At 58.4% G+C, this 113,471-nt stretch carries 107 protein-coding genes and 12 pseudogenes (2 of these 119 cut by a window edge); 63 read left to right on the forward strand and 56 right to left on the reverse strand.

From position 1 onward, the window contains the following. The 7 genes from OF122_RS01975 to OF122_RS02005 form a co-directional block, all read left to right on the forward strand. Positions 1 to 273, forward strand: partial view of a hypothetical protein gene (locus tag OF122_RS01975; protein ID WP_264226207.1) — the 3' portion only. Its footprint begins 186 nt before the window's first position; 273 of the gene's 459 nt are visible here — the last part of the coding sequence; its start codon lies off the left edge, out of view; its stop codon occupies positions 271 to 273. 43 nt (positions 274 to 316) lie between these two features. Further along, a complete protein-coding gene (locus OF122_RS01980; protein WP_264226208.1) occupies positions 317 to 1,270 on the forward strand; it encodes a helix-turn-helix domain-containing protein in 954 nt (317 codons plus the stop codon). A 125-nt stretch (positions 1,271 to 1,395) separates the two neighbouring features. Further along, positions 1,396 to 2,130, forward strand: coding sequence for a hypothetical protein (locus OF122_RS01985; protein ID WP_264226209.1), 735 nt, complete (start codon positions 1,396 to 1,398; stop codon positions 2,128 to 2,130). Between the two features lie 704 nt (positions 2,131 to 2,834). Next, on the forward strand, positions 2,835 to 4,136 hold the full coding sequence (gene tviB, locus OF122_RS01990) for a Vi polysaccharide biosynthesis UDP-N-acetylglucosamine C-6 dehydrogenase TviB (protein WP_264226210.1): 1,302 nt from the start codon (positions 2,835 to 2,837) through the stop codon (positions 4,134 to 4,136). A 34-nt stretch (positions 4,137 to 4,170) separates the two neighbouring features. Further along, positions 4,171 to 5,211, forward strand: coding sequence for an NAD-dependent epimerase (locus OF122_RS01995; protein ID WP_264226211.1), 1,041 nt, complete (start codon positions 4,171 to 4,173; stop codon positions 5,209 to 5,211). After that, positions 5,208 to 6,584, forward strand: a complete 1,377-nt coding sequence (locus OF122_RS02000) for a lipopolysaccharide biosynthesis protein (protein WP_264226212.1) — start codon at positions 5,208 to 5,210, stop codon at positions 6,582 to 6,584. Before OF122_RS01995 ends, OF122_RS02000 begins: the two co-directional genes overlap by 4 nt. Positions 6,585 to 6,650: 66 nt before the next feature. Next, entirely contained in the window at positions 6,651 to 7,634 is a 984-nt protein-coding gene (locus OF122_RS02005) for an EpsG family protein (protein WP_264226213.1), read from the forward strand. 220 nt (positions 7,635 to 7,854) lie between these two features. Here the strand turns inward: OF122_RS02005 and OF122_RS02010 are convergent, their stop codons facing one another. Next, positions 7,855 to 8,064: a hypothetical protein gene (locus OF122_RS02010; protein WP_264226214.1), complete on the reverse strand. Its 210-nt coding sequence runs from the start codon at positions 8,062 to 8,064 to the stop codon at positions 7,855 to 7,857. Positions 8,065 to 8,066: 2 nt separating this feature from the next. Continuing rightward, positions 8,067 to 8,513: pseudogene (locus tag OF122_RS02015) on the reverse strand (IS66 family transposase); the annotation flags it as partial. Between OF122_RS02015 and OF122_RS02020 the strand changes: the two are divergent. Then, entirely contained in the window at positions 8,445 to 8,660 is a 216-nt protein-coding gene (locus OF122_RS02020) for a hypothetical protein (RefSeq protein WP_264227747.1), read from the forward strand. The pseudogene OF122_RS02015 and the gene OF122_RS02020 overlap by 69 nt on opposite strands. Continuing rightward, entirely contained in the window at positions 8,594 to 9,430 is an 837-nt protein-coding gene (locus tag OF122_RS02025) for an IS5 family transposase (RefSeq protein ID WP_264224526.1), read from the forward strand. Before OF122_RS02020 ends, OF122_RS02025 begins: the two co-directional genes overlap by 67 nt. On the opposite strand, the pseudogene tnpC (OF122_RS02030) reads toward OF122_RS02025, so the two are convergent. The 4 genes and pseudogenes from tnpC (OF122_RS02030) to tnpA form a co-directional block, all read right to left on the reverse strand. Continuing rightward, positions 9,358 to 10,692: pseudogene (tnpC, locus tag OF122_RS02030) on the reverse strand (IS66 family transposase); the annotation flags it as partial. The gene OF122_RS02025 and the pseudogene tnpC (OF122_RS02030) sit on opposite strands and share 73 nt — an antisense overlap. A gap of 89 nt (positions 10,693 to 10,781) precedes the next feature. After that, positions 10,782 to 11,075, reverse strand: a complete 294-nt coding sequence (tnpB, locus tag OF122_RS02035; RefSeq protein ID WP_264226215.1) for an IS66 family insertion sequence element accessory protein TnpB — start codon at positions 11,073 to 11,075, stop codon at positions 10,782 to 10,784. Positions 11,076 to 11,329: 254 nt separating this feature from the next. Then, the gene (locus tag OF122_RS02040; RefSeq protein ID WP_264226216.1) at positions 11,330 to 12,340 is read right to left on the reverse strand and encodes an IS110 family RNA-guided transposase; all 1,011 of its coding nucleotides are present in this window, start codon (positions 12,338 to 12,340) and stop codon (positions 11,330 to 11,332) included. A 117-nt stretch (positions 12,341 to 12,457) separates the two neighbouring features. Continuing rightward, positions 12,458 to 12,841, reverse strand: coding sequence for an IS66-like element accessory protein TnpA (tnpA, locus tag OF122_RS02045; RefSeq protein WP_264226217.1), 384 nt, complete (start codon positions 12,839 to 12,841; stop codon positions 12,458 to 12,460). Between the two features lie 160 nt (positions 12,842 to 13,001). Here tnpA and tnpC (OF122_RS02050) point away from each other — a divergent pair. From tnpC (OF122_RS02050) to OF122_RS02060, 3 genes and pseudogenes are all read left to right on the forward strand, one after another. Next, a pseudogene (gene tnpC, locus OF122_RS02050) lies at positions 13,002 to 13,958 on the forward strand (IS66 family transposase); the annotation flags it as partial. Between the two features lie 553 nt (positions 13,959 to 14,511). Continuing rightward, positions 14,512 to 14,691, forward strand: coding sequence for a hypothetical protein (locus OF122_RS02055; protein ID WP_264224807.1), 180 nt, complete (start codon positions 14,512 to 14,514; stop codon positions 14,689 to 14,691). Beyond that, a complete protein-coding gene (locus OF122_RS02060) occupies positions 14,678 to 16,750 on the forward strand; it encodes a recombinase family protein (protein ID WP_264224806.1) in 2,073 nt (690 codons plus the stop codon). Before OF122_RS02055 ends, OF122_RS02060 begins: the two co-directional genes overlap by 14 nt. 27 nt (positions 16,751 to 16,777) lie before the next feature. Here the strand turns inward: OF122_RS02060 and OF122_RS02065 are convergent. The 7 genes and pseudogenes from OF122_RS02065 to OF122_RS02095 form a co-directional block, all read right to left on the reverse strand. Continuing rightward, positions 16,778 to 16,900: pseudogene (locus OF122_RS02065) on the reverse strand (IS66 family transposase); the annotation flags it as partial. Between the two features lie 140 nt (positions 16,901 to 17,040). Next, entirely contained in the window at positions 17,041 to 18,108 is a 1,068-nt protein-coding gene (locus OF122_RS02070; RefSeq protein ID WP_264226218.1) for a glycosyltransferase family 4 protein, read from the reverse strand. 203 nt (positions 18,109 to 18,311) lie between these two features. Continuing rightward, positions 18,312 to 19,193, reverse strand: a complete 882-nt coding sequence (gene rfbA / locus OF122_RS02075) for a glucose-1-phosphate thymidylyltransferase RfbA (protein ID WP_264226219.1) — start codon at positions 19,191 to 19,193, stop codon at positions 18,312 to 18,314. Next, positions 19,190 to 20,107 (reverse strand): dTDP-4-dehydrorhamnose reductase, encoded by a 918-nt coding sequence (rfbD, locus tag OF122_RS02080; RefSeq protein ID WP_319019384.1) that lies wholly within the window; start codon positions 20,105 to 20,107, stop codon positions 19,190 to 19,192. The genes rfbA and rfbD overlap by 4 nt, the downstream gene beginning before the upstream one ends. Then, the gene (gene rfbB / locus OF122_RS02085; RefSeq protein ID WP_264226221.1) at positions 20,050 to 21,090 is read right to left on the reverse strand and encodes a dTDP-glucose 4,6-dehydratase; all 1,041 of its coding nucleotides are present in this window, start codon (positions 21,088 to 21,090) and stop codon (positions 20,050 to 20,052) included. Before rfbB ends, rfbD begins: the two co-directional genes overlap by 58 nt. After that, complete coding sequence (rfbC, locus tag OF122_RS02090; RefSeq protein WP_264226222.1) at positions 21,087 to 21,656, reverse strand: dTDP-4-dehydrorhamnose 3,5-epimerase; 570 nt, start codon at positions 21,654 to 21,656, stop codon at positions 21,087 to 21,089. Before rfbC ends, rfbB begins: the two co-directional genes overlap by 4 nt. A 124-nt stretch (positions 21,657 to 21,780) precedes the next feature. After that, positions 21,781 to 22,663, reverse strand: a pseudogene (locus tag OF122_RS02095) (IS3 family transposase); the annotation flags it as partial. Positions 22,664 to 22,987: 324 nt separating this feature from the next. Between OF122_RS02095 and OF122_RS02100 the strand changes: the two are divergent. From OF122_RS02100 to OF122_RS02115, 4 genes are read left to right on the forward strand one after another with little or no spacing between them, the layout of a single operon-like run. Further along, positions 22,988 to 24,109, forward strand: a complete 1,122-nt coding sequence (locus OF122_RS02100; RefSeq protein ID WP_264226223.1) for a glycosyltransferase family 4 protein — start codon at positions 22,988 to 22,990, stop codon at positions 24,107 to 24,109. Positions 24,110 to 24,149: 40 nt separating this feature from the next. After that, on the forward strand, positions 24,150 to 24,734 hold the full coding sequence (locus OF122_RS02105; protein ID WP_264226224.1) for a sugar transferase: 585 nt from the start codon (positions 24,150 to 24,152) through the stop codon (positions 24,732 to 24,734). After that, a complete protein-coding gene (locus OF122_RS02110; protein WP_264226225.1) occupies positions 24,734 to 25,363 on the forward strand; it encodes an acetyltransferase in 630 nt (209 codons plus the stop codon). Before OF122_RS02105 ends, OF122_RS02110 begins: the two co-directional genes overlap by 1 nt. After that, the gene (locus tag OF122_RS02115; RefSeq protein WP_264226226.1) at positions 25,360 to 26,526 is read left to right on the forward strand and encodes a DegT/DnrJ/EryC1/StrS family aminotransferase; all 1,167 of its coding nucleotides are present in this window, start codon (positions 25,360 to 25,362) and stop codon (positions 26,524 to 26,526) included. Before OF122_RS02110 ends, OF122_RS02115 begins: the two co-directional genes overlap by 4 nt. Here OF122_RS02115 and OF122_RS02120 read toward each other — a convergent pair. Both OF122_RS02120 and OF122_RS02125 read right to left on the reverse strand, forming a co-directional pair. Beyond that, entirely contained in the window at positions 26,499 to 28,394 is a 1,896-nt protein-coding gene (locus OF122_RS02120) for a polysaccharide biosynthesis protein (protein WP_264226227.1), read from the reverse strand. The two genes, OF122_RS02115 and OF122_RS02120, sit on opposite strands and share 28 nt — an antisense overlap. Positions 28,395 to 28,613: 219 nt before the next feature. Next, complete coding sequence (locus OF122_RS02125; RefSeq protein WP_264226228.1) at positions 28,614 to 29,237, reverse strand: hypothetical protein; 624 nt, start codon at positions 29,235 to 29,237, stop codon at positions 28,614 to 28,616. Positions 29,238 to 30,199: 962 nt separating this feature from the next. On the opposite strand from OF122_RS02125, the pseudogene OF122_RS02130 reads away from it, so the two are divergent. Continuing rightward, positions 30,200 to 30,310, forward strand: a pseudogene (locus OF122_RS02130) (IS110 family transposase); the annotation flags it as partial. 310 nt (positions 30,311 to 30,620) lie between these two features. Here the strand turns inward: OF122_RS02130 and OF122_RS02135 are convergent. Continuing rightward, positions 30,621 to 32,909 (reverse strand): putative bifunctional diguanylate cyclase/phosphodiesterase, encoded by a 2,289-nt coding sequence (locus tag OF122_RS02135; RefSeq protein WP_264226229.1) that lies wholly within the window; start codon positions 32,907 to 32,909, stop codon positions 30,621 to 30,623. 440 nt (positions 32,910 to 33,349) lie between these two features. Between OF122_RS02135 and OF122_RS02140 the strand changes: the two genes are divergently transcribed. From OF122_RS02140 to ampH, 5 genes are all read left to right on the forward strand, one after another. After that, positions 33,350 to 35,890: a sensor domain-containing phosphodiesterase gene (locus OF122_RS02140; RefSeq protein ID WP_264226230.1), complete on the forward strand. Its 2,541-nt coding sequence runs from the start codon at positions 33,350 to 33,352 to the stop codon at positions 35,888 to 35,890. Between the two features lie 79 nt (positions 35,891 to 35,969). Continuing rightward, positions 35,970 to 36,941 carry a PAS domain S-box protein gene (locus OF122_RS02145; protein ID WP_264226231.1) on the forward strand — a complete coding sequence of 324 codons (972 nt, stop codon included), beginning with the start codon at positions 35,970 to 35,972 and terminating at the stop codon, positions 36,939 to 36,941. Between the two features lie 300 nt (positions 36,942 to 37,241). Continuing rightward, positions 37,242 to 38,395, forward strand: a protein-coding gene (locus tag OF122_RS02150) for an IS3 family transposase (protein ID WP_408636244.1) whose coding sequence is annotated in 2 segments (ribosomal slippage) — positions 37,242 to 37,518 and positions 37,518 to 38,395 — 1,155 coding nt in all. Because the reading frame shifts where the segments join, the coding sequence is not laid out codon by codon here. 24 nt (positions 38,396 to 38,419) lie between these two features. Beyond that, the gene (locus OF122_RS02155; protein ID WP_264226232.1) at positions 38,420 to 39,256 is read left to right on the forward strand and encodes an HWE histidine kinase domain-containing protein; all 837 of its coding nucleotides are present in this window, start codon (positions 38,420 to 38,422) and stop codon (positions 39,254 to 39,256) included. 671 nt (positions 39,257 to 39,927) lie between these two features. Next, positions 39,928 to 41,037 (forward strand): D-alanyl-D-alanine-carboxypeptidase/endopeptidase AmpH, encoded by a 1,110-nt coding sequence (gene ampH, locus OF122_RS02160; RefSeq protein WP_264226233.1) that lies wholly within the window; start codon positions 39,928 to 39,930, stop codon positions 41,035 to 41,037. A 209-nt stretch (positions 41,038 to 41,246) separates the two neighbouring features. Here ampH and OF122_RS02165 read toward each other — a convergent pair whose 3' ends face one another. Together OF122_RS02165 and OF122_RS02170 are read right to left on the reverse strand one after the other, a co-directional pair. Further along, the gene (locus OF122_RS02165; protein ID WP_264226234.1) at positions 41,247 to 41,384 is read right to left on the reverse strand and encodes a hypothetical protein; all 138 of its coding nucleotides are present in this window, start codon (positions 41,382 to 41,384) and stop codon (positions 41,247 to 41,249) included. Positions 41,385 to 41,551: 167 nt separating this feature from the next. Beyond that, a complete protein-coding gene (locus OF122_RS02170; protein ID WP_264226235.1) occupies positions 41,552 to 42,040 on the reverse strand; it encodes a PTS sugar transporter subunit IIA in 489 nt (162 codons plus the stop codon). 861 nt (positions 42,041 to 42,901) lie between these two features. Between OF122_RS02170 and rnk the strand changes: the two genes are divergently transcribed. From rnk to OF122_RS02210, 8 genes and pseudogenes are all read left to right on the forward strand, one after another. Further along, the gene (gene rnk, locus OF122_RS02175) at positions 42,902 to 43,309 is read left to right on the forward strand and encodes a nucleoside diphosphate kinase regulator (protein WP_264226236.1); all 408 of its coding nucleotides are present in this window, start codon (positions 42,902 to 42,904) and stop codon (positions 43,307 to 43,309) included. 117 nt (positions 43,310 to 43,426) lie between these two features. Continuing rightward, positions 43,427 to 43,939: a hypothetical protein gene (locus tag OF122_RS02180; RefSeq protein ID WP_264226237.1), complete on the forward strand. Its 513-nt coding sequence runs from the start codon at positions 43,427 to 43,429 to the stop codon at positions 43,937 to 43,939. 108 nt (positions 43,940 to 44,047) lie between these two features. Then, positions 44,048 to 44,284, forward strand: a pseudogene (locus OF122_RS02185) (NADP-specific glutamate dehydrogenase); the annotation flags it as partial. Positions 44,285 to 44,407: 123 nt separating this feature from the next. After that, positions 44,408 to 45,901, forward strand: coding sequence for an IS21 family transposase (istA, locus tag OF122_RS02190; RefSeq protein WP_264224573.1), 1,494 nt, complete (start codon positions 44,408 to 44,410; stop codon positions 45,899 to 45,901). Beyond that, the gene (gene istB, locus OF122_RS02195) at positions 45,898 to 46,665 is read left to right on the forward strand and encodes an IS21-like element helper ATPase IstB (RefSeq protein WP_264224574.1); all 768 of its coding nucleotides are present in this window, start codon (positions 45,898 to 45,900) and stop codon (positions 46,663 to 46,665) included. Before istA (OF122_RS02190) ends, istB (OF122_RS02195) begins: the two co-directional genes overlap by 4 nt. A 226-nt stretch (positions 46,666 to 46,891) precedes the next feature. Continuing rightward, the gene (locus OF122_RS02200; protein WP_264226238.1) at positions 46,892 to 47,578 is read left to right on the forward strand and encodes a glutathione S-transferase family protein; all 687 of its coding nucleotides are present in this window, start codon (positions 46,892 to 46,894) and stop codon (positions 47,576 to 47,578) included. Further along, entirely contained in the window at positions 47,575 to 47,913 is a 339-nt protein-coding gene (locus OF122_RS02205) for an ArsR/SmtB family transcription factor (protein WP_264226239.1), read from the forward strand. Before OF122_RS02200 ends, OF122_RS02205 begins: the two co-directional genes overlap by 4 nt. Next, the gene (locus OF122_RS02210; RefSeq protein WP_264226240.1) at positions 47,913 to 48,386 is read left to right on the forward strand and encodes an SRPBCC domain-containing protein; all 474 of its coding nucleotides are present in this window, start codon (positions 47,913 to 47,915) and stop codon (positions 48,384 to 48,386) included. Before OF122_RS02205 ends, OF122_RS02210 begins: the two co-directional genes overlap by 1 nt. A gap of 156 nt (positions 48,387 to 48,542) precedes the next feature. Here OF122_RS02210 and OF122_RS19710 read toward each other — a convergent pair. The 3 genes and pseudogenes from OF122_RS19710 to OF122_RS02220 all read right to left on the reverse strand — a co-directional run. Next, a pseudogene (locus OF122_RS19710) lies at positions 48,543 to 48,749 on the reverse strand (NnrS family protein); the annotation flags it as partial. A 94-nt stretch (positions 48,750 to 48,843) separates the two neighbouring features. Next, on the reverse strand, positions 48,844 to 49,290 hold the full coding sequence (locus OF122_RS02215; RefSeq protein ID WP_264226241.1) for a hypothetical protein: 447 nt from the start codon (positions 49,288 to 49,290) through the stop codon (positions 48,844 to 48,846). Beyond that, positions 49,290 to 49,709, reverse strand: a complete 420-nt coding sequence (locus OF122_RS02220) for a hypothetical protein (RefSeq protein ID WP_264226242.1) — start codon at positions 49,707 to 49,709, stop codon at positions 49,290 to 49,292. Before OF122_RS02220 ends, OF122_RS02215 begins: the two co-directional genes overlap by 1 nt. Before the next feature lie 604 nt (positions 49,710 to 50,313). Between OF122_RS02220 and OF122_RS02225 the strand changes: the two genes are divergently transcribed. Beyond that, positions 50,314 to 50,784, forward strand: a complete 471-nt coding sequence (locus OF122_RS02225; RefSeq protein ID WP_264226243.1) for a pseudoazurin — start codon at positions 50,314 to 50,316, stop codon at positions 50,782 to 50,784. A 124-nt stretch (positions 50,785 to 50,908) separates the two neighbouring features. Continuing rightward, positions 50,909 to 52,038 (forward strand): IS3 family transposase gene (locus OF122_RS02230; RefSeq protein WP_264224916.1). Its coding sequence is split into 2 segments (ribosomal slippage): positions 50,909 to 51,152 and positions 51,152 to 52,038, totalling 1,131 coding nucleotides; the frame shifts between segments, so codons are not numbered across the junction. Positions 52,039 to 52,123: 85 nt separating this feature from the next. Here the strand turns inward: OF122_RS02230 and OF122_RS02235 are convergent. From OF122_RS02235 to ccoN, 8 genes and pseudogenes are all read right to left on the reverse strand, one after another. Next, entirely contained in the window at positions 52,124 to 52,255 is a 132-nt protein-coding gene (locus OF122_RS02235) for a hypothetical protein (protein ID WP_264224825.1), read from the reverse strand. Positions 52,256 to 52,334: 79 nt separating this feature from the next. Further along, positions 52,335 to 52,481: pseudogene (ccoS, locus tag OF122_RS02240) on the reverse strand (cbb3-type cytochrome oxidase assembly protein CcoS); the annotation flags it as partial. Positions 52,482 to 52,485: 4 nt separating this feature from the next. Continuing rightward, entirely contained in the window at positions 52,486 to 54,735 is a 2,250-nt protein-coding gene (locus tag OF122_RS02245) for a cation-translocating P-type ATPase (RefSeq protein ID WP_264224824.1), read from the reverse strand. An 11-nt stretch (positions 54,736 to 54,746) separates the two neighbouring features. After that, complete coding sequence (locus tag OF122_RS02250; RefSeq protein WP_264224823.1) at positions 54,747 to 55,562, reverse strand: DUF2189 domain-containing protein; 816 nt, start codon at positions 55,560 to 55,562, stop codon at positions 54,747 to 54,749. 221 nt (positions 55,563 to 55,783) lie between these two features. Then, complete coding sequence (gene ccoP / locus OF122_RS02260; protein WP_264224821.1) at positions 55,784 to 56,668, reverse strand: cytochrome-c oxidase, cbb3-type subunit III; 885 nt, start codon at positions 56,666 to 56,668, stop codon at positions 55,784 to 55,786. Continuing rightward, complete coding sequence (locus OF122_RS02265; RefSeq protein ID WP_264224820.1) at positions 56,665 to 56,829, reverse strand: cbb3-type cytochrome c oxidase subunit 3; 165 nt, start codon at positions 56,827 to 56,829, stop codon at positions 56,665 to 56,667. The genes ccoP and OF122_RS02265 overlap by 4 nt, the downstream gene beginning before the upstream one ends. Before the next feature lie 4 nt (positions 56,830 to 56,833). After that, positions 56,834 to 57,625, reverse strand: coding sequence for a cytochrome-c oxidase, cbb3-type subunit II (gene ccoO, locus OF122_RS02270; RefSeq protein ID WP_264224819.1), 792 nt, complete (start codon positions 57,623 to 57,625; stop codon positions 56,834 to 56,836). Positions 57,626 to 57,630: 5 nt separating this feature from the next. Next, positions 57,631 to 59,283, reverse strand: a complete 1,653-nt coding sequence (gene ccoN / locus OF122_RS02275) for a cytochrome-c oxidase, cbb3-type subunit I (protein WP_264226244.1) — start codon at positions 59,281 to 59,283, stop codon at positions 57,631 to 57,633. A 660-nt stretch (positions 59,284 to 59,943) separates the two neighbouring features. Here ccoN and murB point away from each other — a divergent pair. Next, a complete protein-coding gene (gene murB, locus OF122_RS02280; RefSeq protein WP_264226245.1) occupies positions 59,944 to 60,960 on the forward strand; it encodes a UDP-N-acetylmuramate dehydrogenase in 1,017 nt (338 codons plus the stop codon). On the opposite strand, the gene OF122_RS02285 is transcribed toward murB, so the two are convergent. Both OF122_RS02285 and nirK read right to left on the reverse strand, forming a co-directional pair. Then, on the reverse strand, positions 60,951 to 61,274 hold the full coding sequence (locus OF122_RS02285; protein ID WP_264226246.1) for a cupin domain-containing protein: 324 nt from the start codon (positions 61,272 to 61,274) through the stop codon (positions 60,951 to 60,953). The genes murB and OF122_RS02285 overlap by 10 nt on opposite strands. A gap of 76 nt (positions 61,275 to 61,350) precedes the next feature. Further along, positions 61,351 to 62,499, reverse strand: a complete 1,149-nt coding sequence (nirK, locus tag OF122_RS02290) for a copper-containing nitrite reductase (RefSeq protein WP_264226247.1) — start codon at positions 62,497 to 62,499, stop codon at positions 61,351 to 61,353. Between the two features lie 166 nt (positions 62,500 to 62,665). On the opposite strand from nirK, the gene OF122_RS02295 reads away from it, so the two are divergent. Together OF122_RS02295 and OF122_RS02300 are read left to right on the forward strand one after the other, a co-directional pair. Continuing rightward, the gene (locus OF122_RS02295) at positions 62,666 to 63,190 is read left to right on the forward strand and encodes a DUF2249 domain-containing protein (RefSeq protein WP_264226248.1); all 525 of its coding nucleotides are present in this window, start codon (positions 62,666 to 62,668) and stop codon (positions 63,188 to 63,190) included. A 496-nt stretch (positions 63,191 to 63,686) separates the two neighbouring features. Then, positions 63,687 to 64,468 (forward strand): annotated as a pseudogene (locus tag OF122_RS02300) (IS5 family transposase). A gap of 11 nt (positions 64,469 to 64,479) precedes the next feature. Here OF122_RS02300 and OF122_RS02305 read toward each other — a convergent pair. From OF122_RS02305 to OF122_RS02360, 12 genes are all read right to left on the reverse strand, one after another. After that, positions 64,480 to 64,962 (reverse strand): hypothetical protein, encoded by a 483-nt coding sequence (locus tag OF122_RS02305; protein WP_264226249.1) that lies wholly within the window; start codon positions 64,960 to 64,962, stop codon positions 64,480 to 64,482. Positions 64,963 to 65,136: 174 nt separating this feature from the next. Next, positions 65,137 to 65,739 (reverse strand): hypothetical protein, encoded by a 603-nt coding sequence (locus tag OF122_RS02310; protein WP_264226250.1) that lies wholly within the window; start codon positions 65,737 to 65,739, stop codon positions 65,137 to 65,139. Between the two features lie 8 nt (positions 65,740 to 65,747). Further along, the gene (locus OF122_RS02315; RefSeq protein WP_264226251.1) at positions 65,748 to 66,338 is read right to left on the reverse strand and encodes a hypothetical protein; all 591 of its coding nucleotides are present in this window, start codon (positions 66,336 to 66,338) and stop codon (positions 65,748 to 65,750) included. 27 nt (positions 66,339 to 66,365) lie between these two features. Then, positions 66,366 to 66,776: a hypothetical protein gene (locus OF122_RS02320; protein WP_264226252.1), complete on the reverse strand. Its 411-nt coding sequence runs from the start codon at positions 66,774 to 66,776 to the stop codon at positions 66,366 to 66,368. Positions 66,777 to 66,847: 71 nt separating this feature from the next. Then, positions 66,848 to 67,384, reverse strand: a complete 537-nt coding sequence (locus OF122_RS02325) for a hypothetical protein (RefSeq protein ID WP_264226253.1) — start codon at positions 67,382 to 67,384, stop codon at positions 66,848 to 66,850. After that, complete coding sequence (locus OF122_RS02330; protein WP_264226254.1) at positions 67,381 to 69,684, reverse strand: VWA domain-containing protein; 2,304 nt, start codon at positions 69,682 to 69,684, stop codon at positions 67,381 to 67,383. The genes OF122_RS02325 and OF122_RS02330 overlap by 4 nt, the downstream gene beginning before the upstream one ends. Further along, the gene (locus OF122_RS02335; protein ID WP_264226255.1) at positions 69,681 to 70,649 is read right to left on the reverse strand and encodes a hypothetical protein; all 969 of its coding nucleotides are present in this window, start codon (positions 70,647 to 70,649) and stop codon (positions 69,681 to 69,683) included. The genes OF122_RS02330 and OF122_RS02335 overlap by 4 nt, the downstream gene beginning before the upstream one ends. A 23-nt stretch (positions 70,650 to 70,672) precedes the next feature. Continuing rightward, positions 70,673 to 71,197, reverse strand: coding sequence for a TMEM70/TMEM186/TMEM223 family protein (locus tag OF122_RS02340; protein ID WP_264226256.1), 525 nt, complete (start codon positions 71,195 to 71,197; stop codon positions 70,673 to 70,675). Then, positions 71,194 to 71,721 carry a hypothetical protein gene (locus OF122_RS02345; RefSeq protein ID WP_264226257.1) on the reverse strand — a complete coding sequence of 176 codons (528 nt, stop codon included), beginning with the start codon at positions 71,719 to 71,721 and terminating at the stop codon, positions 71,194 to 71,196. The genes OF122_RS02340 and OF122_RS02345 overlap by 4 nt, the downstream gene beginning before the upstream one ends. Then, on the reverse strand, positions 71,718 to 72,197 hold the full coding sequence (locus OF122_RS02350) for a hypothetical protein (RefSeq protein ID WP_264226258.1): 480 nt from the start codon (positions 72,195 to 72,197) through the stop codon (positions 71,718 to 71,720). The genes OF122_RS02345 and OF122_RS02350 overlap by 4 nt, the downstream gene beginning before the upstream one ends. A gap of 8 nt (positions 72,198 to 72,205) precedes the next feature. Further along, complete coding sequence (locus tag OF122_RS02355; RefSeq protein WP_264226259.1) at positions 72,206 to 72,778, reverse strand: hypothetical protein; 573 nt, start codon at positions 72,776 to 72,778, stop codon at positions 72,206 to 72,208. A 1-nt stretch (position 72,779) separates the two neighbouring features. Next, complete coding sequence (locus tag OF122_RS02360) at positions 72,780 to 73,259, reverse strand: hypothetical protein (protein ID WP_264226260.1); 480 nt, start codon at positions 73,257 to 73,259, stop codon at positions 72,780 to 72,782. 135 nt (positions 73,260 to 73,394) lie between these two features. On the opposite strand from OF122_RS02360, the gene OF122_RS02365 reads away from it, so the two are divergent. Genes OF122_RS02365 through OF122_RS02375 form a run of 3 tightly spaced genes read left to right on the forward strand, consistent with a single transcriptional unit; the run spans position 73,395 to position 76,173 of the window. Next, positions 73,395 to 73,877, forward strand: a complete 483-nt coding sequence (locus OF122_RS02365) for a molybdopterin-dependent oxidoreductase (protein ID WP_264226261.1) — start codon at positions 73,395 to 73,397, stop codon at positions 73,875 to 73,877. Beyond that, the gene (locus tag OF122_RS02370) at positions 73,874 to 75,211 is read left to right on the forward strand and encodes a sensor histidine kinase (RefSeq protein ID WP_264226262.1); all 1,338 of its coding nucleotides are present in this window, start codon (positions 73,874 to 73,876) and stop codon (positions 75,209 to 75,211) included. The genes OF122_RS02365 and OF122_RS02370 overlap by 4 nt, the downstream gene beginning before the upstream one ends. After that, positions 75,208 to 76,173 (forward strand): response regulator, encoded by a 966-nt coding sequence (locus OF122_RS02375; protein ID WP_264226263.1) that lies wholly within the window; start codon positions 75,208 to 75,210, stop codon positions 76,171 to 76,173. The genes OF122_RS02370 and OF122_RS02375 overlap by 4 nt, the downstream gene beginning before the upstream one ends. A 62-nt stretch (positions 76,174 to 76,235) precedes the next feature. On the opposite strand, the gene OF122_RS19715 is transcribed toward OF122_RS02375, so the two are convergent. The 5 genes from OF122_RS19715 to OF122_RS02395 all read right to left on the reverse strand — a co-directional run bounded on the left by OF122_RS19715 (position 76,236) and on the right by OF122_RS02395 (position 78,726). After that, entirely contained in the window at positions 76,236 to 76,457 is a 222-nt protein-coding gene (locus tag OF122_RS19715) for a hypothetical protein (RefSeq protein ID WP_408636288.1), read from the reverse strand. Positions 76,458 to 76,868: 411 nt separating this feature from the next. Then, positions 76,869 to 77,117 (reverse strand): NnrU family protein, encoded by a 249-nt coding sequence (locus OF122_RS19720; protein WP_408636289.1) that lies wholly within the window; start codon positions 77,115 to 77,117, stop codon positions 76,869 to 76,871. Between the two features lie 58 nt (positions 77,118 to 77,175). After that, positions 77,176 to 77,616: a pseudoazurin gene (locus OF122_RS02385; protein WP_264226264.1), complete on the reverse strand. Its 441-nt coding sequence runs from the start codon at positions 77,614 to 77,616 to the stop codon at positions 77,176 to 77,178. Positions 77,617 to 77,915: 299 nt separating this feature from the next. Further along, entirely contained in the window at positions 77,916 to 78,299 is a 384-nt protein-coding gene (locus OF122_RS02390) for a DUF983 domain-containing protein (protein WP_264226265.1), read from the reverse strand. Further along, on the reverse strand, positions 78,289 to 78,726 hold the full coding sequence (locus OF122_RS02395) for a group III truncated hemoglobin (protein ID WP_264226266.1): 438 nt from the start codon (positions 78,724 to 78,726) through the stop codon (positions 78,289 to 78,291). Before OF122_RS02395 ends, OF122_RS02390 begins: the two co-directional genes overlap by 11 nt. A 98-nt stretch (positions 78,727 to 78,824) precedes the next feature. Here OF122_RS02395 and OF122_RS02400 point away from each other — a divergent pair, with 98 nt between their 5' ends. From OF122_RS02400 to OF122_RS02420, 5 genes and pseudogenes are all read left to right on the forward strand, one after another. Continuing rightward, complete coding sequence (locus tag OF122_RS02400) at positions 78,825 to 79,277, forward strand: RrF2 family transcriptional regulator (RefSeq protein ID WP_264226267.1); 453 nt, start codon at positions 78,825 to 78,827, stop codon at positions 79,275 to 79,277. Positions 79,278 to 79,681: 404 nt separating this feature from the next. Beyond that, positions 79,682 to 80,041 carry a DUF309 domain-containing protein gene (locus OF122_RS02405; RefSeq protein WP_264226268.1) on the forward strand — a complete coding sequence of 120 codons (360 nt, stop codon included), beginning with the start codon at positions 79,682 to 79,684 and terminating at the stop codon, positions 80,039 to 80,041. 130 nt (positions 80,042 to 80,171) lie between these two features. Then, positions 80,172 to 81,698 carry an IS21 family transposase gene (gene istA, locus OF122_RS02410; protein ID WP_264224548.1) on the forward strand — a complete coding sequence of 509 codons (1,527 nt, stop codon included), beginning with the start codon at positions 80,172 to 80,174 and terminating at the stop codon, positions 81,696 to 81,698. After that, a complete protein-coding gene (gene istB, locus OF122_RS02415) occupies positions 81,688 to 82,479 on the forward strand; it encodes an IS21-like element helper ATPase IstB (RefSeq protein ID WP_264224549.1) in 792 nt (263 codons plus the stop codon). Before istA (OF122_RS02410) ends, istB (OF122_RS02415) begins: the two co-directional genes overlap by 11 nt. 64 nt (positions 82,480 to 82,543) lie before the next feature. Next, a pseudogene (locus tag OF122_RS02420) lies at positions 82,544 to 83,110 on the forward strand (helix-turn-helix domain-containing protein); the annotation flags it as partial. Between the two features lie 69 nt (positions 83,111 to 83,179). Here the strand turns inward: OF122_RS02420 and OF122_RS02425 are convergent. Then, entirely contained in the window at positions 83,180 to 83,521 is a 342-nt protein-coding gene (locus OF122_RS02425) for an IS66 family transposase (RefSeq protein ID WP_408636290.1), read from the reverse strand. A gap of 253 nt (positions 83,522 to 83,774) precedes the next feature. Between OF122_RS02425 and OF122_RS02430 the strand changes: the two genes are divergently transcribed. From OF122_RS02430 to OF122_RS02455, 6 genes and pseudogenes are all read left to right on the forward strand, one after another. Continuing rightward, positions 83,775 to 84,104, forward strand: a complete 330-nt coding sequence (locus OF122_RS02430) for an ArsR/SmtB family transcription factor (RefSeq protein WP_264226269.1) — start codon at positions 83,775 to 83,777, stop codon at positions 84,102 to 84,104. A gap of 55 nt (positions 84,105 to 84,159) precedes the next feature. Continuing rightward, a complete protein-coding gene (locus OF122_RS02435; RefSeq protein ID WP_319019405.1) occupies positions 84,160 to 85,635 on the forward strand; it encodes an NAD(P)-binding domain-containing protein in 1,476 nt (491 codons plus the stop codon). 54 nt (positions 85,636 to 85,689) lie between these two features. Then, a complete protein-coding gene (locus tag OF122_RS02440) occupies positions 85,690 to 86,352 on the forward strand; it encodes a DUF924 family protein (protein WP_264226271.1) in 663 nt (220 codons plus the stop codon). A 72-nt stretch (positions 86,353 to 86,424) separates the two neighbouring features. Then, positions 86,425 to 87,627 carry an MFS transporter gene (locus OF122_RS02445; RefSeq protein ID WP_264226272.1) on the forward strand — a complete coding sequence of 401 codons (1,203 nt, stop codon included), beginning with the start codon at positions 86,425 to 86,427 and terminating at the stop codon, positions 87,625 to 87,627. Positions 87,628 to 88,007: 380 nt separating this feature from the next. After that, positions 88,008 to 88,412, forward strand: a complete 405-nt coding sequence (locus tag OF122_RS02450; protein WP_264226273.1) for an OsmC family protein — start codon at positions 88,008 to 88,010, stop codon at positions 88,410 to 88,412. After that, a pseudogene (locus OF122_RS02455) lies at positions 88,409 to 88,840 on the forward strand (VIT1/CCC1 transporter family protein); the annotation flags it as partial. The gene OF122_RS02450 and the pseudogene OF122_RS02455, both read left to right, overlap by 4 nt. A 138-nt stretch (positions 88,841 to 88,978) precedes the next feature. Here the strand turns inward: OF122_RS02455 and OF122_RS02460 are convergent. Further along, complete coding sequence (locus tag OF122_RS02460; protein WP_264226274.1) at positions 88,979 to 89,659, reverse strand: TadE/TadG family type IV pilus assembly protein; 681 nt, start codon at positions 89,657 to 89,659, stop codon at positions 88,979 to 88,981. 254 nt (positions 89,660 to 89,913) lie between these two features. Here OF122_RS02460 and OF122_RS02465 point away from each other — a divergent pair, with 254 nt between their 5' ends. Next, entirely contained in the window at positions 89,914 to 91,455 is a 1,542-nt protein-coding gene (locus OF122_RS02465) for a flagellin N-terminal helical domain-containing protein (RefSeq protein ID WP_264226275.1), read from the forward strand. A gap of 64 nt (positions 91,456 to 91,519) precedes the next feature. Beyond that, the gene (locus OF122_RS02470; protein WP_264226276.1) at positions 91,520 to 91,870 is read left to right on the forward strand and encodes a flagellar biosynthesis repressor FlbT; all 351 of its coding nucleotides are present in this window, start codon (positions 91,520 to 91,522) and stop codon (positions 91,868 to 91,870) included. Positions 91,871 to 92,216: 346 nt separating this feature from the next. Here the strand turns inward: OF122_RS02470 and OF122_RS02475 are convergent, their stop codons facing one another. Beyond that, the gene (locus OF122_RS02475) at positions 92,217 to 92,936 is read right to left on the reverse strand and encodes a GntR family transcriptional regulator (protein WP_264226277.1); all 720 of its coding nucleotides are present in this window, start codon (positions 92,934 to 92,936) and stop codon (positions 92,217 to 92,219) included. A 117-nt stretch (positions 92,937 to 93,053) separates the two neighbouring features. Between OF122_RS02475 and OF122_RS02480 the strand changes: the two genes are divergently transcribed. From OF122_RS02480 to OF122_RS02490, 3 genes are read left to right on the forward strand one after another with little or no spacing between them, the layout of a single operon-like run. Beyond that, positions 93,054 to 95,159: a TRAP transporter permease gene (locus OF122_RS02480; protein WP_264226278.1), complete on the forward strand. Its 2,106-nt coding sequence runs from the start codon at positions 93,054 to 93,056 to the stop codon at positions 95,157 to 95,159. A gap of 46 nt (positions 95,160 to 95,205) precedes the next feature. Then, positions 95,206 to 96,177 carry a TAXI family TRAP transporter solute-binding subunit gene (locus OF122_RS02485; RefSeq protein WP_264226279.1) on the forward strand — a complete coding sequence of 324 codons (972 nt, stop codon included), beginning with the start codon at positions 95,206 to 95,208 and terminating at the stop codon, positions 96,175 to 96,177. A gap of 13 nt (positions 96,178 to 96,190) precedes the next feature. Further along, positions 96,191 to 97,555, forward strand: coding sequence for a class-II fumarase/aspartase family protein (locus OF122_RS02490; protein WP_264226280.1), 1,365 nt, complete (start codon positions 96,191 to 96,193; stop codon positions 97,553 to 97,555). 472 nt (positions 97,556 to 98,027) lie between these two features. Here OF122_RS02490 and OF122_RS02495 read toward each other — a convergent pair whose 3' ends face one another. Next, positions 98,028 to 98,924 carry a hypothetical protein gene (locus OF122_RS02495; protein WP_264226281.1) on the reverse strand — a complete coding sequence of 299 codons (897 nt, stop codon included), beginning with the start codon at positions 98,922 to 98,924 and terminating at the stop codon, positions 98,028 to 98,030. Positions 98,925 to 99,343: 419 nt separating this feature from the next. On the opposite strand from OF122_RS02495, the gene OF122_RS02500 reads away from it, so the two are divergent. Continuing rightward, a complete protein-coding gene (locus OF122_RS02500; protein ID WP_264227735.1) occupies positions 99,344 to 100,783 on the forward strand; it encodes a phosphohexomutase domain-containing protein in 1,440 nt (479 codons plus the stop codon). Between the two features lie 5 nt (positions 100,784 to 100,788). Beyond that, positions 100,789 to 102,225: a mannose-1-phosphate guanylyltransferase/mannose-6-phosphate isomerase gene (locus OF122_RS02505; RefSeq protein ID WP_264226282.1), complete on the forward strand. Its 1,437-nt coding sequence runs from the start codon at positions 100,789 to 100,791 to the stop codon at positions 102,223 to 102,225. An 80-nt stretch (positions 102,226 to 102,305) separates the two neighbouring features. Here OF122_RS02505 and cysQ read toward each other — a convergent pair whose 3' ends face one another. Further along, positions 102,306 to 103,211: a 3'(2'),5'-bisphosphate nucleotidase CysQ gene (cysQ, locus tag OF122_RS02510; RefSeq protein ID WP_408636291.1), complete on the reverse strand. Its 906-nt coding sequence runs from the start codon at positions 103,209 to 103,211 to the stop codon at positions 102,306 to 102,308. Between the two features lie 449 nt (positions 103,212 to 103,660). On the opposite strand from cysQ, the gene OF122_RS02515 reads away from it, so the two are divergent. Beyond that, complete coding sequence (locus OF122_RS02515) at positions 103,661 to 104,071, forward strand: c-type cytochrome (RefSeq protein ID WP_264226283.1); 411 nt, start codon at positions 103,661 to 103,663, stop codon at positions 104,069 to 104,071. A gap of 44 nt (positions 104,072 to 104,115) precedes the next feature. On the opposite strand, the gene OF122_RS02520 is transcribed toward OF122_RS02515, so the two are convergent. Next, complete coding sequence (locus OF122_RS02520; RefSeq protein ID WP_264226284.1) at positions 104,116 to 105,225, reverse strand: pyridoxal phosphate-dependent aminotransferase; 1,110 nt, start codon at positions 105,223 to 105,225, stop codon at positions 104,116 to 104,118. Positions 105,226 to 105,360: 135 nt separating this feature from the next. Continuing rightward, positions 105,361 to 106,701 carry an NAD(P)H-dependent oxidoreductase gene (locus tag OF122_RS02525; RefSeq protein WP_264226285.1) on the reverse strand — a complete coding sequence of 447 codons (1,341 nt, stop codon included), beginning with the start codon at positions 106,699 to 106,701 and terminating at the stop codon, positions 105,361 to 105,363. Positions 106,702 to 106,844: 143 nt separating this feature from the next. Here OF122_RS02525 and OF122_RS02530 point away from each other — a divergent pair, with 143 nt between their 5' ends. Beyond that, a complete protein-coding gene (locus OF122_RS02530; protein ID WP_264226286.1) occupies positions 106,845 to 107,900 on the forward strand; it encodes an enoyl-CoA hydratase/isomerase family protein in 1,056 nt (351 codons plus the stop codon). A gap of 212 nt (positions 107,901 to 108,112) precedes the next feature. Here the strand turns inward: OF122_RS02530 and OF122_RS02535 are convergent, their stop codons facing one another. Beyond that, positions 108,113 to 108,583, reverse strand: a complete 471-nt coding sequence (locus OF122_RS02535) for a MarR family winged helix-turn-helix transcriptional regulator (protein ID WP_264226287.1) — start codon at positions 108,581 to 108,583, stop codon at positions 108,113 to 108,115. Positions 108,584 to 108,737: 154 nt separating this feature from the next. Between OF122_RS02535 and OF122_RS02540 the strand changes: the two genes are divergently transcribed. The 5 genes from OF122_RS02540 to OF122_RS02560 form a co-directional block, all read left to right on the forward strand. Further along, positions 108,738 to 110,438 carry an AMP-binding protein gene (locus OF122_RS02540; protein ID WP_264227737.1) on the forward strand — a complete coding sequence of 567 codons (1,701 nt, stop codon included), beginning with the start codon at positions 108,738 to 108,740 and terminating at the stop codon, positions 110,436 to 110,438. Further along, entirely contained in the window at positions 110,435 to 111,259 is an 825-nt protein-coding gene (locus tag OF122_RS02545) for an enoyl-CoA hydratase/isomerase family protein (protein ID WP_264226288.1), read from the forward strand. The genes OF122_RS02540 and OF122_RS02545 overlap by 4 nt, the downstream gene beginning before the upstream one ends. A gap of 38 nt (positions 111,260 to 111,297) precedes the next feature. After that, positions 111,298 to 112,167: an SDR family oxidoreductase gene (locus tag OF122_RS02550; protein ID WP_264226289.1), complete on the forward strand. Its 870-nt coding sequence runs from the start codon at positions 111,298 to 111,300 to the stop codon at positions 112,165 to 112,167. 34 nt (positions 112,168 to 112,201) lie between these two features. Further along, positions 112,202 to 113,215, forward strand: a complete 1,014-nt coding sequence (locus OF122_RS02555; protein WP_264226290.1) for a TRAP transporter substrate-binding protein — start codon at positions 112,202 to 112,204, stop codon at positions 113,213 to 113,215. A 105-nt stretch (positions 113,216 to 113,320) separates the two neighbouring features. Beyond that, positions 113,321 to 113,471: the 5' portion of a TRAP transporter small permease gene (locus OF122_RS02560; RefSeq protein WP_264226291.1), read on the forward strand. Its footprint extends 368 nt past the window's final position; 151 of the gene's 519 nt are visible here — the first part of the coding sequence; its start codon is at positions 113,321 to 113,323; its stop codon lies off the right edge, out of view.

Here is a 113,471-nt window from a genome sequence, read left to right on the forward strand (position 1 = left end):
GCGGCAAACTGGCGGACAGCGACCCGCGCCGGTATCGCGCGCATCGCCCAGCGCAAGGCGCCTCGCACCGGGTGGGACAAAGAGCTGGCGCGGCTGTTGCGGCAAATTTCGCCGCTGCGATTGCTCGTCCTGCAGATCAGATTCTGGCGGCGGATCCTCAAGATCTGGTGGCGGCGGCGCGTCGTCAGGATCGCAAAGCACCTGTCGGTCCGATCCTTGTCAGCGGCGACTGAGCTTACGCGCCAAGTCGCCGAAATCTGGCGCAAAAAATGAGTGCTCGGTGAAAAAACCTGTCGGTGAGTGGAAAGGTCCCAAATTGAGTAGTCTTTCGATTTCAGACCTGCGGGCCGTCCGGAAAACGCGGGGATTGACCCAGTCGGACCTTGCCGAATGCGCTGCACTGTCGATCCCTACAATCAGGGGAGTCGAAGCCGGTCGTGGACAACTGATCTCACTCGAGAGGATCATGGCCGGGCTGGGTCTTGTCTTCGGCTTCACCGCATCGGCGACCGAGTTGCCCGGTGAGGCGCTTGTGCGGCTGCGCAAGCGTGCCGGTCTGTCCCAAAGAGCCTTGGCGGCGAAGATGGGCGTATCGGCCCCCACAATCATCGCGCTCGAGCTGAAGTTTTCTGGCTCGATACCGGTTCTGTTGCGCTATTTGTCGGCCGTGCGGTCAAAAGGTCTTTTGCGAGATCCCTCCAAACCGCGCCGCCGTCTCATCCCGCAAAAGAACGACCCCTCGCGCGATATCGTCATGACCCCGGACGCCTTGGCCCAACAGGTCGTCGATGTCTTCGCGCCGCAAATGTCTGGAACTGTGCTCGAGCCTGCAGCTGGGGAGGGGGCTTTTCTGCGGGCCTTTCCCGAGCGCCTGGACTCGAAATGGTGCGAAATCACGAAGGGCCGAAATTTCTTCGGCTATCGCGAGCGCGTCGACTGGATCGTGACCAATCCACCGTTCAGTGAAATTCGCGCGTTTTTGGGCCATGCCCTCGAGATCACCGATAACATCGTTTTTGTCATTCCGTTGGCACACCTGACCACCAAAGCCCGGCTGCGCTTGATTGCCGAAGCCGGCTTTGCCGTGTGCAAGATTGTGTTGTTGCCACACCCAAAATCCTGGCCGAGTTCGGGCTTCCAGCTCGCCGCAATCCATTTGCGTCGCGGCTGGCTCGGCGCCTGCCGTTTCGAAACACTCGACCAATCGCTTGCCTCCGACATCGAGGCCGACGTGGCCGATGTCGAGGCCGAGTTGCTTGCCGCCCAATAACGTGAGGACCTGAGCATGTCAGAGCGCACTCCCTCCTCCCAATGTGTGCGATTAGCCGTCATTCAGTATTCGAAAACCACAGTCGGGTTCGAAACGGCTATATACTTTTTACTGGAGAGCACTGCATGAAGATCGTGAAAACGTCTGCCGACGTCGTGATGCTCGAGGAGATCGTTGATAATGCGCAAAGGAGCGGCGACCCGCTGCCCCCTATGGGCCCGTGTGGAAACTATTTGAGAAACAGAGAAATACTCGAAATGTTTGAGGAGCGCCGCATCTACACGAGTGTGGAGCTTTGCCTGCGGCATTTTCGCCTTTATGGAGCCCATTATCGCACGCTGGAATGGAGTGCGGAAAAGTGCGGCCAGAACCTCAAATTCGCCATTGAGCACAATATAGTGCGTGCAACCAGACGCAAAGACCGCCCTGCCTGGCACCTCATCGATGCGCAACTGCAGTATGAATGCATTGGCTCGGTCCGTCGGAGCAGGGCGATACGGCTGCGTGGTGCCCCGGCACATGAACTTGCCGCAAACGCACGGCTTTGGGAGCGAGAACTGAGGGCTCGCGAACGTCGGCGTAGGCGAGAGATAACCAGAATTTTGCCTAGGATCGAGACATTAATCGAGAAGATCGGTTGCCGTTTCGTGTTTGATCCGGGGCTAATCAGTATTTTTGGGTCGCCATCAGCCGCGGGTTTCCACGATCGCGCCAAAATGATCTTGGAGCGCATTGACTATATGAGCCCACAGGAGGCCTTGGATCTCGAAAGAGAGCTTCGAAAGGGGCTTTCCGCCCTATCAAAGCTGCCCGATGTCACTGATGAAGATCTCGATGAGGTCTCACTTTTCGAGCCCTAGCCGTATATGTCGCGGGCTGGCTTTCTGTCGACCACCGGATCACCTACCGCCACGACGCGCGGAGACGATGGCCCCTAGCCAAGAGACGATCAGCTCCCTTTCGAGACGAAATGTTCATCAAGAATCGTTGCGTTTTGAATGAGAAAAACACAAACGATCCTTGATAGCGAGTGTGGTCCAATTTCTTGTCCTCGTTAAAAAGTCCTTACGGATCTTAACCCATTTCTTCGGCATAGTTATCCCTGTGCGCCCTCAGCCGTTTCCGCACCTTCATTGGCCACGGGCCCCGTGCGGCAAAAGCCCTTTCCGCACGTTCTGTCATTGCGCTGTTAAATGCCAGACTCCATGGATAACCAATCCTTGGCATTCTTGACGGCACTGGAGCGCGGGACGGTCATTAAACCGTTTGGAGCAATGAGAGTATGGGCGACGGGGTGGCCCATATCGGGCGCAGCACCTGCGTGGGTTTGAACAGCCATTCGTTGCCACACGCTCACATTCGGTCCCAATCGGTTGTCATGGTCCAGTTCCGAGGATAAACGCCTTTGCGGCGCCTTTTTGCTGACAGATAGACAGCGCGAAAGATCGCAGGTGCAGGGACCAGTCCGCGGGACGAATCCCGAACCCTTTATGTTGGCCTTGGCACGCGGTCCTCGATCTGAAATTAGTGAGAGTTGAAACATCATTATCATGAGTCAAAATCTATGACCGCAGAATCGAGCGTCCTGCAACAATCACTTGAAAGCGCAACAATCGGAGTCGTCGGGCTCGGGTATGTGGGGCTGCCCCTGGCAGTGGAATTTGCCAAGCGCGGAAAAGTCGTGGGATTCGATATCAGTGACGTGCGCATCGGTCAGCTTTCACAAGGACGCGATGTCACTCTCGAAGTAAGCGCGGACGAACTGGCAGCTGCAGAGAACTTAAGTTTCTCCAGCGCCTCTTCGGATATTGCCATGTGCACGGTGTTCGTGGTGACTGTTCCCACGCCCATCGACGCGCAAAAACGCCCCAACCTCACGCCACTCATAAAAGCCAGCGAGACAGTGGGGCAGGTGCTCAAGCGCGGCGATATCGTGATCTATGAATCCACAGTCTATCCGGGGGCGACCGAGGAAGATTGCGTGCCGATTCTCGAACGTGTCTCCGGACTTAAGTTCAACGTCGACTTTTTTGCCGGCTACAGTCCAGAGCGGATAAACCCGGGTGACAAAACTCACAGGCTGCCCGATATCAAGAAGGTCACTGCTGGCTCAACCCCTGAAGTGGCACGTCTCATAGACAACCTCTACGCGACGATTGTCACCGCTGGGACACATATGGCACCCACGATAAAGGTCGCTGAAGCCGCTAAGGTGATCGAAAACACCCAGCGTGACCTCAATATTGCACTGATCAACGAACTGGCGATAATCTTCAATCGCCTCGGTATCGATACCCAAGCTGTGCTGGAAGCTGCCGGCACCAAATGGAACTTTCTTCCCTTCCGGCCCGGTCTCGTGGGGGGGCACTGCATCGGCGTGGACCCTTACTATCTGACACAGAAAGCCCAATCGGTAGGCTATCATCCTGAAGTGATATTGGCCGGTCGCCGCCTAAACGATGGCATGGGAGCCTATGTGGTATCCCAACTGGTGAAGAAGATGCTGACTACACGAATCCATGTGGAGGGAGCAAAGATTCTTGTGATGGGCTTTGCATTCAAGGAGAACTGCCCGGATGTACGCAATACCCGCGTCATCGATATTGTCCGTGAGCTTGGCGACTATAACGCAGAGGTTGACGTCTATGACCCATGGATCGATACCACCGAAACCGAGAGAGAATATGGTATCGCGCCGATCACCGAGCCCAAACGAGGCTCTTATGACGCAATTATCGTTGCGGTGGGGCACCAGCAGTTCGTCCAGATGGGGGCGGCGGCCATAAGAGACTTGGGCAAGCCAGCCCACGTGTTATACGACATCAAACATATTCTGACACACGCCGAAAGCGATCTGCGCCTTTAGTGCTTACAAAACAAGGTCTGGGACTGCCCATTTCATGAAAATTCTCGTCACAGGTGCCGCCGGGTTTATCGGCTTCCATGTCGCAAAAAGACTGATCGCCCGCGGTGATCATGTAGTCGGCTTTGACGTAGTTAACGATTATTATGACCCCGCACTTAAGGAAAAGCGTCTTGCTATTCTTGAGGGTCTCGGGAGAGAACAGGGTGCCAGCTACGATTTTATCCGTGCTGATCTTGCTGACCCCAGCGCAGTCGACGCTGCCTTTAGTGCCCATAGGTTTGACCGTGTGATTCACCTCGCTGCCCAAGCAGGCGTGCGTTACTCAATTGAAAATCCCCACGCCTACGTGCAGTCCAACATCGTCGGTTTTACGAACGTTATTGAGGCCTGTCGCCACCATGCGGTCGCTCACCTTACCTACGCCTCGACATCGAGCGTGTACGGTGCCAACACCAAAATACCCTTTTCCGAGCGTCAGGGTGTGGATCACCCGCTGCAGTTCTACGCAGCGACCAAGCGGGCGAATGAGTTGATGGCCCATAGCTATTCGCACCTGTTCGCGCTGCCAACTACAGGTCTGCGGTTCTTTACAGTATACGGCCCTTGGGGTCGTCCGGATATGGCACTATTCAAGTTTACCAAAAATATATTGGCGGACGAACCTATCGACGTGTTTAATTACGGCAATCATACACGTGATTTTACCTATGTAGAGGATATTGCCGAAGGCGTGGTGCGGGCGTCCGATAATATCGCCCGGCCTAGTGCGGAATGGGATAGCGATAACCCCGATCCGGCAAGTTCATCCGCACCTTACCGCATCTTTAACATCGGCAATTCGAATCCGGTTAAGCTTTCGATATATATTGAAGCTCTCGAGTTCGCTCTCGGCAAAAAAGCAATCCAAAATCTGCTGCCGCTCCAGCCCGGTGATGTCCCCGATACATATTCCGATACTAGCCGTTTGCAGGAAGCCTTGGACTACAAGCCAGCAACTTCAGTTCGTGAAGGTGTCAAAGCGTTTGTCGACTGGTATCGAGTGTATTACGGCGGAACTGGACTCTCGGTGTCGTGAGATCGTTTGCCCTTCTTCTAAGCGATTTCCGCTCTGGTGCCGGTCTGAGGGGGCAGCTACTGCGTGGCGGAGCGTGGGGGGTGGGAATACGCCTGTTAAGCGCTCTTGTGGCGATGCTTCTTTCCGTTGTCCTCGCTCGAACACTGGGACCAGATGGATTAGGAATATATGCCTTTGCGTTTGCCCTAGTGACAATCTTGACGATTCCTGCCCACTTGGGCCTTCCAGATCTTGTTGTGCGAGAGACCGCTGCGGCCCAGAAGGCAGGCAATTGGGGGGTCATGGGCGGAATATGGTTCTGGTCGAGCGCCGCCTCCCTCGCCATGTCGATCGCAATTGTCGGTATAGGGGCGCTGCTTTTGTGGCTTTTCGCCGATCGGCTAGGTCCTCACTATGCAGAAACACTTTGGTGGGGACTGCCTTTAGTGCCATTACTGGCGTTCGGGCAATTACGCGGCGCAGCATTGCGCGGGTTGCGGAAAGTTCCGCATGGGCACTTTCCTGAATTAGTTTTACGGCCGTTGTTGTTGATCTTGGCGCTTACGGCTTTCTATTATTTTGGAATGCCCCTAAGTCCGAATAGTGCCATGATGCTTCATGTAGTAGCTGCGATTATAACTTTTGGTGTGGGGGGTGCAATACTGTTTCTGGTTCGACCGAGGGGCGTCTCGGAGGTGAACAGTCTGGTGTTCAAGCAAAGATACTGGCTAACAAGCGCGATTCCCTTGTTATTGGTGTCTGGACTGGACGTATTAAGTCAAAATATAGGTTTGGTCGTCTTAGGCATATTCGGGTCTATAGAATCGGTGGCTTTGTTCCGCGTGGCGATGCAAGTGTCGCTATTTGTCGGCCTAGGTCAGGCTATTACAAGATTGGTAATTGCGCCCTATTACACAATTTTGCACGCTGACAATAACCAAGATAAGCAGCAGCGATTAGTACTTTCCGTAGCCCAATTGACATTTACAACTACGTTATTCGCCTCTGTAGTGATCTGGGCATTCGGTCCACAATTAATAGCGATGGCATTCGGTGATAGTTTTTTGGGAGCCTATGTTCCACTGTGCATACTGCTATTAGGTCAGGTCGCACTTGGGTTTGGATCGCCGACGTCAGTACTTTTGACTATGACCGGCTATGAAAAAGAAACCGCTACGGCGGCCGGTATTGGGCTAGCCATCATAACAATTGGCACGCTGGCCCTCGTGCCTTTATACGGTGCTATTGGGGCAGCCGCGGCATGGACCGCTGGTGTGATTATTTGGCAGGCGTTCATGTGGCAAAAGGCCGCTTCGTTGATTGGAATCGAGTGTACTGCCTGGGGAAAAGTAGGTTTTTTACTTCACCGGATAAAATCGCACCGGAGGCTGTAATTTCAATAATATTAAACTGAACGCTATTATTTCTTTCGAGCGTAATGTTTATTGAGAGCATGAAGTATGACTGCAGAAATTGGAGAGCGAGGAGTTATAGATCGTCGATACGATGTAGCAATTTCAGTATTTTCCGCAATTTACGCTCTAATATTTGCAATTATTCCATCCCACGGTTTTCGTGACAGGGAAAATTATCTCAACTACGCGGAAAATGCTTCCGAAATCCTGCATACCTACATTTCCGCTGGATTGCTCAGGGCGCTGACCAATGAGCCCATCTGGTTAGCCATTAATACAGTTCTTGGCACAATATTTCCGGGCCCAGTTGTAGTCTCGATCATCGCGTTTTTCGCAGCTTTTGGGGTCGCCTTCTTTCTGCTGAGCCAAGTTAGGCGTCCAATTGATCTCGTAATCGTCACGATAATACTTCTGGCTCCTTCCGTATTTCGCACACACTTGATCCAACTTCGCCAAGGTTTGGCAATATCAGTTTTTCTTCTCGCGCTTATGGTTCGCATAAGGGGGGCAAGGTGGGGAATTTTGATGGCTGTGCCGCTTATTCACTCTTCGTTCTTCTTAGTTATACCATTGGTGGCGTTAAGAGAAATATCAATAAAATTGAGGTTTTCTGGATTTTTGACGTTGCTAATATTGCTGACAGTCATAGCAACATTTGTGTTTTCGATAGGTACGGTATCCAGTCTATTGAGGGCTAGGCAGGCCAGCATTTTAGAAACATACGGCTCGGATATATCGCCTTTTAGTTTGATGATGTGGACGGTATTATTCATATCAGCCCTATTTCAGGGTAAACGATTTATCCGTGAACATGTGCTTGAGATTTCCACTTTGACGTTCTTTTTTTGGGCTTTCTTCTATATGCCCCCGGTCGCTCGCGGATTTCAGGCGACACTAGTATTGTCGTTACTGGCAATTTCTAGAATGCGCAGAGACTGGCTTCTAGCCACCAGCTGTGTATTTTTTATCTACGTGCTTGCCCAATATTTAGTAAGAACTAGTCAGCCATGGTTCGGATACGCCGTGTAGATGCTGCTGAAAAGAATGCTGATTGGTTCTGGCGTAAGAACTCTAATTGCAGACCTTTGACGGCGGGTGAGGACTTCATTGATCTGTGTCCACAGCTCTGGTCGTGCAACTTGGTCGTGCTGTAGTGGGCATCGCGCGCCCATCGCCAGGCCGTTGACGACACTCTCGCGTTGGAGCGAAAGCCTCCGTGAGGACCGCGGCGCTGTCAGGGTCCGGCTGATTATTGCTCTTCGATGAGATTTCGGAGGCACTCGATCCCATCTTCAGTAAACGCGATCGTGCCGCCGTCATCGGCGAGACTATAGACCCGGATTATGCTGTCCTCGGTTTCCATTTCGATGGTGATTTCGAAGATGCGGTCGACCGTCTCGCCGAGCTCGGCAGCGACGCGGTCGATGGTTTTGACGGCATAAACCTTATTGCGCTGCACGATCAGGCGGCCTTGGTCATGGCCCGCGGGGCCCAATTCCAAGGAAGAAGTTCTCCCAGCTTGCTCTGCGGCATGTCGGCAATGCGGGCGAGCACGTCAGCGAGCCAGGCCTGGGGATCTATATCGTTGAGCTTGGCCGAGACAATGAGGGTGTACATGAACGCGGCCCTGCGAGCACCGCGGTCCGAACCGGCGAAGAGCCACGCTTTTCTGCCAAGGGCAATTCCGCGCAGCGCCCGTTCTGCCGCATTGTTCGAGAGGCAGATGTGACCATCCTCGAGGAATGCGGTAAAGCCGGCCCAGCGCGCGAGCATGTAGTTCATGGCCTTGGCCACCGGAGCATGACGCGAGAGCTTTTCGCGCTCGGTCGTCATATAGGCATGCAGCTCATCGACGAGTGGCGCACACAGCCGCTGCCGCTCGGCAAGGCGCTGATCATGCGGCAGACCATAGAGCCCAACCCGAAAAGAGTTGAGCAGTTTCAGCAGGTTGTGATTCAGTTCGGTTGCGAGACTGAACGGAGAACACAATGGCCTGGACCGAAACTGCCCGACACGAGTATGCGCGACGTGGGCGTCGTTATTCAAGCGATCTGACCGACCAGGAATGGGCGATCATCGCGCCCCTCATGCCGCCTGCGCGATCTATCGGTCGACCGAGGACCACGAATTTGCGGTCCGTGATGGATGCTGTGCTCTACATGGCCTCGAGCGGTTGCCAATGGAGCCTGCTGCCAGGAGAGTTTCCGCCACCATCGACGGTGCAGCGCTATTTCTATGACTGGCGTGACAGCGGTTTGCTCGCCATCATCAACCATCACCTGGTGATGATAGCCCGCGAGTGCGAAGGGCGTGAGGCTTCACCCTCGGCGGGCGTGATCGACAGCCAAAGTGTCAAGACCACCGAAAGCGGCGGGGTCCGGGGCTATGATGCAGGAAAGAAGATCAAGGGTCGCAAGCGCCATATCGTCACCGACACGCTGGGCTTAATGGTAGGGCTGGTCGTCCACAGTGCCGATGTCCAGGATCGGGACGGTGCTGCCACCGTGCTCCAATCGATCCGTTCGAGCTTTCCCTGGCTGCGTCATGTCTTCGCCGATGGTGGCTATGCTGGCCCCAAATTACGCGGTTCATTGGCCAAGATAGGCCGCTGGGATCTGCAAATCGTCAAACGCTCCGACACTGCCAAGGGGTTCGAGCTCTTACCGCGCCGCTGGGTCGTCGAGCGCACCTTTGCCTGGTTGGGACGCTGTCGGCGCTTGGCCAAAGACTGGGAAAGATCGGTCGCCAGCGCCCAGGCGTGGATCTTCATCGCACACATCCGAATCCTAACACGGCGGATCGCAAGGCACTGCAATTGCTCATAGAGTTTCGAGTCGGGCACATAGAGGTCGCGTTCGATGGCAAAGATCTCGTCGATCCTGCGCACCGCCTCGAGCGCGACCGGGGAGATGGCGCCGCCCTTGCCTTTCTTTTTTCGGACCCTTTCGATATCGGCGAGCTCGAACAAGGGGCGTCGTCCGTGAGCCCAGCAAAAGGCGGGGCGAATGGGCTCACTGCGACGCTCGGGGTCGAACAGGCCGTTGTAACCGGCAAAGGCGTTCGTCGGGCAAACAGTCCACCGGACTGTTTGCTGACCCTCCTCACCCTGCAGGATGCCGGAATAGTCGACAAGATGAGACCTTGGATGCTCACCCCTGCGATCAGGTGAGGCGTAGAACAGAGCTGCAGGACCATCGGTGCCACCGAAGGGACGGTCATCGCGCACATATGTCCACACCCGGCCCGTTCTGGTCTGTCCCTTGGCCAGGATCGGCACGGTGGTGTCGTCCCCGTGCAGGCGGTCGGCGGCCATCACGTGATGGGCGATCAGATCATGGAGCGGCTTGAGCGCCACGGTTGCGGCGCCAACCTGGTCGGCCAGCGTCGAAAGGCTGACCGGCACGCCTTCACGGGCGAAGCGCTCGGACTGACGGTTGAGCGGCTGATGCTGACCGAACTTTTCGAACAGGATCGTCGCCAGAAGATTGGGCCCGGCAAAGCCGCGCGGCGTGGGATGGAACGGCGCGGGTGGTTGACTGATTTTCTCACAATCCCGGCAGCTGAACTTCTCCCGCACCGTCTGGACCACCTTCCACTGACGCGGGATCACCTCGAGTGTTTCGGTCACGTCCTCGCCCAGCTTGACCAAGTGATCGGACCCGCAGCATTCACAGGCTTGCGGCGCTTGCACGACGACGCGCTCGCGCGGCAGGTGGTCGGGAAAGGCGCGCCGTTGTGCCCGCTTGCGGGTAAAGGCCTTGACCGGCGTGGTCCTGGCTGCGGCCATCTCGGCGGCAAGCTCGTCTTCGGTGGCCATGGCCTCGAGATCCTCGAGTTCGAACTCGAGCTGGTCGAGCAGCTTGGCCTTTCTCTCAGAGCGCTGTCCATAAAGACTGCGCTTGAGCTTTTCGATCTCGAGCTTGAGGCGGGCGATCTCGGCCTCGCTATCGGTCTTTTCCGCGCGAACCTGGGCGGACTCAGCCCGAGCCTGCGCCGCATTCAGTTCAGCCAGATCGGCGCGCTGTTCGGCTGCGGCAAGTGCAGCGCGAAGGGCAGCAATCTCGGCGTTTCCGGCAGGTTCGACCATGCCGTGACCCTACCAGAATCTGGTCCTCGCCACGAGCCGGTTGGCCCCGTTTTGCACCAGATGAGTCACCGTGTCGCGGTGCAATATGGTCATCCCGCCGAGAGTGGCCGCCAGGTCTTTTGCGGCATCCGCCAGTCGATCCCCTCAAGCAGATATCCGAGCTGGGCGGACGAGATCGTCACAACACCATCGGCCGGTGAGGGCCAGAGGAAACGCCCGCGCTCGAGCCGCTTTGTAAAAACACATGCTCCCTGGCCATCATGCCAGATGATGCGAACCAGATTGCCCTTGCGACCCCGGAACACGAACAGATGTCCGCAGTGGGGATCGCGCTTGAGCACCTCCTGGACCACCAGGGCCAAAGAGTTGAACCCCTTTCGCATCTATGGACGCCTCCCGGATTGCAAGGCATTTCTGAACGAACCGCTGGCAGGGCTTGCAGCCATCTATCCGGCCTCTGACTATGCAGCACCGGCAGGGCTGCGGGCCATTATGAGATCCGTTGAACCTGTTGTCCCATCATGTCGTCGAGCTCAAATTCACTCGATGCGAAAACCGGGCTTTTCAGGTTCTGGTCTCGCCAGTCATGTCATCTCAGATCCTGTCCTCGCAATGGTGTCCTACTTCAGGGCCAAGTTCACGTTGCTTTGAAAGTCGTCCCTTTGGTGATCATGGCCCACATGATCCGCGCCATTTTGTTCGCCACAGCCACGGTCACGACATTGAAGTGCCGTCGGTCAAGAAGCGTGTTGATCCAGTCCCAGATTCCGCCTTGTCGGCGCCGTGCGGTGCGGACAACGGCTCGAGCTCCATTGATCAGCTGGCGTCGAAGATAGGTGTTGCCCTGTTTCGTGATGCCGAAGGTGCGCTCCTTTCCGCCACTTGAGTGTTGCCTGGGCGTGATCCCCAACCACGCGGCAAAAGCGCTACCGCTCTCGAACAAGCCGTTGGCCGTCAGAAACGCCGGCATCGCGGTCGCTATCACCGGTCCCACACCAGGCATTTCCTTCAATCGCCGGGACACATTCTCGGTCTTGCACAGCTGCTTGAGCTTCTTATCCAGTTCGGCGATGGCTTTGTCGTAACCACGGATTTCTGCCGTGATCATCCCAAGAAGTTCGAGAACTTCATTGGGCATGATGTGTTCCGCCTCTTCAACCGACTGAAGCAGCCGGTTCAAACCCGCGCGCTGGCTCGCCGAAACGAGGCCGAACTCTGCCAAGTGCCCTCGCAATGCATTGATTGCTCCGGTTCGGCGCCGGATAAAATGGTCGCGAACTCGGTGTATCATCAGCGTCGCCTGTTGGGCCTCGCTCTTGATCGGAATGAACCGCATATGCGGCCGTTGCACCGCCTCACAGCAGGCCGCAGCATCGGTCGCGTCGCGTTTGTTGCCCTTGAGGTAGGGCCGCACATACTGTGGGGGCATCAAGCGCACTTCATGTCCCCGCTCCCGAAGGCAACGCGCCCAATGGTGGGCCCCCGACCCTGCCTCCATTCCAACCAGGCAGGGCGGCACTCGCGACATCTCTGCCAGGAAGTCAATCCGCCTCAATTGCTTTGAAAGCACCACTTCGCCTGCCTCATCAACGCCGTGCAGTTGGAATACGTTCTTGGCTATATCAACGCCAATGACCATGATCGTCATCGTTCTTCTCCCTTCTTATGGCGGCGATATTCTGCCGCTGAGTGGAGGGAGGCGTCCATCCCATCATGTCAGTGTGGCCCGCCGCCAGCCATACACGGGTCCCGCTTGGAACCGGGATCATCGGTCCACCACATCGAGCAGGCGTCCCAGCGCAATCGGGGCGATATCGGAGCGTACGATTATGCGGCGACCATTGCGCAGCACGATCTCGACAGGACTGGCTGATCCATCCGTGGGCGGCTCTGGTAGAAGGCTGCCATCGCTTGCATGACCCCCAATCCCATCCAAGTGCACCGGATAAAACGAAGCCGCCTCGTGGCCCAGCTGGCCGTTGCGATACGCCTTGCGCCAGGCAAAAAGCAATGGCACCGCAATTCCATGCCGTCGTGCGGTCGCCGAACCCATTCGCGGGGCCGACAAGCTTTCTTCAACGATCCGGATCTTCTCCGCATCACTGAACCGCCGGCGCCGGCCTGTGTCCACAATCTCGAGCCGCTCCACACGACTTTTGTCAGTAAGGATATCCATACTGACAGTTTGCTACCAGATCGGCCGCTCAGGCCAAGGCGGCCCTCAACGGAGGCTTACCCTGGAGATAGAAGTTTCCACCTTATCGAGGCGGTGCCCGATCGGATGGAGGGCGCTCCTGTGGCGCGCCGTGGCGCTCAAGCCGCTCCATGATCTGATCGCCCATCACGTGATGGCCGCCGACCGCCTGCACGGGGACGACACCACCGTGCCGATCCTGGCCAAGGGACAGACCAGAACGGGCCGGGTGTGGACATATGTGCGCGATGACCGTCCCTTCGGTGGCACCGATGGTCCTGCAGCTCTGTTCTACGCCTCACCTGATCGCAGGGGTGAGCATCCAAGGTCTCATCTTGTCGACTATTCCGGCATCCTGCAGGGTGAGGAGGGTCAGCAAACAGTCCGGTGGACCGTTTGCCCGACGAACGCCTTTGCCGGTTACAACGGCCTGTTCGACCCCGAGCGTCGCAGTGAGCCCATTCGCCCCGCCTTTTGCTGGGCTCACGGACGACGCCCCTTGTTCGAGCTCGCCGATATCGAAAGGGTCCGAAAAAAGAAAGGCAAGGGCGGCGCCATCTCCCCGGTTGCGCTCGAGGCGGTGCGCAGGATCGACGAGATCTTTGCCATCGAACGCGACCTCTATGGTCTGCCGCATGATCAGCGCCTTGCCGAGCGGCAGCGGCTATGCGCGCCACTCGTCGATGAGTTGCATGCCTATATGATGACCGAGCGCGAAAAGCTCTCGCGTCACGCTCCGGTGGCCAAGGCCATGAACTATATGCTCGCGCGCTGGGTTGGCTTTGCCGCATTCCTTGAGGATGGCCGCATCTGCCTCTCGAACAACGCAGCCGAGCGTGCGCTGCGCGGAATTGCCCTTGGCAGAAAAGCGTGGCTCTTCGCCGGTTCGGACCGCGGTGCTCGCAGGGCCGCGTTCATGTACACCCTCATTGTCTCGGCCAAGCTCAACGATATAGATCCCCAGGCCTGGCTCGCTGACGTGCTCGCCCGCATTGCCGACATGCCGCAGAGCAAGCTGGGAGAACTTCTTCCTTGGAATTGGGCCCCGCGGGCCATGACCAAGGCCGCCTAACCTAGCCTTAGCGACGAGCAATAGCCGCCGTGGTCCTCACCGAAGGCTTACTCTCCAGGCATAGTCGCAGACATAGAACATGACACCCATCACCAACACTGGGATGTCGATACAGCCCTCCAGCGGCCGTCACCAGACGGGGTGGGCTTCCCGCTTACCGCCAGCCCAATCGTTGCTGCGGCCTAAACCGGCCGATTACGGTCGAGCCAGCGAACAGCTAAGCTTTTCTGCCAAGGGCCATCGCCCGTTCATTCTGCCCATGTCGGGGAAGAGCGGCAAATTCACTATCGCTGGCATCCCTATTTCGGACAGAAGGTAACCGTTCGGCAGGTTCAGCAGCGGGCCACGGGACAGTTTCTGAGAGTTGACGGTCCCTCTGGCACCATCATCTCGATTCCTGGCTGGATGGTGGACCCCCTGATCTGTGCCGAGATGAGAATTGGCGGGCCGCAGGTTGATCTTGCGGCACTGTCAGATCTCAAGAGACTGGTCACGCCGACTTCTGTTCCCACACACTCCCTGGGCGAAAATGGAATCGCAAGGGAGGAAGTCGATGAAACAGCACGACGCGCCTGTGCCGACCTCGGGCAGGCAGATGAGCCTAGTGTTCGAACCCCGCAAGGTGGACGCGATGAAGGAGGTGGAGCAAGCGGAGGCCACGAGGGCACTCGCCCACCTTCTGATGCAGGCCGCCGGTCTGATCGTCGAGGAGCTCGGCGATGAACGGAATTGATCTGATCCCCACCCAACTCCTGAAGCGCAAGGCAGTTGTCTATGTGCGTCAATCATCGCAGTCCCAGGTCATGACCAATCTGGAGAGCCAGCGGCGGCAGTACGACCTCGTCGACATTGCCCGCGAGCACGGGTTCATGGATGTGGAGGTGATCGACGACGATCTCGGGCGATCCGCGAGCGGAACAGTGGCGCGCCCCGGCTTTGATCGGCTGGTCGCATGGCTGTGTGCGGGCAATGTGGGCGCTGTTTTGTGTCAGGATGCATCACGGCTCGCGCGAAATGGCCGTGACTGGCACCATCTTCTGGAGCTCTGCGGCCTCGTCGAGGCCCGTGTCATCGATCACGACGGCGTTTATAATCCTTGCCAACCCAATGATCGCCTGCTCCTGGGCATGAAAGGCAGCATCAGCGAATTCGAGCTCGGCGTGCTCAGAACGCGAATGCACGATGCTGTCAGGTCGAAGGCGCGCCGTGGCGAACTGCGCTTGTCAGTCCCGTTCGGCTACATCTGGCACCGTGAAGCGGGTCTCGGGCTCGACCCTGATCTGCGCTTGCAGGAGGTGATCCGGCTCATCTTTACCCGCTTCGGCGAACTTGGCAGCGCGCGCCAAGTGTTGTTATCGATGACGGCCGATCAAATCCACTTTCCTCGACCTTCGGATGAAGGGCGCATGACCAGCTTCACCTGGCTGCCGATCCGCTATCGCAACGTGATCTCCGTGCTCAAAAACCCGTTTTACGCTGGAGTTTATGTTTACGGGAAAAGCGAGAAACGAACCTCCATCGTCGATGGGCGCGCGCGGCGGAGCTATGGCCACAGCAAACCGGTCGGGACGTGGGAGGTATTCATCAAAGACCACCACGAAGGCTATATCAGCTGGGACGAGTACGAGCGAAACCAGCAGCAATTGGCCCTCAACAACTACGGTCGCGCCGGTGGTGTGAAATCGGGCCGAGGCGGCCGGGCGTTACTTTCGGGCATGATGACGTGTGCCCGGTGCGGGCGGCGACTGTCGGTCACCTATACCGGCAATCCGCAGAGCCGACCCGTCTATCGCTGCGACAAGCCGAACCTGATGATGGGCTTGCCCCGATGCATGACCTTTGGAGGCCCTCGGGTGGACGCGGCTGTTGCGCGTGAGCTGCTGCGCGCGGTAGAACCCTTGGCGATCGAGGCCGCGTTCGAGGCTGAGCGGATGCACCGGGAACGACAAGATAATCAGCGCCAGATCCGCGATCTGGAACTTCAGCAGGCCCGTTACGAGGCCAATCTCGCCGAGCGCCGCTATGCCGCCTGTGATCCAGACAATCGACTGATTGCCGCCCAGCTGGAGAAAAACTGGGAAGTAGCGCTACGCCGGGTGCGGGATCTGGAAGTACGCCAACCGCCCGGAAGCCCATCAACCATCGAGGTTGATCCAAGCGCTTTTGCCAACTTGGCCGAAAACCTCTCCGCGGCATGGGATGCGCCTGATGTGACGATGCGTGCCCGTCAGCAGTTGCTCCGGACCTTGATCGCCGACATCATCGTCGATGTTGACGATGCGGTGCGGGACGTCGTCCTCACGATCCACTGGCGGGGCGGCCAACACTCAGAACTGCGTGTTCACAAACCCCAAGCGGGGGAACACGGTTGCGCGACAGCTGAAGATGCGTTGGCAGTAATGAGAAGCATGGCAGGTCGTTGGTCTGACGAGCATATCGCCGCGTCGCTCAATCGGATGGGTTTGCCCACCGGCCACGGAAAAACTTGGACGGCGCACCGCGTCTCGTCGGTTCGGCGGGTTCGCGGCATCCATGCCTACCGTTCGGCTGAGAAAAATGGCGAATGGCTCACCATGACCGAGGCAGCCAAGGCTTTAGGCGTTACACGCCACGCGATCAGGCGCCTTATCAAGACCGGCACCCTCCCAGCTGTTCAGGTAGTGCGCGGTGCGCCGTACCAAATCCGTGCCGAAGACCTGGCGTCGGAGACGATCAAAACCGCGATAGCCCGGAAAGGTCGCCCGTGTCGCACCGTCGACGCGAACACGCTTCCAATGTTTACAGACACTTAGCAATGGAGTGCATAATGAAACACGCTTCGCCGTTCCGCGCAGAGCCCGTTCCGCTGAGTTGTTCGAGAGGAATATGCGGTCATCCTCAAGGAATTCGGCAAAGCCGGCCCAGCGCGCGAGCATATAGGTCATGGCCTTGGCCACCGGAGCGCCGCCGCGTCCCTCACAACGTTACCTCACCAATATGACAAGATCTCAACAACCTGCCAGCCCCCTTTGGTAATCGCTCGGCAGTCGCCTAACTGAAATGAAGAATTCTCCACCACAAATCGACGGAGAGAATAATTACGTTATAATTCTGCAATTATATTTGCAACACGCGGACCATATACATCGATTGAGTAATGAGCCTCAACACGCCGGCGTCCAGCGTCGCCCATACGCTTACGAAGGTTATGATCTGACAATAGTGCGTTAATGGAATCGCGCCATTCGCGTTCGGTTGAGGCCAGAAATCCGTTCTCGTTTTTGATAACAATACGGCTATTTACACCGACTGGCGAAGCAACTACCGGCAAACCGCATGCCATATACTGGATCAGTTTATAGCCACATTTTCCGCGAGCAAAAGGAGTGTCTTCGAGCGGCATGATACCTATGTCGATGCCCTGTATGAGTTGGATCTCGCGAGCCTCAGACCATTCCAGAAATTCAAAGTTTGCGAGCGGTACTTCTGGTTGAGCAGCGCCTATTGCTCGGAAGACTGAATGGCTTTGCGACATCACATCCTGTAGAAGAGGAACTAGTGGTTCGCCATATTTAGCCCAAGTCACAGGGGTGCCGACCCACCCTATCCGCGTTCTGCCGTCTGACGATGTAGCAGGTTGGCATCGATAGACGTCGGTGTTGACTACTGTCGGCACAATTTCTACGCGCTTCGCTCCTGCGGCGCGCGCGCGACTCGCCAAGTACTCGTTACCAGCGAGTACGACGGCAGACCGGTTCATGACATTATCTATTTTGTCTCCCAGAAGGTCGCGAACTGCCGGATTTCTGTGGCTATCATAGTAGTGAAATACTGCGTCATCGTAGTCAGTGACGACCGGAACATCCCGCGGCCATAGTAAGCTCTCAATTGCCCACGGGATCCAGGGCAAAGCCTCTTTTTCGATCCAGAGTACATCGGCCTTTGAGGCGGATATTAACTGAGAAATGCGCCCTAAGAAATACTTCGCGCTACCAGCCCAACTTCGTCGACCCGAATAGAGTGCTTTGAGATATGCATCATCGAAAAAACTTGCAACATCCACCTGAAGGCCTGCTGCTTGAAGATAGGGAATATATTGCAGCGTGCGCAGACGACTTGAAGCTCCCAGACGGCTGTAGCGCGATAGAATGAGGAGGCGTTTAGCGGCCATTGTTGTTTTTTCCTTCAGCAGGACGTATGAAAGCCAGCCGAAAGTGTTTAGCGGCTTTGCGCAAGGATGATTGCGTGCGACGGCATAGAGGAACAGCGAGGGAGCGGACTGGTTGTCGGAGTACTAGAATCACTAACTGTGCGGTCGGGGTGGTCGACTACACGCGTCGGAAACATCTATTGTGACGCACATGAGATGCAAACTTAGTGTTGAACTCTGTTCGCGACCCCAAGCAAATACTGTCCATACTCATTTTTCTCCATCAACCGGCCACGCTCGGTGAGTTCCTCGGCGCTTAACCAACCATTGTAAAAGCCGATTTCTTCTAGACAGGCGATCTTGTAATTTTGGCGCGTCTCGATAGTCTGGACAAATTGGCCGGCCTCGAGCATACTTTCATGCGTGCCGCTATCTAGCCACGCAAAGCCACGGCCGAGTAGTTCGACCCGCAGAGTTCCGCTCTGAAGGTAGGCATCAATAATGCTGGTAATTTCTAACTCGCCCCGCTCGGAAGGCCTGACTCCACGAGCTATATTTACAACTGCTTCATCGAAGAAATATAGCCCCGTAACAGCGTAGCGGCTCTTGGGCGCCTGCGGCTTTTCCTCTACCGAAAGCACGTGGCCGTGAGCATCAAATTCCACTACACCGAATCGGTGGGGATCTTTCACCTGATAGCCAAAAATGGTTGCGCCTTGTTGGTGAAGCGAGGCCGCGCGCAGTTTCTGCGTCAGACCATGGCCATAGAATACGTTGTCGCCCAGAACTAGGCACGCCGGTGCGCCATCCAAGAAATCGGCGCCAATGGTAAAAGCCTGAGCCAGCCCCTTGGGTTGGGCCTGCACGGCATAGTATATTTTGATGCCGAACTGCGAACCATCTCCGAGCAATCGCATGAACGCGGAGCGATCCTCAGGCGTGGTGATGACAAGTATATCTCTGATTCCGGCTAACATTAGAACTGAAATAGGATAATAGATCAGCGGCTTGTCGTAAATAGGCAGAAGCTGCTTGGAGACACCCATGGTGAGCGGCCACAACCGGGAGCCGGTGCCCCCAGCCAGAACGATTCCTTTGAAATTCATGCGCTGGCCTCGAGTTCTTGCAAAACCATAGCAAGCCCGGTGCGCCAGTCGGGGCGCTCTATGCCGAATTTCGAAGCTAGAGAATGGCAGTCCAGCCGGGAATTGGCCGGCCGGCGGGCCGGTGTCGGATACTCGGTCGTCGAAATTTCCCGCACGGTGCAAGAAATACGAGCTTGGCTGAAAATCTCACGGGCGAAATTGGCCCAGGATACTTCGGGAGCGCCGCTAAAATGGAAGACGCCGCCGTGTTCCGATTCTGCAGTCAAGCAATCGGCCATACGCACAAGCGCCGATGCGATGTCCGCTGCTGGTGTCGGCCCGCCGATTTGGTCAGACACGATGCTTAGCACATCGTGCTCGCGCCCAAGTCGTAGCATCGTTTTTACGAAATTCGTGCCATGTGAGGAGAACACCCAAGAGGTGCGCAAGATCGCATACTTTCCACCGGCAGCGCGAACTGCTTCCTCGCCCGCAAGCTTGGTGCGACCGTAAGCATTTACGGGCGAAGTTGGACAGTCGGGGCGCTGCGGAATTGAGCTAGCCCCGTCGAATACATAGTCGGACGAAATATGCAGGAATGGTATGCATATGGATGCCGCCGCCTGCGCCATCGCCGCAGGAGAGTATGCATTGATACGGCGGGCCAAGTCTTCCTGAGTTTCCGCGCGGTCAACCGCGGTGTAAGCTGCCGCGTTGATGACGGCATCGGGGCGACGAATATTGATAGCTTCAGCGCAACTTTCCGGATCACAGAGATCGGCATCCTCCCTGCCGAGAGTTGTCATCTCCCAGCCCTCCGGTGATCGACGAGATAACTCTCGTGCCACCTGTCCGGTTTTGCCAAATACAAGCACCTTCACGTTTGCAGCCCCAGTCGTGCGCCGACGCCCCTCCGGTCCTGTAGTGCCCGCCACCAAATCTCGTTGTCGAGATACCAGTCGACGGTCCGGGCGAGTCCTTGCTCTAACGTAACAGAAGGTCGCCATCCGAGTTCACTGCCAATGCGCTCACAATCGATTGCGTATCGAGCGTCATGGCCTGGTCTATCCGCGACGAATGCGATTTGACTAGAATAAGAAGTTGCCTTTGGGCGACGCTCATCAAGTAAAGCGCAGATGCTATGAACTATATCGATGTTGCGAACTTCATTGTTGCCACCGATGTTGTAGGTGCGCCCTGTCTCGCCTTTTCGCAGTACAGTAAGGAGCGCATCAGCATGATCCTCAACGAAAAGCCAGTCACGCACGTTCTGGCCTGTTCCGTAGACTGGGATTGGCTCGCCCGCAAGCGCTTTAATTATTGCGACTGGTATCAGCTTTTCAGGGAAATGATAGGGACCATAGTTGTTAGAGCAGTTCGTGATAAGCACAGGAAGGTCATAAGTTGCCCCCCAAGCGCGAACAAGATGATCGCTCGCAGCTTTTGTAGCAGAGTAGGGGGAATTAGGCGAGTAGGGAGTGTTCTCAGTGAATTTCCCCTCCATCTCAAGGCTACCATAGACCTCGTCGGTGGAGACATGATGAAATCGAAAATCCTCCGGACGGCTGCGATCTTGCCAATAGTGGCGCGCAGCTTCGAGAAGGTTGAAAGTTCCGTTGACGTTGGTCTCGATGAAATTGCTGGGATTATCGATAGAGCGGTCCACATGGCTTTCTGCAGCAAGGTGCATAACTGCGTCAGGTCTGTGAATTGCGAATATTCTATTGAGGGCTTCGCGGTCTCGGATGTCGGCGTTCTCGAAGTGGTATAGAGGGTTGTCAGCTACGCTCGAAACATTATCGAGACACGCTGCATATGTGAGAGCATCCAAATTCACAACTTCGTATCCGCGTTTCACGGCAAGTCGTGCAACCGCGGAGCCAATGAAGCCCGCGCCGCCTGTCACTAAGAGCTTCATCCGGCACTACCTACTTCGAACGGACTTTCGAACATCGACAGCGGCCCCGCTAACGCATCCTTTTGCGACAGGACAGGGGGCGAATTTAAGCCCCAGTCTATCCCGGCGCTATCCCAATGCACGACACCCTCGCATTCTGGGACAAAATGGTCGGTACATTTGTATATGATTTCGGTGTCGTTCTCCCGAGTGACGAAACCGTGGAGAAAGCCAGCCGGAATCCACAATTGGCGAGCATTCTCGAAGCTCAGGTCCGTTCCAAACCACTTGCCATAGGTTGCGCTTCCTTTCCTCACGTCAACCGCCACGTCAAACAGGCTACCGCGGCCGCAACGTACCAACTTACCTTGAGCATGCGGCGGAGACTGGAAGTGTAACCCGCGCAATGTATTTGAAACCAAGGAGAACGAATGATTGTCTTGGACAAATTCAGGTAAATCAACGCCTGCGTCATATAGTGCACGGCGGTTCCAACTCTCACTGAAGAAGCCTCGTTCATCAGAGAATCGGCGCGGTAGAAGTATCAATAGTCCTTCAATCGGTGTTCGCTCGACTCTCAAATTCACCCCTCAGTAGGACACTACAATTGTGGCCACCATCACGCATTCGAGGACGGTAGGCAACCCACTTGTAAGCGAAGTCTCCCAATTTCGACAACCAGATAATCATCGTCTAATCGGGAAGCAAGTGTCAGTGGCGTTGCCCCCATTTTTTATCCAACGTGATGCAGACTCCGCGGGTTGTTGTTCTGATCCTGTTGGGCCCGGTGGAAGACGGGAGCTGGCGTGGAGTTGCCATGGAACGCAGCGCCAGGTCCCGTCGTGGGGTGCAGATGGTTGCGTATTCGGTTGGGTGAGCCAACCCAGCCGCGAATGTGGGCGATTTCCATTGTAGTCGGCCCGCCATTGTGAAGCGCAGTGCAGGCGTAGGAGAGGCTCGGGAACAGGGGCTCGTTGAGCATCTCGTCCCTGGGCCTGCAATTGAACGATTCAATGAATGCGTTCTGCAGCGATATAGTGCCAGTCGATCTTGTGCCGATCGGCGAAGCCAAGGATGGCATTGGAGGTGAATTCGGTGCCGTTATCGCTGATGATCATCTTCGGTTTGCGACGTGCCGCCATGATCGTTTCGAGCTCTCGGGCAATCCGCAGACCTGAGAGGGATGTATCAGCGACGAGCGCCAGGCACTCCGCGCGTGAAGTCATCCACGACGGCCAGGACCCTGACCGGCGCCCGTTGGTGAGTTGGTCGGAGACAAAGCCCAGCGACCAGCGCTCGTTGGGTGCTATTGGGATGGCCATCGGCGCTCGCGTTCCCAAGGCCCATTTCCGGCACCCCCTGCGCCGAACCGAGAGTTCTCCTCCCGATACATCCGGAACAGACGCTTGTGGTTGACCACATAGCCTTCCCGGCGCAACAGTACATGTAGCCGCCGATATCCAAAGCGCCGGCGCTCATGGGCAATCGCCTTCATGCGATCTCCGAGTTTGACATCATCGACGCGGCTGCCCTGACGCAGCGTGGCTATGCGGTAGCAGAGCAGCACTGTGCACGCCCACCGCTGACTCACTTGAAGGTCGTCCTAGACCTCGCCGCCGCATCTGTCGGAGGATATAGCGCGTGACTGATCGAACACGCCATGGGTAAGGGGGACGCGTTCGTGTCTGACAAAATGTCTAGAGTTAGCGTATCAAGTGCAGCAAGAGTGGGATGTTCACACCTGTCGAGCTAGAATCGCGGTGGTATGAGGATCCCCACATACCTCGGGGCTAATTATTTCCCATCCGATCGCCGCTTGGGTTAAGCGTCAATGCCTCCTAATTAACTAGACATTGGATCCACACCGCGTGACAAGGTGGGTTCCAATATTGTCGCAAAATAACTTCTTCGGCCCAACGTGACGAAATCATTCCTACTGATTGGCAACGCCGCCGCCCCTATCGTCAATTTCCGCGCACCACTTATCCGTGCAATAGTTGAGAAGGGATATCGGGTTTCTGCATTAGCTCCAGATTATGATGATCAAAGGAGAGTGGAGGTGCGCGCGCTAGGAGCCACTCCGGTAGATTACCGTTTGTCCCGAACAGGCCTGAATCCGCTTACCGATATCAAAGCGCTTGTGTCGCTGTACAGTGAGTTGCGTGCGATCAGACCGAATGCTGTGCTGGCCTTCGGGATCAAGCCTGCAATTTATGGTCCAGTCGCAGCGCGGCTTTCAGGCATCCCCGCGCGTTTTGCGTTGATCACCGGGTTGGGCTACGCGTTCACTGACAGTGGCCAGAAGGGACTTAAGCGCCAGCTGATCGGTTCGGCCGCGCGGATCCTATACAAAATCGGATTGCAGTCAGCAGATCGCGTCTTCATGCAGAATCCTGATGATGCCGACGATTTTGTTTGCCTCGGAATTGTGCCTCGCAATAAGGTTTTGACTGTCAACGGTACTGGCGTGGAGCTTGATACGTGGCCCGCCATGCCGCCTGTCATGGAATCGATAACCTTCCTGCTTGCCGCGCGCATGTTGCGTGACAAGGGCATTTTCGAGTTCGTCGAAGCGGCGAGAAAGGTGCGCAGCCGTCGGCCCGATGCAAGGTTTGTCCTCGTGGGTGATGTGGATAAAAACCCTGAAAGCATTGGTAAGGCGCAGCTTGACGCTTGGGTGCAAAGTGGGATCGTGGAGTGGCCCGGCCATGTCGATATGCGGTTATGGCTCACGCAGACCAGCGTCTTTGTTCTGCCGTCCTATCGCGAGGGGGTGCCGCGCAGCACGCAGGAAGCCATGGCCATGGCGCGCCCCGTCATCACCACCGATGCCCCCGGCTGCCGTGAAACCGTGGTCGATGGCGTCAACGGCTTCCTTGTGCCCGTGCGCGATGCCGAGGCGCTGGCTGCGGCCATGCTCAAATTTATCGATCAACCAGAATCTATTGCTTTGATGGGCGCAGAAAGCCGAAAATTGGCAGAGCAGCGTTTTGACACGCACAAAATTAACGCGGTTCTGATCGAGGCGATGGGGTTATGAGTTTACCAGACTCTTTGCGGGCGGATTTTGAGGGTTGGCAATGAAGCGATTATTCGACATTGCAACGGCGACGGTTCTCTCTGTCTTGTTGCTGCCCGTCTTCATCGTGCTCTGTGTGCTCGTACGCACGAAGCTCGGCTCTCCGATAGTGTTCCGCCAAGTGCGCCCGGGGCTGCATGGTCGTCCCTTTACGCTCATCAAATTCAGAACAATGACCGATGCTCGCAATGGGGATGGTGAACTGCTTTCTGACGCGCAACGGTTGACGCCGTTCGGGCGGTTTTTACGCTCAACCAGTCTCGATGAACTGCCAGAGCTCTGGAACGTATTGAGGGGAGAGATGTCGTTCGTGGGGCCACGCCCGTTGTTGTTGGAATACCTTCCGCTCTATTCGCCCCGGCAGGCTCGTCGGCATGAGGTCCGGCCTGGCATAACGGGATGGGCCCAGGTGAACGGGCGCAATGCCCTCGCTTGGGAGGACCGACTTGAGCTCGACGTCTGGTATGTTGAAAACAGATCGATGATTTTGGATCTGAAGATTCTGTTTTTGACGGTGGGAAGGGTAATCAGTCGTAAGGGTGTCACTGCGGAAGGCTCCGCAACAGTCGAGAAGTTCAAGGGCTGATGTCGGGTAGGCTAGCAATTCTTGGGGCCGGGGGACACGGACGCGTAGTAGCAGACGCAGCCGAGGAGGCTGGCTGGGATTGCATAGAGTTTTTCGATGACGGCCAAAAGGGTGCTTCGGGACGATGGCTTATATGCGGAACCAGCACCGATCTCCTTGAGAGTGTTCAGATCTATTCCGGGATTGTTGTTGCAATCGGAGACAACACAGTTCGGCAAACCTGGAGTGATCGGTTGGTGACCCTTGACGCAAAGTTGGCGACCATCCTTCACCCTCGCTCCAGCATCAGCAAGGGAGCGCAAATCGGTGCTGGAACTGTGGTGATGGCCGGCGCGGTGCTCAACGACGGCGTGACCATAGGCGCTGCCTGCATCATAAATACGGCTGCGGTTGTCGATCATGACACAAAAATAGGTGATGCGGTCCACATTTCCCCAGGAGCCATTCTTTCGGGCAACGTTACCTTGGGGTCAAGGGTGTGGATAGGTGCAGGCGCAGCTGTAAAAAATGGGATAACCGTCGGGGATGATGTCGTTGTGGGGCTCGGGAGTGCGCTGATCCGCGATGTTGCGCAGGGTTCGACCGTCGCCGGCGTTCCAGCTGAAACGTTAAAGGCAAAATACGAATGAGTTTTCAAGCGTGGCCTTGGTATGGGGCAGAAGAACAGGCCCGAGTTACCGAAATCCTTCAGTCCGGGCGCGTCAACTACTGGACTGGCAACGTTACTCGCGAGTTCGAGACAGCATTTGCTCAGTGGTGCGGGACGAAGCACGCTGTCGCGCTTATGAATGGTACAGTTGCCCTCGACCTTGCGCTCAAAGCGCTGGGGGTAGGCGAGGGCGATCACGTGATCACAACGCCACGCACTTTTATCGCCTCGGCCTCGTCAATCGTCACGGCAGGCGCTACGCCATTGTTTGCCGACGTAGACAGCGATAGCCAGAACATCACGGCCTCCAGCATAGCCGCGGTTCTAACGCCAAACACCAAGGCAATTATCTGCGTCCACCTTGCTGGCATGCCATGCGATATGGATCCGATTATGGACTTGGCGGCTGCTCACGAATTGGTGGTGATTGAAGATTGCGCTCAGGCCCACGGTGCCACCTACAAGGGTAAATCTGTCGGATCAATTGGACAAGTCGGCGCTTGGTCGTTCTGTCAGGACAAAATCATGACCACTGGTGGTGAAGGCGGAATGGTAACGACCGATGATCCTGAGCTTTGGTCGAAAATGTGGTCGTACAAGGATCACGGCAAGTCCTGGAAGGCAGTTTACGAGACCGAACACCCGCCAGGGCCGCGACTGGTGCACGACACATTCGGGACGAACTGGCGCATGCTCGAAATGCAGGCCGCGATCGGTCTCGTTCAGCTCGAGCGCATAAGTGATTGGAAGGCGCGGCGAACCGAAATTGCGGGCGCCTTGGCGAACACTTGCCGAAAGTACGCCGCGTTTCGCGTCCCTGAAGTTCCCCCCGGCATCGAACATGCCTACTATAGATTTTACGCGTTTGTAGAGCCGGACGGCCTGAGAGATGGCTGGTCGCGAGACCGAATTATCGACGAAATCTCTGCGCTGGGCGTTCCGTGCTTCCACGGTTCCCAGTCGGAGGTCTATTTGGAACACGCTTTCGACAATACTGGGTGGCGGCCGACAGAGCGGTTGCCGGTCGCCCAAGAACTTGGCAAAACGAGCATTGCCTTTCTCGTCCATCCAACGCTGACCGATGATGATATCGATGCAGTCAGAAAAGCGATTGATCAGGTGCTCGCACGTGCGTCGCGCTGATCTCTGAGCGTGATAAGTTCAAAGAGGAGATGCCGTGCTTCTTGTTCATTTTGATTGTCGAGCGCCTCGGACATCTTGGCGATGTGCGCTGAGAGAACGTCATCAATTGGTTTGGTCGCAGTGCCGCGCATAATTTTCGGGTGGCGAGTGCCGATGGCAGTCGATTGGTCGTAGAACAGCTCTTCGTATAGTTTTTCGCCCGGTCGTTTGCCCACCGCGATAATTTCAATATCGCCCTCGGGGTTCTCGTCCGTACGTACGGTCAGCCCAGCAAGTCGAACCATGTTTTCCGCGAGATCGGTAATAAGGATCGGTTCGCCCATATCGAGCAGGAAGACATCACCGCCCTCGGACAACGATCCTGCCTGGACGATCAGTTCGGCGGCCTCTTGTATTGACATGAAATAGCGCGTCATGGCGCGGTCTGTCAGCGTTATCGGTCCACCTTTGGCGATCTGCTCCTTGAACAGCGGCACGACCGATCCGTTGGAACCGAGCACATTGCCGAACCGTACGGCGCAAAAGCGCTGTCCAGTGTTTGCTTGTTGCGCTTGAGCGGCTTTTTCACGCACGATCAGCTCTGCCCAGCGCTTTGTGGCGCCCATCACATTCGTGGGCCGAACGGCTTTGTCGGTCGAAATGAGGACGAAGTCTTTGACACCATTGGAAAATGCCGCGTCCGCAACAGTTTTGGTGCCGAAGACATTATTGTAGATGCCCTCCAGGGCGTTAGCTTCCACCAGCGGCACATGCTTGTGCGCCGCGGCGTGGAAGACGACGTCGACGCCGTGCTCCTTGATCGCGCGAACAACGCGTTGCTCGTTGGTGACAGAAGCGAGGACAGGAACTGCCGCCACGTCTTTTTCGGCAGCCAGTTCCATCTCGATTTTGTAGAGCGCGAATTCGTTGGATTCAAAAAGGACGAGGCGTTGCGGACGCCATTGCGCGATCTTGCGGCAAAGCTCGGAACCGATAGACCCACCAGCGCCAGTGACCATGATCGTGCGCCCCACAATCATCTGACGAATGAGGTCCAGATCAGGTGGGACCGATGACCGGCCCAGCAGCTCATCGATCTCGATTTCGTGGATCTGACTGACAAGGTATTTGCCGGTGACGAGGTCAGTAATTCCAGGCAGCGACTGAACCTTGATGCCGTGCTGACTGATGTCACGAACGATCTCTTTGCGGCGCGCAGCCGAGACAGAAGGAATCGACAAGATGACCTGCTTGACCCCGTAATCGCGCACAAGGGAAGGGAGGTGTGACGGCGGAAAGACCTTTATGCCTGCGACGTCGCGACGATGAAGCGCTGGATCATCGTCAAGAAAACCAGCAATGAAATGGCTGTTGCGAAGTGATGTGGCGAGTTGGGTACCCGCTTCTCCCGCGCCGTAGATGACAACCGCAGGGCGTTTGAGCAGGGCTTTGCGTCCCGAGGGCCAAAACACCCATTTGGCGATCAGTCGGCTGCCGGTGATCACCAACGTCCCAAGCGTCCAATAGATAATCGGGACTGAACGCGGCACAAAGCCCCGGCCAGTCATGGCCGAAAGGAAAGCAAGAACCACCCAGAGGATCGCTGCGAGGGTCATAGCTTTGACGATTGTCCACAGGGCTCGCTCAGGTAGGTAGCGCACAACAGCGCGGTACAGCCCCATCCGGATAAAAATAGGAATGGCGATAAGGGGCGCTGAAGCGATGATTACCCATTCGTCCAGCGAATTGGGAAGGTCCCAGCGATCATAGCGGAGCGAATAGCTCGCCCACAGGACGAAAGCTAGGGCTCCGAAATCAAAGCCGACAAGGATGACACGTTTCCAGAAGCGCGGGAGGGCAAGAACGCGCTTGCGCAGGACAGAAAACATGCGTGCCAGCCTGGTTCAGATATCGTCAAAATCGAGCAGTTTGCGTCCCACGAAATCGTGAGCAGGTCAAGCATTCCAACTTTCCATTGGGATGATGAGGGCGGATATCCAAGCCGAATGATTGGGGGTAAACAATGGCAAGACTAACCCGGGTCGCACCCAATCGACGCAATTGGGGCCCGGAACGCGTGCACCGGGCCCATATGATGGGTTTTCGGACTATTCGTCCTCGGCATCCTGCAATTGGCGGCGGCGATAGTCGAGCGCATAATAGACGTCGTGGACGATGCATTCCGAAGCGTCACTGGCCTGACGCGTCAGGGGCGCCACTATCGCCTTGAGTTCTGCGTTGGTGGAATTGGCAGTTACCGCCACTCCCTCCCAATCAATAGACTCGAACCAGTCGATCGCATCGATCACCCCGTCACTGGTCCTCCATTTGGCCCAATCGAGGCTAGCTTGAATCTCTTCTTCGGCCTCCTCGGCATCTTCGGTCAATTTGCCGACAAGCTCGAAGTCTTCCGTAATAAGGCTGTGGTCCGCGTGAACGTGAGCGAGCAGCGGGGCAATCTCGGCGATCATCTCTGCGATGGTCTCGGGCTCTGGACGGAAAGGGCCTTCCTCGCGCGTACGCGCTGTCCACTCGATCTCATTGCCGCTGTTTGCGGCCCTGTTCTCGATCCAGCTATTGGCCGGCACCGAACGCATGTCCAAGATGGCGATGCCATCGGCATCGAGCGTCAGGACAATTTCGGCGCGAAACGTGTCGCCCCCATACAATTTATCGTCGATGTGGTCCGCGAGTGTGACGGATGCGGACGAGGTCCTAGCGATGTTGGCCATTTTTGGCGCTCCTTTGATAGGCTGATCGGGCGCCAGGCCAAGCCCCATGCTCGGTCTGACGTGATAAGATCTCGATGCGAACCGGTGCGGTTGGCTTTTCACATCCCGGACATGGCAAGCCATGCCGGGACGACCCGGTTCAAAATCTTGAAAATATCAGCCGCAAACGCGGCATGTGATTCGGATGGTCTTTTGACCAGCCGCAGTCCCGATCAGCCGCAAGGTGCGGCAAGTAGCCTACGCGGGGAGCGCATGCGACGGGGCAGGCGGGGGTCCTGCCACGGTCTGTAAATGCTCTCGCATACTCTCGACCAAAGAGTAAAGCACGGCATGATTCCAACCTTGCAAAAGGGTTAAAGGTCGGCCGATCGAGGTAAGGGCAGGGTGGTGGTGGGAGCGCCCGTTGACTCTCCTCATGCGGCCATCACCGCGCCAGTCTGGCGCTCAAAGTGTCGGAATTGCCCTTTGGAGAGCCGCAGTTTTCGGGCAAATGTGCGATAACGCAAGCGGGGAAAGGGCCGGAGCTTTGTCGGTGGTTCAGTAGCATATTGTCCGACCCATCTTTCCCGCTGTGTAATAGCTCGAGAACCTTCACAGTATGGTGTTGGCTGTCCGGTTCTTTCGCCCGAAACGCAGCATCGATGCGTGAAGGCATTCCCGCTCTGCGGGACAAGGGGCCAATCATCCTTTCCGCAGGTTCGACTTGCGCGTTGCCAATAAAGCGGGCACCGGCTTTTTGGTTCGGCAACGCGAATAGGGGTAAACGTGCGGAAAGGGTGATTGGCGCACAACCAGATCGGCAAATGGGCACAAGCGCACAAGACGCACAATGGTGTCGCACGGAACATGCGCGTTCGTACTGTGCGTCGACTGACTGCACCCATGGAGGCCAGCTGACGCCGCCTGGCGCGACGTGGTGGTTTTGCGCGTCGGAAACGTGAATTTTCTTTCGATGAATGATCCCGTTCGTGAAGCGGAACAAGACCGATGCGGTCGATGCCAAGCCGATTTGCGAGGCGGCGCAGCGCCCCGGCATGCGCTTTGTTGCGCTAAAGAGCAAAGAGCAGCAGGCCGCTGGGAGAGGCGTCGGGGTCGTAGGCGGTCGAAGGAGGGTATGGCACAACGCTCGGCGAGACGGGGCTGGAAGAACCAGGGAAACGGCAGAGCGCTTGCCAGGCGCGCAAACCGGAACTGGTTCCGGTCCGCGAACTCTCATACTGGCCCGCAGCTATCGCTCTGCTCATCGAGGCGGTATAGATGACAGCATCCAACTAGGTGCCAACGTACCCCGATTTACCGCTTGCCTCCAAAGGGGCGTCTACAGATGCCGTTGACACAGCCTTGTATTGCTGTGCCGGCGATCCTGGGTCTGCAAAGAACCGATCACCGTTCTTGAGCCCACCTCGGCTTCTCCCGCCCGCCTTGTACCAAACGCGAAGCGTCGCATGCGGGCATGGCTTTGCCGAAATAATAGCCCTGACCATACTCGCCGCCGCGCCGGACAATCTCCTGCATTTCCTGTTGTGATTCAATTCCTTCCGCGATAACGGGCAGTCCAAGGCTCTTGGCAAGATCAATCACGGAACTGACGATCTTGGCGCTTCCGGCATTGGACTGCATCGAGGAGATAAAAGATCGATCGATCTTGATCTTGTCGAATTTCAGTTCACGCAGGTTGTAGAGACTTGAATAACCGGTTCCGAAGTCGTCCAGCGAGATTTTTATTCCGAGTTCCTGGATCGCGACCAAAGCAGAGCGCGCAGCCTCGATGTCGGCAACAAGCGACGTCTCAGTGACTTCTATCTCAAGTCGTTTTGGCGGGAAATCAGTCTCCGAGAGGGTGGCGAGCAGCTTAACCGGCAAAAGAGGGTCGGTAAGATGGATTGCAGAAATGTTGAGCGAAATCGTGATGTGGTTGGGCCAGTCAAGCGCATCAAGGCACGCACGGCGTAACAGATCGTAGGTCATATCACCAATCAGGCCAAGCTTTTCCACGATGGGAATGAAGACGTCCGGTGCGATATGGCCTTGCGTTGGATGGTGCCAGCGCGCCAGGATTTCGAAGCCGACAAGCTGCCCCTCTGTCAGATGCATGAGAGGCTGGTAGTGCGGCTGGATGTCCTTTTGTAACACCGCCCGCCGCACGTCCCGTTCGAGCGCCATGCGCTCGCGAAGAGCGTCTTCCATGCCTTGTGCAAAAAGCCGATAGGTTCCCCGACCTTCTTCCTTGGCGCGATACATCGCCATGTCGGCGGCGCGAAGCAGAGTATCTGCATCCGCTCCGTCATCTGGACAAAGAGATATGCCTACGCTCGCGCCCACTTCAACGACCTGGTCGCCAATGCTGATCGGATGGCTGAGGTCGGCCACGATGCGGGCAGCCAAAGCGGATGCAGCCTCAGCGGGAGTTGCATTCGCGCAATCAAGGATCACGCCGAACTCGTCGCCGCCCAAGCGCGCCACAGTGTCTTCATTCCTGGTCAACGCGCCCAGACGTTCAGCGATTTCGCGCAACACGTCATCGCCTGTAGCGTGGCCATTGATGTCGTTGATTGGTTTGAAGCCGTCTAAATCGACAATCATCACTGCGGAGCGCGTAGAGCCGCGCTGGGCGCGAGCGACAGCCTTACCCAGCGTGTCAGCGAAAAGCCGTCTGTTCGGTAATCCTGTGAGCGCATCGTGCCTCGCCAGTGACTCGGCGAGACGATGAGCGGCTTCTGTTGCCTCGTGAGCTTTTTCAAGCGCTGCCACATGTCTTTGATAGGTCTGTTCCTTTTCTTGGGCGGCTTTGGCCTCGGCCAATTTGAGGCTGGAGATATCGGTGTCGGTCCCGACAATGCGCGCAACACTGCCATCAGGCATGAATTCTACGGGTCGTCCGCGGCTTAGAACCCAGATGTAGTGCCCGTCCTGATGCCTTTCGCGGTACTCGAAAGCGTTTTGGTGAAGTTCGCCGGAATTCTGCTGGTTGGTTTCGCGAATCAGCCGCTCCCTATCCTCGGGATGGACGCGCTCGAGCCAGGCTTGGCGGGATGGGTCTACCGGATCGTTGGGGCCTATGCCCCGCATCGTTCGCCACATGGGCGAGAAATAGGCCGTGCCGGTCTTTAGGTTGTGGTCCCAGACGCCTTGACCTGCGCCCTCAAGGGCAAAATTCCATCTGCTCTCGCTTTCGGCCAACGCATCTTCCGCCAACTTGCGCCCGGTAATGTCCCGGGAAACACCGACGAGGCCCTTAATCGCCCCGCTCGCGTCGCGCAGTGGTAGCTTTGAGGTCGCCAACCACTTCTTCTCGCCAGAGGCAGTCACGATAAACTCCTCAAGGTCGATTTTCGGTTGCCCCGATTTCAATACGGTCTGTTCGTCGGCGAAGAACTTTTCCGCCAGTTCTCTGGGATGTAGGTCGAAATCGGTTCTACCGGTCAGGTCGCCAACTGAAAGTCCGAGGTCCGTTGCAACCGCCACATTGGCAACAACGAAGCGGCTGTCTGCGTCCTTTACGAATAGGTAATCAGGCACGCAATTTATCACGGTACGAAGGAGGTGTTCCTGTGAAACGAGATCTAACAGTGACGTGTTCGTACCCATCGAAGACGGGAGCATTCCGTGGTTGATATCCGATCGACGGCGCGCGTTGACCCGGCGCGCTTTGTTTGGGTCTGTGTAGGACAAGCCCGTCTCCTCTCGAATGCACGGCGCAAATCAGGCGCGGACGGTATCAGCGCGTAATTGCCAAGCGATTAACCAGTGAAGGGTCCTCATCGCCCGCGTTGCGGCTCCGCCGCTGCCGGCCTCAAACGTTTCACTCTCGGCCAATCAATGTCCAGCCGATGATTGCTGCTGAGAAGTGATCGATTGGATGCTCCCTCCCGATGCCGAGCGTCGACCGCAAGGCCGGTCGGGTTATGGTACCTTTGGCTGCAAGGTCTGCGCGACGAGGGTAAACGGCGTGAAAATGACGAACAGCGAGCAATTTGTGAAAGGAGCGCTTAACCCTTCCAACAGTTTTTACGAATTGACTGCAACACGTCGGGTGGCAGGTTAAGTACGGAAATGGGCTATTAATCCAGTCGTGATCCAATAACTCAAGTAATTGAGGGCTCAGAAAAACGATGGACGACAGCCAGCTCTTCGAAACGCTTACGCGCGCCGTCCCAGGACTTGTCTGGGTCTGTGACGCGCACGGCCATGTAGAGTTCAACAATGCCAACTGGACAGAGTTCACCGGTCTTCCACAGAGCCACGGTCTCGGACAGGGGTGGCTGGATGCCATTCATCCGGCCGACGCCGCAGCGTTTCGCGCGCAATTGCCGATCGATCAAAACACCCAGGAAAATGTGCAGGCCGAAATGCGCGTTCGTCGCCATGATGGTGTTTTCCACCGTCATCTGCTCAATGTTCGCTACGTGGGTGACGGCAAATGGGTGGGTTGCGCGATCGATGCTCACGATTGGCTGACGACCGAACTTCGTGATGCCACCCAGGGCCATATTCTGGAGATGGTCACGGCAGGTCTCGAACTGTCGCACCTACTCGCGGAGCTTTGCAGGGCCGCGCAACGCCAGATCCCGGGAGCGACCTGTAGCATATTGCTCGTTGATGCAGCCAAGGGATGCTTTACTGCGGGCCATGCTCCCAATCTGCCTGTGGAAATGATGTCGGCGGTCCCCGCCATCAAAATTGGCACCGGCGTTGGTTCATGCGGCACTGCCGCGTTCGAAAAGCGCGACGTCATCAGCACAGATATCGCCAATGACCCTCTTTGGGACAGCTGGAGAGAAATGGTACTGCCGCTGGGGTTTCAGGCCTGCTGGTCAAAGCCAGTCTTTGCCTCCAATGGTGACGTCATTGCCTCGTTCGGCTTCTACTTTCAAGAAAAGCGCGCGCCCAATCCCGCGGAACTCCATGAGCTTACACGGTTGCGTGGCCTTGCGTCCCTGGCAATCGAACGCGCCCGTATGTTTGAGGCCTTGCGCGAAAGTGAGGAGCACTACCGGCACACGGTGGAGCAGAACCCTCAAATTCCTTGGACTTCCGATCCGCACGGCCACATCTTGAGTGTGTCATCGCGTTGGACAGAAATGACCGGAATCAGTCAGTCCGAAGCCCTCGGCAATGGCTGGCTACAGGCCTTGCACCCCGACGATATCACACCGACAATTGAAAACTGGGATGAGGGACTGTCCACCGGGAAACCGGTGGACATCAATTACCGCATTCGCCTCAAGGATGGAGATTATCGCTGGGCACGCGCTCGAGCAACGGCTCGCAAGGACGAACTGGGAAAGATCATCCGGTGGTATGGGACAGTCGAAGATATCCACGAGCAATATCTCGCCAGTGAGAAGCTCCAGCGTCAGGCTTATCAAGATGACCTGACAGAACTGCCAAACCGCCGACGATTTGTCGAAGAGCTAAAACGACGCCTGGGCTCTTTGCGTGACACGATCGGCTTGATGGTCCTGGATATGGATGACTTCAAGCTCGTCAATGATCGATACGGCCACCTCACGGGCGACGCGGTTCTCCGCCTTTTTGCCCGCTATCTCCAGCGTATCGTGGCGTCCGATGAATTTGTCGCACGCCTCGGTGGCGACGAGTTTGCAATCATCTGCTGCAACATCTCTGACGACCATTGTCTGGCCGATAGGGCGCACTCAATTGAGGTGCAGCTCGAAACGTATCTCAAGTCCAACAAGAAGACCCGCTCCTGTCGTCCCAGCATAGGTTGCACCGTTGGGAAGCGCGGCGATAGCCCCGATGAGGTGTTCAAGCGGGCCGATCTGGCGCTTTACGCTGCCAAAGCTGCTGGCAAAAGCACCGTCAGGCTCTTTAACCCCGGTATCCGCAGTGCAGCATCCAAACGGAGCGAAGCCCTAGAACTGGCAAGGACCGCTCTTCGTGAACATTGGATCGAGCCATTCTACCAGCCGATAATCAATCTTAAAGACCAGAGCATTCGTGGCTTTGAAGCCCTATTGCGTATCCGGCATCCCAACAAGGGGCTTCTCACGCCCATTGAGATAAAAGACGCTCTGGACGATCCCCGTTTGGCCGACAGCATCGGCACTCGCATGGCTCGGTGCGTGATCGATCACATGTCAAAGTGTGCTGCCGTAGATATCATGTACGGCCAAGTTTCGCTCAATCTCGCTACCGAGAACCTGGTCAACACCAAATACGTGGACGACCTTCTCGGCTACCTCAAGGAAAACCAGTTACCTCCTGACGCGATAAAGCTGGAAATCACCGAGCGCGTGCTGATGGATGATCTGGGCGACGTCGTGGTGGCCAACCTTGGCAAACTGCGCGAAATTGGGATCGGTATTTCTCTGGACGATTTCGGAACCGGCTATGCATCACTGGTTCACCTTCAGGCGTTTCCGGTTGATGAAATCAAGATCGATCGATCGTTTATCGCGGGCCTGGGGACAGACGCCAACAAGGGCGAAATCGTGCACGCCATGCTGGGCCTTGCCAAAACACTCGGCCTGGTCACAGTGGCAGAAGGCATAGAAACCCAAGGGGAAGCGCTAAGATTGGCAGCATGGGGATGCGATTTTGGACAGGGCTATCTGTTTGACAGGCCCATGCCATTCGAACAGGCCAAACGCCTGATGGCAGGACAGCATCGGCACCGCAAACACAACTGAAGGTGTCTGTCCTTGGAACCTTCCGGGTGACGGGGCATTTACAACGACTTCGCCATCATAGCGCCCGATCTTGGCACCAATGACATTTCCACCCATTAGTAGCGATTCCTGGCTTGCAGCCCTCGTGGAGAGCAGCTCTGACGCTATCATCTCCAAAACTCTCGACGGAATTGTGATGTCGTGGAACGCCAGTGCGGAACGCACCTTTGGCTATACGGCCGACGAAATGGTTGGCCAGTCTATCCTCAAGATCATCCCGCCGGAACGTCACGATGAAGAAGCCTTGATCCTTGATCGGATCGGTCGAGGGGAACGCATAGAGCACTTTGAAACCAAACGCCGGCGCAAAGACGGTGCTTTGGTAGAAATCTCGCTCACGGTCTCTCCTATTATGGATGAAGCCGGGATCGTTCTGGGTGTGTCAAAGATTGCCCGGGATATTTCGGAAGCTCGGCGAAGCCGCGAGATGCAACGGTTCCTGATGCGTGAAGTAAACCACCGGTCAAAGAACCTGCTCGCGGTTGTCGAAGCAATGGTCCGTCGCTCCGCTCGCCAGGCAGAACCCGCCCAGTTTGCGCAGGCCATATCGGCCCGTGTTTCCGCGCTTTCGCGTACGCAGGACCTGATCGTCCAGGGTGACTGGTTAGGTGTAGAGTTATACGACCTCGTATTCGCGCATGCATCGGTCGTTCATCCTGAACGACTGCTGCAATATGCAATCTCGGGACCAAACCTACGCGTTTCTCCCGGTGCAGCTCAAGCCTTGGGTCTCGCATTGCATGAATTGTTTTCGGGATCATGCAAGCGGCTGGGACAAGCTGCAAATGGCAGGGTCACCGTATCCTGGTCGGGTGACCTTGACGCCAGATATCTGGAATTTTCATGGTCAGAGCACATTGGCGGCAACCCGACCACTGCCGATGAGTTCGCACAGGACGTTTTAAGTAAGGTTTCGCCGGTCTCGCTAAACGGCGTTGGCACATTTTCCGTCACCGATAGGGGATGGCAATGGTCAGTTTCGACGACTTCAGACGTCGTCTTCGGGCCATAGATCATCGATCCGTCGGCCATCCGGCCCCCTAACGTAGTCGTGTTGCGTCCAATGTGGTTGTGATTTAGCATAGATCCGTCCAGTGGCGGGGCAATCCACATGCACCAAGATGAACTCGCAATTGCTGTTGCAGAGACGACTCCCGCCATGCTGTGGATGGGTGACGAAGACGGGCGTTGTTTGTTTCTCAACGGCGCACTCCGCAAATTCTGGGGCGTTAATTGAGCTACTCCCCGAAAATGGGACGCTGACGTAAGCTACGAATTGTTGTCTGCTGGTCTTCGACGATGGAGATCAGAGATGTCGAAACGAAAGCAGCATTCGCCCGAGTTCAAGGCGAAGGTCGCCCTGGAAGCATTGAAGGGCGAAGAGACGGTATCGGAATTGGCGAGCCGGTTCGGTATCCACCCCACGATGATCCACCAATGGAAGCGGGCGTTACTCGAAGGGGCATCGGGTGTGTTCGAGCGTGGCGGGCGCAAAAAGCCAGAGATTGACGATGAACAGGTCAAGGATCTGCACGCCAAGATCGGAGAGCTGGCCGTCGCCAACGATTTTTTGTCACGAAAGCTCAAGCCCTGGGGCGGGAAGTGAGACGGGGGATGATAGAACCTGATCACCCCGTTCTCTCGATTGGCAAGCAGTGCACGCTGCTGTCGCTCTCGCGTTCCTCGTTCTACTACACGCCGAAAGGCGAGACCGAGATCAACCTCGCGCTAATGCGCAGGATCGATGAGCAATTCCTGGAGACACCCTTCTTCGGAGTCCGGCAGATGACCTGGCACCTGCGCAATGAAGGGCACCTGGTGAACGAGAAGCGCGTGCGGCGGCTGATGCGGCTCATGGGGCTGATGCCAATCTACCAGAAGCCCAATACCTCGAGACCGGCCAAGGGACACAAGGTTTGGCCGTATCTTCTAAAGGGATTGAGGGTGGAACGTCCGAACCAGGCCTGGGCTGCGGACATCACGTATCTTCCGATGCGCCGGGGCTTTCTCTACCTGGTGGCCATCATGGACTGGCACACCCGCAAAGTCTTGGCCTGGCGCATCTCGAACACGCTGGAGGCAGACTTCTGCATCGAAGCATTGAACGAGGCGGTCCACAAGTTCGGCCCACCCGAGGTCATGAACACCGATCAAGGCAGCCAGTTCACGTCCTTTGCCTGGACCGATCGGTTGCGACGAATGGGAGTGCGCATCTCCATGGATGGCAAGGGGCGGTTCCTCGACAATATCTTTGTCGAGCGGCTCTGGCGCACCCTCAAATACGAATGCGTCTATCTGCACGCTTGGGAAACTGGATCACAGGCTCGTGCTGGCGTCCGCGACTGGATGGAATTCTACAATCATCGACGCCCTCATTCCGCCCTTGGCGGTAAACCGCCTGCCGTGATCTATTGGCAGCGCATTGAGCAAAACCAACCCGACCAGCAGGTGCAACGAGTAGCTTAATTTACGCCGAAATCTGTCCAGCGATTGGGGGGTAGCTCAAATCCCGCAAAACTCGATGAATTTGATTGGACCTCAACTCTACACCCCGAGGACGTCGAACTGCTGCAAAAGCCATTTATTAACGCAATGAACGAGCAGGCCCCTTTCGTGGTAGAGGCACGCTATCGTCGTGCCGACGGAATTTATCGGATAATGCGCACCGAAGCCAATCCGCGGTTTGACAGCACTGGACAATTCCTTGGAATGACCGGGCTCAATACCGACGTCACAGACCAGCGGATCGCGGAGGAACAATCACGCTATTTGATGGGCGAGCTCAATCATCGCACCAAAAACCTGCTCACCGTCATCCAGGCTATTGCCCGCAATACCGCGCGCACGACTTCGCCTGAAGCGTTTCTTGATGCGTTTGGAGCAAGACTTGGTGGACTTGCGGCCAGTAACGACCTCCTGGTTTCGAAAGACTGGGCCTCTGTGCTGATCAGGGACCTCGTATTCGGTCAGCTTCAAACCATTGGTGCTGACCGTGATAGCCGGGTTAGGGTGCAGGGGCCGAGCATTCTTGTCTGTCCGCAATATGCGCAGACGATCGGCATGGCGCTGCATGAACTGGCTACCAACAGTTTGAAGCATGGCGCTCTTTCGCAGCCGTCGGGGTCATTAAGAGTGGAATGGGCCGGGGATCCGAAGGGCCGTTGGTATATCGAATGGGACGAAACCCTGTCTGAGTCGTTAGCACCGCCGGCTCACAGAGGCTTTGGTCGGGTCGTCATGGTGGATATGGTCGAACGCGCCATAAAGGGTTCGGTCGAGCTTGCGTTCCGCCCTCACGGCATTCTTTGGCGTTTGAACGTTGATTGACCGAGTGGGTCTCTCAGACGTCAATGGATGAGCGCTGCACCTTATGGTTTTGAAGCTGTGCGATGTCACCAATCCAACCCACTTAGGTTATGGACAATCTTCATCGTTTCAAGGCTGACGGTGATTGCGCGCTGGAAAAGCTCCAGCGGCCAAGCCGTAATGTTGCCTTCCTGGTTTCCACCCCACGCTCTCGAAACCAGTACCAACCGCGCAATTGACAGTAACCGTGCACCCAACGGTTGAACTTGAGTTGATGATTTCTAAAGTCGGAGTGCTGGTGAGCTGGCGGAAAAGAATACGCACAGCGGCGCCTTATCGAGTGGCGACCAAGGTGACCTAGTCTGGCTTTAAAAGAGCGGAACCGCACCATTGCGCCAGTTATTGGGTAGGCGCGTCGCGGATAACCAACATTGCATTGGGCAATTGCGATGCCCGCTGTGGGGGTGGTCCGGCGCCGGGCAAGTCGTGCTGCCATAGTATTTACTCCTGCGCGACCCTCTGCCGGCTGACGCGGCGCATCGCAGCATCCTGCGGCGCGAAAACTTGCTGCCTCCCCAGCTCAGAGCACGTTCCGACGCACGCACACCGATCTCCATTTTCTCGATGAGAAAACGAAAAGTTAACAAAGGGCTTTTAGCGTTTCCGTTTTGGCCAAAGTCCGGAGCGCTCTGATGAAACACGTCCTTGCCGCCGCCACTGCCGCATTGCTTGTCGCGGCACCTGCTTTTGCAAATGAACCACTGCTCGAAGAGGCGGTAGGCTTCACCGGACAAATCTTCCACCTTGAAACCGGCGTTCCCGGATTGGTCATTGCTGCTGTGCGCGACGGCGAGAGCGCGATTGCCACCTTCGGTGAGACTGGCATCGGCAGCGGACGCCAACCCAACGGCGAAACACAGATCGGTGTCGGCTCCATCACCAAGAGCTTTACAGGCCTTGCCTTGGCCCATGCGGTTGCCGATGGCACGGTAGCATTGACTGACCCCGCTGGACCGCACATCAGCCTCGTTGACACACTGCCCGAACGCGGGGGGCGTCACATCCGTCTGGTCGATCTGGCCACGCATGCCAGCGGGTTTCCGCGCGAACTCGCGCCCGCCGAAGGTGTGGAGCGCTACAGCGATGCTTCGTTTGCGGCCAATCTAAACAATGACCCGCTACTCTTTGCGCCGGGGGAAGGCATGGCATATTCCAACATCGGTTTTGACCTGCTGGCTATGGCGCTCTCGGAACGCTCGGACATGCCGTATGCCGACCTGCTCCAGGAAAGCGTCCTTGACCCCATCGGATTGAGTGCAACCGGTTACGCGCGCCCTGAGGGGGAGAATGTCATGACCGGCTACGACTGGAATGACCAAGAGATGGATCCGGGCGATCCGATTTCCAACCGCTTCGGAGCGTCGCAGCTCTACACCACCGCCAATGATATGGTGAAATATCTCTCCTGGAATCTCGATCGTTTCGGCGAGGAAGGGACAGAGGCCCGCTCGATCAGTCACGCAGCATGGGTCATGCGTGACGGACTTGATCCCGTATTCGGAATGGACGAGTCCGGACACATGGATGCAATGGGGCTCGGCTGGGTGATCATGATGCCGGAGGGCGACCGCCCGTTGATTCTCCAGAAGGCTGGGGGGACGAATGGGGTCTTTAGCTACATTGCCTTTGCACCGTCGCGCGGCGTCGGCGTGTTTATGTCCATCAACAAGTTCGATTTCGCCGCCGCAACGGCAATGGCCGACGTCGCAAACGATCTGATCACCACGCTCGCACCCAGGTGACCAAGCAGCAGCAGTCTAGCGCTCGACAGCTTTTTGGAAGACTGGCAACAGTCAATCTTGAGCATTTGTGCCAAGATGGTGTCCCCATTTGGTGGCTTGGCTTTTCGTGAGGGAACTTTGTATTCCTGCGGAGTGCTGAACTCAGCAGCGGTACCTTTCGGCCCTTGCCGCACAATCGGGGTGACGACTTGCGCCGTCGCCCCGATAGGTTACTTGCCTTTTCGCTTACCAGTGCCCGGTGCGGCCGATCCGGAGATCTGGCCACTAATCGAATCGGGAGCGAGGCTTTGTTTCTGCTTTTTCTTTTTGGGCTGCTTACGTTGCTGATCGCCCTTGCGTTTTGCCATCCCTGTTGGCCTCCAATAGGTTTCGCAGAGTCCGCTGCGGACATTAAGTGAAACGATCTCGAAAGTTTGGGATCCGTGATAACGTCGTCCCTGGTCACAGGCGTGTGCCAGCCAGGGGCCGGTCTCGGGTTTGCGATTGTCTCCAGGACGTACGACGGATCACGGCGCTACGCTGCCTCTTTGGGCAGGGTGCGATCCGAGTAGATTCCCAGACTTGCCAAAATGTCTTCTACTTCGGACGCGGTTTTTGCTGCGCGCAGCCGGGCGGCCAATTCGGGGTCATAGGCCAGTTTGGCAAAACGGGGGAGCGCGAGGTGCAACCAGCGCAAATCATGGCGATTGCCGACGACAGACAATAATACATCTACTGGTTCGGCATCGTTTGCCTCGAAATCGACGGGGTATTTCAGATGCGTCACCTGAACAAGGGGAGGGCAGGTCTGGGTAAGGATTGTGTGGGGTGCAGCAACGCCCGAGCCGATTGCGGTCGAGCCCAGCTTCTCACGTGCGAGAAAGCAGCCGGTGATATCTTGAGCCGATATCGGGGTTCTGAGCAAGCCAATGCGTTGACCCAACGAACTCAGCGCCGCCTTACGCGATCTGGACATGTTGTCGATTGTAAAGTCTATTTCGAACGAAACACTTGCGAGTGCCATCACGAACCTCCGTCTGGCAGCCTTGCTGCCGACAAATGAATTAAAGTTGTCGTGAATATTTTCCCGGAAACGCGAAGTGTTTCGCAGTTTCCGGGTCAGGCATCCCGGTCGCTGGCCGCAAGCTGATAAATCGGTGAGAAAAGGCAAGTGTTCATGGCCTAGCGAGGCTAGCGTTTAATTTATTTAAGTCAACTGAGCACTTTTGCCGCGCCGTGTCGCATGGCACAACTACTTGTAAAAGGAAATTCCGATGCTATGTGGATAGCCATGCTTCGCACATCGATCCAAATCGCCTGTACCAGGACGCCAATTGGTGCACTCTCAGCCCCCCGGGGCGGGGAATGTGTATTGCGTTAGATCCAAGACACCGCCTCGGGCTCCTCGATATTTGTCTTTTTCTTTCTCGCGAGCGCGAGCGGAGGCCGGTGTGCGAAATTCTCTCAGCCCTTTCACGTGTCGTCATTGTGCCGAAACCATTCCGCGGGCCGCGGTGCGGTGCCCTTGGTGCTTAAAGCCACTTCCAGATCAGTGGCCCGTTCGACTTCCGCGCCCTTATGTCCTATATGGCGTTGAGACGGCGGGGCATGGTTGACTGGAGGCCCCGGATCGTGTGCAGGATCCGGCTTGACTTCCCCGCCCAAAGCGATAGCAATAATCACATGATGATCCGCGCGCGTTTGACACTGCAGTCAATACTCAAGGGACAGCCCGTAATAGGACTGTAACCCGAAGCTCGGCCATTTGCGCCTTCCGAGCTTCGGGAGGTGCGCTCATCGTCTGCACGATAAGCGCCTTGGCGCCTTCACAATATCGAAGAAAATTGGACCGCCGGTGAACGACTGGCGGAGATCGTGTGCAATCATGTCTCAAACTGCGATGAAAGCTGCGGCATTGCCGCGGCTGGTCCTTGGTGTCGAGGATCATGGAAAACTGATGACCATGGCGAATAGTATCACTGGCCCCATGGCGAGCGTTGCCGACCAACTCATGAATGAGTTGGATCGCGCCCGCGTTGTAGCTCAGTCCAAGCTGCCTGAAGATGCCGTGCGCCTTGGGTCCGTTGTATCCTTTACCACGACCGATGGCTTTGACCGCACCTATCAGCTGGTGTTTCCCGGGGAGGCGGACATCACTTCGGGCAAAGTATCTGTGCTTACCCCGATCGGCGCCGCATTGATCGGTTTGCGTGAAGGCCAGAGCATTCCCTGGACTGCCCGTGACGGACGCCGGCTGTCCTTGACAGTCGTCCGGGTCGAGCAGAGCCAGTAATATGAACGCTCATATCGCAGTGAAGGCAGTGCTCGAGTTCGGAGCATAGGGCCAGGCCGTCAAGAGGTCGGTCTGGTCCTGTGTTCCGCTCTGGTTTGCAACAAAAGGACGCTTTTCATGAGCCCTGCCATTCTCCCAAAACTCACACCGCGCGATTTTGCCATTCTGGAAAACATGCTCGCCGACCATTTAGGTGACGACGAGCTGCTGATCACTGCCATCCGCAAGAAACTGGAGGATGCAAAAATTGTATTTTCTGAGGATCTGCCTGGTGACGTTGTCACGATCGGGTCTCGTGTCACCTTCACAGTAGATGGCGCATGGCCGCAGGAGCGCCGACTGGTAACCCTCGCGCACTATGTCCCGGGCCAGGACCATCAGTCCGTGGCCAGCCTCCGGGGAATCGGGCTCTTGGGTCAGGCAGCGGGAGACAAGATCGAGATTGATTTTGACGGGCGCATCGTCGCGCTCGAAATCCACAAGGTGCTCTACCAGCCCGAAGCGGAGAGCAAGACACAAAGGCAGGCGGCGGACATGCATTTGGTCTCCGACCGGAAAGCCAGCCGTTCATCGGGTGCGGGCCGACCTGACCCGCTGTCAGATGACGATCCCGGTCCATCTGCCGCATGATTTTCCATTGCTGTCGTACATGATGCCTAGGGCAGTGCGATGGCGATTGCGCGCAAGGGCATCCCCCCATGCCCTTGTGCCTCATCTCCAGGCCAAGGTTATAAATCGATGAGCTCTTCTGACCACATCCTCGGCCCTATCTATTCCGAGGTCCTGCAGCGAAATCCGGGCGAAGAGGAGTTTCATCAAGCTGTTCGCGAGGTGCTCGATAGTCTGGGGCGGGTTGTTGCCAAGCACCCGCACTATGGCAGTGGAGGGCTCATTGAGCGACTTTGCGAACCCGAGCGACAGATCATCTTCCGCGTTTCATGGACCGATGATCAGGGATCTGTGCAAATCAATCGGGTGAGAACGGCGGTGCAAAATTAGTCCACGGTAGCGGCTGGATTGTCCTGCTGCGGGCGGCTTAAAAGTCGTCCACCTATTTTCCTTCTGCAATTTGTGCGGGAGGGACGAGGGATCTACACCGTGGACTTATATTTGAAGGTTCGTCTGGCTTGCGATGGCGGCATGAGCCAGCGCGAAGCAGCCAGGCATTTCGGCATCTCGCGCGATACGGTTCGCAAGATGATGGCGTATTCTGTTCCGCCGGGCTATCGGCGGCAGGCGCCGGTGCGACGCCCGAAGCTGGACGCGTTCATCGCGATCATTGATCGGTGGCTTGACGAGGACCGGGCGGTCCCGCGCAAGCAGCGTCATACGGCCAAACGCGTTTTTGATCGCCTTCGTGACGAACATGGGTTTGCCGGCGGCTACACGATCATCAAGGACTACATGCGCGAGCGGGACCGGCGCGGTCAGGAAGTATTTGTGCCGCTGGCCCATCCTGCCGGACATGGACAGGCCGATTTCGGGGAGGCTGTGGTTATCATCGGCGGGGTGGAACAGAAGGCGCACTTTTTCGTGCTCGATCTGCCCCACAGCGACGCCTGCTATGTCCGGGCTTATCCGGCAGCTGTGGCTGAAGCATGGGTGGACGGCCATATCCACGCGTTCGCCTTTCTGGGCGCAGTGCCGCAATCGATCGTCTACGACAACGACCGCTGCCTGGTGGCAAAAATTCTTCCTGACGGCACGCGCAAGCGGGCAACGCTGTTCAGCGGGTTTTTGTCCCACTACCTGATCCGGGACCGTTATGGCCGCCCCGGCAAGGGCAATGACAAGGGCAGTGTTGAAGGACTTGTGGGCTATGCCCGCCGCAACTTCATGGTGCCGATCCCCCGATTTGCAACCTGGGACGCGTTCAACCTGTGGCTCGAGGAGCAGTGCCGCAGGCGCCAGGGCGATCGGCTACGCGGGGAGAGCGAGACGATCGGCGAACGGCTGCAACGCGATCTGGCGGCGATGCGGCCGCTGCCGGCATCGCCCTTCGAGGCCTGCGACCAGGCCAGCGGCCGGGTCTCCTCCCAGGCGCTGGTGCGCTACAGAACCAACGACTATTCCGTCCCTGTTGCCTATGGCCATCAGGACGCCTGGATCCGTGGCTATGTCGATGAGGTGGTGATCGGCTGCGGCGGGGAGACCATCGCCCGTCATCCGCGCAGTTATGGGCGCGAAGACATCGTCTTTGACCCACTGCATTACCTGCCGCTGATCGAGCACAAGATCAATGCGCTCGACCAGGCGGCCCCGCTCCAGGGCTGGGAACTTCCCGAGGCGTTCGCCACACTGCGTCGCCTGATGGAAGCGCGGATGGGCAAGCAGGGCCGGCGCGCCTATGTGCAAGTGTTGCGTCTTCTGGAAAGCTTCGATCTGGCCGACCTGCATGCGGCCATAAAGCAGGCGCTGCACCTGGGCGCCATAAGCTTCGATGCCATCAAGCATCTCGTCCTGTGCCGGGCCGAACGCCGGCCACCCAGGCTCGACCTTGCCATCTACCCCTATCTGCCCAGAGCCAGTGTCGAGACGACCTCGGCCAAGGCCTATATGGGTCTGCTGGACCGCGAGGAGGAACTGGCATGAGCAGCGATGCTCCCGAACTCCTGCTTGCCAGCCACCTCAAAGCGCTCAAGCTGCCGACCTTCCTGCGCGAGCACCACAAGCTTGCCCGCCAATGCGCGCTCGAGGACGTGGATCATGTCCGCTATCTTGCCCGACTTGTCGAACTCGAACTGATCGACCGGGAACGGCGCATGGTCGAGCGTCGCATCAAGGCCGCCCGGTTCCCGGCCGCCAAAAGCCTCGACAGCTTCGAGTTTGCCGCCATCCCCAAGCTCAACAAGATGCTGGTGCTGGAACTGGCGCGCTGCGAATGGATCGAAAGGCGCGAGAATGTTATCGCGCTCGGACCCAGTGGCACGGGCAAGACCCATGTTGCGATCGGTCTTGGCCTGGCAGCCTGCCAGAGGGGATTGTCCGTCGGCTTTACCACCGCAGCCGCCCTGGTCAGCGAGATGATGGAGGCGCGCGACGAACGTCGCCTTCTGCGCTTCCAGAAGCAGATGGCTGGCTACAAGCTGCTCATCATCGACGAACTGGGCTTCGTGCCGCTGTCCAAGACCGGGGCCGAGTTGCTGTTCGAGTTGATCTCGCAGCGTTACGAGCGCGGCTCCACCCTGATCACCAGCAATCTGCCTTTCGACGAATGGACCGAGACCTTCGGGTCCGAGCGCCTCACCGGCGCGCTCCTCGACCGCCTGACCCATCACGTCAGCATCCTCGAGATGAATGGTGACAGCTATCGCCTCGCCCAAAGCCGGGCACGCAAAGCCAGCCGCACGTCCTGAAAAACGCAATGTTGGGGGTATCGAACACCGCTCGGGCTACGCCCTCCCGGCGCTCGATACCCCCAACATCAAGTGGCCTGGTTTTGCGCCGCCCAATGGCCGACTTTTACCCCGCCGTTGACACCTCGTCGCGTTAGTCGAAAGGTTTCCTGTAATGGAAACCTTATTGAACTCGCATGCGTTATGGTTTAACCGTTTCCTTGTTTGGAAACTAATGGATGTAACAATGGCCCTCACGCTCTACCTCCACCCGCTCGCTTCCTTCTGCCATAAGGTTCTGATCGGCCTTTATGAAAACGGCACCGCCTTTGAACCCAGCCTCGTCGATTTCTCCAACCCCGGATCCGCTGCCGCGCATATCGAGCGCTGGCCGGTGGGCAAGATCCCCGTATTGCATGACAGCGTCGGTAACAGGGTTGTCGCCGAAACCAGCATCATCATCGAGTATCTCCAGCAGCACTATGCCGGTCCGGTTCAACTGATACCGACCGAGATGGAACAAGAGCTCGATGTTCGCCTTTGGGATCGCTTCTTCGATCTCTATGTCAGCGTGCCGATGCAAAAGATCGTGGGCGACCGTATTCGCCCCGAAGGCGCCTCCGATCCACATGGCGTTGCGGAAGCGCATGCGACGCTTGAGACTGCCTATGACATGATCGAGAAGAAGATCGAGGGACGCAGCTGGATCACGGGCGAGACCTTCACCATAGCGGATTGTTCGGCGCTGCCGGCGCTGTTCTTTGGCTCCGTCGTGCACCCCATCGGTGATGGCAGGCCGCAAGTGCGAGAATACTTCGAGCGCCTGCTGGAGCGGCCATCGGTGCAGCGTGTGCTCAAGGAGGCGCAGCCCTACTTTGAGTTCTTCCCCTATCGTGACGCGATGCCTTCCCGCTTTTTGGAGCCTGTGGCATGACCGAGACAGCAAGCGTCGACCGCTATTTCCTGGCTATGGCTGACCCTTACCGGCGCGGCTTCATCGAGCAGCTCTCCAGGGGGCCCGCGTCCGTGAAGCAGTTGGCAGCCCCAACCAACGTTCAATTGCCGGCGGTGCTCAAGCACCTTCGCGTGCTCGAAGACGGGGGCATTGTCGTTAGCGAGAAAGTCGGGCGCGTGCGCACCTATCGCATGCGGCCCGATGCCTTTGATGTAACGACCAACTGGATAGAGCAGCGCCAGCGCGACATGAATGCTGCCTTCGACCGGTTGGCGGCTGCTATGGCCCAAGTGCCCGAGGAGAAGGATCACTGATGGGTATCAATGTCGACCACCGTAGTTTCGTCATTGAACGGGAACTGCCGGGCAGCCCGGCTCATGCTTTTCGCTTTTGGTCCGACCATCAGCTCAAGCGACGCTGGAACAGTTGTCACCCGGATTGGACTGTCCTCGAGGATCGCTTCGACTTCCGTGTCGACGGGTATGAAACCATGATCTGGCGCATGCCGGACGGAATCGAACAGGCCATGCTGGCGCACTTCCTTGAAGTTCATCCCCGCCAACGCATCGTTTATGCCTATACCATGCGCACCAATGGCATTCCCATTTCATCCTCGCTCGTCACCGTCGAGTTCGAGGGCCGAAACGGGAAAACCACGATGACTTTCACCGAACAGGCCGTCTTTGCAAACGCGACTGACGGGGACGTGCGAGAGAGCGGCACGGGCGCCGGCTTTGCGCGACTCCAGGACGCAATGATGGAAATTGCGGAGGACACAGGCCTGTAGTTGATCGGCCCTAGAAGTCTGTCTGTTACGATTAACGATCGGAATAAGTTCGGTTTTCGCCAGGCTACGCTCGCCAAAAGCCAAGCGATTTTCCGCGGTCGGACACGGTGCTAGATCCAAATTGCATATGCCCCGGAACACAGCGCCCAGAACCAGACCAACGGCCAGCCTGCCAAGTCTTGTAATTTCGAGCCAGTGAGGCAGCGCCGTTAAAAGGAAACCCGAGCAGCGCCCGCTGCCCAGGCCAAAGACCGCTTCATGTTGATGCCACCAGCGTGCGGGAATTGGGACACCCCAAGCGACAATGGCAAAGGGGAGGGGCAGAAGGCAGGCCAGCGTAAACGCGACGAACATCAGTGCCATGCTTGGCGGATAGGTAATATCGCCGTCGCGGAGCGAAAATGCACTGTTGCGCGTGTAGCCAGTTTGGGGTGTCACGGCAGCAGAGCCACATTAGCTAGAGTGTGTTTGACCGCCATCGCTCCATTCCATTCAGCAGCTTGCGCTGCCGCCGGCCGAGCTCCGCCTCTTCGAGCAGTGGTTGAATCCAGCCGAGAACGTCGTCGGCCACTTCGACTAGATTGCTGGCGTCGTGCAATGGAAAGCGTGCAAAGACCGCTTCGAGGAATAGGGTGTGCAATCGCCGACAGTCTTGACGCGAAAGCAGCGCAATTGCGCGGTTGAGCCGATCCACGGAGAGGTCGGGAAGGGATCTCATCTTCAGCTTGGCCAAAAAGAGTTCCACAGTTCCAAGCTCCAGCTCGGACCAGCGATTACCGACGATTTGCTTCATGACCGGGGCGAGTTGGGAATCGCACCGCACGCGATGCGATAGCTCTTCAACGACCGCTGTCAGATCTTGATCCTCAAAAAACAATGTTGGGGACGCGGTTGCAATGTCCATTAGCCACCGCACCGGTGAAGTCGATGCACAGGCCAGCCTGGACTCGGCATGGCACCAGGTCGCCCTTTGCCAGCCCAACTGACAAGAATGCTGTTGGCCCCGCCCGGGAGATCCCGCTCGAGTTGATCGACCACCCAGCTGCGGAAAATTTTGGCGCTGGTCCCGTCGAAATGGCATGCGAGATTGACGATGTCTGCTGCCAAGCCGCCCGGTTCCCGTTCGGAAAGGGTCGGCGAAAACAAGAACTCAAAGGCGCTCTGAATTCTATCGAATAGTCCCTCCGACAAGTGAGTGAAGAGATTGCTGAGGTGTCCATGGCTGCGCAGACGGGCGCAGGGTGCCAAGCCGAAAATCCGTTTACCTGCCAAGTCGTCTTGATCTGGAACATCGGTTGGCGTGATCGTTTTTGCGTTATCCATGTCGGCTCACGGTCAAGTCTGGGGAACCCCATATTGTCCCCTGGGACTTGGGCTTCTTTGATCTGGCACAATGACGCCGCTGAGGTGACGGCTCATTGTTTGTGTTGGACAACAAAGGAGAGATGTTGCGATGTTGAAAAGGCCTTCCTTCGACCCGCACAGCCGGGACAAGACGGCTCTGCCCAAGCACCAGCAGGGGCCGCACTTTAGGGAGGTTCAGGATTTGGTGACCTGCATTTTGGTCGGCGCAAGTATGGAGGTTCAATCCCTGGTCCTGATCGACCAGAGACCGGCTGAAAGTGAGACTGCTGCAACAAACGGTCAGTTTCCAAAAATGCTCCTTTTGAAGGTTCCGATCCGTGAACGGACGAGCGCCGATCGAACCGAGCGGGTCCGATTCTGCTACCATGGATCTCAACTCTGTTTCGGCGCCGAAGACTAAGAGACCGCCTGTGCGCGTTAATGCCGCCGGGACCAAGCGCTTGAGTCGGCTCCATTTTGGCGTCGAGAAGAACTAGCCCGCAGGGCATTATCGCAAGCTATCCGATGGAACACGGGGCGCTGGGGTGGCATTTGCATCGTACACCCAACACAAGGAGACACCATGCTGAAGAAAACAGCAATTGCCGTGGCTGCCCTGCTGAGCATGGGCGCAACACCCGTGCTTGCCGAAGAATTCGAAGTCCAGATGCTCAACCGTGGAGACGATGGGGAGATGATGGTCTTCGAGCCGGCCTATCTTCAGATCGCGCCAGGTGACACGGTGACATTCGTTCCCACTGATCCCACTCATAACGCCGAAACTATCTTGGGCATGCTTCCCGAGGGGGCGGAAGCCTTCAAGGGCAAGATCAACGAACAGATTTCGGTGACCTTTGAAGAGGAGGGGCTTTACGGCTACAAATGCGCGCCCCACTTCGGATTGGGAATGATCGGGCTTATTGAGGTCGGAGACTCTGAGACCAACGCGGCTGAAGCACAGAACGTCACCATGCCGCCCGCTGCCCAGGAACGAATGGCCGTGCTATTTGAACAGGCGCTTTCGGGAAGCGAAGGGTCCAACCAGGACAATTAGCAGAAGTCGCTCTTACCGCCCTGATTCATCACCAGGAGAAATGGCCGCCATATGTCTTGTTCATATGAATAGCCCCTAGATTTCTGGACGCCTTCTTCCCTAAATTTGAGGCAAGGAGGCCATGATGCGGTCTGGCAATTTCAGTGATGAGTTCAAGCGTGATGCGGTCGCGCAGATTACCGAGCGGGGATACCCCGTTGCGGAGGTTTCGAAGCGTCTCGGCGTGAGCCCGCATTCGCTCTATGCTTGGAAAAAGAAGTTCTCTAAGCCCTCGGGATCGGACGATGTGGATCAAACAGCAGAGATCCGGCGACTGAAGAAGGAACTGGCGCGCGTCACCGAGGAGCGCGACATCTTAAAAAAAGCCACCGCGTATTTCGCCAAGGATGCAAAGTGAGATACGCGTTCATTGCCGAGCATCGCCAGCAGTTCACGGTTCGGGCAATGTGCCGTTGCCTGCGCATCCGACCCAGCGGTTTCTACGCGTGGCTGAAGAATCCGCTGAGCAAGCGGGCGTTGGAAGATGCACGTCAGACGGAGCTCATCAGCAATGCCTGGAAGGAAAGCGGCAGGGTCTATGGCTACCGCAAGCTCCATGACGACCTTCTCGATCAGGGAGAGACCAGTTGTGCCAACCGCATTGCTCGTCTTGCGAGGCTTGCCGGGATCAAGGCGCAGATCGGCTACAAGCGACGGCCCGGCTCCTATGGCGGCAGGCCCTCGATCGTGGTCGACAATACCTTGGCCCGCCAGTTCGATGTGGAGGCTCCAGACAGGGCGTGGGTGACCGACATCACCTACATCAGAACCCAGGAAGGCTTTGCCTATCTGGCCGTTGTCATCGACCTGTTCTCACGTCGTGTCATCGGCTGGTCAATGCACAGCCGCCAGACAACCGACGTCGTGTTGCAGGCTTTGCTCATGGCAGTGTGGCGTCGAAAGCCCAAGAACAAGGTCCTGATTCATTCCGACCAGGGTTCCCAGTTCACCAGCATGGACTGGGCAGCATTTCTCAAGCATCACAATCTTGAGCATTCAATGAGCCGACGGGGGAATTGCCACGACAACGCTGTGGCAGAAAGCTTCTTCAATCTGCTCAAGCGTGAGCGGATACGGCGCAGAACCTATCGAACACGCCAAGAGGCAAGGCAGGACGTGTTCGACTACATCGAAATGTTCTACAACCCAAAACGAAAGCACGTCCGGAACGGGATGCTGTCACCCGTCGAGTTCGAACGACAGCAGGAAAACTAACCCGAGGGTGTCCACGAAACTCGGGGCTATTCAATATGACGGCCTTTCATTTTGGAATACGATGGCTCATTGGGCGGGAGGGGGGTCAGATCAGGCCGACGACAATTCCCACAAGGCTCATTGCAGCTGAAATCATGCTGGGAACGAGAACGATGATTCCGGAAATGACTGCAAGCGCAATGATAATGCGATCTCTAGTGCGGCGGGTAAGAATCATTGTGTTTCCGGGTGCTGTCCTGCACCCGCTCTCCTTGCGATTGGTGAATCGGAATTGAACTCGATGTCGAGCTCTCGCTGGGGGAGCCTTGCTCCTCAAGCAAAATGCGCTCGGCCGCCCCCTGGAGATCGTCATACTGACCGCTTTGGAGGGACCATAGAAATGCGGTCAGACCCGCCAGTCCCATGAGGACCCCCAAGATAATGAGAAAGAGCACGCCGTCCATGGGATCATACTGCCTCGAGCGGCAGGTGGTAACGTGCGGCTTCTGGATCTTTCACTGCTGTTCCGCTGCGGCTCAGGCGCATGGCGTTGGCCACTACAATGATCGATGAAAGCGACATTGCCAGCGCAGCGACAAGTGGCGTTACGTATCCCAGTACAGCAATGGGGACGGCAATGCCGTTGTAGAGGACAGCAGCTGCCAGGTTCTGGCGAACGAGCCGATCCGCCTTTCGGGCGGTGACAATGGCTTCCCGAACGGAGGTCAGGCTGGGGCGTGTAAAGACCATGTCGGCGGCTTGGCGTCCAATGTCCGCCGCGGACGACGGTGCGATCGAGACGTGTGCGGCCGCAAGGGACGGCGCATCGTTCAGGCCGTCCCCGACCATGAGCACTGTGCGGCCCTCCTGGGCGAGTTGGTCGAGGATCTCAACCTTGTGTTGAGGCAGGCATTGTGCGTGAAATTGCTCTATTCCCAACTCCCTTGCTGATTGCGCAACGGGTTCAGATCGATCTCCCGAGAGCATCAAAACCTTGAACCCGTCCCTTTTTAGCTTGGCAACTGTTTCGTGTGCGCCGCTGCGGAAGTTATCGGTGAACCGGAACGTGGCTAGCTCGACACCCACCCGGCTCAGGACGACTTCGGGATCGGGTCCGCTCTGTAGCGTTTTGCCCGTCTCGCACGCCCATACACGCTTCCCGAGACGATAGGACGTCTCTCCGATCCGGGCGCTAACACCTGCGCCCGGCTCTTCATTGACGTCGGTGATGCTGGGGATAGAACCGGCCCATTTAATCGACCGCGCGATAGATACCGATAGGGGGTGTCGGGAGGCTTGAGCCAAGGCAAGGGCGATGGAAAGAATCTCCGGGCTGGTTTCGCTCGAGCTCTTGAGCACCGGGTGGCCGGAAGTCAAAGTCCCGGTTTTGTCGAATACGATGGTATCCACCTGCGAGAGGCGCTCGATGGCAGAGCCATCCTTGGTCAACACGCCGGTTTCGAACAACCGGCGCGCCGCCACAACATGTACGATCGGCACAGCCAGGCCAAGGGCGCAGGGGCATGTAATAATCAGAACCGCAATGGCGGTCGTCACGGCCATGTGCCAATCGCCCGAAACCATCAGCCATACCAGGCCCGTGAGCAAAGCTGCCAGGTGCACGATAGGTGAATAGAGTTCCGAGACGCGGTCAGCCAGTCGACGATACCTGTTGCGACCGTTCTCTGCCAATTCGACCAGCCGCATCATCTCGGAAAGAAATGAATCTTTTGCCGCAGCAAGAACCTTTATGTGCAAAGGCGCCTGGAGATTAAGGGTCCCCGCGCGCACCTGATCCCCTGGCCCCACAGAAACTGGCAGACCTTCTCCTGTGACCATTGCGCAGTCGAACAGCGAGGTTCCGGACATGACAGTGCCATCAACCGGCAGGCGCTCGCCCGCAGCCAGTGCGAGCGTCATGCCGGGGACAATTTCGGAAACAGGACAATAGGCGTACCTGCCATCTTCTTGCACCACACTGGCACCGCGGGGCGTCAAACTGGCCAGGCCCTTGACGGCGCTGCGTGCCCGCTCGCGCATGGCATGATCGAGCGTTCGGCCAACAAGAAGAAAAAACAGCAGTGTAACCGAGGCATCGAAATAGGCGTGCTCACCGCCCACGACAGTCTCGTAAAGACTCAAGCCAAAGGCAAGAATTACCCCTACAGATATCGGGACGTCCATGTTTGAGCGCCCATGCCTTAACGCGTTGCGCGCCGACGAAAAAAACACGCGACCTGAAAAGAGCAGAGTCGGCATGGCAATCGCCGCCGAAAGCCAATGAAACAGCTCGCGCGTGGCGGCATCGGCACCGGCCCAGACGGCGACAGAAAGCATCATGATGTTGGCAGCCGCAAACCCAGCGACGGCCAGAGCTCTAATGAGCCGGTAATAATGGGGATCGGCACGTGGTCCGTTATCGACCAGATGCGCATCAAAACCGATGGTTTCCAGTGCCTCGAGCAGAGGCGGCACCGTCGCACTCTTCCACTCGACTGTCGCACGCTTGGTGGACAGATTGGCGCGCGCCATCTCGACGTCGGGTAGCGCTGAGAGTGTCTTTTCCACTTTGCTCATGCATCCCCCGCAATGCATGCCGGGCACCGACAGGCTGGTTCGGAAGCGTCCGCTTCCCAAACTCTGACTTGCGAATAGCAGATCGCGGGCGCTGCCAGTTTGCGTATTGCCGAGCTCGAGCGGTGCAGCCGGAGCGTCCATTTTTGGCTCCTTTATCCTTCGGGCATCATATCCCTATAGGCATGCCAAGTCGCATGGCCAAGAAGGGGAAAAATGATGATGAGCCCCAACAGGAAAGTCGCGATCGATATGCCGACCATAACCAGGACGACGGCCCCCCAGGCAACCATTACCGGGAGGTTGTTCCAAACGAGTGCCATGCTGGTGCCCATTGCCGAAAGCGCGTCTGTGCGCCTGTCGAGCAGCATGGGAATGGAAAAGGCGCTCACGGCGAAGCCGAGCGCTGCGAAAAGCCCGCCCACGACAATGCCCGTGGCCAGCATTCCCCATCCGGCGGGGGTGCCGATGATGAGTGGTATGAATTCGTCAGCGCCCGGGAATGCCCGATAGCCGAAAAACAGGGCGTAGACCAGCACTGCAGCCCGCAGCCAGATGAGCGCCAGCAGCGTAAGCAGGAGCCCCACAAACAGCATTTGACCGCCCGAATGCGCCTTGACGGCCAACATGTCGGAAAGCCGCACACGCTCGCCCTGTGCCAGTTTGGCACTCTTTTGATAAAGGCCCATGGCCACCAATGGCGCAACGATCATGAAGCCTGAAAGGGCAGGAAACAGGACATAGTCGAGATTGAATTCGAAAAACGTGTAAATGAGAAGCCCGGAAAGGACCGCGACCAAAAGCCCGTAGACCAGACTGGAGAGTGGATTGGCGGTGAGGTCGCGCGCTCCAGATCTTATCCATGAAAAGACGCGAGAGGGCGGCAAGTGGCGCTGCAGGTGCGGATTGCGAGTCTCTTCAATGCCGGATGGTCTACTTAGCAGCCAGTAGTGTTCTTCGCTTTCACTCATTGGTGCCCTCCAGAACTAACATGACGACTTGGCAGCACTGAGCTGCCCGGCCCCGGACTCGCCGACCTTGACGTGATCGACACATGCAGGTTGCGAACTGAAGGCGACAAAGACAAGGTGGGCGTTGGCGCCCACGAACAGCGCCGTTGCAATACCGATTCCCAGGATCACATATGTCCTTGTGCGAATTCGCTTTGGTGCAGGTGTGCCGTCTCCCATGATCAGGGCACCTGATTGGCTAAGGAATACACGTAAAGAGCCAGCGTGCGGATCTGGGCTGGGGTCAGCCGTTCTTCCCAGGACGGCATATGGCCAACGCGTCCACCGTGCACGGACGCAATGATGTCGGTAAGCTCACCACCATAAATCCAGGTGCCATCGGCAAGGTTGGGCGCGCCGGCCTCAGGAAAGCCCGTGGCGTCTTCCCCGTGGCATCCCGCACAATTGGTTGCAAAGCTCTCGCGTCCGGCCTGAAGGCTCTCGAGATTTTCCGCTGTGGAATAGTCTGGATTGCTCAGCGAGTAGACATAGCGCGCCACGTTTATCACTTCGGGCCGCGACAGCATCTGTTGGGCACCAAAGGCCGGCATTTGCGCAAACCGGGTGTCGACATGCTGGGCGTTGATGCCGATGCGCAATGTATCGGCAATCGCAGTTACGCTGCCGTCACCCCATATCCAGTCGTTATCGGTCAGGTCAGGATAACCCACGCCGCCTTCGGCATCCCTGCCATGACAGGCTGCGCAATTGTCCCCAAACAACTGATGGCCGGCGCCAGTGACCTGTTCCATCAAGGCTGCATCCGCCAGGATCTCGTCTTCCGGCAACTCCAAAACGGCCGTGCTCCAGGCTTCGCGTGACGACTGAATCTCGGTGATGGCTTCATTGGCACTGTTTACCTGATTGATGCCCAGCACACCGGGTGTGTAGGTCCAACCGAGCGGAAAAGCTGGCATCAGCACCCACCAGATCACCGCAAAGACGTGGGTCACAATGACAAAGATCAAAATGCCGCGCGGCACGGGCGTGTCGAGTTCCTTGATCCCGTTCCATTCATGCCCGGTGGTCTGTTCCCCTGTGACCTCGTCGCGCTCCTTCTCGCTCATGGCCGGTCGTCCTTGTCGAGTATGCTGTGTTTGGCGCGATGGAACTTGTCCTTATTTCGCGGCCAGAAGGTATAAATCATCACACCTATGGCCATGGCGATGAGGTAGAACAGGCCCCAGCTCTTGGAAAAGGCAACGAGCGTGCTGTGGTCAAACTCCATATCCTCACTCCTCGACCGATGGGGAGATCAATTGCGAAGCGTCTTCACCCGCAACATCGGGCGCCTCCTGCATGTCCGGGCTCTGCTCATAGGCCGCATTGGTCAGCAGACCCAGAATCTGCAGATAAGCAACCAATGCATCCATCTCGGTGACTGTTCCTGTTACACCGTCAAACAAGCTCACCTGAGTTTCTTCGCCGTAACGTGCAGCGAGCCCGGTTCCAAATGAACTCTCAGGGTCGGCCTGGGCAATGGCATCGGTGGCTGCGTTCTCGACCATTTCCTGGGTATAGGGCACGCCGACCATCCGCTGGGCATTCAGTCGGCCGGCCAGCTCATAGACGTCAAGCTCGGTCTCCATGAGCCATGGATAGGCAGGCATGTTCGACTCGGGGGTTACCTGTCGCGGATTGATCAGGTGCGCCACGTGCCAGATGTCGGAATATTTGCCGCCGACGCGGGCGAGGTCGGGTCCGGTCCTCTTGGACCCCCACTGCATTGGATGGTCGTATTGCGACTCAACGGCAAGCGAATAGGGGCCGTAGCGGTCGACCTCATCGACCAGGGTGCGCACCATCTGGGAGTGGCATGCATAACATCCCTCTCGAACATAGATGTCGCGCCCTGCCAATTCGAGCGGCGTATACAGCCGCATGTCGGGAACATCTTCCACAGTCTCATCGATGGTAAAAAGCGGGACGATCTCGACGATCCCCCCCACACTTGCGGCCGCGATAATCGCCAGGACAAATCCGATGGCAGTACGCTCGATTTTCCGGTGAAACAGTTCTGCCACGTCTCTTACTCCGCCGGATTTGTCTGGTGTTGCAGTGTGCCCAAGGGGGTGTCATCGGCCTGCTCGACCATGGCCGGGCCCTTCTTTACCGTCATGTAAATGTTGTAGGCGGCAACGATTGCTCCGATCAGAAACAGCAGCCCTCCGAAGGCACGCGCAATATAATAGGGGTACATGGCCACCAGCGTGTCGACGAAGGAATAGGCCAAAGTGTTACCCTCGGTATAGGTGCGCCACATCAGGCCCTGGACAATGCCTGAGTTCCACATTGCAAACACATAGATCAGGGTTCCGGCCAGCGAGAGCCAGAAATGCAGCTCGACCAGTTTGTTGGAGAACATGCCCGCGCGATTCCAGAGCGAAGGAACCACCGTATAAAGCGCTCCGAAGGTGATGAGAGCCACCCATCCCAGTGCGCCCGCATGCACGTGTCCCACCGTCCAGTCGGTGTAGTGGGAGAGGGAGTTGACGGGCCGGATGGCCATGAACGAGCCCTCGAAAGTGGAAAGGCCGTAAAAAATTGCGGCAACGACCATGAACCTTAGAGTCGCGTCATCTCTGACCTTGTGCCAGGCACCGCGCAACGTCATCAATGCATTGCCGGCCGAGGCCCAGGAGGGCACCAGCAACATGACGGAAAATGTCATGCCCAGTGTTTGCACCCAATGGGGCAGGGCGGTGTAGTGAAGGTGGTGGGAGCCGGCCCACATATAAAAGAAGGTTATGCCCCAGAAGCTGAGAATTGAAAGCCGATAGGAAAAGATCGGACGATTGGCCCGCTTGGGCAGATAGTAATACATCATCGCCAGGAATCCGGCGGTGAGGAAAAATGCAACTGCATTGTGCCCATACCACCATTGGACCATGGCATCCTGGACCCCCGCCCAGACCACGTAGCTCTTGGCGCTGCCCAACGAAACCGGCACGGCGAGATTGTTGACGATATGGAGCATGGCCACAACGACAATGAAAGCCAAATAATACCAGTTGGCGACGTAGATATGAGGTTCCTTGCGCCGGGCGAGGGTGCGCAGGTAGAGGACGAAATAGGCAACCCACACGATGACGAGCCAGAGATCGGCATACCACTCAGGTTCGGCATATTCCTTTGACTGGGTGATGCCCATGAAATAGCCAGTCACCGCGAGGATGCAAAACAGGTTATAGCCGAACAGAACGAACCAGGGCAGGACATGTCCGGCAAGCCGTGCACGCGAGGTGCGCTGCACCACATGAAACGATGTGGCGATCAGGGCATTGCCGCCGAAACCGAAAATGACGCCGGTCGTGTGCGCCGGCCTCAGGCGTCCAAAGCTCGACCAGGCCTGCCCAAACTCAAGCTCCGGCCAGGCCAGTTGAGCCGCGACCCAGACGCCGATGAACATTCCGAACACCGCCCAGGCCATGGTGAAACCGATCCCGATGCGGGTGGGGTCGTCATAATAGGACGACGACCGATCTTCTGTGGGCTCGGGAGTGGTGTCATAACGCGTCAACAAATAGAGCAGGGCGCCAAGACACAGGGCAACGATCAGCAGTCCATGCGCGCCCAGCGGGTCACGCAGGCCCAGGATCGTCAGGGCAGACCCCAAAACGAGCACGCCCAGAACGATGGCGATGCAGTTTTGCCGTTCTGCTCTTGTGAGTTGCGCTAGCATAATCTGGCTCTCCCCTAAGGCAGATGAACACGTCCGAGACACGACCATAGCGCTACGATGTCGCCCGTCAACGTGCTACGGCCAATCTCTTCTTCTGGCGTTGGGCTGTTCAGTCGAAATAGCAAAGGAACCGCCATATGAGTTTGCTTTGTCACACCCACCTCTAATCAAGCGCTTACTTGACGCTCGCCTGCCAATCATTTGCCACCGGTCAGCTCGTTGGAGCCAAGGCGCAATCATGTTGCCATGGCGCGAAGAGGCTAGTGCGCACGGCTCACCGGGTTTTCTAAATCCTAAGGCCTTGCTTGCGAACCAGCTGATCTAAACCGACTGGGGGTTACTGGTTGTTGTGGCCCATCGCTCTGATCGCCAATGGCCCGCGCGCATGTCATATGCGCTCGCAACAGGGGTCATTCTGGCTCGCGGAGGCTGGACCACTCCGCGACCATGTCTACTCTGCTTTGCCGAGCGGCCAGAGCGTCAAGATACATTATTCATCTTCCGACGACGATCGAGTGCACGACCGTGTGTCCCGATAACACCTTGAGGCGTTCGCATTCTTCAACGAGTGGTATATGCTAATGCTTGTTGCCGTCGAGAAGCGATATGCATCCGCTTCAACATTCATCGGTGAACCGAGCATACCCTCAGGCCCTTTTCATGCAGCCCGTTAGTGATTTTGAGCTTTCCCAAAACAATACATTGGGACTGACGTCCCGCGCTCGCTTCGGGGCGATTGCCCACAATCGGCAGGAGGTCGTTGAGGCCGTTCGGTATGCGCGACGGAACGATCTCGAACTTCACGTTCTGGGTGAAGGGAGCAACGTCGTTCTCAGCGAATACATCGATGCGTTCGTTCTGTTGATGAGGATCGGTGGATGCGAAGTCAGCGGAACTTTTCCACTAGGCGATCACGTGACTGCCGGCGCCGGGGTGCCGTGGCATCGACTCGTCGAATGGACATTGGCTGAGAATTTGCCCGGCCTTGAAAATCTCGCGGGTATCCCTGGAACAGTTGGAGCCGCGCCCGTCCAGAACATAGGCGCCTATGGGGCCGAGCTCGCCGAGTTTTTTCATTCTCTGTTGGCGCTCGATACCGCCACCCTCCAGATCTGCCGATTTGACGGTGCAGACTGCGGGTTCAACTACAGAGACAGTATTTTCAAGAGGGGCGCGCGGCGCTTCATCATCTTGGAAGTGACGTTGAAATTGCCACACCGATGGGAGCCACGAATTGGCTACAGTGGGCTTGAAGGGCTGATAGACGCCACCCCCGTCCAGGTTATGCAAACGGTTCTGGATCTGCGAAAGCGCAAACTGCCCGATTGGCGGCGAATGGGAAATGCCGGGTCATTTTTCCACAACCCGGTGGTTGCGCACACGCGTGCCAGTGAATTGCTTATTGATTTTCCCACCATGCCGGTTCATCCGATGCCGAACGGCCGGGCGAAACTCTCGGCTGGATGGCTGATTGAGCAGTGCGGTCTAAAGGGGGTGCGAAGGGGTGGGGCCAGCATGAGTGTCGATCATGGTTTGGTGATGGTCAATCACGGTGGCGCCAGTCAACAGGATGTGACCTGCCTAGCGGAGCAGGTTCGCAATCGCGTGCTCGAGAAGTTCAAGGTGGAACTGGCGCAGGAGCCGGTCGCTATAGGCGCAAATCGAGTTCACCCTTGAACATAGATGATCGTAAGGATCAATCGGGCTTCCTCAACTCCGCGCAACCCATGAGTTATTCCGCCCTCGAGATGCAGCCAGTCACCGGTTTGCATCTCGACCTCTTTTTCCTCGAGAACGAGCGCAACACGGCCCTTGATGCAATATAGGGTAATGGGCCCTTCAACATCATGGGGGGCGATGATGCGACCCTGCGGAACTACAAGATTGATGGCCTCGAACGCATCGGTCTTAACCAGGGCGGTTGACTTCGCGGTCTGTGGCTCGTGAAGCAGGTTTCGCGAAGCTCCCGGTTCAACGTGGGCAAGCGCCATGCAGCCCTCCTTAAAATTGTCGGTCAACGCGCGCCGCTCGACGGTCGGGGCGGCCGATGGCCGCCCCAGCGCGTTTCTATTCGCTCTCTTCTTCGGGCGCATCAAAGATGTCTGGCGCCGCGTCGCCCTCGACCAAGAGATAGCCGGCAAGTCCGCGCTCAACCCGCGACAAGGCATGATCGACCAGAACATAGCGCCCTGGTACTTCACACTTGAATTCCACGGCCACGGCACCGCCGGCAGGAACCAACACAGTCTGCACGCTTTCCAGCGGCGGGCTGACGAACGAGCCGAACTGGTAGACCTTATCAAAAATCTCACCGATAACATGGAAATTGGAGGCGTAGTTGGGGCCACCGACGCCGTAATAGATGCGGACCGTTTCCCCGACATTGGCGCGCAGCGGGTAGTGATCGGTCAGCGCCCCAACATGGCCGTTCAGCACAAAGTACTCCGGCCGCTCATTGAGGAGCTTTTCGTAGCTCTCCGTCAGTAGCCCCGACGTTCCGAACGGCTCGTTGGTGTATATCTCGCCCTGCATGACGTAGAATTCCTTGTCCACCGGTGGCAGGCCCCCTTCTGGTTCGATCAGAATGAGACCATACATGCCGTTGGCGATGTGAAGTGCTACTGGCGGCACTGCACAATGATAGACATAGATGCCCGGATTGAGGGCTTTGAAGCTAAAGCTCTTTTCCTCACCCGGTGCGGCCGACGTTGCCTCGGCGCCGCCGCCCGGGCCGGTAGCGGCGTGGAAATCGACATTGTGCATCATCCAGCTATCAGGATGGTTCTTGAGAGTGACATTGAGCGTGTCACCCACGCGCGCCCGGATAAACGGGCCAGGGACCGTTCCATTGAACGTCCAGAAGCGAAACGTGCTGTTGTGCGCGAGGTGGGCCTCGACCTCGATTGTCTCGAGTTCGACGTCAATGGTCGCCGGCTCGGTACGGTCGATAGGCGGCGGCACATTGGCCGGATTTTCTGCGATGTCGGCCATCTCGGGATGAACAGGGTTGACCGAATATACCCGGTCACTCAACGTACCCGTGAAGTCGTGCTCGGCGACGAGCGTCCTGTGATTATGTTGGGCGAGCGCGGGAGGCGCACCAAGAAGGGCGCCCAGTCCCAACCCGGCCGTTCCAGCCAACAGCGATCGCCGGTCGAGAAGCTTGGACGGTTCGTGATCATTGCGGCGATCTTGCGGGTCTGGTTTGGCTTTCATTGGATTTGTCTCCATGTTTGCTAAGGTAACCTCAGGAGCGAGCCGCCCCTATGCCGATGGTCCCTTGTGTAGTTTCTAGCATGGCACAACGGCCAGCAAAGTTGATCTGGAGCAAAGAAGCAACCGCCCTCAGCGTGAAAAATATATCCGTTGGAGGAGTTTTGACATGTCCAATGAAGTGAAACTTGACGTGCGTCCTCTTCTGGCGACCGGCCAGGAACCATTTGCAAAGATCATGGAGGTCGTCGCCCAGCTTCTTCCTGGACAGACGCTGACTCTGATTGCGCCTTTCAAACCGACACCGCTGCTGGATGTCATGTCACGCAGGGGATTCGCGAGCAGGTCCGGGCTGAACCCAGACGGCAGTTGGTCTGTGAAATTCATGCCACGCCCAAACCGCGACCTAATGGTTTCGCCGGGAGCCAACGATGTTGCGAACTGGCCAAATCCCGCAAGATTGATCGACCTAAGCCGCCATGACTCCGCAACTGCGATACCGATCGTCGAGGAGATCGTGGCCGGCCTCTCAAGCAGCGAGATCGCATACATGTTCCTCGCGGAACCGCCCGGTGATTGGCTGGGTCGATTCACGCACGCCGGCCATCGATGGGCATGGAGCTATGACGACGTACTTGAAGGGTTCGGCCTGATGATCAGCGGAGCAAAAGAAGAGAACCCCACCATCCAATAGCCCGTGGCCGCGATCGGATCAGCGCCGAAAAGCATGGCATGACCCCCAAAGAGAAGCCAGGCGGTCATCCCCAGGGTTAGGGCAAGCGCGAGCGTAAGGGATCGATCCCACCCCAGGCGCGCGCGGCCCCAGATGATGCTGACAAAGGGGATAATCAAAGTCTTGCAGGCAAGCGGTGACTAAACTTACTAGCGTCTTCCGGGACGGAGGTTCAAAGTGCCCGAAGCCGGGCTGCGACCGAAATTGATGATCACTACTGTTATAGCGGTATCGGCAAGTCGTGGAATTTACCCGCAGCATGGGATTGCGTTCGGCTCCCAGGTCGTCGGTCAATGCAGGCAAGTGATGAAAAAGCGCGGAGTTCACTCGCAGCGTTGGTAGCCGATGTGTGGTCGGTTCATTAATTCCAGTAGGAAGTTGACTAGGTCGTGTTGACAAAGTGGATTCCCAAATCAGGTGAAGTCTGATTCAACACTCCTCTTTATGGGGAGCGATGATGGCACGCGGCGATCTGACCGATGAAGAGTGGGCAGTAATCGAAGGGTTCTTGCCCACAGAGCGCGGACGGAAATCCCGCCCTGCTCATGATAATCGGCGTTTTCTCAACGGCATGCTGCATGTGCTGCGGGTTGGCTGCCCCTGGCGCGACATGCATGAGCGCTACGGCAAGTGGAACTCTGTCTATGTCCGGTTCCGGCGCTGGGCCGAACAGGGCGTCTGGGATGCCATCCTTGAAACGCTGGTCCAGATGGGGCTGACCGATGACTGGCAGCATATGATCGACAGCACCACAGTTCGGGGCCATGTATCGGCAGCCGGCGCAAAAGGGGGACTCACAAGGAGGCTTTTGGTCGATCACGCGGCGGCTTTACGTGCAAAATCCACGCCCGCTGTGACAATCAGGGACGCCCTCTTGGCTTTGTCCTGACAGGCGGGCAAGCCTCGGACTATGGCGCGGTCGGCGAACTCATGGCCCTGCCGGTCAACAAGCCAAAGGCACTTCTGGCCGATAAGGGCTACGACGGCGATGCTGTTCGAGAAGCCCTGCTGCTACAGGGCATCTTGCCAGTCATCCCGCCAAAGGCCAATCGCAAGGTTCATATTCCCTGCGACTTCTCCCGTTACAGAGACCGCAACCGCATCGAGCGCATGTTCGGGTATCTCAAGCACATGCGTCGCATCGGCACCCGGTATGAGAAAACGGCTCTGTCATTCGCAAGCTTCCTCAACCTTGCAGCCATCCGCAGGTGGCTAAAAGACTTTGTCAACAGGACCTAGTCCCACCTCGATTATATGCAAATTGGCGTGGAAAGCTGGAACACGCCCATTTCGGAAACTTCTGCCAGACCGTCGGCGATAAGTTCTTCGCCGATAACGCGGAACTCGTCATCGCTGAGCGCAAGGCTGTCGAGGATGTCGTTGATGTTTGAGCGATCGAGAACACAACCGACTCCTTCGATCGCGGCAATTGTGCGATCTTTTAGGGTCTCGGCATGTGCGTTGAGGGGTGCAGACGGACAATTTGCCGAAGTTAGCCGGAACACGCCCATTTCCGAAACATCGGCCAAACCTTCGGCGACGAGTTCCTCGCCGATACCGCGGAACTCCTCATCGCTGAGTCCGAGACCGTCGAGGACTTTGTTCATGTTCGAGGCATCGAGGACACAACCGGCTTCTTCGATCGCGGCAACCGTGCGGTGCTTTGGGGTCTCGGCATGAGCGGCGAGGGGTGCAAACATGCAGGCTGCGAGCAGGATACGCGAAAGTTTCATCGTTGGGTTAACCTTCCCTTGCGCTATGGTTGAAAGTTGTCCACTCGCCGTCACGCGACGGCATCCCTCAACCTTCGAGCTTGAGCCTATAGCACTGAGCTACGCACTCCGCACCGTTCGTTCAAACGGGCTGAAGCGGGAGGAACTGAAAATCGCTCCCGGCCACATTCGGTATCACGGGAAAGCTGCGGGAGGGGTGGTGTCGAGGCACGCCGTTAGCCGGAATATACCCCGTGGCATGGGGTCACGTTCGGCTCCCGGATCGTCGGTCAATGCAGGCAAGTGATACCAAAGCGCAGTATTCAACTCCGGCATCAGTAGCCAAGGTGGGGCGGGCTGCCCCTGTTGCGGCTGCGCCAATGTAAAGCCCAGTTCCGTATCCAACGCATAGAAGCGCAGAAGTGACGGCAGTTCATCCACCGGCGCATCCGGCCAGCGGGTACGAAAGGCCTCGATGGTGTTTGCCGGACCGGTTGCACGCGCATCGGACGCGTAGGGATCGCCGACCGGATTTAGCGTTATGTTTCCCTGCGACGCGGCGACGTCGAATACAAACCAATAGTCGCGCTGAGGCGTGGTGAGCCGCAGATAGAGGTCCGAGGAAAAACCAGCGCGCGTCCGTGCCGGAACGAGCGTGATGGCATATTCGTCGCCCTCGGTCCCCAATATATAGACAGCGCGTTCCGCTGGACAGCCCGCTAATCCGATCTCAGTTTGGGTCGCCGCGGTCGCGGGGAAGATCAACGCAGCCAACAGGGTGGCGAGATGCCGTTTCATAATGCCTCCTATTCGCCGGCCCGGTTCAGCCAGACCACACGCCGCGCGACGACATACTGGCCCTGGGCGGCGCCCTCGATCTCAAGGATGGCGTAGATCGTGTCCATGTCTACGGGCAGCATGCGCAGCGTCATGTCCATGACCGAGCCCGCCATGGCCACATGGCTCTGACCGATGAGACGGGGCAGATCCTCCTGATCGCAGTCTCCGGCCCATGCCAGCACGGCTTCGTCCGGCGTCAGTGCCGGGTCGGGGATCTCGGGATGGTTGGTCTCGATCACCCAACGGCCTTCGTCGGCAAGGGTGATAACCATCGGCTCGGTCATCTCCGCATGGTCGAGCAGCAGATCCTCGCCCAGTACCCAGATCGACATGATCTCTGTTTCGGGGGAAGGCTCCATGGGGATGACCATCCTGCCGGCATGGACGTAGCCGGACAGGTGATCAACGCGCCAGTCACCCACAAAGTGTTCCCGCAGCCCCTGCCACGTTGCCGGCGAGGACGTTCCGCAAAGGTCCGAAATGTCGCCCGCGCGCTGCGCCAGTCCGGGAACGGCAGCGCAGGACAAAATGGCTGTCAAAACGATGGCCGGTCTCATTGGATTTTTCCTCCCTACTGCAAACCGCTAGTGCCCGGTAGCAGTGATCCGGCCTCCATCCACATCCAGAACCAGCAGTTGTCGCCCGCCGGCAGTTCGCCCTGACATCGGGTGGGCCATCAGGCCTGCCTCGATCACGCCGGTGAAACGAAGTGAACCGTCCTTGTCGCGGTCGATTTCGAGCATTGCCTGTCCCCCGGCCTCGCTTGACAGTCCAAGAGCGGGATTTCCATCTTCGTCCTCGAGCCGCAGTTCGAGAAGACTTGTGGTCCCATCGGCCACCATCACCATCAACCGGATGGAACCGATGCCCGATGGCACCTCCTGCGGTTCGGCAAGAATCCGCAGAGAGCCAATGCCTTCGCTCTCGAAATGGAATTCTGACCGCTCGGCCTCGATCCGCCATGAAACAGGTGCCTCTTCGAGAAACCCAGTCATATCCCCACCCGGCTGATCGGCCAGCACAGGCGCGGACAGGCAGATCGCAATTAGGGAAAGCGCAGCGGTCCTCACTGCAACTCACTCAATACGGCTTCAAATGTCAGGCTAACGTTGAGAGTGTCGTCAGGGTCAGGATTACGAAGTGCAATCCGGTCCATACTCGTTAGAACACCTTGCACCTGGCCCGCGATCGCCAGCACACCGCCTTGGTGCGAGGCGCTCGTAATTGTCAGGGAGAGTTCATCGTCCAAGTCCGCACGGTAGATGCGATACGGATCGGTATCGAGAATTGGGATATCGATTTCTGCGGAAAAGAAGTCACTATCAAGATCGCCGATCCACTCTGCGCCGAGGGATAAGTTGCCCAGACCGCGCTCCCTCAGTGCCGGTGCTCGAAAATAGATCGAAAAGCTTGAAGACGTGAAGTCAGACTGCTCTGTCCAGACCGACAGTTCAATTTCTTCGCCTGCGATCGTCCCTGACGCCGCTCCCCCCGGCCCTGCAGCCATGACGGGTACGGCAAGGGAGAGAAAGCCAAATGCAGCGATGGCTGATCTGAGCATGGTCGTGAGTACTCCCGATTCTTTGAAATTGTCGTAGGTCATTCGCTGAGCGTGATCATCGCGCGTCCGAGAACGCTCTGGCTTTGAAGGTCGAGAAACCGCACTTCGTATTGTCCCGGCTCGTCCGGGAGCTTGAATACCGTTTCGGTTTCGTCGCCCACGCGATGGACTGCAATCCAGGTAAAGTCGGGCGCATCAGCTCGTGCCAGCGCCACGCGCCGTTCGGTATCGCCAGCTTCGATTGTCCACGAAACCGAAACGATGTCGCCCGGCCTAGCTGTGCCAGGAACCACGAGACCAGCACCCTCGTCTATCGGCGCGTCCGCCGCCAGCACTTCGATCGGTCGCCGGGCCATGACCCGATCACCGTGGTCCAAATGGTAGCGGATTTCATAGGCACCAGGCTCCGCGGGTGCAGTGAACGTGGCCTGATCTTCGTCCTGAATGCGGCGATAGCCACTTTGCTCGCCGTCGGGCGTGCCGCCGGGAACGATGGCTATGTAGTCGCGCGGATGTATCGCGCCGGTCCAGGAAAGCGTGATCTCGGTGCCGGCCCGCGCCCTGTCCGGTCCGTCAAGCGAAACATTTCCATCCCTCACCTCGACCGGGGTGCGGGCGAGCACGCGATCCCCCGCGTCCAATTGCAGGCGCACCTCGTAGAGTCCGGGTTCGGCAGGCGCGCGAAGCTCGCCTTCGCTCCGATCTTGCATGCGATCGTAATCGGCATAGGTGCCGTCCGCAGAACCGGCGGGAACGATCGTCACGTAGTCGCGCGGGTGCAGGCCCTCACCCTGCCAGGTGACCGGGAATGCCGACCCGACAACGACCTGGGCCGGCGCGGAGACAGTAACCTCGGCATCGACAACTTCGACCGCGGTGCGGGCGAGCACGCGGTCCCCCACGTCCAATTGCAGGCGCACTTCGTAGAGGCCGGGCTCGGCAGGCGCCCGCAGCTCGCCCTCGCTCCGACCTTGCATGCGATCGTAGTCGGCATAGGTGCCGTCCGCCGAACCGGCGGGAACGATCGTCACGTAGTCGCGCGGGTGCAGGCCCTCACCCTGCCAGGTGACCGGGAAAGCCGACCCGACAACGACCTGAGCCGGCGCGGAGACTGTAATCTCGGCATCCACCACCTCGACCGGGGTGCGGGCGAGCACGCGGTCCCCCACGTCCAGTTGCAGGCGCACTTCGTAGAGACCGGGCTCGGCAGGCGCGCGAAGCTCGCCCTCGGTACGGTCGTTCAACCGGTCGTAGTCCGCATAGGCTCCGTCTTCGGCGTCGGCGGGAACAATTGTCACATAATCACGCGGAGCCAGACCCTCACCTTCCCACCTCACCGTGAATGCGGAGCCAACCAAGGTTTGTGCAGGGCCGAAGACCTGGGCGGTGGGCTGTAGCGACGTGATAGGCGGGAAAATGGCGTGGACATTGCGCGCGCTGTCCAACGCCAAACTGGCCTCGGTCTGCGAGAAGTCGTCCTGCGCCGTCGAATGGACCGTCACGATATAGTCGCCGAACGGCAGATCCGTGGTGAAGGGGTTCGCAGTGCCGGTCTGCACCATGTTGAACGAAGTATCCGATATCTCCCAGATCACCTCGCCGGACAGAAGCGGCAGATCCAGTGGCGTTGCTGGCCGCTCCCAGACGGTCTCGTCGCCGATCTTCTCGCCTCCGAGATTTGCGGTGAAGGTGAAACGCCCTGAGGCCGGCGCGGCAGTGACCTCGCGCAAGGCCTCGTTGAGCTCCTGGGCATTGTCGGCAGTCAGGAAGCGGCCGCCGGTTTCCTCGGCGATGCATTGCATCTGCAACAGGGCGTCGGCTTCGCCCCGGATGTCGAAGCCGATGACATGGGCGGTAAAATCTACGCCCGCGTCTTCCAGTGCGCGGGCGGCGGCGCAGGGATCAGGATTGCAGGTCTCGATCCCATCGGAAACCAGGATCACCGTCGCCGCCCGTTCGGTGTGGCGCAACGCCTGAGCCGCGGTGATGACAGCATCGGTCATCGGGGTCATGCCCCGCGGGTTCAACCCTTCAACTATGCCGGCGATCTCTGCCGCAGTGCCGGGCGCGGGTTCGACCAAGGTCTCGATATCCGCGCATTGCCCGCGCTCGCGATGGCCATAGGTGACGAAACCGAGATTCTGATCGGCGGGGAAATCCGACACAATGTCGCCGACGACAGCGCGCGCGATGGTGATTTTGTTCACCCCATCGATCTGCCCCCACATCGACCCCGAGGCGTCCAAAACGAGGATCGTGCTGGGGCGCTCCTGGGCAAGCGCCGCCGCCGGCGCAAGGGCGGATGTCAGAGCGATGAGCCCGGCGGTCACAAGAGATCTCATGCGGCTTCTCCGCGCGCTGTCCCGAAGCGGGCAGCGGCGCGTTCTTTCAGCTTGCGGAAATGTGAGGACATCTGCTCCAGCCGCGCATCCCACTCAGTGTCGGGCTCTTGGCCATCGGTGATCCTGAAATAGACCTGCATCAGGCAGGTGACGGCGAAGGGCTCGAGAAAGGCCGCCTTGACGCTCCAGGCGAACAGCAACGCGAAAACGAAGCCGCCCGCCGACCAGGCGCCGGGCATGACGTAGACCAGTGCCGCTGCCGGGGCGAGCATCACGAGGAAGATCAGGAAGGCGAGACCATAGGTGAAGAGCGTCAGCCAGGCGGCGTTCCGGAGCATCGCCTTCCAGTTCTGGCCATAGAGCACCAGCGCCTCGCGTGCGGATATCCAGGGATCGGTCGAGCGGGTGCGGATGGCATGGGCGAGGATCACCTCATCGATGAAGCCCACCGCCACGCGCAGGAAGGCCTGCACAATGCCCATCAACTGCCGGACATAGGGGATCGGCAGGATGGACAATACACCGTGCACAAGGCCGATGACGGCGCGAATGACTCCCTTGACCAGTTGGTCCAGCGCGAAGAGCAGTGAGGCCTGGCCGAAGCGCTCCTTCACCACGGTCGTTGCATGGGCAATCTGGCCGCTCCCTTCCCGGAGGGGCTTGCCGTCAATCAGTTCGACAAGAACCGCGACATGGCCTGCCTTGACGATATAGAGAATGTATTCCCGAAGCCAGTACATCACAGCGCCGGTCAGGCCAAAGCCGGCCATGCCGCCCCATGCCATCGCGGTCGCGCGGAACCCGTCATCCCCGAAAGCGCCGACGCCCCAGCCGACCCCAATACCGGCGCCGGTGGCCAGAATATAGGCCAGTGTGATTCCGAAATAGACGGCGGCACGTAGGAGCACGAAAGGCAATGTTCGGCCCAACAGTCCGAGAGCTTGTCCGATATTGAAATCCCACATGGCTCCGGTTCCTTTTGGGGCGATCAGCTTGAAGGTTGAGATGCGGGGGCAGTCTGTTCGCCCCCGAAATGGCGTCGCAGCCAGGTATTGATGTCATTGGCGACCTGCACAGGTCCATCGCCCGATACGCCCCAACGTGACAAGGGCACCCGTGTTGCCGGGCGGGTGTCGCGAAAAACCAGAGCCACCTTCGAGGTGCTGCGGTCCTCTCGCGAGGTATGGCTGCGGTCAAGTTCGGCACTGTCGAGCGCCTCGAGCGGATAGTCCCGCTGACGCGTGCCGAGGCGCGATGTCCGGATGATGCTGACCAATCCCGACCCTGCGTCCAGCCTGAGCCGTGTGCGCTCGGACAGGGCGATATATCCCGCGAGAAAGGCCCCGTTCAGCCCGACCAGCAGCACCAACGCGGTCAGGATTTCTCCCCCGATCAGATTGGCCAGTCCGATCAGGGTGATCGGCAGGACAGGCAGCATGACGAACCACAGGATAAAGCGCGGTATCGCCAGTTCCAGTTCCAGTCGTTCGGGCGTGTTCGTCTCAATACTCATGACGGGTTTCCCTTTCCCTGGCGGGAAAGCCAGCCATTGACGACGCCCGTCAGATGCGCCACTTCTTCGGGATCCGGGCGGAACATGGGCACTATGATCTCGCGCCGCTCTGGTCCCGATCCGCAAATCAGCACCAGCCGGGTCTCATCGTTTCCTGCCGCCGTGCCATAGTGCGCGACGCTTTCCAGCTTGTGCAGGTCCGAGAGTGCGAACGTCTCTTCACGCCGCCCGCGCAATGTGGTCACACGCAGCCGGACAAGACCGGCATGTCTGTCCAGGCTCAGCTGAGTCAGTTGCACCAACTCGTGCATGTAGAGCCAGCCGACCAGGCCCACCACGGCAAGCACGATTAACCCCGTTCCGGTCGCACCATCCCCGATGGCTGCCAGGCCCGCCGCGATCGCCACCAATATCACCGCCGCAGCAATCACCGCCCGCCGGACCGGACGATTCTCGATCTCCAGCGCGCTGTCGGAGATTTGCGTCACGCGCAGCGGATCAGCCAGAAACTCGGCCAGTGTCATGGGCCGGCACCAAACGACGTGTCGATCCGCCCCTCGATGTCGCGACAGTCGTCCAGGGCATCCCGACGGCATAGGGTTGTCGCAAAGCTGGCCTGGATGCGGCCTTCATCCTCAAGGTCCAGCACGTCGATCGACATCTGCGGCGGCTCTTCCTCGCTTTCCCAGACCGCGCCCGCCAACACCCCGCGATCGGGCCGCATGTCGATAGTCAGACCGGCGGGCGGCGTATCTCCGGAAGGCTTACCGTGAAAGATCAGGCCGATGGAAATGCTGCCGTCGCCAAGTGCATGCAGATCGATCATGGTCAGAGGGCCGATATCGGTGATCTGCACCATCGCCGAGCCATCATCCTGACGCAGCACCTGCCAGTTCAGTTCTTCACCGTCCAGGTTTGCCCCGATCTGGCCGATGGCCTCCAAAGCGCCAGCCGGGGTTGCGATTCCGAGGGTCAGGACAAGCGGAATAAGCACCTTCATTGGCATTCCTATCGGCTGATCAGCTGTTCGCGGACGCCCCGCGCCGAATTGCGTTTTGTTCCCATCGCCTCATTGGCCGAGAAGAAACTGATGATCCCGTCCGAACGCCGCGCACCGGAGCCGAACTGCCATTCGAATTGCGGCGCCGAGGCAATCTGGCAATCCTGAACCAACGCCCATTCCCAAGGCTCCGCGCCGGGCTCGGAACCCGTTGAAGTCAACATATAAAACTGCGGGTCCATTGGCTCGCCACGCACAAAGTCAAAGCGCAGCGGCTTGTTGCCACCTCGAACCGGCACAAGTTCGGTCTGAATGCCGTCCGAACCCAGATACAATCGGTTGCGGTTCCGATCATAAATGATCTCGAAGGTGCTCTCCTGAACGCCTATTGCCACACTCGTTCCGATGGCGGCTTCGGTCCACGTTCCCGCGATCAGCGGACCAATCTGTCGCAGGTCAAAATTGCCGGCGCGATGGACGTCCGCGTGGCAGACCGGGTTGGGCGGTTCACCGGCCAGTGCTGAGGTTGCCGTAGCGATCAGTAGCAGGGCCGCAGTTCGGGCAAGGGCGGGTCCAGCCATCTCAGTCAAGCTCTTCAAGCCGAGTGTCGAAGCTGAAGGTAACGGGCCGGGTTTCGGATGTGGGGCCACCGCTGACTTGCCCGGTGAGCGTACCCTTCAAGGCGACGATCCCGTCGCCCGGCGTGAATTCCTCCAGGGTCAGTGTCAGGCTGTCCTGATCGCCGGTCCAATTCTGCCCCATGTCGCGCGCGAAGGTGATCGTCAGCGCTATTTCGCCGGGCGAGGGCAATTCGCCATTGATCGTCAGTTCCAGATTGACCGGCCCCTGATCGCCCTCCATCTGTGCGGCAAGCAAGGAGGCATCGGCATAGTTGCCGATGATAGTCGCGCCGGACAATTCGGGGACAACAGTCAGCTCCAGCGGCTGATCGCCAAAACTGCCGGTAACGAGCCCTCCAGGCCCGTCGGCGAGCGCCGGAAGCGCCAGCAGATAGGCTAGAACAGGTATGCCCGCCCTTCGCATTGTCGAGAAGATGGTCAAGAGTAGATCCTCCTCCTGTTTGATTCTGAGTTTAGCTTTGCTCAACACGGGTCGCCCCGTTCGTTTGAACGGGGAACATGCCGTCTCCTGTGATAGAGTTCAGCCGGAACCGGGTTTTCATTTTGGGTTGTGGTGATGAGATTACAGTATCACATCGTTCAGACCGCGTTGATGACGGCACTTGTGTTCATGGCCGTGCCAGTGGCTGCCGAGGACGTCCTGCTGACCCTGACCGGGGCGGTAAGGGACGGCAGGGTGGAGATGACGCGCGCGGATTTCGATACGATGGACTGGCATGAGTTTTCGACATCGACCAGCGTCACAGATGGCAGGCCGGAGTTCAGCGGCGTGCTGATGCGAGACATCCTCGCCCATGCCGAGGCAGAGGGAAGTAGTGTGCGCGCCACAGCGTTGAACGACTATGTCGTCGATATCCCTGTCGAGGATTTTCACCGGTTTGACGTTCTGGCCGCGCTTTACATGGATGACGTGCCTCTGACCCGGCGTGACAAGGGTCCAGTCTGGATCGTCTATCCGCGCGACAATCACGGCGTTCTGGCCGATATACGGTATGACATGCGATGGGTCTGGCAGCTTGTCGCGCTGCATGTGCAATGACCGGCACAGGCGGGCGGGCGCGGTATCTGTGGCTTGGTGGGCTGGTGGTGATCTGCCTGGGCCTGTTGGGGCTAGCCGCGTGGCAGCTTGTCGTGCTGGAACGCCAGATGCGCATTGACGCAACAGAAAACATGATCTGGGTCTTTGGTCAGACGCAGATCGAGGCCTTGAACCTGGCGCTGGCGCTCTCGGATGAGGCTACGCCGCAACAGATCCAGACCCGCTTTGACATAGTGGTTTCTCGACTGACACTGTTGGAAGATGGGCCGCAACGTCGCTTTCTTGAGGATGCAGGCATATCCGAAACGCTTGCAGGTTGGCGCAACGGGCTTCTGGCGCTTGACCCTGCGCAAGATGCCGATCCAGTCGGGCTACGGGCACATGTCACGGCGCTGGTCGCAGCCCTGAGGGCGAAGGCGAGTCTGGTGATGTCCCATGAATGGCAGATTCAAGCCACGCGCCTGGACAGCCTAAGGCAGTTGCACTTGCTTGCGCTGGCATCTGTGCTGGGGGCGGCGGCGGCAGGACTGGGGCTGGTGGCAATCCTGATCGATCGTGAGAGGCGCTTGATGAGCGGGAGGTTGGATCGCCTGCGGGCTGAAAAGTTGGCCAGCGATCTGGAACGCGAACGCAAAACTTCCGAGAACCACCGTCGGTTCGCAGACCTGATTGCCCATCAATTCCGCACGCCTCTGGCCGTAATCGACAGCGCAATGCATCGCCTGACGCGCCGCGGTGAAAGCCCGGTTCCGCCTGAATTGATCGCGCAAAAGGCTACGGTGTCCCGTGAGGCGGTTGCCCGGCTCGTGAAGTTGACAGATACCGCATTGATGATGTCCCGGCTGGAAGCTGATGCGGTACTTCCTAGCCTGCGCGCCCATGACCTGCGCGATCTGGTAACTTCAGTCATTGATGACCTAATGGCAACGGCGCGGGACCGCGACCCGGCCCGTATCCGGCAGTCGGTGCAAACAGAACCAACTGTCGCGCTGTGCGATCCGATGTTGACCGCCGAAATCCTCTCCAACCTCCTGCGCAATGCGCTCTTGTATTCTCCGCCCGATTGCCGCGTCGATGTGAGTGTCTCTCAGTCGCGGGACTATGTCGTCTGTCGGGTCGAGGACAGAGGCAAGGGTATGTCGCCCGATGAGATTGAGTGTGCTTTTGACAGGTTCTACCGCGGCAGCGGGCACGAGACTTTGCCTGGCTCCGGACTGGGCCTGACGCTCGCGCGCCATCTGGCCCGAATTCAGGGTGGCGAGGTGACCTTGATGGAGCGTGACGAGGGCGGTCTGATAGCTGCGCTTTACCTGCCGAGGGAGGACGCCGCATGACCGTTCCGCTGATCCTGTGTGTCGAGGATGAGCCATCGCTGCGCGACGACGTCGCGTTCGAACTGCACGAGGCCGGTTATGTCGTTAGTGCCGCCGGAGATGCGCGCGAGGCGCTGGCCCATCTGGAAAGGCAGCGCCCCGATCTGATCCTCTGTGACATCCTGATGCCCGGCATGGACGGCAAGAGGTTCATGTCCTATTTGCGTCAGACGAGACCCGATCTTGATGACGTGCCCTTTGTCTTTCTGACTGCCCTGTCCTCACGCCAGCAGATAATCGATGGGCGCATGGCAGGAGCTGACGACTATGTGACCAAGCCCATTGATTACGACCTGCTTCGTGCAATCGTTGAATCGCGCCTGAACCTGATGCGACGCTTGCGTGCAATGCCGGGAGACCGTTCCGGACTGGCCGCCCTGGATCGCCTGGCTATTGGCGTGGTGCTACTCGATGCTAATGGCGGCGTGGTCCATGCCAATCCTCTCGCTCAGCGCCTATCGGGCGAGGCTGGTATTTCACTGAGTGGGCGCATTACCGCCAGCGGCGAAGATGGTCGGAAGCTGTCCGCATTGATCGCGGGGTTAGCTCTGGATGAAGGAACGGCCCCCACGGGTTTACGCTTGGAAGATGGGGCCCAGCTCATGGTCGTTGGGATGTCGCTGCCAGCACACTCGCACCATGGCGAGGCAGTCGCTATGCTGATACTGAGCGGCACAGATAGCAAGCTCCCTATGGACACTGCGACGCTTGGCCAGTTGTTCGACCTGACGCGGATGGAGGCCCAGGTCGCTTGTTTGTTAGCCGAGGGGCTGCGCCGCAGCCAGATCGCAGACCGGTTGGCGATCTCAGGTACGACCGTCGCATTCCATCTACGAAATATCTTCTCCAAAACCGGCGTGCAAAGGCAGGCGGAACTGGTGGCGCTAATTCTGTCTGTCCCACTGGCGCAACCCGCGACCTGAAGGAAGCAGTACAGGGCGAGGCCGGCGAAAGCTATCCAACCGCCGCGAGCTTGCTCGCCCGTTCAAGCCAGTGGGCTACAATCTTTGAGGTTTGCTTCACGTCCGATGAAGGCCTGGAAACCCAGCCGATAGCCATCAACGGGTGTCATCGTCTTTGGTATCCATTTCATTGGCAGCCTTTTCGCCCGGCCGTCTTTTCGGCTCAGACCGTATGCATATTCGCTTTTCTCGCTGTTGGTCTTTGCGGCCATCCATAGCAGAGCGCCGTAGAACGTCTCAATCATTGCCGGTCAGGCCCACGATCCTCTCGTTGACGAGACTTCCCAGCTCGATTAGATGCCGCGTGCGCCCGCGGCGCTCGACTTGCCAGGTGCGCATGTCGCCACCCGCCCGTTACGCCTGATGACGGTTGCATACGGCCCAGTCGCGCTTGAGTGCGGCCCGTGTAGCGGTCAGTCTCCTTTAACTCAGTTCTACTGAGGGACTGAGTTGCGGACAGGGCGAGATCCGCAACGGTCCCAAACAGCAGCAAGGATCGAACATCGCCGTTTGGTGGAATATGCGAAGCGCCCCACAATGCAGGACCACAAAAATTCGATGGCGTGTAATGGCCACCACGGCGCCAGGGGTCGGCCTTGTCTATGTCGGCGTGCAGAAAGCGAGAATGGATTTTGCAGAGACAAGCCCTGCGATGATCAGAAGGAGGCTGAGCGGAGACACAATGAGCGTGATCCAGGCCTGCCATTCAGCGGAAATCCACGCCAACACCACGGTGCGGAAATTGCGGCGTGAAAGACCCACCCAAGCAAAACGAGGGAAAGAACCCCGTATGTCGCAAGATAGCCATTGCGGCCCATGAGCCTAATGAGGGTTGGTCGCACACCGGGGAGTGATGGTATGAGGTGGGACAGAACGAAGAGTGATATTGCCAAGAGGTTGACCATTGTCTCATCCGGCTTGAGCGGGGCCGCGCTCGTGAAAGTGCGGCCCCTCGCTGACTTTTTAAAGCTCGAGCACCTCGTATGCGGTTTCGAAACGCTCTTCTGCCTTTGGCGGCAGATTTGTGGCCTTGGCTTCCTCCAGATTGGCGGGGCCGTCCCCAACCTGGATCAGGGTAACCATCCCCATGCCGTAGTGGGGAGTGCATTTAATGCCGTATACGCCGCCGACATCGAACGTGAGAGTAACAGTTTGCCCAATAGTGGTGCGAAAAGTTTCTGCTCCATCTGGCAGCATGCCCGCTATGGCCTCGGCATTGTGCCCCGGATCGGTTGCGACAAACGTAACCGTGTCGCCAGGTTCGATCTTGATGGCGGCGGGCTCAAATACCATCACGCCGGCGTCGCCCTTGTTGAGCATCTGAATTTCGTGATCTGCCGCCCAGGCGGGGCTCGTAGCAAAGCCCATCGTCAATACGAGTGCGGCGAGAGTGACCTTATGCATTTCGAACTCCATTGTGAGGGTGAACTTCGTGTTCGTCTCGTTGGTAGCGCATAGGGAAGCCCTCATCCTTGTGCTGGATCAAGTAACCCGGCCCCGTTTCGAGCGTGAGGAGAGGACATCAAAAAAATTGACGTTTGGGCAGCACCCCAGCCCCGGGGAAATCGAGCGCGGTGGGCCGGCCAGCGCGGCGCGAACTTTTGCCAATTTAAAGTTGTGGCTGCGGCACAAGCGGTCCCAGAGCCGGAGAGCGCAATAGGAAGCTGTGCCATCCGTATGTGCGCAGGCGTCGGCGCGCACCGTCATTTGACCAGCATATCGGCGCGGACCTCTTCAGCTTTGGAGCGATATTGTTGCGCAACCATCCACGCCTTGAGGGGGCGGAGAGGAGGAACACAGGTCAGAAAGATCAAGGGCACAGTAGTGGCCAGGTGCACCCATATCGGCGCCCGAAATGCGACCTCGAGCCATAGGCCGAACACGACCGCGGGAATGCATCCCACCATGAGAATCAGGAACGCCGGGCCATCGGCGGGATCCGCAAAACTATAGTCGAGGCCGCAAGCCTCGCAGTCCTTCCGCAGGGTCAAAAATCCCTTGAACAGCTGTCCTTCACCGCAGCGTGGGCACCGAGCGCGCATGCTTGTGCCGATGCCGAGGGGTGTTTGGTTTTGATCACGTGTCATGATGGCTCCCGCTTACGATGTTGGGGTGGGTCGCATGGACGCCCTCCACGCTGTCGGCAGGTGTGTGTTTGAATCCGAACAGGCCCGCTCTCAAGCTCTGGGCAATTCGCGATGCCTTGCCTTCGAGGGCATTGGCAACGACCGGATCGAAGATCTCCCTGGCTGTCTGTGACCACAGGGCCAGCCAGCGGGAGAACAGGGCAGGCGTCAATCGCGATGCGAAGGAGAGATGGGCACCGAAGGGGTTGCCCTTGTAACGGCCAGAGGTAAGCATGACCGAAGACCAGAAATCGGTCAGACGATTAATGTGATCATCCCAATCCTCTACGGTATCGGCGAAAATCGGGGCCAATTCACCATCAGCGCGAACCTTCTCGTAGAAGCGCGTTACCTGCAGTCTCAGCCCATCCTCGCTCAGTTCGGTCATTTGCGAGCTCCAAATTGGTTGTGAAGGCAGACTGGTACATCAATCTAATACATGCAATAGCAATACATCATTAAACCTGCGACATATTGGAAACTTCGATGCGCCTCACGCTTCATACTGACCTGGCATTGCGGGTGATGGTCTATCTGGCTCAGTATCAGGATCGGCTGTGTTCCATTTCGGAAATTTCGCGATTCTACGATGTATCTCACAATCACTTGGTCAAAGTGGCTCATGGGCTGGTCAGGAAGGGCTACATCGAAAGCGCGCGCGGTCGAATGGGTGGTCTTCGACTGGCGCGTGCCGCCTCCGAAATATCGGTCGGCGAGATCGTCCGGTCGATGGAGGACTGTCTCGACCTTGTCGATTGCACGACCTGCCGTTTGGCACCGGGATGTGGCCTGAGGGGCCTGATAGGGCAGGCCATGGCTGCGTTTTTGCATGTTTTGGACGAATGCACGATCGCTCAGCTACAGGGTGAGGCGACCGGCATTCTGTCCATACTGTCGACACAACAGTTGCCGCCTACGCAAACACTCCAGCAACGCTAATGCACGATTGAGCGCCGGTGGCGCGGGCCCCCTTGTCTTGCATAGGGGACAGAGCAATGGACGGGGACCAACGGGACACTGCGACGGCAACACTCGCCGACCTTTTGCCGCCGGTTGCATTTGTAGGAATTTGGCCTCGATGGTAGCTCCATTGAGGGCAGCATATGCTGATAAGTTTGAGGTATTCGATAGTGGACCGAACAACTCGTCGTTCGACTGGCTTCCGGTATCCTGACACGCAGCCACCGAGGCTTCGTCCATCTCGTAGGTTCCCGGCATATGCGTATCTGCCAAACAGCGGATTTCCGCATCCCGTTCGGCACCCGGCGGGCCACAGCTTCGGCGCCAGCGAAGAGCCCCTGTCGTGGTGCAACACGAACCCACCAGAGCAGTTCCTATGGGGTGTGGATCTGTTCAACTACTGCTATTATTGGGAGGCTCACGAGGCGTGGGAGCCGTTCTGGCAACACGTTGATCGCAATTCTGAAGAATGGGCCTTCCTGAAGGCGATCATCCTGCTCGCGGCGGCTGGCGTGAAAGTGCGTGAAGGTAAGCACGGGCCGAAGCGGCGCCATCTTGAGCGTGCAGCAACATTGTTGGTCAGGCTGAATGCCGACGTGTTCACACCTGCTATTGGGATGTCACCACAAGTCCTGGCGGATTGTGCGCGGGCGGAGAGCCGCCGATTCTGGCCGTTTCGCGGTCGATCTGGTCTCGATATTTTTCTCCACCCACTACAGGTAGGAGCAGGGAGGTCGTGTTGATCTCCTATAAGACCGACTGTTGATTTCCGCTGAGAAGTGACCCGGTTCAGGGAGATTTTTCCACTGAGAAGTGACCCATGTTTGAACGCTATCCTGCTCGTTTTGGGCGGGAGATTTAGGAGTGTTGGACATGGCGTTTTTGAGCGTTATCCGGCGCTGGCATTTCCGGGACGGTTTATCGATCCGGGAGATTGCGCGGCGCACGGGCCTGTCCCGGAATACCATTCGCAAATACCTTCGGACCGATACGGTTGAGCCGAAGTTCCAGGTTCCAGATCGGCCAAGCAAGATCGATGCTTTTGCCGAGAAGCTGTCAGGCTGGCTGAAGGCCGAGAGCCGCAAGCCGCGCAAGCAGCGGCGCACCATCAAGCAGATCCATGCTGATCTGGTGAGCCTCGGTTTCGAAGGCTCTTATGGTCGTGTGGCGGCCTTTGCCCGTCGATGGAAAGAGGAACGCCAGCGCGAGCAGAATGTGAGCGGCAGGGGCGTTTTCGTTCCTCTTGTTTTTGAGCCTGGCGAAGCTTTCCAGTTTGACTGGAGCGAGGATTGGGCACTGATCGGGGGCGAGCGGATCAAGCTCCAGGTCGCCCATACCAAGCTCTGCTACAGCCGGGCCTTTATTGTGCGGGCCTATCTGCTCCAGACCCACGAGATGCTGTTTGATGCCCACAACCATGCCTTCCGAGTTCTGGGCGGCGTCCCGCGCCGGGGCATTTATGACAACATGAGGACGGCCGTGGACAAGGTTGGCCGTGGCAAGGCACGTCAGGTCAATGCCCGGTTCTCGGCCATGGCCAGCCACTTCCTGTTCGAGCCCGAGTTCTGCAATCCCGCTGCCGGTTGGGAAAAGGGTATGGTGGAAAAGAACGTGCTCGATATGCGGCACCGGCTTTTCCAGCCCTTGCCACGTGCAAACTCGCTCGATGAGTTGAACGTCTGGCTCGAGCAGCGCTGTGTGGCTCTATGGGAAGAGATTGCTCATGGCGCGGAACCGGGTTCGGTTGCCAATTCCTGGTGCATCGAGACGCCGTATCTGATGACCGTGCCGCGGGCCTTTGACGGGTTCATCGAACATACCAAACGGGTCTCGCCCACCTGCCTGGTTCACCTCGAGCGCGTTCGCTATAGCGTTCCGGCCTCGTTCGCCAACAGACCGGTCAGCGTCAGGGTCTATCCGGACCGCATTGTCGTTGTCGCTGAAGGCCAGGCGATCTGCGAGCACAAGAGGATTATCGAGCGGCATCATGGGCAGGGTCACACCGTTTATGACTGGCGCCATTATCTGGCGGTGATCCAGCGCAAGCCCGGTGCCCTGCGCAATGGTGCACCCTTTGCCGACATGCCCGATGGATTCCGGCAACTTCAGCGCCACCTTCTGGGCAAACCCGGTGGCGATCGTGAGATGGTCGAGATCCTGGCTCTGGTTCTCCATCACGACGAACAGGCGGTGCTGGCCGCGGTCGAGATGGCGCTGGAGGCCGGGGTGCCCACCAAGACCCATATCCTCAACCTGTTGCACAGGCTGATCGATGGCAAGCCGGGAACGGTGCCGCCAGTCAGGGCACCGCAGGCCCTTGTGCTGGGCAAGGAACCGCAGGCCAATGTCGAGCGCTACGATACCCTGCGCGCGGACAAGGAGGTGCGCCATGCGTCATGATCCGGCAAGCGCGGCCCTGATCATCATGCTCAAGAGCCTCAAGATGGCAGGCATGGCCCAGGCAATCAGCGAACTCACCGAACAGGGATCTCCGGCCTTTGAATCGGCCGTTCCGATCCTCTCACAATTGCTCAAGGCCGAGATGGCTGAAAGAGAGACGCGATCCATTGCCTATCAGCTCAAGGTGGCGCGCTTTCCAACCTACAAGGACTTGGCTGGCTTTGATTTTGCCAGTAGCGAGATCAATGAGGCCCTGGTGCGCCAGCTTCATGCCGGCGCCTTTATCGACAAGGCCGACAACGTGGTGTTGGTGGGCGGGCCGGGAACCGGCAAGACCCACATCGCCACGGCACTGGGCATTCAGGCCATCGAGCATCACCGCAAGCGGGTTCGCTTCTTTTCGACCGTCGAACTGGTCAATGCGCTGGAGCAGGAAAAGGCCCAGGGCAAGGCCGGGCAGATCGCCAACCGGCTCATCCATTCCGATCTGGTGATCCTTGATGAGCTCGGATATTTGCCCTTCAGCGCTTCAGGAGGAGCATTGCTCTTCCATCTGCTGAGCAAGCTCTATGAGCGCACCAGCGTCATCATCACCACCAATCTCAGCTTTGCCGAATGGGCCAGCGTATTCGGCGACGCCAAGATGACGACCGCGCTGCTCGACCGGCTGACCCATCACTGCCATATCCTCGAGACCGGAAACGACAGCTTCCGGTTCAAAAACAGCTCGGCCCAAACCGTCAAAACCAAAAAGGAGAAAACACCCGGCTTGACCACCTGACCAATCCCAAATCATATCCATGAGGCGGGTCAATTCTCGGTGAAAATACCGGGTCACTTCTCAGCAGAAATCAACACTCCGGACCTTGATCGCCGACATCATCGTCGATGTTGACGATGCGGTGCGGGACGTCGTCCTCACGATCCACTGGCGGGGCGGCCAACACTCAGAACTGCGTGTTCACAAACCCCAAGCGGGGGAACACGGTTGCGCGACAGCTGAAGATGCGTTGGCAGTAATGAGAAGCATGGCAGGTCGTTGGTCTGACGAGCATATCGCCGCGTCGCTCAATCGGATGGGTTTGCCCACCGGCCACGGAAAAACTTGGACGGCGCACCGCGTCTCGTCGGTTCGGCGGGTTCGCGGCATCCATGCCTACCGTTCGGCTGAGAAAAATGGCGAATGGCTCACCATGACCGAGGCAGCCAAGGCTTTAGGCGTTACACGCCACGCGATCAGGCGCCTTATCAAGACCGGCACCCTCCCAGCTGTTCAGGTAGTGCGCGGTGCGCCGTACCAAATCCGTGCCGAAGACCTGGCGTCGGAGACGATCAAAACCGCGATAGCCCGGAAAGGTCGCCCGTGTCGCACCGTCGACGCGAACACGCTTCCAATGTTTACAGACACTTAGCAATGGAGTGCATAATGAAACACGCTTCGCGATGTGACGGATGATCCGCTCGACAGCATTATTGTCGAGCTAAATGCGCCCATCGGTCAGGAACAACTCGAGCCCACCTCCGTGTTTGGCAATGTAGCTCAATGCTTCCCCGAGCGGTGCTTTTGGCGAGACGCGACTGCGATGGTGATCATGGCAATCTTTTATCCGCGCCAGGGCCGGAGCTGACCGCTCCCGGCGCACGGCGAAGCGGTCATCCGGGCGCAAGCGTCGGATATCGGCCTCAATGGGAGGCAATCCGGCTCGCCGGAGCACCCGGTTCCAAGCGGACGGATGCCGTCCCCAACACAATCTCTGGTCCAGCCGATGCCGACGGCTCGCGCATGCGCCCAGGTGTAAATCGGAGGGAGGTCGAGATGGCACGTCCCACCTGATGATCCTCTTTTAGATTGCCGTTCTCGTGGCGGCGGACGGACTGCACGAAGCCCGCCCCTCACTCCGACGGGCGCTGACCGTTCGACTCCCACGGGGAGTGCAGCACCTCGGCGTGCCAATCGGGTGCCGCTAGAGGTGGTGGCGCTTTCAGGGAAGTGCTCATCATTGGTTTTCAGGACTATTTCGAAATTCGCCGAAATAAAACTTGACGGCGAGTCACCTTCATGCGACTTGTTATTCCATGATTATCGAATTAGCAGCCAAACAGCTCGAAGCTCTTGGAAACGTGACGCGCTTGGGACTTTACCGCACGCTTGTGCGGGCAGGACAAAGCGGGCTTGCGGTGGGCCAACTGCAGGAACGTCACGATATGGCAGCCTCCACCTTGTCGCATCATCTGAAGCGACTGATCGACGCGGGACTTGTCCGCCAGGAAAGGTCAGGAACAACCCTCTACTGTCATGCGGAATATTCCGCAATGGATGGTTTGATCGGATACCTATCGGACGAATGTTGCGCTGACCAAAACGGTTGCGGGCCAAGGTGCCTTTCCGACAGCGATGTCGCCTAACCTCTTTTTGTAAGCTATTTCGATATTTCTAGAAATATGGGGTACGGAAATGACCATGAATGACCTGCCGATTGCTGTCATTGGCGCCGGTCCTGTAGGGCTCGCCGCAGCAGCTCATTTGTTTGAGCGGAACCTCGTTCCAGTCGTGTTCGAAGCGGGACGGCAAGCGGGCTCTGCCATTTCGCAGTGGTCCCACGTTCACCTGTTTTCCCCCTGGAAATTCAACATTGATGCCGCCTCCCGAGCGCTTCTGGAAGCGGAGCATTGGCAGCATCCCGATCCTGAGGTTCAACCTACCGGGGGCCAGCTTGTTGAAGATTACATTGCACCGCTTGCGGCCCATCCAAAACTCGCGCCGCACATCCGGTACGAAACCACCGTTGTCGCCATTTCTCGACTCAATCGGTCCAGGCTCGACAATGCGGATCGCGAGAAATCGCCATTTGTCGTCATCTGGAACGACCGAGATGGGAACCGGCATCGGACTCTCGCACGGGCGGTTATCGATGCTTCGGGAACCTGGCATCGGCCGAACCCGATGGGCCGCGATGGTCTCGCCGTCGAGGGCGAGCACGAGTACAAGGACCCGATTGCCTATGGCATTCCCGACGTTCTCGGGAAAGATCGTGATGTGTATGCTGGCAAGCACACCCTCGTTGTTGGCGCCGGTCACTCAGCCATCAACGCCGTTCTCGATCTGCTCGATCTGAAAATCGAGAACCCGCAGACGCGGATCAGCTGGGCAACGCGTTCGGGTGGCACCGACCGCCTGATTGGCGGAGGGTTGAATGATGCACTTCCAGGACGCGGCCTTCTGGGGCATCGCGCGGCCAATGCAGTGCGCGACGGCGGCGTGTCTCTGTTGTCGCCCTTCACGATCAACAAGGTTGAGAGAACGCCTCATGCCTTCAATGTGGCCGGTGAACTGGGTGCAGACGCGGTCAATCTCGCGGTCGACCGCTTAATCGTCGCGACAGGATTTAGGCCCGACTTTTCTTTCTTGTCAGAGCTCAGGCTGACCTTGGATCCTGTGGTAGAAGCCACCCCGGCCCTTGCCCCTCTGATCGACCCCAATTTTCACTCGTGCGGAACGGTGCGACCGCACGGCGCGGTGGAGCTGGCTCATCCCGAGCCTGGCTTCTACATCGTCGGAATGAAGTCCTATGGGCGCGCGCCAACCTTCCTGCTTGCCACGGGCTACGAACAGGTGCGTTCCGTCGTGGCCATGTTGGCTGGAGACGAAGAAGCCGCGCTCCGGGTCGAACTCGAACTCCCGGAGACGGGCATCTGCAGAACCGCGACCGCGGCAACCATCTCGCTCAACGCTAAAAAGGAAATGACTATGAACGCACCCGTCAAGGACGAGCCCCAGGCAGCCGGATGCTGCGGCGGGCCCGCGCCGGCCGGCGTAGAGGCATGCTGCGTCAAAGATGCCGACGCCAAAGCCGCAGGCGAAAGCGGATGCGGCTGCGGATCAAAACCGTCAGCACAGGTAGAACCGAAGGCTAAGCCCGTTGCCTGCTGCGATTAATCCGAAATTGCCCGGTGTCGGTCTCTGAAGCCGGGCCTATCAAAGAGACTTTCCATGCAACTGCCTGACAAAACCGTGGATCGGACGCTCAACTGCACCGAGGCTCGCTTCGACGATGTGCTGGACTACTGGTTTGGCGACCTGCAAGAAACCGGTATGCCGGGCGAAAGCAGCCCTCAGCTTCGACGTTGGAACGGCAAGGACCCGCAGGTCGACAGCGAAATTCGCCGTAGATTTTCTCAACTTCACGAAAAGCTGGCGCGGGATGTCGAACATGGGTGGGTGCCGCACGATTTGCGCCGTCGCCTGGCGGCCGTGATCGTTCTCGATCAGTTTCCACGCAACATGTATCGCGGAACCGCCCGGATGTACGAAACCGACCCGCTTGCACTGGGTCTTTCTCGAGCATCGCTGGGCGACAGATCAGTCGTTGACCTTGATCTGTTCAAGGTGATGTTTCTCTTCATGCCACTCATGCACTCAGAATTGCCTGCAGATCAGGCGGCGATGATCGACCGATTTTTCGCGCTCCAGGCAGCAGCGGCCTCGCGCAAGCTCAACAGCAAGCCATTCTTCGACATGGCCCTTCAATTTGCCACGCGCCATTTCGAGATCATTGACCGTTTTGGCCGCTTTCCCCATCGGAACGACATGCTCGGCCGGGTCACAACGCCCGCGGAAGAAGCCTTTCTCAAGGAAGAGAACGGCAGCTTCTGACTGCATGAACAGCCCGTCGCGTTATCTCGGCCGTGGGCGGGTCGCAACGCGGTGAAGGAGGGCCAAAGCACAATGAGCGAGACCAGCACGACCAGAATAACCACGGCGCTTGGTGTCGTCATGATCTTCTCATGGGGCACGACCTATTACCTGCTGGCCATTCTCTCCGCTCCGATCCAGATCGAAACCGGCTGGTCCGCGACACAAGTTGCTCTGGGACTGTCGATCGGCCTATTGACGTCCGGGCTAGTCTCGCGCTCGGTCGGACGCACCATCGGAGCCAGGGATGGCCGGATCGTGCTTACGAGCGGCATGCTGTTGATCGCGACAGGTCTGGTCGCCTTGAGCCTTGCGCACTGGCTCGCGATGTATTGGGCTGCATGGATCATCATCGGCACCGGAATGGGGGCCGGCCTCTACGACGCCGCCTTCTCGACACTGGGAAAACTGTTCGGCGTCAACGCCAAGTCTGCAATCACCACGCTTACACTCTGGGGCGGTTTTGCCAGCACCATATGCTGGCCAATCTTGAGTGTTCTCGTTGATATGGTCGGGTGGCGGTATGCGTGTCTGGCGTTTGCCGGCCTGCACATCGTTCTGACGGCTCCGCTGTGTGCTGTTGTCCTCCCTTGCGGCAGTCCGGCTGAGCCATCGGCAGAGACAGGGCGGCAGGACTCAAAACTCTCACCGCTCGTTCTCTCGCGTCCTTTCTGGTGCATCTTGGTCGCAAGCATAACGCTTGCCATGCTAGCGTCCTTCTGGTCGGTGCACATCATCGTCATCTTGAGTGCGAGCGGCTATTCCGGTCCGGCTTCGGTTGGCCTGGCAGCACTGATCGGCCCCGCCCAGATCGGTGCCAGGGTCGTGGAAAAGCTCGCTGGAGGGCGGTATCATCCGATCTGGACCATGATCTTCGCAACCGCACTCGTCGCTTTAGGTTTCTTGGGGCTTGGCCTTGGGATTCACGCCGGAGCAGCGCTTGTCGCATACGGAGCCGGTAACGGATTGTGGTCGATTGCGAGGGCGACCATTCCTCTCGTCGTATTTGGCTCCAGCAACTATCCTCACGTCATGGGCTCGATTGCTGCCCCAGCTCTGATCGCTGCCGCATTGGCGCCCTCCGCAGGTGCTTTCCTGATGCAGGCGCTGGGGACGGGCTCAATTGCATCCGTCATGATTATCGTGGCGGCGATAGCCGTGGTGGCGGCGATGACGCTTTTCTTCGATCTGGGGTCCAGTGGCGGCACGGCTGAGGGCACACATCTGCAAATCTGAGCCGGATCAGCGGAATCATGCGTTCGGGCACAGTGGTCCTGCATTAACCCGCTATCGTTTCGATCCGCCCAGAAATTCCAACAAGGGCAATGGTCGTTCGGCAGAAGACCGTATGTGCGGTCCAGTTCGGACTGACCAGCGATGTGGGTGTCAGCGTACTGGTCTGGCTTGAGCGGCGGGGGGGGGGGGGACCCGACTTCTCAGAAGTTGCGGATCCGATGATCCTGCCCAGGACATGCCCGTCCTCCTGCGTATTTGGTGGCAAGGTGGAGCGCGCCTGCTCTGGCGTGATTCAGGTCAATATCGTCGACCAGTCTTTTTGCTACACTATGGGCACAAGCGTGCGGCGTGCTTGTTGTGCCCTGGAAAGTGATTGAGAAATGCTTGAATACAAGATCGAAGCCCGCCGGGTGGATGCTCACGGGTCCATCGCCACGGCAAAGGCCGCACAGATCCATCTCGATACCGATCCAGTTGGTCGAACTGATGCCTTCAACCCTGCAGAATTGATGCTGGCTTCGGTCGCGGCCTGCATTCTCAAAGGCATCGAGCGCGTTGCTCCTATGCTGCACTTTGAGTTCAAGGGCGCTTACGTCGAAATCCACGGCATTCGGCAGGACAGCCCTCCCAAGATGATCTCCATCGACTACGTTCTTACGATCGACACGCAGGAGACAGACCAGCGGCTGGAATTGCTGCACAAGAACATCCGAAAATATGGCACGATCTCGAATACTGCCGCTGCGGCGACGGCACTAAACGGCATCATTCGGAGGCAGGTATGAGTAGGCTGCACACGGAGAAGCATCTCGTCTCGCGTATCGGATGGTTGCGGGCAGCAATCCTGGGTGCAAATGATGGCATCGTTTCGACAGCCAGCCTCATCGTCGGCGTTGCCTCGGCAGCACAGGGGACTTCCGAGATTCTTGTCGCGGGGGTTGCCGGACTGGTTGCTGGATCAATGTCGATGGCGGCAGGCGAGTATGTCTCGGTCAGCTCGCAGTCCGACACGGAGCAAGCGGACCTCGAACGAGAACGGATAGAGCTTGAGACACAGCCTGAATCTGAGAAGGAGGAGCTCGCGCACATCTACGTCATGCGTGGCCTGTCCGATGAGCTTGCGCAGCAAGTCGCCGACCAACTGGCGGCCAAAGACGCACTTGCTGCCCACGCAAACGATGAGCTTGGCATCTCGGAGGTGACTACCGCGCGCGGCTTTCGACATTGAGCTGCACTTCTAGTCCGGCACCAGACTGTGACTGGCCGCCCGGCCGCTGCAGGAATAGCACTAGCTTCAAATCGCAGGTGGAGCCAGCCTCGTCCTGGAAGGCTGGTCGCCCTGGAAGCACCCTTACCTGTTGTTGGTAATGCCGCCACCTTTGCCATTGCCAGTTCCCCAGCTGTTGTGGCGGTCATTGCAGTTGCGGCCCGGCGTGATGCTGGGACTGTAACCCGCACACATTGTTTCGGCTTCTCGACAAATTTCGCTGGTTAGGCGCGGAATCGAGAAGCTGCGTTGAGAGAGTGGAACGTCAGACTGGAAGACGAAACGAAACAGGGGCGCAAAGGGATATTGACCTTCTGCCATCACGACGCATCTTCCCGCCGCCAGAACGAGTTGGCCACTCGGGACGTCGATCAGGTCCCCTGCTTCTCGGGCAGCCATACCGTTGGCGGCAGCGCTGCTGATAACCTCCGCCTGACCCTCGGAAACCGGGATGCCTATTGTGAGGCGCATTCCAGTCCTTTCGACATCGAACGGACGCATCACAGCTTCACTGATTGAGAAATAGTCGATGATCTCGGACTGGGACGTCTCCCCGATTGCGCGGCGGGCCACAAGTTCGCTGAGCGAGCTCGTCAGAGTGTTCAGCTTGCGGTCTGCGGTCAACGCCTGGCTGATATCGACCGATCCCAAAAAGAGCAAAAGCAGGAACGGTGCGATCAAGGCGAACTCGACGGCTGCCAAGCCTCCTGTTGCGCCGCAGAAGGAACAGCCAAGCTCGCGTGCCCTGTCAAAGCGGTTCATCATGCCCGATCCAATCCTCCGGTGTCGTGTGGGCCCCTGAAGGCGATCCGGACGATCCCACGGCAACGGTTAATCGCGCGTGCAACAGCGCGGTAAAAAGCGAATAATGCGCTGGTGATTGGTTCTGATCTATCTCTACACATCTGCGTGCCCGGATCACTGCCGGGCAAGTCATGTAAATTCAGACGCGTTTGTTTACCTGTTGTTAGAGCCTGACCAGCATAGTTCGTTCACCTCGGCAGAAGCCCGAGTTTTCCGTGCCCCAGAATAAGGTGCCAAAAATGTCTGATATTACGCTCTCGAAGGCGGTTCGCTCGAACCTGCTCTCCCTCCAGAACACTGCTGACATGATGTCGGCAACCCAGACCAAGCTTGCCACCGGCAAGAAGGTCAATTCGGCCCTGGACAACCCGACCAACTTCTTCACTGCCTCTTCTCTGAACTCGCGCGCCGGCGACATGAACTCGCTGCTGGACTCCATGGCCAATGGTATCCAGACGCTCGAGGCTGCCGATAACGGCCTGTCCTCGATCACCAAGACGCTGGAATCCATGCAGTCGACGCTGCGTCAGGCCCGTCAGGACAAGTCGTTCCAGACCGCGTCCTACACGATGGAAGATTCGTCTGTTGCCGGCGATAAGGTTTCGTTCTCCGGCGGCGCGGTTGGCGCAACAGCTGCGGACGTCAACCTGACCAAGGGCACCGCGGGCGAAGTCAGCTACACCTTTGGTAGCGCGATTAACCTCGATGATGGTACTGACACGGCATCCTTGTCCTTCGATATTGCCGTAGACGGCGGTGCCACCCAAGCAGTCACCATCGATGCCACAGACGCCGCAGCGGTTGGCAACGGTGACAACACGATCGACGATGCTGACGAACTAACAAGCATTCTCAACAGTAAGATTACGGGTGCGACGGCCACAAATGACGGCGGCACCATCACAATTGCGTCGGATACGGATGGTACAAGTTCGTCGGTCGCCGTCACCAACTATACATTCAATGGCGATGTCGACAGCAACACCACTTCTGTGACGGATACAACCGGCCTCGGCAATGCAAGCGGCACCGGCGGTGCCGACGGCGGCGACACCAAGACAGTTGATGAACTCGTTTCTGAGATCAACAACAACTCAGCACTTGAGGGCAAAATCCGCGCCTCGAACGACAACGGCAAGTTGCGCATCGAGAACCAGTCGACCCAGAAACTCAACGTGGGTGGTGTCAGCGCTGACGGCAACGTCGATGGTACGTCCTCTGGCGCCAACTCGATCGAAGGCAACTCCGTTCGTGCGGGTCTGGCCGACCAGTTCAACGAACTGCGCGACCAGCTCGACAAGATCGCAGACGACGCATCGTTCAACGGTATCAACCTGCTGCGCGGCGACAACCTGCAGATCACGTTCAACGAGACCGGCACGTCGGAAATCAACATCCAGACCGAAGGTGGCGAGACCATCAACTCGGGCAATCTGGGCGTTCCGACCACGCTTGAAGCCTCTGACCTCGACAGCGACGCCAACATCGACTCCGTGCTCGCAGACGTAAAGTCCGCGATCAACGAAGTCCGGTCGCAGTCCTCGACCTTCGGTTCGAACCTCTCGATCGTCGAAAACCGTCAGGACTTCACCAAGAACATGATCAACACGCTGGAAACCGGCGCGTCCAACCTCACCCTGGCCGATGCCAATGAGGAAGCCGCCAACCTTCTGGCCCTGCAGACCCGCCAGCAGCTGTCCTCGACCGCTCTGTCGATGGCTTCGCAGGCTGATCAGGCCGTCCTGCGTCTGTTCTAAGAGCAGCAAATCGGCTAAGCGAGGAGGCGGTCCAGAAGGACCGCCTTTTTCGTTGGAGGTGACAATGGCGCTGAAGATCAACTTGAAGGCGGGCGAGAGACTTCTTATCGCGACATCCAGGCTGACGGTTGCTTCGGAAGGCTACACCACGATCATCATCGAGGGCGACCTTCCGGTCATGCGCGAGAGCGAAAGCATCACCCTTGAGCAAGCCCAAACTCCACGGGCCCGAATCTACTATCACATGCAGCAGTTTTACCTGTCCCAGAGCGCTGAGCACATGAAAATCGTACAAGCCATCTCTGAGACGCTAAGCGATGATGAACGTGCTGAGGTTCAGCATGTCCTCAACCATGTCGAAGCCGGTTCGATCTTTACGGCGCTGAAGGCGGCGCGAAAATTTGCCCAATTTTAGGCGAACGCACCATCCGCCCTCTTCATTGATATGACCTGGTTTTTGCTGAACGGTTCTACCGATAGCTGTCGTTCTCTGAGATGAAGATACGGCAAATGACGAGCAAGCCAGATGGGCCGGCACCGAAGCCGCGCGGAATTATGCCACGCTTAAAATCAGTTGACGAAAGACCATCGAGACGTCTCGCGAGGAAAGCGGCGTCTTCATCGCTCGCATAGTGTGCAAATCTGGACTTGCACTCGTCTGCACTGGGAAAGCCTTGGCCGTCCTCTCAGATGTCAACGACGAACTCGGGCGTGGCGGCAAAGCCAGCCTCAGGCAGCGCGGCCCTTTCACGGTCGCCATTTCATATTTGACGACGAAGAATGATCTCGTAACTGTAATGCTGAGCCGGCAGGGTATTGACAGTAATTATTCTGTTCACTCCATCCGCGTCTCGATAGCAGCGCCGAAGTTCGAGCGCATGCGCCCCAGGTTGCACCTGCAGGGCTTCCGCGAGGGCGGCCGGGACGGGGACAGCACGCACAGACTGATGGATCTCCCGGATTACAACGGCATGGCGTTCCTCCAGGAGCGTGTAAACGAGACCGGCGTAGTCGGGCACCTCCTCGGCTATGTCTGCGTAGTCCTCACACAGATAGATATCGGTCCAGGCGACCGGCGCCTCCTGCCCGTCGATGTGACGCGTCTGGCGGATCAGCACCCACCGGCGCCCCGGCCGATCCTGAAGGCTTTTGGCCAATGCCTCGTCTGCAATCATGGGCGTGATGGAGTGCACCTGGCGCCAGGACGGTCCTGCGAACTCCATCAAGTCGCCTGTCGCTGACATCGTGTGCACATAGCTGGGAGGAGGCTCGGTCGAAAGCACCCGGGTCGGTGCGCCTTGACGCCGCTCGATCAATCCGAGCTTTTGAAGCTGCATCAGAGCGTTCCGAATGGTGGAGCGGCTCGCGCCGAACTGATCGCAAAGGACGGCTTCGCTCGGCATGGTGGCACCGACCTGGAAATGTCCGGCCCGCAGGTCCGCCAGCATCTGCCTTACAACTTCGGGGTAGCGTTTCTTCACTTTTCAACCTCCCTGGGGACAGCGCGAATAACAAGTTTCAGCTTGACCGCTGCTCTTCTACTGGATAATGTCCGTACATGTCAACTCGTTCGTACAAGTTTTCTGGGAGGAAAAACCATGGACAACGCGGTAGGGAGCGAGCGCGCTGGCGTCTCGGATCCTGTGGAGACTGATGAACTCGATGCCGAGGGGCTGGACCGGAGCCTCCCCGGAGTCCTGGCCATTGCGTTGGGCGCCCTGTCAGTCTCATACGCGCTGTTTCATCTCGCCGTTCTGAACTTCTGGTCGATTGACGAATGGGTCTATCGCGTCGTGCATGTGAACATGGGCGCGATCCTGGCTTTTGTCGGGCTCAAGGCGCGCTCACGTGAAAAGTTGCTTTACGTCGCTCTTCCGGACTTGCTGCTGGTAGCAGGGGCCGTTGCTTGCAGTGCCTACGTGGCGATCAACCTTGATCAGCTCATCATGCGCACCGGCGTGATCACCACGGCTGCAGATTTTGCCTGCGGGGTCGTCGGCACGCTAATCGTTCTCGAATTCGCACGCCGGGTCTCGGGCCTGGTGCTACCGGTGATCGCCCTGCTTTTTGTGGCATATGTTTTTGCCGGCCCCTGGCTCCCGGGGATCCTTCGGCACTCCGGCTTTCAACCGGACAATCTTTTCTCGTTCCTCTACAGCCAGGACGCGATCTTTGGCATGACGGTCGCCGCCTCGTCGCGCTACATCGTCCTTTTTGTCGCCTTTGCCGTTTTCCTGCAAGCTTCCGGCGCAGGCGAATATTTCATGCGTCTGGCCATGGCTCTGTTCGGGGCCGCCCGCGGTGGGCCCGGAAAGGTTTCGGTGGTTTCCGGGCTGCTCTTTGGCACCGTTTCGGGCTCGGCCGTCGCCAACGTGGTGGCTTCAGGCACCTTCACCATCCCGATGATGCGCAGGGTGGGCTACTCGCGCGAAAGCGCGGGCGGGATTGAGGCAGCGTCGTCTTCAGGAGGGCAACTCGCGCCACCCATTATGGGCGCGGGGGCTTTCATAATGGCCGAGATCACCGGCATTCCTTACTCTGAGATCGTCGTGGCCGCAGTGCTGCCCTGCCTGCTCTTTTATATAGCAATATTTATGACGGTGGATATGCAGGCGCTCCGGCTTGGTCTGCACGGCATTCCACGCAGCGAACTGCCAAAAATGCGCGCGTTGGCGCGCGACGCCTTTATGCTGCTGCCATTGGTGGTGCTGCTCTATCTGCTGCTTTCAGGCTATTCGATCATTGCTGCAGGTACCTGGGGGCTCGCAGCGACGCTGCTTGTGATGATGAGCCGCGAAATCGGGCTGCGCTCCGAGGTGCTGGCATTGCCCCTAATTCTTTTTGTGGTTCTGCCGTGGACTGGCATGCAGGTCAATTATGCCGGGGCTATCGCAACGGTCCTGAGCATGCTGGCTATGGTGGCTCTGGCGTTCCTGTTGGGCAAGGCCGATCAACTGCCCAGAGTGGTCAGAACAATGGCCACAACGATCTATCGGGGGCTGGCCGATTCCTCGCGCAAATCGCTGCAGCTCATCAGCGTAATGGCTTGCGCCGGAATAGTTGTGGGCGTGTTGGGATTGACTGGCCTTGGGGGGCGTTTTTCGTCCTTACTGCTGTCGGTGGCCGGCGACAGTCAGGTGCTTGCGTTCATTCTGGCCATGCTGGTCTCTATTGTCCTTGGCATGGGCATGCCCACGACAGCGGCATACGCTATCGCTGCAGCGGTTGTCGCACCGGCACTGCAACAGATGGGCGTTTCAGCGCTGGCGGCCCACATGTTCGTGTTCTATTGCGCAGTCATTTCCGCGATCACCCCCCCTGTAGCCATTGCGGCCTTCGCTGGAGCTGCAATCGCAGGCGGAAAGCCGTGGCCAACCTCGATTGCCGCAATGCGGTTCGGAATTGCGGCCTTCGTTCTTCCCTTCATGTTCTACACCAGCCCAGAAATTTTGCTGCAAGGGGCATGGTTTGAGACAGCGCACGTCTTTGCCACGGCATTGCTCGCGATCTATCTGATCGCAGTCGCTGGAGAAGGACAGATGTTTGGTGCCATCGGCGCCATGGAACGACTCTTTGCTCTCGTTGCCGCGCTTTTGTTGCTCTGGTCGAGCGTTTCCACCGACATCGCCGGGCTCGTCATCGCTGTTGCTTTGCTGGTCTGGACCAGACGCAACGCAAGTCTTCGTTCTCGCAGGACAGCTTGAGCTTTATCCCTTCACCCACCAGAGAAAGTCAACCGAGGAGGAACTCATGACTATTTTTACCAGGACACTTGTGGCGGCAGCGATCGCGACAACGGCTGCTCTGCCGCTTTCAGCACAAGAAGCACCGTCCTCAATGACCATTTCGACGGCGTCGCCCGGAGGCGTGTATGCCGTCTATGGCGAGGGGCTGGCGCAACTGATCAGCAGTGAGGTGGGCATCCCGACCTCAACCCGCCAGACACAGGGGCCGGCACAGAACCTCGTTCTCCTTAAATCAGGTCAGACCGAACTGGCCATGACAACGGCAGGTCCGGCCTATGAAGCGATGAACGGACTGCTCGAACTCGACCCCGGTAATTCCTATCACGATTTGCGCGCGCTTTTCTCGATGTACCCCACACCGTTCCAGATGGTCGCACTGGCCGACGGTGGGATTTCCTCGCTCCAGCACCTGGATGGCAAGCGGGTTGGCGCAGGTCCCCGGTCAGGGACGGGCGGCATCTATTGGGAACGCTGGCTCGATGACCTGGAAATCGGGGCGGCACTCCAATATGGGGGTATCGGCGATCAGGCCAGCCAACTCGCTGACGGTCGCCTGGACGCAGTCATACTGGCGGGTGGTGTTCCCCATCCCTCGATCTCCGAGTTGGAAAATACGCAGGACGTTACCATCTTCGGGATGTCCGATGAGACCGTAGAAGGCATTCTCGATACCAATCCCTATGTGGTCGAGTTCAATATCCCCCAAGGCACCTACACATCGCCCCAGCAGGATTTATCGACCGTGGCGATGTGGAATTTCGTGGTCGTTGACGCGTCAATGTCGGACGCCGTGGCCTACGAGATTACCAAGGCCGTCATTGAGGGTAACGCACGCATGATTTCCACTCATGCCGCCGCCAAGGACACGATTGCGGAAAACATTTTGAGAAATACCTTCATTCCGCTCCACCCCGGGGCCGCCCGCTATTACGAAGAGATCGGCTTTTCGATCCCGGCAGCAATTGCTCCACGATAGATCGGACAATCGCATGAGCCTTGCATCGACCGCACCGGGGCTGTTGTCTCAGACGACGGGATATCAGCGCGCAGCCAGAGTCTTCGGCGAATCCGGGACGGTCGATGCATATCTGCACTTCGAAGCAGCCCTGGCTGAAGTCCAGGGCAGTCTTGGGATCATACCATCTGGCGCCGTGGACCATATCGTTGCCGCGTGTCGCCCGGAGAACCTCGATCTTGACGCGCTGCGTCATTCAGCTGCGACGGTGGGATACCCGATCGTGCCCTTGGTGCAGATGCTGGCCGATCTCGCCGGCGAAAATGGACAGTGGGTGCACTTTGGCACCACAACGCAAGATGTCATGGACACCGCCCAGGTGCTCCAGCTGCGAGAGGCATTGCGCACGGCGCTGACCGATGCCAGGAGAGTCGAACAGCTGCTGGCAGCCCTGTGCCATCGGCACAGAGACACGCCGATCGCCGGTCGGTCCAAATTGCAGCACGGCGTGCCGATTTCGTTTGGTTACAAGATCGCCTTATGGCTCGATCAGCTGGCAAGAACGCGAGCCGGACTTGGCCGTGCGCTGGATGAAGCGTCGGTTCTGCAATTCGGGGGCGCTGTGGGAACACTGGCGTCTTTGTGGCCGGACGGCATGAAGGTCCGCCGTCGGCTGGCCATTCGGCTCTCGCTGTCCGAGCCTGATATTTCCTGGCACACGTCCCGTGATCGCATGGCGGCACTGGCGAGCGCTGTAGCGTCCTATATGGCTGCGCTTGGAAAGATGGCAGGGGATGTGGCGCACCAGATGTCGACCGAGGTGGGGGAACTCTCTGAACCTGCCGCAGCAGGTAGAGGCAGCTCGTCAACCATGCCGCAAAAACGGAACCCCGTGATCTGCGAGGCGATCATTGAAGCAGCTCGGAGCGTTCAGCACGTGCCGGGGATGCTGCTTGGTGCGATGCTGCAAGAACATGAACGTGGCATTGGCAACGGATACCGCGAACGTGCCGCCCTTTGTGATGCGGTCCAACAGCTTTCGGGTGCCATTTCACTGGCAGAAGAACTGTTGAGGGGACTCGAGGTGAACGAGAGCCGCATGGCAGCAAATCTGAACTTAACCAATGGGTTGATCTACAGTGAAGCGATGATGATTCATCTTGCGGAGCGGATCGGTCGAGTGGAGGCGCATCGAATTTTGCATGAGGTCGCGCGGCAAGTGACCGAAACAGGTGCAGAACTCCAAACTGCGTTCAGCCAGGTCGCTGGCACACCGCTTCCCGTAAAGGCACTGTGCTTTGACTCGCAGGTGGAAGCTGCACAGGGGATGATTGAACTGGTGTTGAAAACTGTAGCGTTTGACCATGCCGACAGCGGGTCAGAGCCGACCAATCAGTGATAGGGGCAAATAGCGCGAGGCGAAGCGGGCCGCTCATTTCTTCGGCCGTCTGATCGGCAAGCGGGCTGAACTGAAAGGCGGGGGCGCCCAATGGGCACTGGCGTTTTTCTTAAGCGGTTGTCATGTCGCTGCCAGTATTCCCGTTGTTGCGGGCGCCGGATGCCAGTCACCATTTGCGAAGGTTCAAACCTGGGCGTTGGAGTTTATGCGTCGGACTGAATCGGCAACGCCATTTGGCTAAGTCTTTCCGATCAAAGACCGTATTGAAGGGAGCCAGGTTACAGGCCCGGATGACACAAGCCGGCACCCGTAAGCCGGGGCGCAGGCGCGACCCGCGGACCCGTGATGCTGGCCATGGGTGCGAAGGCCTGAGAGCGGCTCGCGTGTCAAATTCAGGCGCCTCAGAGCACCGGTTTGGTTGAGGATCGGTGATAACGCCACGAGGGCGATCCGATCGCCAGATCCGCCGCGATTACAGCCAACCGAGCTCTTGAGCCAGTTTGGTTATACCGAGCGCGCGGCCGGCCGCCGACAAATGCGCGCCGAGCGATTCGAGCCGGTAGAGATGGCAGTGCTCAAAGCCGGTTCCGGCTTCGACACGGGCCACCTCGTATTGGCTCAGACACCCGCTCTTTTGGCTAAGGCCCGCCCAGACAAGCTCCACGTTCAGCATCGACTGGCCCTGTGAGTCGCGAAGCGACCAAACCCCGGCAGCCGGATTATCAAGTGAGGGAAACCCCGCGCAAAACCCCGCTATCGGGCACAGGCGCCGACCCAACATATTGGACTCGTGGATAAAGCCGGCGGGCGTGAGAAGCCTTGTCCAGTAAAACCCGTCCCCGGCCGGCACCCGGTGGCCCACCCCCTCTTCGGTGGTGATCGGGGCAAGATAATTGGCCTGGCCCAGCCAGTCGTGGCTGACATCTGCGAGCCAGCTCTGGGAACGCGCATACATATCGCACCAGTCAACGCAGACCAGCAGATCGAGCGCGCTCTCGGCGCCAATCTCAGAGAGGTGGTTGAGCCAGGCCATTACGGCACCCAACTGGCGGTAGCGTGGGTGGGCATGCCCTTCTGCGATGGCAAAGCCGTCGCGTTGCAGCGCAACCAGTGCCCCATGTGCTTGGGTGAACCGATCAGCCAGAATCTGATCGTGCCTGGCATCCCCGCCCGGCAGGTCAAACCGGGGCATGGCTGCCGCCGCGTCAGGCTCGAGCGGATCGGTCTGCACCTTAAAGACGTCAAAGTGCATGGCCTCAATGGCGTTATCGATCCACCACAGCTTTGCGCGGTCGTCAAAAAGAAAGACGTAATACATTCCCACGGACAAAAGGGCAGTTGGATACCCGCTATTGTACATTTCAGTCATCTCGGACTCCAAAATCCTTAACCATTGGATCAAGGATCCGCCGCGACCATGAAAGTCACAACACCAAGATTTTGTAATTGTTTCGCGGCGCCAAGCGAGAGGCTTTAACGGGTTCCCGGGAGCGTGCCAAAAGGCGACGCTCATGGGCCGTGCCAGCACAGGCAACTGTCACGTCCTCTCGCGAATCTGGATAGATTATGCGAGAACACGAAAATCGATACGGGCGGCATCGGAAACTTGCTGCACCGCCGGTTGAGCTTGATTGTCGCGGGGTAGGGCTGACCTTTGTCTATGAAAGTTTTGTGGGTGGCTTTACGAGCAACCCGTTCGCTCTCAATCTTGCCATGGAAAAAGCCAAGTCCAACATGCATGGTGGCTGTTCTGGACAGGCGGCCGCACCACAACCGTCGTTTTGCGCCATGACGGCTTTATTGCCTTGTGCCGTCAAGTTTGGCACATCGGGACTGCGTGGCCGAGCATCGGCGTTCACACCGGACTTGGTGGGCGCCTATGTCCGCGGGTTTCTCGAAACTGCATGTTCGGTCGCTGACACCCGCGATGTGGCGATCGGGGCGGATCTGCGGTCATCGAGCCGGGCGATTGCCGCAATGGTTGCCGGTGCGGTCGCGGCAAGCGGCTGGCGACCGATCTATGGTGGGGCTGTGCCGACGCCGGCGCTTGCCGCTTACGCTCTCAAACGCGATATTGCGGCGATCATGGTGACGGGTAGCCATATCCCGCCCGACTACAACGGTCTTAAATTCTATCGCCCCGATGGCGAACTGCTCAAATCCGATGAAGCGCCAATCGGTGCGGCCGCAGAGAACGTTCTGGCTGCGGGCTGGACCTTTGTACCTGCCGATCTGCCAGCCGTCGAAGAGAAGGTCGCCCAGGAATACACCGACCGCTTCATTTCGAGCTTTTCCAGCTCCAGTCTTTCGGGACTGCGCATTGGCGTCTTTGCCCATTCGGCTGTGGGTCGCGATCTTCTGGCCGACATTCTCGAAAGCCTCGGGGCAGAATGCTTTTGCTTTGGCCACCTTGAGGATTTTGTTGCCGTCGATACCGAAGCGGTGAGCGCCGATCATATGGACCAGATGCGGCATGCCCTTAACACGCATGGCCTTGATGCCGTGGTGTCAACCGACGGGGATGGCGACCGTCCGCTGCTGCTCGATGAAAGCGGACAACAAATCAATGGCGATGTGCTGGGCGCTCTGACCGCCAGGTTCCTCGGGGCCAACACCGTCGTAACGCCGCTGACCTCAACAAGCGGGATCGAGCTGAGCGGCTGGTTTGAAACTGTCATTCGCACCCGGATCGGCTCGCCCTTCGTTGTCGAGGCCATGAACCAGGCAATGGCAAGGGGCGACGACAGCGTGGTCGGGTTTGAAGCCAATGGCGGCTTTCTCGTGCAAACCGCGTTCAGTCTTGATGATGGGGTAGTGGATCCCTTGCCGACGCGGGATGCGGTATTGCCCATCGTGGCGGTTCTCGCGTCAAGCAAGGCCTCCGGCGATCCGGTCTCGCGTCTTGCCGCCTCGCTGCCGCCGCGGGTCATGAAGGCCGCGCGGCTCAAGGACATAGCCCCGCAAGAGGGCACGAGGTTCTGTTTGATAATGGCCGGATCACTTGAGGCGCGAAAGGCCTTTGCTCCGATCCTTTCTAACCTCTTGGCAATCGACACCACAGATGGGACGCGGTTGAGTCTGGCCGATGGTTCGATCGTCCACTTCCGCCAGTCGGGCAACGCACCCGAACTGCGGTGTTATGTCGAGACCGACACCGTCGAGGCAACCGATCGGCTATTGGAAACAATGATGGCACGGCTCAACCATCATTTTGGACGCCGGGAGTGATGGGCATGGAAAACACGACAACCGGGCGTATCACCCCGATCGTTCTGGCCGGGGGCACGGGAACGCGGCTTTGGCCGATGTCGCGCTCGTCGCGACCCAAACAGTTCCTGACCCTCGCCGGCGAGCACAGCCTGTTCCAGGATACCCTTCTAAGACTGTCCTCAGACCCCCGCTATGGCGCCCCTATCATTGTGACCAACGAGGATTATCGCTTCGTTGTCGCCGAACAGGCGTCCGAGCTTGGGTTACAGCTTGCGGCCATCGTGCTCGAACCCGTGGCCCGCAACACCGCTCCGGCTATTCTCGCAGCCGCGCTGGTCGCCAGCAAGGATCAGCCCGACACGATCGTTCATGTGCTGCCCTCGGACCACAAGATCGTTCTTGATGCGGCCTATGTCACAGCGCTCGACAAAGCAGAGGTTGCAGCAAAAGCTGGTTTGCTTGTCACCTTCGGTATTGCGCCTACCGAACCGGCCACCGGGTTTGGCTATATCGAGGCGGGTGATGTGGGCCAGGGCGGCGCCCGAGCCGTTATGCGGTTCCTCGAAAAGCCCGATACCGAGCGGGCGCGGCAGATGGTCGATGCCGGGACCTATTTCTGGAACTCTGGCATGTTTGTCTTTGCAGCCGAAGTGTTCATCTCAGAATGTGAAGCGCTCACACCAGAGCTTGCCAGCACTGTCAGAAGCGCAGTTGATCGGGCAACAAAGGATCTCGACTTTCTTCGGCTCGACGCCGAGAGTTTTGCCAACGCTCCCAACATCTCCGTCGATTACGCGATCTTTGAAAAGACCAAAAAGGCAGCCGTTGTGCCCGCAGCGATCGACTGGTCCGATCTGGGATCCTGGGATGCTGTCTGGAAGAGCCGGGCCCGTGACCAAAACAACAATCTTGGAATTGGTCCCGTGACGCTCAATGCGATCTCGGGATCACTGGTCATTTCCGAAAAGCACCATGTGGTTGTCGACGGGCTCGACGACGTTGCCGTGCTGGCCAGCGAAGACGCCATCTATGTTGGGCGACTGTCCTCGGCACAATCTGTTGGCGATATGGTCAAGCGCCTGAAAGCCGATCCGGTCACGGCCAACCTCACCGAAACCCATCAGACGAGCTATCGCCCATGGGGCGGGTATTCCTCGGTGCTCAATGGCGAGCGGTTCCAGGTCAAGCGCCTGTTCGTCAAACCGGGCAAGCGCTTAAGCCTGCAAAAGCACTTCCATCGCTCCGAGCACTGGGTGGTGGTGCGGGGCACGGCCGAAGTCCAGGTGGGCGAAGACACAAAAACCCTGCGCGAGAACGAGAGCGTTTATATCCCGCAAGGCGCTATCCACCGTCTGTCCAATCCGGGCAAGATCGAACTCGAATTGATCGAAGTTCAGACCGGGTCGTATCTGGGCGAAGACGATATCATCAGGATCGAGGACGAGTTCGGACGAGGGTGAACTGGGCTCAAATAACCAGGATCGCGCTTTCGATTTGGAAATCGCAGTAGGCCGGGGGCGAGTTCGCCCTGCAACAGAGACTAATCAGACAGAGAGGACGACGAGGATTTAAGCGCAGGCTGTACCATCTTGGCGCCCTTGCAGATCGAAGGAATTATGGCGCCGTCCCCAACGGCCCAGAAATGGGGGTTGGCGAAATCGGTGTCATGGTCTTGGTTGCGCTTGCCATAGACAAGCGGAGCACCGTCCAGATCGAGCACTTGGCCGCCGGCAGCGCGCAAGACCGCATCGCCTGCCGCGGTGTCCCATTCCATAGTGCGTCCGAAGCGAGGATAGAGATCGGCCCCCCCTTCGGCCACAAGACAGAACTTGAGCGAAGAGCCCATCGAAGTGAAGTCGGCGACCGGTAGGCTGGCGAGCCGGGGGTCGTTCTCTCCGCTGCCATGGGAGCGGCTGCCCACGAGGGTCAATCCTTGCGGCGGTGCCGCACGCACAACAATGGGCATGGACTCCAGGAGCTGGTGATTGTCGACCAGCGAGACAAAGGCCCCGCCGCCGGTGCTGCCCCACCAGATGCGCTTGAGGGCGGGTGCATAGACAACGCCAGCCACCGGAATGCCGTTTTCAATCAAGGCGATGTTGATGGTAAATTCGCCGTTGCGCGCTATGAATTCCTTGGATCCGTCAAGCGGATCGACAAGAATGAACTGCCCGCCACACTCGGGGATGGTCCCGTTGGCGACAGCCTCTTCGGCGACCACGGGAATATCTGGAAAGGCGGCTGCCAGACGCTCGAGGATCAAGGCTTCGGCGGCCGTATCGGCCTCGGTCAAGGGCGAAGCATCGCTCTTTGTCGTGACCTCGAACTTTCGACCGTAGATCGAAAGGACCAAGATTCCGGCTTCAAGCGCAACGGCATTGAAAATGTCGGTCACTTCGCCCGCCCCCATGGAGGCGGCGGAAGGTGGTTGGGCCGTGGGCATCATTTTAACTCGTAATTTTGACGGGGCGCCGCCCCTCTATACGCGGGGAGCGCGGTCTATGGAACAGTGGCTAGATGTGAGCTCTCATTAGGTTGTCCTCGGTCAGGCCGAGGACAACCTGTTGAGGCACCACACAACATTGTTGGGTAGGTGTCGTCGGCGCCGCAATCGGTCGTTAAAAAGTCGGTGGCCGAGGGGACGGGTGTGGTCCAGACCCTTGGTGCGCCTCATTATTTCGTCGCGGCCCGCGGCGATGGCTGCGAGGGTCCGGGTGAGCTACCGGTCGCAAGGACAATGCTTCTCAAGCGCACCTATCTTCGCGGGGCCGAGAACCCTGGCGCATAGGATGGTGCCACCTGCTGTCAAGAACCGCGGGGGGCGCCCTTGACGGGCGTCAATGCCGGAAGGAGCGGAGCGTGGGATAGTAACGATATGGGAACAGGAGGAACACCATGTCGAACCATGCCCGATTAACGACTACACTCGCTCTCGCGCTCGGACTTTGCGCGATACCGGCCATTGCGCAGGACAATGCGCTGGGCCGCGACGAGTATATGGGCTCTTGTGCTGCCTGCCACGGCACGGACGGCCGGGGGCACGGCGAGTTTGCCGCCCATCTCAACGTCGAACCCACCGATCTCACCAAGCTGACCGAGAACAACGATGGGGTGTTCCCCTATCTTTATGTGTTTCAGACAGTGGATGGGCGGGCAGTGGTGCGCGGTCACGGCTCCCCGATGCCGATCTGGGGCGCGCATTATTCCACCGATATCGGCGATACGGCGGGCCCCTATGGCGCCGAACTGCTGATCCGCGCCCGGATCACCGCCCTGGTCGACTATGTGGAATCACTGCAGGACTAGGCCGCTCGTTGATCGGGGGGATCGGTAGCCAACCCGAACTTCTCTTAACTGCTGGTTCCTTTAATGACGTCTTCCAGGACATCGCAGGCAAGGCCAATGTCCTTTGGTGTGCCCACGCTCATTCTTATGCAACGGTTCAGACCGGGTACGGCGGGCTTGCGAATGAAGATGCCGCGAGCCTGCATTTCGTTGAGCAGCATGGTTGCATAGGTATCGTCGGCGCCGCAATCGATCGCTACAAAGTTGGTGGCTGAAGGGATGGGTTCGAGGCCCAAGCCCTTGGCGCGGCTCGCTATGTCGTCGCGGCCGGCGGCGATGGATGTGAGGGTCCGGGCGAGATAATCCTGATCGGCGAGCGCCGCTGTGGCGGCGATCTGGGAAAGTTTGGTGACGCCGAAATGATTGCGGATGCGGTCAAAGCCCGAGATGGTCTGGGGGGTGCCAATGGCGTATCCGGCCCGCATGCCGGCAAGGCCATAGGCCTTTGAAAATGTACGATATCGCAAGAGGTTAGGGCGCATGAGCGTTATCGGCGGCAGCGTGCCGGCGGGCGCGGTTTCGCCATAGGCCTCATCGAGGATGATGAGGGTGTCGTCCGGAATGGCCTCGACGAAGCGGGTGATCTCGTTGGCACTCCACCAGGTGCCCATGGGATTGTCGGGGTTGGCGAGATATACGATTTTGGGTTTGACGCCCAAAACAGTGTCCAAAAGTCCCGAGAGGCTTTCGCGGTCTTTTTCGTCGTAGGGAACCGTGACGCGTTCTGCGCCCTGGGCGGCGACGTGGTAGTTGAAGGTGGGGTAGGCGCCGAGCGAGGTGACGATCTTGTCGCCCGGTTCGAGATAAAGCCGACAGGTGAGCCCGAGCAGGCCATCGATCCCTTCACCGATGGAAATGGTTTCCATCGGCGTGCCCAGATGGCGGGCAAGTGCTTCTTTTAATTCGTAATTTTCAGAGTCGCCATATGTCCAGACATCCGGTGCCGCCTCGGCGATGGCGGCGATAACCTTTGGGGACGGGCCGAAGGGGCTTTCGTTGGCGCCCAGCCGCGCCCGGAACTTGATGCCCGTCTTGCGCTCGATGACCTCGGGACCAACGAAGGGAACGGTGGCGGGGAGGTTTGCGATAATGGCGGCGAGTTCAGGTCCGGCCATGGTTTTCCTCATTGTGACGCCCAATGGACCCTCGGTGCACTTGGGCCTTACGCCCAAGTCATTTTTGTTCGTGAGGTCGAACCGGAAAAGTCTGCAACTTTTCGCTGACGCGGCCCTTCGGATCCTGACCCCACTCTAGACCGTTACGGCCAGTGGACCGAGGTGGAACATCGCATCCTGGCGCTGCCGGAGGGCGAAAAGCTTGGTCGAAGTGTCGGGCGTCGCATTGGCGGCGGTGAGAAGTTCACCCTTTTTGACCGGGGCGGTGACGCGCCCGCCTTCGAGCAGGCCGACGGGGATGGCGCGGGCGGCGCGGGCATCGGCAATTGTCATTGTCCAGGAGCGATAGCAGGTCTCGCCAATGGCATCGAATGTTTCACCGACGGCCAGATCACGCTTGGCCAGGGCGCAGACTTCGGCGACGGGGTTTGCGAGCGGCACCATGTCGGGCTTGCCATAGAGCATGATGCGGGCGGCGGTGAGCGGCACTTCGAGACTTGTGAGGTGATAGGGACGGAAGAACCCGTAATAGGGACCGGTCCCGACGTGAAGATCGTCCATGCGCTCGACGACGCGGGGATGGGTGGCTTTGGCGACGACGAACACGCCGGGGGCCACGCCTTTGCCGATCGTGTAATCGACAACGCCGGATTTTTCGAGCACGCCGCCATCGGCGCGCGGGATCAAAACCCTGGCCAGAGATTCGCGATCGGCGTTGGGACCGTGCATGCCGGGGCGGTCGGGGACGAGCCCGGTGGCGTTGGCGATGGCGGCCATTTCCACCATGGTTTTCGACCCGTCGATGAACTCGACGAGCATGCGCGGGTTCATGTTGCGGCGGGTGGCTTCCTCGCGATAATCGTCGGGCACCGCGTCGTGGTTTAAGGGATTGTTCTTGCCCTTGCCGGCGGCGACGATGTCGAGCCCGAGGGCAGAACAGAATTCGATCAGTTCCATGCACGAGGACGGCTCGTCGCCGGCGCCGACCGAATAGATGACCCCGAGCCTGTCTGCTTCGTGCTTGAGGTAAGCGCCGATGGTGACGTCGGCCTCGACATTCATCATCACCAGATGCTTGCCGTGCTCCATGCCGAGCAGATCAAAATCGGCCCCCACGCCGGGCTTGCCGGTGGCGTCGATGATGACATCGACTTCCGGAGCGGTGACCATCAGTTCGGTATCGGCGGTCACCGCGATCTTGCCGGTATCGATGGCGGCGCTCATGGCCGAGCGGGTTCCCACCTCACTGGCGTGGGCCTTGCCCTCGCCGGCGCCATAGGCGATGTCCATCGCGGCCATTGCCGTGTGGGGGCGGCGGGTGGAGATGGCGGCGATTTCAATGCCGTCCATCAGCGAGACCTGGGTGACCAGATCGGTGCCCATTTCGCCCGACCCGATGATGCCCAGACGGACCGGTTTGCCGGTGTCGTTCAGGCGCTTGAGGTCACGCGCGATACCCGTTTTGGAAATTGTCATGACCCTTGGGGGCTCTTTGTGCAAATTGGAACTGGTGTGGCGCCTGTCTAGATCATTTTGCGCTCCATTGGAAATAGAGCGGGAACGTCTTTCCTTGGTTCTCGCTTGCCATCAGTATGAACAAGGAAAGCAGGGAGCGGCTCATGGACGAGATTTCCATTTCAATCGAGGGCGGGTGCGGGATCATCAGGCTGACCCGGCCCAGGGCGATCAATGCGCTGAGCGCCGAGATGATCGGGGCGGTGCGCTATGCGCTCGATGAATGGGATGAAAATGACGATGTGCGGGCCGTGCTGATCGAGGGAGAGGGCGAAAAGGGGCTTTGCGCCGGCGGTGATGTGCGCAGGACGCGCGAGATGGCGATGGCCGGAGACACACGGCCCGTTTTCTCTTTTTTTGCCGACGAATACGATATGAACGGGCTGATCGCGACCTATCGCAAACCCATCGTTGCGCTCCAGCACGGCATCGTCATGGGCGGCGGGATCGGGATTTCCTCGCATGCGCGGTACAGGATCGCGACGCCATCGAGCCGGTTTGCCATGCCCGAAGCCGCCATCGGGTTTTTCTGCGACGTGGGGGTGAACGCCATTCTCTACCAAGCCAGCGAGGCGCGGGCGCTGGCCTTTCTGCTGTCGGGGCAAACGGTGGGTGCGGCCGACGCCATTGCCCTAGGCCTGACCGATACCATGGTGCCCGAGGACGCGCTGGCGGACTTGCGGGGCCGGGTGATCGACGCGGCGCAGGCGGGCGATCCCGATACGGCGATCACGGCGCTGATCCAGTCGGAATCGATCGATGCGGGCGCGGCCGATTTTTGCGCGCTTTCTGATTCACTGGCCGAGATTTTTGCCGCGCCGGACGCTGAAAAAATCGTCGAAGGGCTGCTCGACTGGTCCGAGGATGGCGATCCGGGCGCCGCGGCGCTCTACGCCTCGATTGCCCGCCATTGCCCGACCTCGCTTGTGGCCATCGTGCTGTCGCACCGTCGGGCGCGGCACAAGCGCGACGTGCGCGCCATTCTCGAGGATGATCTGGCGCTGGCCCGCCATATGGCCATGCGCCCCGATTTCGCTGAGGGGGTGCGCGCGGTGCTGGTGGACAAGGACAAGGCGCCCAAATGGGAGCCGGCGCGGCTGGCCGATGTGGACGTTACTGCGCTGCAGCGGGTGCTGGGGGCAGCGGAGGCGGTCGGGTAGGGCGCCAAACCGAGAGCCAAGTTGGGGCAGTTATTGGTGCCCCGATAGGGTTGTCGATTGTGGAAATGCTGCTGGACCCCGGGAACCAGCCCCGGGGTGACAGGGGAGTGGGTACGAGACGGCGTTGCCTCAAACTCACCCTTTCATTCGGGGATGTTGCGCAGCGCCTACCAAAAACGCCTGAATGCCGATTCAGCCTGGAGCTGCGATACTCAAAGCATTCTCAAGTTGTCGATGATCCTGTCCAGAAACGTCTTGAGGGCCAGAACGTCCTCTGCGGCAAGGCCCTTGGTCAGTAGCTCTTCTTCTTTCCGAGCCTCTCGCAGGAGCGCATCCACGGTCTGGTTGCCCTTGTCGGTCAGCCACACGCCATTGCGGCGACGGTCACCGGGGGCGGGTTTGCGAACAAGCAGGTCGTCGGCCTCGAGCTGATCGAGAATGTTGACGAGACTGGATCGCCCGAGGGCCACCATTTCTGCCAGCCGGTTCTGCGACAGGCCGGGCTCCTGGCGAATGGCGGCCAGCAGACCGAGATAGCGCGGCGCCCTGCCGTAATCGGTGAGACGTTCTTCAAACGCCCGAAAAGCCAGGATCTGGGCCATGCGCAGCTTGTAGCCAAGGACGTCTCCGGCGCTTTCAGGTTCGTTGCCAGCGTTGGTGACCCTGTCGGTTTTGCGGTCCACTCAATTCTCCTTGACGCCTCAAGCAAATTCAATATTGTTCGATATCGAACAATTCTAACACGAACATAATGGCTCGAGCAAAGTTCCCCTGTCTCTGATTGCTATTGCCCGAGACCATCAAAATTGCAAACCGCTTTGGAGCAGCCAGGTGTCTATGCAGCCGGGATTGTCGCATTGGAACGCTGAGACCGACGCGGCGGGCCTGCTCGACATTACCCTGGGCGCCTTGCTGCGCGAGCAGGCCCGGCGGCATGCTGACCGTCCGGCAATCATATTTGACGAATACGATGATCGCCCGGCGCTGCGCTGGACCTATGCAGAGCTGGACCGGCGGGTCGATGATCTGGCGAAAGCGCTGCTGGCTGCACAGGTCAATCACGGTGACAGGGTCGCCGTCATGGCGCCAAATTGCCCCGAATGGATCCTGCTCGAATATGCCCTGGCCAGGATTGGCGCCGTGCTCGTTACGGTCAATCCGGCCTTTCGACGGTCCGAGCTCGACTATCTTCTTGGTCAGGGCCGGGTCAGCATGGTGTTCGCGACGGGCCAATACCGTGGTCACGACGTGGCGGGCATGATTGGAGAGATGCTGGGCAAGCCCGCGCGCGACGACAACGGCGCGCCTGCCCATACCTATCCCGATCTGCGGCGCATCATCGGGATTGGTGCGGCTGCAATTGCCGGAGCGAGCACATTTGCCGACTTTGTCGCAGAGGGCGCAAACGTCGATGATGCCCATCTCGAGCGCCGCGCGGCGTCAGTGACCGCGCAGGACATCGTGCAAATACAATATACCAGCGGCACGACGGGCCAGCCCAAAGGCGCGATGCTCACCCATTCCGGTACGATCAACAACGCGATGCTTGCGGGGCGGAGGGCGGGATACCGGGAAACCGATGTCATGGTTTCGGCCATGCCGCTTTTCCATACCGCCGGTTGTGTCTGCAACGTCATCGGCATGGCCGCTGTGGGCGGCTGCCTTGTGACAATGGAGCAGTTCAATGCCACAAGAATGCTCGACCTCATCGAAGCCCATGGCGGTACCATCACCAATGCCGTTCCCACCATGTATGTTCGCATGCTGCAGGATGAAGCGCTCGTATCGGGGCGACGCAACCTTGCAGGCTGGCGCGTAGCTTATACGGGCGGAACCGCAATCCCCCCATCTCTCATGCGCGAGCTGAACGAGCGGACGGGCGCCGACCCGGTGATCATCATGGGCATGACCGAATGCAGCCCGATCATCACCCAGACCGTGCCCACCGATCCCTTCGATCGCAAGATATCGACCGCCGGAGTGCCCCTGCCCTATGTCGAGATTCGTATTGCCGACCCTATAGACGGGCACACGGTCCCGACCGGAGCGGAAGGGGAGTTGCTCATCAAGGGGTTCCTTGTGATGGCCGGGTATTTCGACATGCCCGAACGCACCGCCCAGGCGATCGACAGCGAAGGCTGGCTTCACAGCGGAGATTTGGGGGTCCTGGACGGTGATGGTTACCTGCGCATTGTCGGCCGCATCAAGGACATGATCATTCGCGGCGGCGAGAACATTTATCCTGTCGAAATAGAAGATCATCTTCTGGGCAACGAAAATGTCGCCGAGGCCCAGGTAGTCGGCGTTCCTGATGCGGAATTCGGCGAGGAAATCTGCGCGTTCGTCGTGCCGCGGCCGGGGTGCGAGATCGATGGTAGCTTGCTGCGCGACTGGTGTCGCAAGACGCTATCGCGGCACAAGCTGCCGCGCTATGTCGTGGCCCTTCCTCGCATGCCCCAAACCGCCAACGGAAAAGTGCGCAAGGTTGCGCTTCGCGACCTTGCGCGATCCATGATCGAGCAGGGGACACTGTCGTGAGCGTCAGCCAGCAAGAACCGCATCTCCTCGAGGAACAGCTGGGGCACATTCTCCTTCTGACCCTCAATCGCCCGGCATCGCGCAATGCCATCAGTCCCGAAATGGCGTGCAGGCTGGCTGACGCGTTCGAGCGCTTCAATCGCGATGATCATTTGCGCGTGCTCGTTTTGACCGGCGCGGGAGACAAGGCCTTTTGCGCGGGCGGCGACCTCGCCCTGACCCTGCCGCTGCTCACGGGCGCGCGACAGGCTGAAACAGAATGGGATCGCGCCATATTGGCGGATCGATCGATCATGGACCGGTCGGCCCTGCGCAAGGTCGAGATCGACAAACCGGTCATCTGCGCCGTTAACGGCGCCTGCATGGCCGGCGGCATGGAGACCATGATTGCCACCGATCTCAGGATTGCGTCCGAGCGCGCAATCTTCGGGCTGCCCGAGGCCAAACGCGGGTTGATCCCGTTTGCCGGTTCCCTTGTTCGCCTCCCGCGTCAGATCCCGCAGGCCCTAGCGATGGAGCTTCTTCTGACCGGTGATCCGATGGATGCTCGCCGGGCCCTGGCGGTCGGCCTGATCAACAAGGTCGTGCCACAGGACCAGGTCCTGCCCTGTGCCATGCAGATGGCCGAAACGATCGCGGCGAATGGTCCGGTGGCAGTTCGGGAAATCAAGCGCACGGTGAGACGGGCTTTCGGTGCCAGTCTCGAAGACGGTTTCGGATATGAAGATGAAGCCTACGAGGTCGTCGTGCGCTCCCAGGACGCGCGCGAAGGGCCACAAGCCTTCATGGAAAAGCGCAAGGCAAGGTTTGTCGGCAGATGAAAAAAGCAGGTTCTTTGCCGCTCGCGGGGCGGGTTGTCATGATCACCGGAGCCGGGCGCGGCATCGGCCGCGCGGCGGCGCTGGCCATGGCTGCAGCAGGCGCGGCCGTGCTGGTCAACGACGTCGATGCCGATGCCGCGCAGGCCGTTGTGCAAGCAATCGAGGCCCAGGATGGGCGCGCTGCGCCTTACATCGCCGCCATCGGTTCGGCCGATGCTGCCGATGCAGGCGTCGCCAGGGCCATAGAGGTCTTTGGCCGGCTCGACGTCATGGCCTGCAATGCGGGTATTCTCAGAGACCGGGTGCTCTGGAACACGACCGACGAAGACTTCGACGCGGTCATCGAAACACATTTGCGCGGCACGTTTACCTGCGCGCGAGCCGCCGCGCGCCATTTTCGGCAAGCAGGGCAGGGCGGGCGGCTGATCCTGGTCTCATCGATCGCCGGGCAACGGGGCAATTTCGGCCAAACCGCCTATAGCGCCGCCAAGGCGGGTATTGCGGGCATGGCGCGCACATGGGCGCTCGAGCTCAAGCGTTACGATGTCACGGTCAATGCGATCGTTCCCAATGCCTTGACCGCCATGACGCAGACAGTTCCGGCGTTGGCGCTCCTGGCAGAGATGCTGGAAAAGGGCGAGCCGGTCCCCCCCAAGTTTCGTGAAGAGTGGGGCATCGGAGGGCCGGACGATGTCGCGCCCGCCTTTGTGTACCTCGCCTCAGATCACTCGTTCCACGTCACCGGCCAATGTATCGGGATCGGGGGAGACAGGATGTCGATCTGGACGCACCCGAGAGAGGCAGACTACCGCCTCCGGTCGGGGGGCTGGACCGCCGACACTTTGGCCGAAGCGCTCGAGGGGTCGCTTGGTGAACAGTTTCAGGATGTCGGTATCGAATTCAACTAGCGCCCGGAGGAGGCGCGCAACGGGAGGACTAAAAATGAAACGACTGCTAATTGCATCAACCACCGTCCTGGTCGCCTGCATGGGTGTGCAGGCCCAGGAGGTCACCTTGCGTTTGTCGCATTGGCTGCCACCCCAGCACGCTGTCCCGCAGACCGGGATGACGGAGTGGACGCAATCGATCACCGAAGCGTCCAGTGGGGAGATCCAGTTCGAGATTTTCCCGGCCCAGCAGCTGGGCGCTGCTCCGGACCACTATGACATGACCCGCGACGGTATCGTGGACATCGGTTACGTAAATCCGGGATACACCGCCGGTCGCTTCCCGATCTATGAACTGACCGGCCTGCCATTCCTGTCCAGCACCGGCCCGGCCGCCGGCAAAGCCATCCATGAGTGGTACCAGGGCGACTACGCCGAGGCCGAGATGGGCGATGTCTATTTCTGTCTCGTCAATCCCCATGAGCCCGGCCGCTTCCATGGCAACATGCCCATTCGGGTGCCGGCCGATGTCAGTGGTCTCAATGTGCGGCCCGCGCACTCGACCATGGCGCGGTTCATCAATTCGCTTGGCGGGTCCTCGGTTCAGGTGCCCGCTCCGGAGGCGCGTGAAGCGATTGCCCGTGGTACGGCCGACGCGGTCACCATTCCCTATGAGGCGATGAAGGTGTTCAACCTCGCCGAGGTAACGAAATTCCACAACGACATGCCCCTCTACCTCTCCTCGCAGGTCATGCTGTTCAACCAGGGGAGCTACGATCGCCTGTCCGACAGCCAAAAGCAGATCATCGACGACCACTGCACGCCGGAATGGTCGCAGCGCTTCTCGGAAGGCTGGGCCATCTATGATGAAGGCGTTCGGCAGGAAATGATTGATAGCCCCGATCACGAGGTCTTCATGCCCTCCGATGATGAACTCGCGCTTTGGCGCGAAGCCGCCGAGGCGACTGTCGTCGGAGCGCTGGAGGCGGTGGACGCAGCCGGGTACGATTCCGAGGTCGTGTTCAACGGGCTCAAGGACGCCCTGGCGGCCAACGATAGCGCCTACTGATCTGCGGGTCAGAAAACCGCGGGAGGCTGCCTGTCGGCCTCCCGAACACCCGTCGCCAATGGATGTGAGGCATTGATGTCCCGCCAATCACTAGAGCGTTCGTCAGTGGCTTCGAGGGCCGTCGGCCTTGTCGAAAAGATCGCAGCGGTCATGCTCGGGCTTGTGACGCTTCTGATCTTTGTATCGGCCATTGGGCGCTACCTGTTTGCGCGGCCTGTGCCCGATGCGTTCGACCTCTCCCGCCTCACACTTGCGG

Source organism: Pelagibacterium flavum, assembly GCF_025854335.1.
Lineage (GTDB): Bacteria > Pseudomonadota > Alphaproteobacteria > Rhizobiales > Devosiaceae > Pelagibacterium > Pelagibacterium flavum.

Bases quoted from the DNA above. Each gene is read 5' to 3' on its own strand.
- OF122_RS01985 (WP_264226209.1), top strand. From the start codon at position 1,396: ATGAAGATCGTGAAAACGTCTGCCGACGTCGTGATGCTCGAGGAGATC.
- tviB (WP_264226210.1), top strand. From the start codon at position 2,835: ATGACCGCAGAATCGAGCGTCCTGCAACAATCACTTGAAAGCGCAACA.
- OF122_RS01995 (WP_264226211.1), top strand. From the start codon at position 4,171: ATGAAAATTCTCGTCACAGGTGCCGCCGGGTTTATCGGCTTCCATGTC.
- OF122_RS02005 (WP_264226213.1), top strand. From the start codon at position 6,651: ATGACTGCAGAAATTGGAGAGCGAGGAGTTATAGATCGTCGATACGAT.
- OF122_RS02020 (WP_264227747.1), top strand. From the start codon at position 8,445: ATGCAGCTCATCGACGAGTGGCGCACACAGCCGCTGCCGCTCGGCAAG.
- OF122_RS02025 (WP_264224526.1), top strand. From the start codon at position 8,594: ATGGCCTGGACCGAAACTGCCCGACACGAGTATGCGCGACGTGGGCGT.
- tnpB (WP_264226215.1), bottom strand. From the start codon at position 11,075: ATGCGAAAGGGGTTCAACTCTTTGGCCCTGGTGGTCCAGGAGGTGCTC.
- OF122_RS02040 (WP_264226216.1), bottom strand. From the start codon at position 12,340: ATGACGATCATGGTCATTGGCGTTGATATAGCCAAGAACGTATTCCAA.
- OF122_RS02055 (WP_264224807.1), top strand. From the start codon at position 14,512: ATGAAACAGCACGACGCGCCTGTGCCGACCTCGGGCAGGCAGATGAGC.
- OF122_RS02060 (WP_264224806.1), top strand. From the start codon at position 14,678: ATGAACGGAATTGATCTGATCCCCACCCAACTCCTGAAGCGCAAGGCA.
- OF122_RS02070 (WP_264226218.1), bottom strand. From the start codon at position 18,108: ATGGCCGCTAAACGCCTCCTCATTCTATCGCGCTACAGCCGTCTGGGA.
- rfbA (WP_264226219.1), bottom strand. From the start codon at position 19,193: ATGAATTTCAAAGGAATCGTTCTGGCTGGGGGCACCGGCTCCCGGTTG.
- rfbB (WP_264226221.1), bottom strand. From the start codon at position 21,090: ATGAAGCTCTTAGTGACAGGCGGCGCGGGCTTCATTGGCTCCGCGGTT.
- OF122_RS02105 (WP_264226224.1), top strand. From the start codon at position 24,150: ATGAAGCGATTATTCGACATTGCAACGGCGACGGTTCTCTCTGTCTTG.
- OF122_RS02110 (WP_264226225.1), top strand. From the start codon at position 24,734: ATGTCGGGTAGGCTAGCAATTCTTGGGGCCGGGGGACACGGACGCGTA.
- OF122_RS02115 (WP_264226226.1), top strand. From the start codon at position 25,360: ATGAGTTTTCAAGCGTGGCCTTGGTATGGGGCAGAAGAACAGGCCCGA.
- OF122_RS02120 (WP_264226227.1), bottom strand. From the start codon at position 28,394: ATGTTTTCTGTCCTGCGCAAGCGCGTTCTTGCCCTCCCGCGCTTCTGG.
- OF122_RS02125 (WP_264226228.1), bottom strand. From the start codon at position 29,237: ATGGCCAACATCGCTAGGACCTCGTCCGCATCCGTCACACTCGCGGAC.
- OF122_RS02140 (WP_264226230.1), top strand. From the start codon at position 33,350: ATGGACGACAGCCAGCTCTTCGAAACGCTTACGCGCGCCGTCCCAGGA.
- OF122_RS02145 (WP_264226231.1), top strand. From the start codon at position 35,970: ATGACATTTCCACCCATTAGTAGCGATTCCTGGCTTGCAGCCCTCGTG.
- ampH (WP_264226233.1), top strand. From the start codon at position 39,928: ATGAAACACGTCCTTGCCGCCGCCACTGCCGCATTGCTTGTCGCGGCA.
- OF122_RS02165 (WP_264226234.1), bottom strand. From the start codon at position 41,384: ATGGCAAAACGCAAGGGCGATCAGCAACGTAAGCAGCCCAAAAAGAAA.
- OF122_RS02170 (WP_264226235.1), bottom strand. From the start codon at position 42,040: ATGGCACTCGCAAGTGTTTCGTTCGAAATAGACTTTACAATCGACAAC.
- rnk (WP_264226236.1), top strand. From the start codon at position 42,902: ATGTCTCAAACTGCGATGAAAGCTGCGGCATTGCCGCGGCTGGTCCTT.
- OF122_RS02180 (WP_264226237.1), top strand. From the start codon at position 43,427: ATGAGCCCTGCCATTCTCCCAAAACTCACACCGCGCGATTTTGCCATT.
- istB (WP_264224574.1), top strand. From the start codon at position 45,898: ATGAGCAGCGATGCTCCCGAACTCCTGCTTGCCAGCCACCTCAAAGCG.
- OF122_RS02200 (WP_264226238.1), top strand. From the start codon at position 46,892: ATGGCCCTCACGCTCTACCTCCACCCGCTCGCTTCCTTCTGCCATAAG.
- OF122_RS02205 (WP_264226239.1), top strand. From the start codon at position 47,575: ATGACCGAGACAGCAAGCGTCGACCGCTATTTCCTGGCTATGGCTGAC.
- OF122_RS02210 (WP_264226240.1), top strand. From the start codon at position 47,913: ATGGGTATCAATGTCGACCACCGTAGTTTCGTCATTGAACGGGAACTG.
- OF122_RS02215 (WP_264226241.1), bottom strand. From the start codon at position 49,290: ATGGACATTGCAACCGCGTCCCCAACATTGTTTTTTGAGGATCAAGAT.
- OF122_RS02220 (WP_264226242.1), bottom strand. From the start codon at position 49,709: ATGGATAACGCAAAAACGATCACGCCAACCGATGTTCCAGATCAAGAC.
- OF122_RS02225 (WP_264226243.1), top strand. From the start codon at position 50,314: ATGCTGAAGAAAACAGCAATTGCCGTGGCTGCCCTGCTGAGCATGGGC.
- OF122_RS02235 (WP_264224825.1), bottom strand. From the start codon at position 52,255: ATGATTCTTACCCGCCGCACTAGAGATCGCATTATCATTGCGCTTGCA.
- OF122_RS02245 (WP_264224824.1), bottom strand. From the start codon at position 54,735: ATGGACGCTCCGGCTGCACCGCTCGAGCTCGGCAATACGCAAACTGGC.
- OF122_RS02250 (WP_264224823.1), bottom strand. From the start codon at position 55,562: ATGAGTGAAAGCGAAGAACACTACTGGCTGCTAAGTAGACCATCCGGC.
- ccoP (WP_264224821.1), bottom strand. From the start codon at position 56,668: ATGAGCGAGAAGGAGCGCGACGAGGTCACAGGGGAACAGACCACCGGG.
- OF122_RS02265 (WP_264224820.1), bottom strand. From the start codon at position 56,829: ATGGAGTTTGACCACAGCACGCTCGTTGCCTTTTCCAAGAGCTGGGGC.
- ccoN (WP_264226244.1), bottom strand. From the start codon at position 59,283: ATGCTAGCGCAACTCACAAGAGCAGAACGGCAAAACTGCATCGCCATC.
- murB (WP_264226245.1), top strand. From the start codon at position 59,944: ATGCAGCCCGTTAGTGATTTTGAGCTTTCCCAAAACAATACATTGGGA.
- OF122_RS02285 (WP_264226246.1), bottom strand. From the start codon at position 61,274: ATGGCGCTTGCCCACGTTGAACCGGGAGCTTCGCGAAACCTGCTTCAC.
- nirK (WP_264226247.1), bottom strand. From the start codon at position 62,499: ATGAAAGCCAAACCAGACCCGCAAGATCGCCGCAATGATCACGAACCG.
- OF122_RS02295 (WP_264226248.1), top strand. From the start codon at position 62,666: ATGTCCAATGAAGTGAAACTTGACGTGCGTCCTCTTCTGGCGACCGGC.
- OF122_RS02305 (WP_264226249.1), bottom strand. From the start codon at position 64,962: ATGAAACTTTCGCGTATCCTGCTCGCAGCCTGCATGTTTGCACCCCTC.
- OF122_RS02310 (WP_264226250.1), bottom strand. From the start codon at position 65,739: ATGAAACGGCATCTCGCCACCCTGTTGGCTGCGTTGATCTTCCCCGCG.
- OF122_RS02315 (WP_264226251.1), bottom strand. From the start codon at position 66,338: ATGAGACCGGCCATCGTTTTGACAGCCATTTTGTCCTGCGCTGCCGTT.
- OF122_RS02320 (WP_264226252.1), bottom strand. From the start codon at position 66,776: ATGACTGGGTTTCTCGAAGAGGCACCTGTTTCATGGCGGATCGAGGCC.
- OF122_RS02325 (WP_264226253.1), bottom strand. From the start codon at position 67,384: ATGACCTACGACAATTTCAAAGAATCGGGAGTACTCACGACCATGCTC.
- OF122_RS02330 (WP_264226254.1), bottom strand. From the start codon at position 69,684: ATGAGATCTCTTGTGACCGCCGGGCTCATCGCTCTGACATCCGCCCTT.
- OF122_RS02335 (WP_264226255.1), bottom strand. From the start codon at position 70,649: ATGTGGGATTTCAATATCGGACAAGCTCTCGGACTGTTGGGCCGAACA.
- OF122_RS02340 (WP_264226256.1), bottom strand. From the start codon at position 71,197: ATGAGTATTGAGACGAACACGCCCGAACGACTGGAACTGGAACTGGCG.
- OF122_RS02345 (WP_264226257.1), bottom strand. From the start codon at position 71,721: ATGACACTGGCCGAGTTTCTGGCTGATCCGCTGCGCGTGACGCAAATC.
- OF122_RS02350 (WP_264226258.1), bottom strand. From the start codon at position 72,197: ATGAAGGTGCTTATTCCGCTTGTCCTGACCCTCGGAATCGCAACCCCG.
- OF122_RS02355 (WP_264226259.1), bottom strand. From the start codon at position 72,778: ATGGCTGGACCCGCCCTTGCCCGAACTGCGGCCCTGCTACTGATCGCT.
- OF122_RS02365 (WP_264226261.1), top strand. From the start codon at position 73,395: ATGAGATTACAGTATCACATCGTTCAGACCGCGTTGATGACGGCACTT.
- OF122_RS02370 (WP_264226262.1), top strand. From the start codon at position 73,874: ATGACCGGCACAGGCGGGCGGGCGCGGTATCTGTGGCTTGGTGGGCTG.
- OF122_RS02375 (WP_264226263.1), top strand. From the start codon at position 75,208: ATGACCGTTCCGCTGATCCTGTGTGTCGAGGATGAGCCATCGCTGCGC.
- OF122_RS19715 (WP_408636288.1), bottom strand. From the start codon at position 76,457: ATGATTGAGACGTTCTACGGCGCTCTGCTATGGATGGCCGCAAAGACC.
- OF122_RS19720 (WP_408636289.1), bottom strand. From the start codon at position 77,117: ATGGTCAACCTCTTGGCAATATCACTCTTCGTTCTGTCCCACCTCATA.
- OF122_RS02385 (WP_264226264.1), bottom strand. From the start codon at position 77,616: ATGCATAAGGTCACTCTCGCCGCACTCGTATTGACGATGGGCTTTGCT.
- OF122_RS02390 (WP_264226265.1), bottom strand. From the start codon at position 78,299: ATGACACGTGATCAAAACCAAACACCCCTCGGCATCGGCACAAGCATG.
- OF122_RS02395 (WP_264226266.1), bottom strand. From the start codon at position 78,726: ATGACCGAACTGAGCGAGGATGGGCTGAGACTGCAGGTAACGCGCTTC.
- OF122_RS02400 (WP_264226267.1), top strand. From the start codon at position 78,825: ATGCGCCTCACGCTTCATACTGACCTGGCATTGCGGGTGATGGTCTAT.
- istA (WP_264224548.1), top strand. From the start codon at position 80,172: ATGGCGTTTTTGAGCGTTATCCGGCGCTGGCATTTCCGGGACGGTTTA.
- istB (WP_264224549.1), top strand. From the start codon at position 81,688: ATGCGTCATGATCCGGCAAGCGCGGCCCTGATCATCATGCTCAAGAGC.
- OF122_RS02430 (WP_264226269.1), top strand. From the start codon at position 83,775: ATGATTATCGAATTAGCAGCCAAACAGCTCGAAGCTCTTGGAAACGTG.
- OF122_RS02435 (WP_319019405.1), top strand. From the start codon at position 84,160: ATGAATGACCTGCCGATTGCTGTCATTGGCGCCGGTCCTGTAGGGCTC.
- OF122_RS02440 (WP_264226271.1), top strand. From the start codon at position 85,690: ATGCAACTGCCTGACAAAACCGTGGATCGGACGCTCAACTGCACCGAG.
- OF122_RS02445 (WP_264226272.1), top strand. From the start codon at position 86,425: ATGAGCGAGACCAGCACGACCAGAATAACCACGGCGCTTGGTGTCGTC.
- OF122_RS02450 (WP_264226273.1), top strand. From the start codon at position 88,008: ATGCTTGAATACAAGATCGAAGCCCGCCGGGTGGATGCTCACGGGTCC.
- OF122_RS02460 (WP_264226274.1), bottom strand. From the start codon at position 89,659: ATGATGAACCGCTTTGACAGGGCACGCGAGCTTGGCTGTTCCTTCTGC.
- OF122_RS02470 (WP_264226276.1), top strand. From the start codon at position 91,520: ATGGCGCTGAAGATCAACTTGAAGGCGGGCGAGAGACTTCTTATCGCG.
- OF122_RS02480 (WP_264226278.1), top strand. From the start codon at position 93,054: ATGGACAACGCGGTAGGGAGCGAGCGCGCTGGCGTCTCGGATCCTGTG.
- OF122_RS02485 (WP_264226279.1), top strand. From the start codon at position 95,206: ATGACTATTTTTACCAGGACACTTGTGGCGGCAGCGATCGCGACAACG.
- OF122_RS02490 (WP_264226280.1), top strand. From the start codon at position 96,191: ATGAGCCTTGCATCGACCGCACCGGGGCTGTTGTCTCAGACGACGGGA.
- OF122_RS02495 (WP_264226281.1), bottom strand. From the start codon at position 98,924: ATGACTGAAATGTACAATAGCGGGTATCCAACTGCCCTTTTGTCCGTG.
- OF122_RS02500 (WP_264227735.1), top strand. From the start codon at position 99,344: ATGACGGCTTTATTGCCTTGTGCCGTCAAGTTTGGCACATCGGGACTG.
- OF122_RS02505 (WP_264226282.1), top strand. From the start codon at position 100,789: ATGGAAAACACGACAACCGGGCGTATCACCCCGATCGTTCTGGCCGGG.
- cysQ (WP_408636291.1), bottom strand. From the start codon at position 103,211: ATGATGCCCACGGCCCAACCACCTTCCGCCGCCTCCATGGGGGCGGGC.
- OF122_RS02515 (WP_264226283.1), top strand. From the start codon at position 103,661: ATGTCGAACCATGCCCGATTAACGACTACACTCGCTCTCGCGCTCGGA.
- OF122_RS02520 (WP_264226284.1), bottom strand. From the start codon at position 105,225: ATGGCCGGACCTGAACTCGCCGCCATTATCGCAAACCTCCCCGCCACC.
- OF122_RS02525 (WP_264226285.1), bottom strand. From the start codon at position 106,701: ATGACAATTTCCAAAACGGGTATCGCGCGTGACCTCAAGCGCCTGAAC.
- OF122_RS02530 (WP_264226286.1), top strand. From the start codon at position 106,845: ATGGACGAGATTTCCATTTCAATCGAGGGCGGGTGCGGGATCATCAGG.
- OF122_RS02540 (WP_264227737.1), top strand. From the start codon at position 108,738: ATGCAGCCGGGATTGTCGCATTGGAACGCTGAGACCGACGCGGCGGGC.
- OF122_RS02550 (WP_264226289.1), top strand. From the start codon at position 111,298: ATGATCACCGGAGCCGGGCGCGGCATCGGCCGCGCGGCGGCGCTGGCC.
- OF122_RS02555 (WP_264226290.1), top strand. From the start codon at position 112,202: ATGAAACGACTGCTAATTGCATCAACCACCGTCCTGGTCGCCTGCATG.